This window comes from Rhodococcus sp. 27YEA15 (genome assembly GCF_049739425.1).
Classification (GTDB): Bacteria; Actinomycetota; Actinomycetes; order Mycobacteriales; family Mycobacteriaceae; genus Rhodococcus_F.
The window spans coordinates 1913452-2028073 of sequence record NZ_JBMHHW010000001.1; the positions used below are offsets into that span (position 1 = coordinate 1913452).

At 63.3% G+C, this 114622-nt stretch carries 110 protein-coding genes, 6 tRNA genes and 4 pseudogenes (2 of these 120 running past the window's edge); 72 read left to right on the forward strand and 48 right to left on the reverse strand.

Annotated features, from left to right (window positions below):
- The 5 genes from hemE to ABH922_RS08800 all read left to right on the forward strand — a co-directional run.
- Positions 1-454, forward strand: partial view of a uroporphyrinogen decarboxylase gene (gene hemE / locus ABH922_RS08780; protein WP_424809614.1) — the 3' portion only. The gene continues 626 nt to the left of window position 1, outside the view; only the last 454 of its 1080 coding nucleotides appear in the window; its start codon lies beyond the left edge, outside the window; the stop codon is at positions 452-454.
- Positions 451-1806, forward strand: a complete 1356-nt coding sequence (locus tag ABH922_RS08785; RefSeq protein WP_424806547.1) for a protoporphyrinogen oxidase — start codon at positions 451-453, stop codon at positions 1804-1806. Before hemE ends, ABH922_RS08785 begins: the two co-directional genes overlap by 4 nt.
- Positions 1807-1811: 5 nt before the next feature.
- A complete protein-coding gene (gene hemQ, locus ABH922_RS08790) occupies positions 1812-2507 on the forward strand; it encodes a hydrogen peroxide-dependent heme synthase (RefSeq protein ID WP_424806548.1) in 696 nt (231 codons plus the stop codon).
- A gap of 68 nt (positions 2508-2575) precedes the next feature.
- Positions 2576-3034, forward strand: coding sequence for a hypothetical protein (locus ABH922_RS08795; protein ID WP_424806549.1), 459 nt, complete (start codon positions 2576-2578; stop codon positions 3032-3034).
- A complete protein-coding gene (locus ABH922_RS08800) occupies positions 3025-3270 on the forward strand; it encodes a molybdopterin dinucleotide binding domain-containing protein (protein WP_424806550.1) in 246 nt (81 codons plus the stop codon). Before ABH922_RS08795 ends, ABH922_RS08800 begins: the two co-directional genes overlap by 10 nt.
- A 62-nt stretch (positions 3271-3332) precedes the next feature.
- Here the strand turns inward: ABH922_RS08800 and ABH922_RS08805 are convergent, their stop codons facing one another.
- The 6 genes from ABH922_RS08805 to ABH922_RS08830 form a co-directional block, all read right to left on the reverse strand.
- Entirely contained in the window at positions 3333-3650 is a 318-nt protein-coding gene (locus tag ABH922_RS08805) for a pyrophosphatase (RefSeq protein ID WP_424806551.1), read from the reverse strand.
- Positions 3651-3782: 132 nt separating this feature from the next.
- Positions 3783-4715 (reverse strand): glycoside hydrolase family 16 protein, encoded by a 933-nt coding sequence (locus tag ABH922_RS08810; RefSeq protein ID WP_424806552.1) that lies wholly within the window; start codon positions 4713-4715, stop codon positions 3783-3785.
- Between the two features lie 278 nt (positions 4716-4993).
- Positions 4994-5425 carry a peptide-methionine (R)-S-oxide reductase MsrB gene (gene msrB, locus ABH922_RS08815; protein ID WP_424806553.1) on the reverse strand — a complete coding sequence of 144 codons (432 nt, stop codon included), beginning with the start codon at positions 5423-5425 and terminating at the stop codon, positions 4994-4996.
- 45 nt (positions 5426-5470) lie between these two features.
- Positions 5471-6718 carry a glycosyltransferase family 87 protein gene (locus ABH922_RS08820; RefSeq protein ID WP_424806554.1) on the reverse strand — a complete coding sequence of 416 codons (1248 nt, stop codon included), beginning with the start codon at positions 6716-6718 and terminating at the stop codon, positions 5471-5473.
- A gap of 60 nt (positions 6719-6778) precedes the next feature.
- Complete coding sequence (locus ABH922_RS08825; RefSeq protein WP_424806555.1) at positions 6779-8323, reverse strand: alpha/beta hydrolase; 1545 nt, start codon at positions 8321-8323, stop codon at positions 6779-6781.
- Between the two features lie 19 nt (positions 8324-8342).
- The gene (locus tag ABH922_RS08830) at positions 8343-9101 is read right to left on the reverse strand and encodes a pyrimidine reductase family protein (RefSeq protein ID WP_424806556.1); all 759 of its coding nucleotides are present in this window, start codon (positions 9099-9101) and stop codon (positions 8343-8345) included.
- Between the two features lie 34 nt (positions 9102-9135).
- Here ABH922_RS08830 and zapE point away from each other — a divergent pair, with 34 nt between their 5' ends.
- Positions 9136-10152, forward strand: coding sequence for a cell division protein ZapE (gene zapE, locus ABH922_RS08835; protein ID WP_424806557.1), 1017 nt, complete (start codon positions 9136-9138; stop codon positions 10150-10152).
- A gap of 1 nt (position 10153) precedes the next feature.
- Here the strand turns inward: zapE and ABH922_RS08840 are convergent, their stop codons facing one another.
- Both ABH922_RS08840 and ABH922_RS08845 read right to left on the reverse strand, forming a co-directional pair.
- The gene (locus ABH922_RS08840; protein WP_424806558.1) at positions 10154-10687 is read right to left on the reverse strand and encodes a GNAT family N-acetyltransferase; all 534 of its coding nucleotides are present in this window, start codon (positions 10685-10687) and stop codon (positions 10154-10156) included.
- Between the two features lie 67 nt (positions 10688-10754).
- A pseudogene (locus ABH922_RS08845) lies at positions 10755-11972 on the reverse strand (MFS transporter); the annotation flags it as partial.
- 94 nt (positions 11973-12066) lie between these two features.
- Here ABH922_RS08845 and ABH922_RS08850 point away from each other — a divergent pair.
- Positions 12067-13452 (forward strand): GH1 family beta-glucosidase, encoded by a 1386-nt coding sequence (locus ABH922_RS08850; protein ID WP_424806559.1) that lies wholly within the window; start codon positions 12067-12069, stop codon positions 13450-13452.
- Between the two features lie 178 nt (positions 13453-13630).
- A complete protein-coding gene (locus ABH922_RS08855) occupies positions 13631-14110 on the forward strand; it encodes an alpha-isopropylmalate synthase regulatory domain-containing protein (protein ID WP_424806560.1) in 480 nt (159 codons plus the stop codon).
- Between the two features lie 16 nt (positions 14111-14126).
- Here the strand turns inward: ABH922_RS08855 and ABH922_RS08860 are convergent, their stop codons facing one another.
- Complete coding sequence (locus ABH922_RS08860) at positions 14127-14618, reverse strand: hypothetical protein (RefSeq protein ID WP_424806561.1); 492 nt, start codon at positions 14616-14618, stop codon at positions 14127-14129.
- On the opposite strand from ABH922_RS08860, the gene ABH922_RS08865 reads away from it, so the two are divergent.
- From ABH922_RS08865 to ABH922_RS08885, 5 genes and pseudogenes are all read left to right on the forward strand, one after another.
- The gene (locus tag ABH922_RS08865; protein WP_424806562.1) at positions 14617-14763 is read left to right on the forward strand and encodes a hypothetical protein; all 147 of its coding nucleotides are present in this window, start codon (positions 14617-14619) and stop codon (positions 14761-14763) included. The genes ABH922_RS08860 and ABH922_RS08865 overlap by 2 nt on opposite strands.
- Before the next feature lie 114 nt (positions 14764-14877).
- Positions 14878-15129, forward strand: a complete 252-nt coding sequence (locus tag ABH922_RS08870) for a hypothetical protein (protein ID WP_424806563.1) — start codon at positions 14878-14880, stop codon at positions 15127-15129.
- A 45-nt stretch (positions 15130-15174) separates the two neighbouring features.
- Complete coding sequence (locus ABH922_RS08875) at positions 15175-15570, forward strand: hypothetical protein (protein ID WP_424806564.1); 396 nt, start codon at positions 15175-15177, stop codon at positions 15568-15570.
- 196 nt (positions 15571-15766) lie between these two features.
- Positions 15767-16405, forward strand: coding sequence for a TetR/AcrR family transcriptional regulator (locus tag ABH922_RS08880; protein ID WP_424806565.1), 639 nt, complete (start codon positions 15767-15769; stop codon positions 16403-16405).
- 17 nt (positions 16406-16422) lie between these two features.
- Positions 16423-19205 (forward strand): annotated as a pseudogene (locus ABH922_RS08885) ((Fe-S)-binding protein); the annotation flags it as partial.
- Positions 19206-19360: 155 nt separating this feature from the next.
- Here the strand turns inward: ABH922_RS08885 and ABH922_RS08890 are convergent.
- The 9 genes and pseudogenes from ABH922_RS08890 to ABH922_RS08930 all read right to left on the reverse strand — a co-directional run.
- Positions 19361-19697, reverse strand: a pseudogene (locus tag ABH922_RS08890) (transposase); the annotation flags it as partial.
- 21 nt (positions 19698-19718) lie between these two features.
- Positions 19719-20435 (reverse strand): MFS transporter, encoded by a 717-nt coding sequence (locus tag ABH922_RS08895; protein ID WP_424806566.1) that lies wholly within the window; start codon positions 20433-20435, stop codon positions 19719-19721.
- Positions 20432-22087: an ABC-F family ATP-binding cassette domain-containing protein gene (locus tag ABH922_RS08900; protein ID WP_424806567.1), complete on the reverse strand. Its 1656-nt coding sequence runs from the start codon at positions 22085-22087 to the stop codon at positions 20432-20434. Before ABH922_RS08900 ends, ABH922_RS08895 begins: the two co-directional genes overlap by 4 nt.
- A gap of 978 nt (positions 22088-23065) precedes the next feature.
- Positions 23066-23422 carry a phosphotransferase gene (locus tag ABH922_RS08905; RefSeq protein WP_424806568.1) on the reverse strand — a complete coding sequence of 119 codons (357 nt, stop codon included), beginning with the start codon at positions 23420-23422 and terminating at the stop codon, positions 23066-23068.
- A gap of 411 nt (positions 23423-23833) precedes the next feature.
- A tRNA-Val gene (locus ABH922_RS08910) sits at positions 23834-23908 on the reverse strand.
- A 14-nt stretch (positions 23909-23922) separates the two neighbouring features.
- A tRNA-Gly gene (locus tag ABH922_RS08915) sits at positions 23923-23998 on the reverse strand.
- Positions 23999-24090: 92 nt separating this feature from the next.
- Positions 24091-24165 (reverse strand) — tRNA-Val (locus ABH922_RS08920).
- Between the two features lies 1 nt (position 24166).
- Positions 24167-24237 (reverse strand) — tRNA-Cys (locus ABH922_RS08925).
- Positions 24238-24261: 24 nt separating this feature from the next.
- Positions 24262-24334: transfer RNA gene (locus ABH922_RS08930), tRNA-Gly, on the reverse strand.
- A 304-nt stretch (positions 24335-24638) separates the two neighbouring features.
- Between ABH922_RS08930 and ABH922_RS08935 the strand changes: the two genes are divergently transcribed.
- From ABH922_RS08935 to ABH922_RS08970, 8 genes are all read left to right on the forward strand, one after another.
- Positions 24639-24710 (forward strand) — tRNA-Val (locus tag ABH922_RS08935).
- Positions 24711-25060: 350 nt separating this feature from the next.
- Positions 25061-25276 carry a helix-turn-helix domain-containing protein gene (locus tag ABH922_RS08940; protein ID WP_424806569.1) on the forward strand — a complete coding sequence of 72 codons (216 nt, stop codon included), beginning with the start codon at positions 25061-25063 and terminating at the stop codon, positions 25274-25276.
- Between the two features lie 254 nt (positions 25277-25530).
- Positions 25531-25935 (forward strand): hypothetical protein, encoded by a 405-nt coding sequence (locus ABH922_RS08945; protein ID WP_424806570.1) that lies wholly within the window; start codon positions 25531-25533, stop codon positions 25933-25935.
- The gene (locus ABH922_RS08950) at positions 25932-27086 is read left to right on the forward strand and encodes a hypothetical protein (protein ID WP_424806571.1); all 1155 of its coding nucleotides are present in this window, start codon (positions 25932-25934) and stop codon (positions 27084-27086) included. The genes ABH922_RS08945 and ABH922_RS08950 overlap by 4 nt, the downstream gene beginning before the upstream one ends.
- Positions 27087-28675: 1589 nt before the next feature.
- Entirely contained in the window at positions 28676-30475 is a 1800-nt protein-coding gene (locus ABH922_RS08955; protein WP_424806572.1) for a phage/plasmid primase, P4 family, read from the forward strand.
- On the forward strand, positions 30472-30714 hold the full coding sequence (locus tag ABH922_RS08960) for a hypothetical protein (protein ID WP_424806573.1): 243 nt from the start codon (positions 30472-30474) through the stop codon (positions 30712-30714). The genes ABH922_RS08955 and ABH922_RS08960 overlap by 4 nt, the downstream gene beginning before the upstream one ends.
- A gap of 1564 nt (positions 30715-32278) precedes the next feature.
- Positions 32279-33538, forward strand: a complete 1260-nt coding sequence (locus ABH922_RS08965; protein WP_424806574.1) for a hypothetical protein — start codon at positions 32279-32281, stop codon at positions 33536-33538.
- Positions 33539-33594: 56 nt separating this feature from the next.
- A complete protein-coding gene (locus tag ABH922_RS08970; RefSeq protein WP_424806575.1) occupies positions 33595-34005 on the forward strand; it encodes a hypothetical protein in 411 nt (136 codons plus the stop codon).
- A gap of 55 nt (positions 34006-34060) precedes the next feature.
- Here ABH922_RS08970 and ABH922_RS08975 read toward each other — a convergent pair whose 3' ends face one another.
- Positions 34061-35518 (reverse strand): type IV secretory system conjugative DNA transfer family protein, encoded by a 1458-nt coding sequence (locus ABH922_RS08975; RefSeq protein WP_424806576.1) that lies wholly within the window; start codon positions 35516-35518, stop codon positions 34061-34063.
- Entirely contained in the window at positions 35515-35772 is a 258-nt protein-coding gene (locus ABH922_RS08980) for a hypothetical protein (RefSeq protein ID WP_424806577.1), read from the reverse strand. The genes ABH922_RS08975 and ABH922_RS08980 overlap by 4 nt, the downstream gene beginning before the upstream one ends.
- A 126-nt stretch (positions 35773-35898) precedes the next feature.
- Between ABH922_RS08980 and ABH922_RS08985 the strand changes: the two genes are divergently transcribed.
- Genes ABH922_RS08985 through ABH922_RS09005 form a run of 5 tightly spaced genes read left to right on the forward strand, consistent with a single transcriptional unit; the run spans position 35899 to position 38868 of the window.
- Complete coding sequence (locus ABH922_RS08985) at positions 35899-36066, forward strand: hypothetical protein (RefSeq protein WP_424806578.1); 168 nt, start codon at positions 35899-35901, stop codon at positions 36064-36066.
- Complete coding sequence (locus tag ABH922_RS08990; protein ID WP_424806579.1) at positions 36063-36800, forward strand: hypothetical protein; 738 nt, start codon at positions 36063-36065, stop codon at positions 36798-36800. Before ABH922_RS08985 ends, ABH922_RS08990 begins: the two co-directional genes overlap by 4 nt.
- Complete coding sequence (locus ABH922_RS08995; RefSeq protein ID WP_424806580.1) at positions 36797-37417, forward strand: hypothetical protein; 621 nt, start codon at positions 36797-36799, stop codon at positions 37415-37417. The genes ABH922_RS08990 and ABH922_RS08995 overlap by 4 nt, the downstream gene beginning before the upstream one ends.
- Complete coding sequence (locus tag ABH922_RS09000; protein ID WP_424806581.1) at positions 37410-38441, forward strand: hypothetical protein; 1032 nt, start codon at positions 37410-37412, stop codon at positions 38439-38441. The genes ABH922_RS08995 and ABH922_RS09000 overlap by 8 nt, the downstream gene beginning before the upstream one ends.
- The gene (locus ABH922_RS09005; RefSeq protein WP_424806582.1) at positions 38431-38868 is read left to right on the forward strand and encodes a hypothetical protein; all 438 of its coding nucleotides are present in this window, start codon (positions 38431-38433) and stop codon (positions 38866-38868) included. The genes ABH922_RS09000 and ABH922_RS09005 overlap by 11 nt, the downstream gene beginning before the upstream one ends.
- 198 nt (positions 38869-39066) lie before the next feature.
- On the opposite strand, the gene ABH922_RS09010 is transcribed toward ABH922_RS09005, so the two are convergent.
- The 4 genes from ABH922_RS09010 to ABH922_RS09025 form a co-directional block, all read right to left on the reverse strand.
- Complete coding sequence (locus ABH922_RS09010; RefSeq protein WP_424806583.1) at positions 39067-39705, reverse strand: hypothetical protein; 639 nt, start codon at positions 39703-39705, stop codon at positions 39067-39069.
- 193 nt (positions 39706-39898) lie between these two features.
- The gene (locus tag ABH922_RS09015; protein ID WP_424806584.1) at positions 39899-40399 is read right to left on the reverse strand and encodes a hypothetical protein; all 501 of its coding nucleotides are present in this window, start codon (positions 40397-40399) and stop codon (positions 39899-39901) included.
- Positions 40400-40570: 171 nt separating this feature from the next.
- The gene (locus ABH922_RS09020; protein WP_424806585.1) at positions 40571-41284 is read right to left on the reverse strand and encodes a thermonuclease family protein; all 714 of its coding nucleotides are present in this window, start codon (positions 41282-41284) and stop codon (positions 40571-40573) included.
- Positions 41285-41534: 250 nt separating this feature from the next.
- Positions 41535-42302 carry an antirestriction protein ArdA gene (locus ABH922_RS09025; RefSeq protein ID WP_424806586.1) on the reverse strand — a complete coding sequence of 256 codons (768 nt, stop codon included), beginning with the start codon at positions 42300-42302 and terminating at the stop codon, positions 41535-41537.
- Between the two features lie 58 nt (positions 42303-42360).
- Between ABH922_RS09025 and ABH922_RS09030 the strand changes: the two genes are divergently transcribed.
- The 4 genes from ABH922_RS09030 to ABH922_RS09045 all read left to right on the forward strand — a co-directional run bounded on the left by ABH922_RS09030 (position 42361) and on the right by ABH922_RS09045 (position 44836).
- Positions 42361-42702, forward strand: a complete 342-nt coding sequence (locus ABH922_RS09030) for a hypothetical protein (RefSeq protein ID WP_424806587.1) — start codon at positions 42361-42363, stop codon at positions 42700-42702.
- A gap of 25 nt (positions 42703-42727) precedes the next feature.
- The gene (locus ABH922_RS09035; protein ID WP_424806588.1) at positions 42728-43414 is read left to right on the forward strand and encodes a hypothetical protein; all 687 of its coding nucleotides are present in this window, start codon (positions 42728-42730) and stop codon (positions 43412-43414) included.
- 64 nt (positions 43415-43478) lie between these two features.
- The gene (locus tag ABH922_RS09040) at positions 43479-43991 is read left to right on the forward strand and encodes an SLATT domain-containing protein (protein WP_424806589.1); all 513 of its coding nucleotides are present in this window, start codon (positions 43479-43481) and stop codon (positions 43989-43991) included.
- A complete protein-coding gene (locus ABH922_RS09045) occupies positions 43988-44836 on the forward strand; it encodes an SMODS domain-containing nucleotidyltransferase (protein WP_424806590.1) in 849 nt (282 codons plus the stop codon). Before ABH922_RS09040 ends, ABH922_RS09045 begins: the two co-directional genes overlap by 4 nt.
- A gap of 231 nt (positions 44837-45067) precedes the next feature.
- On the opposite strand, the gene ABH922_RS09050 is transcribed toward ABH922_RS09045, so the two are convergent.
- Both ABH922_RS09050 and ABH922_RS09055 read right to left on the reverse strand, forming a co-directional pair.
- Positions 45068-45301: a hypothetical protein gene (locus tag ABH922_RS09050; RefSeq protein WP_424806591.1), complete on the reverse strand. Its 234-nt coding sequence runs from the start codon at positions 45299-45301 to the stop codon at positions 45068-45070.
- A gap of 293 nt (positions 45302-45594) precedes the next feature.
- On the reverse strand, positions 45595-46323 hold the full coding sequence (locus tag ABH922_RS09055; RefSeq protein WP_424806592.1) for a hypothetical protein: 729 nt from the start codon (positions 46321-46323) through the stop codon (positions 45595-45597).
- A 189-nt stretch (positions 46324-46512) separates the two neighbouring features.
- Here ABH922_RS09055 and ABH922_RS09060 point away from each other — a divergent pair, with 189 nt between their 5' ends.
- Positions 46513-47427 carry an Eco29kI family restriction endonuclease gene (locus ABH922_RS09060; protein ID WP_424806593.1) on the forward strand — a complete coding sequence of 305 codons (915 nt, stop codon included), beginning with the start codon at positions 46513-46515 and terminating at the stop codon, positions 47425-47427.
- A 3-nt stretch (positions 47428-47430) separates the two neighbouring features.
- Here the strand turns inward: ABH922_RS09060 and ABH922_RS09065 are convergent, their stop codons facing one another.
- The 4 genes from ABH922_RS09065 to ABH922_RS09080 form a co-directional block, all read right to left on the reverse strand.
- Entirely contained in the window at positions 47431-48009 is a 579-nt protein-coding gene (locus tag ABH922_RS09065; protein WP_424806594.1) for an Eco29kI family restriction endonuclease, read from the reverse strand.
- A gap of 23 nt (positions 48010-48032) precedes the next feature.
- A complete protein-coding gene (locus tag ABH922_RS09070) occupies positions 48033-49232 on the reverse strand; it encodes a DNA cytosine methyltransferase (RefSeq protein WP_424806595.1) in 1200 nt (399 codons plus the stop codon).
- A 135-nt stretch (positions 49233-49367) separates the two neighbouring features.
- Entirely contained in the window at positions 49368-50192 is an 825-nt protein-coding gene (locus tag ABH922_RS09075) for a tyrosine-type recombinase/integrase (protein WP_424806596.1), read from the reverse strand.
- Positions 50193-50744: 552 nt separating this feature from the next.
- Positions 50745-51893, reverse strand: a complete 1149-nt coding sequence (locus ABH922_RS09080) for an FAD-dependent oxidoreductase (protein WP_424806597.1) — start codon at positions 51891-51893, stop codon at positions 50745-50747.
- A gap of 126 nt (positions 51894-52019) precedes the next feature.
- On the opposite strand from ABH922_RS09080, the gene ABH922_RS09085 reads away from it, so the two are divergent.
- The 3 genes from ABH922_RS09085 (at position 52020) to ABH922_RS09095 (ending at position 54816) form a co-directional block, all read left to right on the forward strand.
- On the forward strand, positions 52020-52595 hold the full coding sequence (locus ABH922_RS09085; protein WP_424806598.1) for a TetR/AcrR family transcriptional regulator: 576 nt from the start codon (positions 52020-52022) through the stop codon (positions 52593-52595).
- A 25-nt stretch (positions 52596-52620) separates the two neighbouring features.
- The gene (locus tag ABH922_RS09090) at positions 52621-53445 is read left to right on the forward strand and encodes a transglutaminase domain-containing protein (protein ID WP_424806599.1); all 825 of its coding nucleotides are present in this window, start codon (positions 52621-52623) and stop codon (positions 53443-53445) included.
- Between the two features lie 168 nt (positions 53446-53613).
- Entirely contained in the window at positions 53614-54816 is a 1203-nt protein-coding gene (locus ABH922_RS09095; RefSeq protein ID WP_424806600.1) for an RtcB family protein, read from the forward strand.
- A 251-nt stretch (positions 54817-55067) separates the two neighbouring features.
- Here ABH922_RS09095 and ABH922_RS09100 read toward each other — a convergent pair whose 3' ends face one another.
- Positions 55068-56162 carry a hypothetical protein gene (locus tag ABH922_RS09100; RefSeq protein ID WP_424806601.1) on the reverse strand — a complete coding sequence of 365 codons (1095 nt, stop codon included), beginning with the start codon at positions 56160-56162 and terminating at the stop codon, positions 55068-55070.
- A gap of 90 nt (positions 56163-56252) precedes the next feature.
- Between ABH922_RS09100 and ABH922_RS09105 the strand changes: the two genes are divergently transcribed.
- The 8 genes from ABH922_RS09105 (at position 56253) to pdxS (ending at position 64543) form a co-directional block, all read left to right on the forward strand.
- A complete protein-coding gene (locus tag ABH922_RS09105) occupies positions 56253-56768 on the forward strand; it encodes a hypothetical protein (protein ID WP_424806602.1) in 516 nt (171 codons plus the stop codon).
- Positions 56769-57039: 271 nt separating this feature from the next.
- Positions 57040-59097 carry a threonine--tRNA ligase gene (gene thrS, locus ABH922_RS09110; protein WP_424806603.1) on the forward strand — a complete coding sequence of 686 codons (2058 nt, stop codon included), beginning with the start codon at positions 57040-57042 and terminating at the stop codon, positions 59095-59097.
- Positions 59094-59648, forward strand: a complete 555-nt coding sequence (locus ABH922_RS09115) for an HIT family protein (RefSeq protein WP_424806604.1) — start codon at positions 59094-59096, stop codon at positions 59646-59648. Before thrS ends, ABH922_RS09115 begins: the two co-directional genes overlap by 4 nt.
- Before the next feature lie 129 nt (positions 59649-59777).
- Complete coding sequence (gene pgsA, locus ABH922_RS09120) at positions 59778-60437, forward strand: phosphatidylinositol phosphate synthase (protein WP_424806605.1); 660 nt, start codon at positions 59778-59780, stop codon at positions 60435-60437.
- Positions 60434-61336, forward strand: a complete 903-nt coding sequence (locus tag ABH922_RS09125) for a phosphatidylinositol mannoside acyltransferase (RefSeq protein ID WP_424806606.1) — start codon at positions 60434-60436, stop codon at positions 61334-61336. The genes pgsA and ABH922_RS09125 overlap by 4 nt, the downstream gene beginning before the upstream one ends.
- Positions 61333-62460: a glycosyltransferase family 4 protein gene (locus ABH922_RS09130; RefSeq protein ID WP_424806607.1), complete on the forward strand. Its 1128-nt coding sequence runs from the start codon at positions 61333-61335 to the stop codon at positions 62458-62460. The genes ABH922_RS09125 and ABH922_RS09130 overlap by 4 nt, the downstream gene beginning before the upstream one ends.
- The gene (locus ABH922_RS09135; protein WP_424806608.1) at positions 62457-63479 is read left to right on the forward strand and encodes an NUDIX hydrolase; all 1023 of its coding nucleotides are present in this window, start codon (positions 62457-62459) and stop codon (positions 63477-63479) included. The genes ABH922_RS09130 and ABH922_RS09135 overlap by 4 nt, the downstream gene beginning before the upstream one ends.
- 155 nt (positions 63480-63634) lie before the next feature.
- A complete protein-coding gene (gene pdxS, locus ABH922_RS09140) occupies positions 63635-64543 on the forward strand; it encodes a pyridoxal 5'-phosphate synthase lyase subunit PdxS (RefSeq protein WP_424806609.1) in 909 nt (302 codons plus the stop codon).
- 89 nt (positions 64544-64632) lie between these two features.
- Here the strand turns inward: pdxS and ABH922_RS09145 are convergent, their stop codons facing one another.
- The 9 genes from ABH922_RS09145 to ABH922_RS09185 form a co-directional block, all read right to left on the reverse strand.
- Positions 64633-64920, reverse strand: a complete 288-nt coding sequence (locus ABH922_RS09145; RefSeq protein ID WP_424806610.1) for a muconolactone Delta-isomerase family protein — start codon at positions 64918-64920, stop codon at positions 64633-64635.
- A 157-nt stretch (positions 64921-65077) separates the two neighbouring features.
- A complete protein-coding gene (locus ABH922_RS09150; RefSeq protein WP_424806611.1) occupies positions 65078-65941 on the reverse strand; it encodes a sulfurtransferase in 864 nt (287 codons plus the stop codon).
- The gene (locus ABH922_RS09155) at positions 65938-66660 is read right to left on the reverse strand and encodes an alpha/beta hydrolase (RefSeq protein ID WP_424806612.1); all 723 of its coding nucleotides are present in this window, start codon (positions 66658-66660) and stop codon (positions 65938-65940) included. Before ABH922_RS09155 ends, ABH922_RS09150 begins: the two co-directional genes overlap by 4 nt.
- A 37-nt stretch (positions 66661-66697) precedes the next feature.
- The gene (locus ABH922_RS09160) at positions 66698-67474 is read right to left on the reverse strand and encodes an amino acid ABC transporter ATP-binding protein (protein WP_424806613.1); all 777 of its coding nucleotides are present in this window, start codon (positions 67472-67474) and stop codon (positions 66698-66700) included.
- Positions 67471-68457 carry an amino acid ABC transporter permease gene (locus ABH922_RS09165; RefSeq protein ID WP_424806614.1) on the reverse strand — a complete coding sequence of 329 codons (987 nt, stop codon included), beginning with the start codon at positions 68455-68457 and terminating at the stop codon, positions 67471-67473. Before ABH922_RS09165 ends, ABH922_RS09160 begins: the two co-directional genes overlap by 4 nt.
- Complete coding sequence (locus ABH922_RS09170) at positions 68454-69386, reverse strand: transporter substrate-binding domain-containing protein (RefSeq protein WP_424806615.1); 933 nt, start codon at positions 69384-69386, stop codon at positions 68454-68456. The genes ABH922_RS09165 and ABH922_RS09170 overlap by 4 nt, the downstream gene beginning before the upstream one ends.
- Positions 69387-69463: 77 nt before the next feature.
- Positions 69464-69961 (reverse strand): RrF2 family transcriptional regulator, encoded by a 498-nt coding sequence (locus tag ABH922_RS09175; RefSeq protein ID WP_424806616.1) that lies wholly within the window; start codon positions 69959-69961, stop codon positions 69464-69466.
- Between the two features lie 66 nt (positions 69962-70027).
- Complete coding sequence (locus ABH922_RS09180; protein WP_424806617.1) at positions 70028-71377, reverse strand: NtaA/DmoA family FMN-dependent monooxygenase; 1350 nt, start codon at positions 71375-71377, stop codon at positions 70028-70030.
- A complete protein-coding gene (locus ABH922_RS09185) occupies positions 71374-72618 on the reverse strand; it encodes an acyl-CoA dehydrogenase family protein (RefSeq protein ID WP_424806618.1) in 1245 nt (414 codons plus the stop codon). Before ABH922_RS09185 ends, ABH922_RS09180 begins: the two co-directional genes overlap by 4 nt.
- Positions 72619-72965: 347 nt before the next feature.
- Between ABH922_RS09185 and ABH922_RS09190 the strand changes: the two genes are divergently transcribed.
- The 16 genes from ABH922_RS09190 to ABH922_RS09265 all read left to right on the forward strand — a co-directional run bounded on the left by ABH922_RS09190 (position 72966) and on the right by ABH922_RS09265 (position 94292).
- Positions 72966-73925 carry an NAD(P)H-dependent oxidoreductase gene (locus tag ABH922_RS09190; protein WP_424806619.1) on the forward strand — a complete coding sequence of 320 codons (960 nt, stop codon included), beginning with the start codon at positions 72966-72968 and terminating at the stop codon, positions 73923-73925.
- 257 nt (positions 73926-74182) lie between these two features.
- Complete coding sequence (locus ABH922_RS09195; protein WP_424806620.1) at positions 74183-74920, forward strand: winged helix-turn-helix domain-containing protein; 738 nt, start codon at positions 74183-74185, stop codon at positions 74918-74920.
- Positions 74921-75085: 165 nt separating this feature from the next.
- Positions 75086-76150, forward strand: coding sequence for an LLM class flavin-dependent oxidoreductase (locus ABH922_RS09200; protein WP_424806621.1), 1065 nt, complete (start codon positions 75086-75088; stop codon positions 76148-76150).
- Between the two features lie 257 nt (positions 76151-76407).
- Positions 76408-78666 carry an acyl-CoA dehydrogenase family protein gene (locus ABH922_RS09205; protein ID WP_424806622.1) on the forward strand — a complete coding sequence of 753 codons (2259 nt, stop codon included), beginning with the start codon at positions 76408-76410 and terminating at the stop codon, positions 78664-78666.
- A 117-nt stretch (positions 78667-78783) separates the two neighbouring features.
- On the forward strand, positions 78784-80355 hold the full coding sequence (locus tag ABH922_RS09210; RefSeq protein ID WP_424806623.1) for an ABC transporter substrate-binding protein: 1572 nt from the start codon (positions 78784-78786) through the stop codon (positions 80353-80355).
- Positions 80356-80413: 58 nt separating this feature from the next.
- Entirely contained in the window at positions 80414-81646 is a 1233-nt protein-coding gene (locus tag ABH922_RS09215; protein WP_424806624.1) for a rhodanese-like domain-containing protein, read from the forward strand.
- Positions 81643-82650: an ABC transporter permease gene (locus ABH922_RS09220; protein WP_424806625.1), complete on the forward strand. Its 1008-nt coding sequence runs from the start codon at positions 81643-81645 to the stop codon at positions 82648-82650. Before ABH922_RS09215 ends, ABH922_RS09220 begins: the two co-directional genes overlap by 4 nt.
- Positions 82647-83510 (forward strand): ABC transporter permease, encoded by an 864-nt coding sequence (locus ABH922_RS09225; protein WP_424806626.1) that lies wholly within the window; start codon positions 82647-82649, stop codon positions 83508-83510. The genes ABH922_RS09220 and ABH922_RS09225 overlap by 4 nt, the downstream gene beginning before the upstream one ends.
- On the forward strand, positions 83507-85099 hold the full coding sequence (locus tag ABH922_RS09230) for an ATP-binding cassette domain-containing protein (RefSeq protein WP_424806627.1): 1593 nt from the start codon (positions 83507-83509) through the stop codon (positions 85097-85099). The genes ABH922_RS09225 and ABH922_RS09230 overlap by 4 nt, the downstream gene beginning before the upstream one ends.
- Positions 85084-86220, forward strand: a complete 1137-nt coding sequence (locus ABH922_RS09235) for an LLM class flavin-dependent oxidoreductase (protein WP_424806628.1) — start codon at positions 85084-85086, stop codon at positions 86218-86220. The genes ABH922_RS09230 and ABH922_RS09235 overlap by 16 nt, the downstream gene beginning before the upstream one ends.
- Positions 86217-87551 carry an NtaA/DmoA family FMN-dependent monooxygenase gene (locus ABH922_RS09240; protein WP_424806629.1) on the forward strand — a complete coding sequence of 445 codons (1335 nt, stop codon included), beginning with the start codon at positions 86217-86219 and terminating at the stop codon, positions 87549-87551. Before ABH922_RS09235 ends, ABH922_RS09240 begins: the two co-directional genes overlap by 4 nt.
- A gap of 10 nt (positions 87552-87561) precedes the next feature.
- Positions 87562-88902: an NtaA/DmoA family FMN-dependent monooxygenase gene (locus ABH922_RS09245; RefSeq protein WP_424806630.1), complete on the forward strand. Its 1341-nt coding sequence runs from the start codon at positions 87562-87564 to the stop codon at positions 88900-88902.
- Between the two features lie 105 nt (positions 88903-89007).
- Positions 89008-90624, forward strand: coding sequence for an ABC transporter ATP-binding protein (locus ABH922_RS09250; protein ID WP_424806631.1), 1617 nt, complete (start codon positions 89008-89010; stop codon positions 90622-90624).
- Positions 90621-92486 (forward strand): ABC transporter ATP-binding protein, encoded by a 1866-nt coding sequence (locus ABH922_RS09255; RefSeq protein ID WP_424806632.1) that lies wholly within the window; start codon positions 90621-90623, stop codon positions 92484-92486. The genes ABH922_RS09250 and ABH922_RS09255 overlap by 4 nt, the downstream gene beginning before the upstream one ends.
- 34 nt (positions 92487-92520) lie before the next feature.
- Positions 92521-93348 carry a DUF427 domain-containing protein gene (locus tag ABH922_RS09260; RefSeq protein ID WP_424806633.1) on the forward strand — a complete coding sequence of 276 codons (828 nt, stop codon included), beginning with the start codon at positions 92521-92523 and terminating at the stop codon, positions 93346-93348.
- A gap of 116 nt (positions 93349-93464) precedes the next feature.
- A complete protein-coding gene (locus ABH922_RS09265) occupies positions 93465-94292 on the forward strand; it encodes an acyl-CoA thioesterase (RefSeq protein WP_424806634.1) in 828 nt (275 codons plus the stop codon).
- Here ABH922_RS09265 and ABH922_RS09270 read toward each other — a convergent pair.
- Positions 94271-94891, reverse strand: a complete 621-nt coding sequence (locus ABH922_RS09270) for a hypothetical protein (protein WP_424806635.1) — start codon at positions 94889-94891, stop codon at positions 94271-94273. The two genes, ABH922_RS09265 and ABH922_RS09270, sit on opposite strands and share 22 nt — an antisense overlap.
- An 86-nt stretch (positions 94892-94977) precedes the next feature.
- On the opposite strand from ABH922_RS09270, the gene ABH922_RS09275 reads away from it, so the two are divergent.
- From ABH922_RS09275 to ABH922_RS09295, 5 genes and pseudogenes are all read left to right on the forward strand, one after another.
- Positions 94978-95826: an acyl-CoA thioesterase gene (locus ABH922_RS09275; protein WP_424806636.1), complete on the forward strand. Its 849-nt coding sequence runs from the start codon at positions 94978-94980 to the stop codon at positions 95824-95826.
- Positions 95823-96434 carry a pyridoxal 5'-phosphate synthase glutaminase subunit PdxT gene (pdxT, locus tag ABH922_RS09280; RefSeq protein ID WP_424806637.1) on the forward strand — a complete coding sequence of 204 codons (612 nt, stop codon included), beginning with the start codon at positions 95823-95825 and terminating at the stop codon, positions 96432-96434. The genes ABH922_RS09275 and pdxT overlap by 4 nt, the downstream gene beginning before the upstream one ends.
- A gap of 656 nt (positions 96435-97090) precedes the next feature.
- Positions 97091-98053: pseudogene (locus tag ABH922_RS09285) on the forward strand (serine hydrolase domain-containing protein).
- A gap of 174 nt (positions 98054-98227) precedes the next feature.
- The gene (locus ABH922_RS09290) at positions 98228-98548 is read left to right on the forward strand and encodes a hypothetical protein (RefSeq protein ID WP_424806638.1); all 321 of its coding nucleotides are present in this window, start codon (positions 98228-98230) and stop codon (positions 98546-98548) included.
- A gap of 100 nt (positions 98549-98648) precedes the next feature.
- Positions 98649-99608 (forward strand): phosphotransferase, encoded by a 960-nt coding sequence (locus ABH922_RS09295; protein ID WP_424806639.1) that lies wholly within the window; start codon positions 98649-98651, stop codon positions 99606-99608.
- Positions 99609-99680: 72 nt separating this feature from the next.
- On the opposite strand, the gene ABH922_RS09300 is transcribed toward ABH922_RS09295, so the two are convergent.
- Positions 99681-99827 (reverse strand): DUF1059 domain-containing protein, encoded by a 147-nt coding sequence (locus ABH922_RS09300; RefSeq protein WP_424806640.1) that lies wholly within the window; start codon positions 99825-99827, stop codon positions 99681-99683.
- 690 nt (positions 99828-100517) lie between these two features.
- Between ABH922_RS09300 and ABH922_RS09305 the strand changes: the two genes are divergently transcribed.
- The 3 genes from ABH922_RS09305 to ABH922_RS09315 all read left to right on the forward strand — a co-directional run bounded on the left by ABH922_RS09305 (position 100518) and on the right by ABH922_RS09315 (position 103902).
- Positions 100518-101555, forward strand: a complete 1038-nt coding sequence (locus tag ABH922_RS09305; RefSeq protein ID WP_424806641.1) for an alpha/beta fold hydrolase — start codon at positions 100518-100520, stop codon at positions 101553-101555.
- A 297-nt stretch (positions 101556-101852) separates the two neighbouring features.
- Positions 101853-103358: a protein adenylyltransferase SelO gene (locus tag ABH922_RS09310; RefSeq protein ID WP_424806642.1), complete on the forward strand. Its 1506-nt coding sequence runs from the start codon at positions 101853-101855 to the stop codon at positions 103356-103358.
- A 178-nt stretch (positions 103359-103536) separates the two neighbouring features.
- Positions 103537-103902, forward strand: coding sequence for a hypothetical protein (locus ABH922_RS09315; RefSeq protein WP_424806643.1), 366 nt, complete (start codon positions 103537-103539; stop codon positions 103900-103902).
- Positions 103903-104049: 147 nt separating this feature from the next.
- On the opposite strand, the gene ABH922_RS09320 is transcribed toward ABH922_RS09315, so the two are convergent.
- Positions 104050-104301 (reverse strand): hypothetical protein, encoded by a 252-nt coding sequence (locus tag ABH922_RS09320; RefSeq protein ID WP_424806644.1) that lies wholly within the window; start codon positions 104299-104301, stop codon positions 104050-104052.
- A gap of 131 nt (positions 104302-104432) precedes the next feature.
- The gene (locus ABH922_RS09325; protein ID WP_424806645.1) at positions 104433-104900 is read right to left on the reverse strand and encodes a MarR family winged helix-turn-helix transcriptional regulator; all 468 of its coding nucleotides are present in this window, start codon (positions 104898-104900) and stop codon (positions 104433-104435) included.
- Positions 104901-105020: 120 nt separating this feature from the next.
- Between ABH922_RS09325 and ABH922_RS09330 the strand changes: the two genes are divergently transcribed.
- Positions 105021-105761, forward strand: a complete 741-nt coding sequence (locus tag ABH922_RS09330) for an SDR family NAD(P)-dependent oxidoreductase (RefSeq protein WP_424806646.1) — start codon at positions 105021-105023, stop codon at positions 105759-105761.
- 81 nt (positions 105762-105842) lie between these two features.
- Complete coding sequence (locus tag ABH922_RS09335) at positions 105843-106568, forward strand: LiaF domain-containing protein (RefSeq protein ID WP_424806647.1); 726 nt, start codon at positions 105843-105845, stop codon at positions 106566-106568.
- Positions 106569-106781: 213 nt separating this feature from the next.
- Here ABH922_RS09335 and ABH922_RS09340 read toward each other — a convergent pair whose 3' ends face one another.
- Complete coding sequence (locus ABH922_RS09340) at positions 106782-107879, reverse strand: alpha/beta hydrolase (protein ID WP_424806648.1); 1098 nt, start codon at positions 107877-107879, stop codon at positions 106782-106784.
- Positions 107880-107988: 109 nt separating this feature from the next.
- Between ABH922_RS09340 and ABH922_RS09345 the strand changes: the two genes are divergently transcribed.
- From ABH922_RS09345 to ABH922_RS09355, 3 genes are read left to right on the forward strand one after another with little or no spacing between them, the layout of a single operon-like run.
- A complete protein-coding gene (locus ABH922_RS09345; protein WP_424806649.1) occupies positions 107989-108843 on the forward strand; it encodes a tryptophan 2,3-dioxygenase in 855 nt (284 codons plus the stop codon).
- Between the two features lie 38 nt (positions 108844-108881).
- A complete protein-coding gene (locus tag ABH922_RS09350) occupies positions 108882-110117 on the forward strand; it encodes a kynureninase (protein WP_424806650.1) in 1236 nt (411 codons plus the stop codon).
- A gap of 51 nt (positions 110118-110168) precedes the next feature.
- Entirely contained in the window at positions 110169-111047 is an 879-nt protein-coding gene (locus ABH922_RS09355; RefSeq protein ID WP_424806651.1) for a PaaX family transcriptional regulator C-terminal domain-containing protein, read from the forward strand.
- Here ABH922_RS09355 and ABH922_RS09360 read toward each other — a convergent pair.
- Positions 111013-112212, reverse strand: coding sequence for a GDSL-type esterase/lipase family protein (locus tag ABH922_RS09360; protein WP_424806652.1), 1200 nt, complete (start codon positions 112210-112212; stop codon positions 111013-111015). The genes ABH922_RS09355 and ABH922_RS09360 overlap by 35 nt on opposite strands.
- A gap of 143 nt (positions 112213-112355) precedes the next feature.
- On the opposite strand from ABH922_RS09360, the gene ABH922_RS09365 reads away from it, so the two are divergent.
- Entirely contained in the window at positions 112356-113051 is a 696-nt protein-coding gene (locus ABH922_RS09365; protein ID WP_424806653.1) for an alpha/beta fold hydrolase, read from the forward strand.
- A 13-nt stretch (positions 113052-113064) separates the two neighbouring features.
- Here ABH922_RS09365 and ABH922_RS09370 read toward each other — a convergent pair whose 3' ends face one another.
- Positions 113065-114435, reverse strand: coding sequence for a cytochrome P450 (locus tag ABH922_RS09370; protein ID WP_424806654.1), 1371 nt, complete (start codon positions 114433-114435; stop codon positions 113065-113067).
- 110 nt (positions 114436-114545) lie between these two features.
- Positions 114546-114622, reverse strand: the 3' end of a protein-coding gene (locus tag ABH922_RS09375) for an AMIN-like domain-containing (lipo)protein (RefSeq protein WP_424806655.1). Its footprint extends 529 nt past the window's final position; the window shows 77 of its 606 coding nt (coding positions 530-606); the start codon falls outside the window, past its right edge; its stop codon occupies positions 114546-114548.

Here is a 114622-nt window from a genome sequence, read left to right on the forward strand (position 1 = left end):
CGGCGTCGACGCCGTGCAACTCTTCGACTCGTGGGCCGGGGCACTCTCGCTCGCCGACTACCGGGAGTACGTCCTCCCGCATTCGGAACGCGTCCTTGCCGAGGTCGCCGCCGCCGGTGTGCCGCGCATCCACTTCGGGGTGGGCACGGGCGAACTCCTCGGTGCGATGGGTGAGGCCGGTGCCGATGTGGTCGGCGTCGACTGGCGTATCCCGCTCGATGTGGCCGCCACTCGGGTCGGACCGGGCAAGGCACTACAGGGCAACCTCGATCCGGCGATCCTGTTCTCCGGTCCGGACGTTCTCGACCGGGAGATCCGGCGCATCGCCGCCGAAGGCGACCGAGCGATCCAAGCCGGCATCGTCGGACACATCTTCAATCTCGGGCACGGAGTCCTCCCCGATACCGATCCTTCGGTGATCACTGCGGCGGTGGAGCTGGTGCACTCTCTGTGAGTGGGCCTCGGGTAGCGGTCGTCGGCGCGGGAATCTCCGGCCTGGTGGCCGCGTACCGTCTGCGCCAGGGCCTGGGCCCCGACGCCGTGATCACGATCGTCGACGACGGTCCGCACGTGGGCGGGAAGCTGCGCACCGTCGATCTGGGCGGCGGCCCGATCGACGTCGGGGCCGAAGCGTTCATCGCGCGTCGACCGGAAGTGCCGGCGCTGCTTGCGGAGTTGGGCCTGACCGATCAGATCGTGTATCCGGCCGGGTTACGTCCGCTGATCTGGTCAGCAGGTGCGGCGCACCCGCTGCCGACCGGAACACTCATGGGGATCCCGGCAACGGCCGAGTCCGTGAACGGCCTGGTGGACGGCGCCGCTCTGGCCCGAATCGCGGCCGAACGCAGCGTCCCGTTCCGCTGGACGCCCGGTTCCGATTGTTCTGTTGCAGAGCTGGTTTCGGAACGGTTCGGCGAACAGGTGGTCGCTCGCTCGGTCGACCCACTACTCGGTGGGGTGTACTCGGGTCTCGCCGAAACCATCGGTGTACGGGCCGCGTTGCCGACGCTCGCCGCTGCACTCGACGCCGGCGCTGCGAGCCTGTCCGCCGCCGTCGGTGCCGCCATGCCGACTCCTGCTCCCGGCCCCGTGTTCGGGGCGCTACGGGACGGCTACGGGGTACTGCTCGACGCCCTGTGGCGGGCCTCGGCAGCGACCCTCGTTCGCGCGACGGCATCCGGTCTGCGCGCCGAGGGCAGCCGGTGGTATCTCGACCCGGTCGGGGCCGTCGACGCCGTGGTCCTCGCGGTACCCGCACCGTATGTGGGGCAGATCCTCGCCGACGTCGCACCTCGCGCGGCGCAGGTGGTGTCCCGGATCGATCTGGCGTCGTCGGCGGTCGTGGCGTTGCGTCTGCCCGTTGACGTCGAGCTGCCGCCGAACTCCGGAATCCTGGTCGCCACCGACGCGGATCTCACGGCGAAGGCGTTCACCCTGTCGAGTCGCAAGTGGACGCACCTCGCCGAGCGGGGCGAGCACCTCGTGCGCGTGTCGTTCGGTCGGTTCGGAGCCGCCGAGGTAGTGGACCTGTCGGACGAGGCCCTGATCGATCTCGCCCGCCGCGATCTCGCGACGGTCACCGGCGTCGGTCGGGAACCTACGGCGACCTTCGTGCAGCGCTGGCACGGCGGACTTCCGCAGTACGGGCCCGGACACGGCGAAAGAGTCGCCGCAGTCCAGGCTGAGACGGCAAAGCTCGACGGCATCGAAGTGGCGGGATCGTGGCTGCGCGGCGTCGGTGTTCCGGCTTGCGTCGCCGTTGCGGGTACGGCGGCGACACGGATTCTCGGGCGAATGGCACGATAGAGCACATGGCACGCCTTGATTTCGACAAATTGAACTCTGAAATCCGCTACCTCATGTTCTCCGTGTTCCAGGTGGAACCCGGTGTCCTGGGCGATGATCGGGAAGCTGCGGTCGCCGAGGCCCGCGCATTCTTCGACGCACTCGAGGACAAGGGCGTCGCGGTACGCGGCCTCTACGACGTCGCCGGCCTGCGTGCCGACGCCGACTTCATGATCTGGACCCATGCGGCCACCATCGAGGAGTTGCAATCCGCGTACGCGGACTTCCGCCGCACCACAGCGCTCGGCCGCGCCAGCGCGCCGGTGTGGAGCAATTCCGCCGTTCACCGGCCGGCCGAGTTCAACAAGAGCCACGTACCCTCGTTCATCGCGGGTGAGGAGCCGGGCGACTACATCTGTGTCTACCCGTTCGTCCGGTCGTACGAGTGGTACCTGCTTCCCGACGAGGAGCGTCGCAAGATGCTCGCCGATCACGGTATGGCAGCACGGTCCTACAAGGACGTCCGAGCCAACACGGTGCCGGCATTCGCGCTCGGTGACTACGAGTGGATTCTCGCGTTCGAGGCACCGGAACTCATCCGCATCGTCGATCTGATGCGTGACCTGCGGGCCACCGAGGCCCGTCTGCATGTGCGCGAAGAGGTGCCGTTCTTCACCGGGCCGCGCGTCGACGTCGAGAAGCTGGTTCTTTCTCTGCCCTGATCGATTCCGAAAGTAGTTGTTGGGCCGGAACTCCGAATCGGTCCCGTCGGCACATGTCGCACTGCGGCATGTTCAGGGCCGATTCGGAGTACGGCGAGGTCGCTGCCGTCTCCGACCTCCTGCCGGCGCCGAGGGACGACTACGGCACCTTCGCCGCACTGTCCGTGGCCTCGGCGGCTTCGGGGAGAAGTTCACCGGGGGGTCGCAGCGCACGACAGTGGACCGAGCACCTTGACGAGCAGTGGCGTCCCGTCGTAGTGGCGGACGGAGATACGACGCCGTCGTTCGATCAGTTCTGGCCCGGCGGACATGTTCGTATGCGTATCGAGGGCGATCCGTTCTCGTTCGGCGACGTCCGCGACGCTCCCGCGAGGTTTCCTTCTCGGCACGCCGAGTGGCGGGATCGAAATCTTCTCCGAGACGATCGAATCCTTCGGCTACGACGACCACGCTGGGTTTCCGCGTCGGTACGAGCCCGGGGAATGGTTGGGCGGACCGCGTGCCCGGCCATGTGCCTGTGCACCTGATCGCGAACCGACCCAGAACTCGGTTGCATGGGCAACTCGATCACGGCGCAGCCGGTCTCGCGTCGAAAAATCAAGGGCGGGAACGAGTTCGGATGCATCCGGATGCTGCTGCCGCTCGCGACCTGGGCGCCGGGGACGTGGTGAGTGTGTTCGACGATCGCGGCGCTTGTCCGGTCGGCGTCGTCGTCGAGCCCGCTCGGTCGAGCGGAACCGGATTCGATGTGTGCGCCCGGTGATCCCAACGTCCCACCCTTGGATCCGCCGGTGCCACGGCCGCGCCGGCGGCCGGATCCGAGTGTTACGCCGATGGGGGTTCTGCCCATATCAGCCATTTCTCGTCCACCGCACGTGCGAGGTCGATGCCGTGATGGCGGGCGAGCAGCAACGTCTGGCAGAACACGTCGGCAACTTCGCGCCGGAACGACTCGGCCGCCTCGGCCGGTGTCTGTCCTTTGATCCGAGCTTGACCGGTCATCATCAGGAAGGCTTGCGTGAGCTCGCCGACTTCTTCCTGCAACTTCAGCAGAAACCACGTCGTATCGCGTTCGATGCCGAACTTCGTGGCATAGATTTCCGATACATGTTCGACATCGTCGGACAACTGTTCCAGATCCATGACGTGCATTGGATCATGTGTTCGAAGGTGAGTCGAGGTTTCCGATGGTGGCGAGGGAAAGGCTCCGAGGCGGTTCACCTGCTGTGGCGTGATCGATGCTCGATCACGCCACAGCAGGGTTCGATTCGGTGGTTACGCACCATCCCAGGCGTGGACGGTCACCCAGTCGACGAGGAAGTTTCCGCCGCCGAGTGCGGGGTAGAGGCTGGATTCGAGCTGGAGCTGCCACCGCATGGGGGTGGTCGGAATTCCGTAGTCGGATTCGAGCAGAATCTTGTCGTCGAGCAGGAAGCGGACAACGGTCGGGGTCCATTCGACCGTCACGACTCGCCAGTCGTTGTAGTTCGACTGGTCGATGTCGGACCGCTTCTGCGAGTTGGGGGTCGCGCCGGGCTCGGCGAAGTGGTGGAAGCCGTAGATGGGACCGACCAGCGGGCCTTCGGGGAAGTTGATCTCGCCGTCTTCGGGCCAGTTCTCGGATTCGGGCCACAGCAGCATCGCGAGTCGGTAGCCGGTGATCGCCGGTTGGCTGACCTTCACCCGTGCCGAGTACCGCCCGTATACCTGACCCTGGTTCTCGCCGTCGATCACCGGAGACATGTTGGCGCCGGCGCGCCTTCCGTCAACCGAGTGCAGGTAGTAGTCGAGTACGCCGTCGTGGGCGCTCACCACTTTGTCGGCGCGATAAGGGTTCTTGTTGAACGTGTCGAGGTAGCACTGGGGGTACGTCTGCCACTTGGTTCCCTCGGTGCCGGTGTAGACGACCTTGTTCGGGTTGTTGCATTCGGCATTCGCGAAGCTGCCACGTGGGGCGTCGGTGGTGAAGTCGTCGACGAAGATCTCTCGCCAACCGGGCAGCGGCGCACGGGGTGCGGGCTGTGTGCCGGTGACGACCACGTTTCCGCCCGGCCCGGCCGAACCGAGTGCGTCCGAGGAGCCGAAGGGATCAGCGGAGCCGAGGGACTGGGCTTGAGCGGACGGCGCTGTGAGAATCCCGAGTAGTGCGATGGCAGCGACGGCCAGGGCGCTGCGACGACGGCGGCTCGATCGAGCGGACGAGAGCAAAGTGGGTCTCCATTGGGTCTAGGGCGGGCATGACAACATGGCGCCGGATCATGTTCAGCCGACCGACACTCGTGCACACTTTACGCGCTCTTGACCCTCTGATGGGGTGCTACGTTTTTCCGATTTGTCCGCTAGGTTCGCGTGGTGCTGTGGCGATCATCGGGGTAGTGGAACGCTGCGATGATCGACAGGGCTACCGCGAGCGTCGGAGGTGACGCTCGCGGTAGTTCGACCGCCCGAATTCGGCTTTCGCGTACACAGGGACTGTGCAGGCGGAACTACTTCGCCGGTTCGAGGACCAGGGAAATAGAGTTGATGCAGTAACGCTGATCGGTCGGGGTGGGGTAACCCTCACCCTCGAAGACGTGACCGAGGTGACTGTGGCACTTCTTGCAGACCACCTCCACCCGCCGCATTCCGAGGCTGACGTCTTCCTTCAGGATCACGGCATCGGAATTGGCGGGATCGAAGAAGGACGGCCATCCGCAGTGTGATTCGAATTTCTCGGTGCTGCGGAACAATTCGGCGCCACAAGCACGGCAGTTGTAGATGCCCTCGGTGGTGGTGTCGGTGTATTCGCCGACGCCGGGACGTTCGGTACCGGCCTGGCGCAGGACCGCGTACTCCTGCGGGGTCAGCTTCTCGCGCCACTCGCTGTCGGTGAGGTTGACCTCTGGGGTGCTGTCGGTGGTTTCGTGTGCAGAACTCATGCGTCCACGCTAATACTTTGTCCGTTCCAATTCTCGGTTCGCAGTTCAGGGCTTTGCCGGGGACGAATCCAGCAGGTAAGCCGGATCGATACCTGTATCCAGCCTGCCCTCTCGCCGTGCGAGAAGGTACCGGTACCCGAGCACGCAGAAGACCACGATCAGCAGCAGACTCCAGCCCAGAGTGCTCTTCATGTACTCGGCGGCGCGGCCGAACGTGGGCCATCGGTGTGACCACCAGTCGTCGTACGTCATGCAGCCGTAGACGGCGAGCCAGGCCGGCCAGTTCCTCATCACGGAGTTCTTGAGCACTACCGACATCAGCAGCGGGAACAGCATCATCGAGTAGTACATCTGGCCCAGGGACGGCAGCAGGAACGAGGCGGTCATGATGACGCCGGTCGCGGTGCTCAGGAAGAACAGGTCGTCGTGACGGTAGTACCGGTAGAGCAGCCACAGGGACACGAGAACCATGGCAGCGAACACCACCCGAAGTCCGAGGACCATCCACTGCGGGAGCCCGAAGTACGCGCCGTTTCCGACTATCGAACTGTTGAAGTAGTCACGCGACTCCAGCAGATACGGGACGGTGTGATGGATGAATTCCATCGGGTCGGCAGCCAGCGGCCAGGCCACGACGGTGAGGACGAACGGGATTCCCAACGCGGTGACGAAAACCTTCCACTGGCCTCGCACCAGAGGGAGGATCAGGAGCGGCGCCAAGGTCGGTTTGATCGCGATGGTGATGCCGATCGCGGCTCCGGCCCAGAGATCCTTGCGCCGCATCAGCAGTATCAGGAACGCCATTTCGCTCAGAAGTACGATGCCGTTGATGTTGGTGAATACCAGCGTATTGACGACGGTTTCCGAGACGAACGTGGCCAGGACGAGAATCGGTGCGGCGATCGAGCCGATCTTCAGGTCGAACATCCGCAAGAGCAGGTAGAGGGCCACGAGAATCGCCACGGCATTGACGCCGATGAAGAGCCAGCGCGACCGCTCGGGGTCGAGGACGGCCAGTGGAGCCAGGATCAGAGATCCGGACGGCGGGTACAGGTAATGCGGGTCCACCGAGTTGAAATCGGCGGTGTACACGGCGCGACCGTTCCAGAACGCCAGTGCAGCGTTGTAGACCGGCCGGAAGTCGTCGGTGATCGAGCCGTTGACGGCCTTGACCACCACGCGATTGATCACCGTCATCACGGCGATCGGCCACAGAACGTAATTGACTACTTGTTCGGTTGTCCGCCCCGTGCGCGGTTCGAGCTGTCTAAGGAACACTTCGGCACGGTACACCGGAGTGCTTCCGGATCGGGGGACGCCGGGGTTTTCCGCCGTGGTGCCAATACGGACAACTCAGGCGGGGCATACGGTGCCGTCGCTCGGTAGGGTCAGGTCCTCCAGGTACTTCACCGCCACGCTCTGAGCGCAATTCGACTGCATGGCCGGGTGCCCGGCTCCCTGCCAACCGACAGTGGCGACGCTGACACCCGAGTTCGCGACGACGCCGGTGACCGTCGGCAACCCGGACATACCGACGGCCGGGTCGCCCTGACCGCTCAACACCAGAACGGCAGATCGGAGACTGCTCGGCAAGGACGCGGTTACCGTAGACGGCCAACCGGCGCATGCCGACAGGCCGAGTGCGGCCTCGCGGCCGAAGATCGGATACGTGGAACTCCAGGTGTCCACGAGCTCTCCGATGCGGCCGAGTCCCGGCCACTGGGTGCCGTCGGTGCATCGACCGATGAACTGCCCGTCACCGTCTACGTCTTGTTCCGCGAGGTCGGCGCGTGCCCGCATCGGCCCGATGTTTCCCGATTGCAGGGCGGCGAGGTCGTCGGCGAGCGAGCGAGTGTCCTGTTCGCGGTTGCCGGTGGGCGCCCACAGGCTTGCCGATATCGCAGTGGTGAGTGCGGCCGCGGAGAACGGTCGAAACTCGCCGTTCCGGGCGCGGGTGACGAGAGCGGCGACGGCGGTGTCCGGATCAGGTCCCAGTGAACACGCCAGGGCAGCGCAGCGCTGGGTGAAAGCCTTGACCGCGGCCTCCTCGCCTTGCACACGACTTTCCGCTTCGGTGGCGGCATCGGTGGCGATCGGGGCAGGTGAGTCGAGGATCAACCGCGCCACAGCTTCCGGACGCACGGCGGCGTAGCTCAGAGCAATGTCCGAACCGGATCCCGAGGACCACAGTGCGATCGTGTCGACTCCCCAGCGGGTGCGCAACGCGTCGACGTCCTGGGCCGCCGAGTCCGCACCGAACTGGAGCTGTTGCGGATCCAGGTAGTCGGTACACGCGATGGTTGCCTGGAGCCCGAACGCCGAGACGGCTTCGGCTTCACTTCCGGCGGCGAATTGACCGGCGTCGTCGATTCCGCGCCGAACATCTGCTGGGATGCAGTCGATGGCGGTCGAGCGGTCGACGCCGCGTCGATCCAGTGCGACAACCGGGTGCGCGGCCAGCATCGTCGACAGTCCGGATGCGGCGAGCATGGTCAGAGCGTTACCCGACGAACGATCCGTGCCGGAGGTGAAGACGACCGGATAGGCGTTCGCCGGAGTCGAGGCCAGCCGGGCACGGGTGGCTCCCACTGTGAACGTCCCGTCGACCGCCCCGGACGTGTCGACGGGTGCGGTGAACTCGGCGCACTCGACGACGACGCCGTTGGCGGCAGCTGCCGTCGCCCGGTCTGCCAGTGACGTCCCGCTGCAATCGCGCCACCCCAACTCGTTACCGGGGACACCGGGAGCGACGGGCGCGTCCCCTGTGGGGCTGCTCTGGACTCGACCGGGCACACCGTCGGTGTGGCCCTGCACCGCGACCGCCGGCCGGAGGGACGGGCCGGCGCCGCACGCACAACACGTCGCCAGGACGGCGGCCATCAAAGCAACTCTGCGCATGTCGACCAGAGTGCCAGGTTCACCGGCGTGGTCGCCGCCGAACCCAACGCACCACGACGGTCCCGTCGGAATCGGTGAGGACGTGTGCCGGATACATCGGAGTCGGAGCTGCGGTCGGGGAGTGCGCTATCCGGCCGCTGCTGCCGCCGACGAGTAGTGGCGAAGTGGTCAGGCAGAGCTCGTCCACGACGTCGTCGGAGATCAGTTGCCCGAACAGTGACGGCCCACCTTCGCACAGCACCCGGCGGAGTCCACGGGCGGCGAGGGCGCGTTCGATGTCGGCGCTGGTGACGTTCGTCGTCTCGGTGCTCGTGATGTCGGCACCGGCGGACCGAAGCCGATCGAGAGCCCCTGGGTCGGCGTCGGAACCGACCAGAAGTATCGGTGCCACAACGGTTTCCGTGAATAGTCGACTGCTCGGGTCGACGTGCCCGCCTGCGGACACCACCATGATCGGCGGGGTCGGTGACAGCCCTGCGCTCACCCGTCGGACGCGGGCCGTTTCGTCGAGTGACACCCCGCCGTAGTTCTCGGATCTGGCGGTGCCTGCCCCGACGACGACGACGTCGCAGAGCTCTCGTAGCAATGTGTACACCGCGCGGTCGGCGCCGGTGCCCAATCCGCCGCTGACTCCGTCGATCGTGACGGCGCCGTCGATGCCCGATACGAAATTCACGCGGATCCACGGTTTGTCGAGGTCCGCCGGGTAGTCGTACAACGCTCGTAGGTCGTCGCGTCGGTCGGGTGTGAAGTAGGTCGCATTATCGGTACGCTGCACGTAAGAGATCACACCACGTAGATACCCTGGGTCAATGCCTGAACGTCTTGTCGATCGAAGCCCGGTGGTACCCGCAGACCAATTGGTAGCGCAGATGGTGCCGCCCGCGATGTTCGACGAGGTGAGCTTCGCTTCGTACATTCCCGATCCCAACGAGCCCAGCCAGGCTGCTGCCGTCGCCAAGGCCGAGGAATTCTCCAAGCGGGTGACCAAGATCCGCAGTGGTGGACGTCGTGGGCTGTTCGGGAAGAAGACTCAGGCCAGCGGCGCGGGTCTGTACCTCGACGGCGGCTTCGGTGTCGGTAAGACTCACCTGTTGGCATCCATCTTCCACAGCGTGCCGTCGCCCAAGGCGTTCGGAACGTTCGTGGAACTGACGCACGTCGTCGGCGCTCTCGGCTTCAACCAGGCCGTCGAGGCGCTGTCCGAGCACAGCGTCCTGTGCATCGACGAATTCGAACTCGACGACCCGGGCGACACGATGCTGGTCTCACGTCTGCTCTCGGAGCTGTCGGCGCGCGGCGTGTCCATCGTCGCGACGTCGAACACGCTGCCTGGTCAGCTCGGAGAGGGACGTTTCGCCGCGCAGGACTTCCTGCGTGAGATCAAGAAGCTCGGATCCATCTTCGAGACGATTCGTGTCGACGGACCCGACTACCGTCACCGCGATCTGCCGCCCGCACCGGAGCCCGTCACGTCGGAAGAGTTGCTCGTGCGGGCGGAGGCCGTCAAGGGTGCGACTCTCGACAACTTCGACGAGCTGTGCAAGCACCTCAGCACGCTCCACCCGTCGCGCTACAACAAGCTGGTCGAGGGTGTGCGAGCGGTGTTCATCGACGGTGTTCATCCCGCAACGGACCAGTCGGTCGCGCTGCGCATCGTGGTTCTCGCGGACCGCCTGTACGACGCCAGCATTCCGGTGACCGTTTCCGGCGCGCGTCTCGACGAGATCTTCACGCCGGAGATGCTGTCCGGCGGTTACAAGAAGAAGTACCTGCGCGCTACCTCGCGCCTGCTCGCTCTGTCGCGTTTCGAGGTAGCGGCACGCTAGATCAACGGACGGGCCGCTCCATCACGAAATCGTGGTGGAGCTCGGTTCCCACCGTGAAGGTTTTGGTTCCGACGCGGGTGAAGCCGCTCTTGCCGTAGAACTTCTGGGCGCGCAGGTTCTCCTGGTTGACCCCGAGCCAGATTCCGGCACTACCGGCGTGGCGGGCGTGCTCGACGACGGCGTCCATCAACGATGCGGCGGCACCGGTTCCGTGGCCTTCGGGCAGAACGTACAGCTTGCTCAGTTCCGTGGCGGGATGCAGCGTCAGTGCTGCTCGAACGTCCGGATCGGCGGGTTCACCGTCGACGAGCATCGAGTATCCGAGAATCGACCCGTCTCGCACGACCTTGAGTACCGTGCGGGTGGGATCGGCGAGGTATTCGGCGAACTTGTCCACGGACAGCACGTTCTCGATGAAAGCGCTGATGTCTTCCGGCGACGAGCCGGGCGGGCATGCCAGCGGGAACGTGGCCGCGGCAACGTCGGCAAGTGCCTCCGAGTCCCATAGTCCGGCTCGGTCAACGGTGATGGTCACGGTGTGGTGTTCCCTTCGAGTGAGTGCGTCGAGAAAATCAGTACACCACTGACCGTGATCGATGTTGTCATGAGGCGCTGTCGGAGGTGGCGGTGTTCACTCGGCGCGGCGCGAATACCGGCGCCAACGCCACGAGGACCACACAGAAGGCGAGAGGAACGAGGAAGCCGATTCTGAGGTTCGTGAATGTCGCCAACAATCCTACAAATCCGGCGCCCATGACGGTGCCGACGTAGTTGAACAGATTGGTACGCGCGATAACGGCGTCGACCTGCCCGGTAGGCGCCATGCGCCCGGCTGCACTGAAGCAGATGGGCGCGATCACCGGCAACCCGAGTCCGACGATCAGGAACCCGAGCAGCGCCGTGATCGGGGATTGGGCGGCCACGACGACGACCATGCCGGTGACCCCGATCAGTGCACCGACCCGGACGACCATGGTTTCACCGAATTTACCCACCCAGAAGTCGCCGGTCAGACGTGCTGTCAGGGCAGCCGCCTGATACAGGACCACCGACAATGCGGCAGTTCCGGCATCGGAGAGCAGAACGTTCTCGACGTACAGAGTGGACCAGGTACCGAGGCTGAAGTCGACGGCGTAGAACAGTGCCATTGCCAGCCCGAGCAACATGAATGCCCGGATCGGAACGGTGAGCATCGGTGCGCCGGCGACGGTGGTGCCGGAGGCGGGTGCTGCGGCGCGGTCGAGTAGCTTCGGTCCGACGATCGCCAGTGCCACGGCGGCGATGAGCCCTGCGCACACTTGAGGTGCTCGCTCCCAGATGTCGAGTCCGGAAGTGGCCGTGACGAATCCGGCGCCGACGATCGCGCCGACACTCCAGGATGCGTGGAACGAGGACAGGATGAATGTGCCCTTGGCGTGCTGGATCGACACCGCCTGCATGTTGGCGGCGGCGTCGACGATTCCCACCCCGATGCCGTAGACGGCGAGAAGGATCAGGAACAGCGCCGCGTTGGGCGCCAGCCCGAGACAAGCGCCCAGAACGGCGATGAGGGTCAATCCGGTGCGGAGGGTGAACTTGCTCGATGTTCGGACTGCGAGCTTCTCCGCGAGAATGCTGCCGAGTCCGGCGATCACGGACACCGCGACGACGGCCACCGTCAGCAAGCCGTCATCGAGGTCGAACAGATCTCTGAACATGGGCAACTGCGTCAAGATCGTCGCGAGAAGGAAGCCCTGGAGACCGAAAGCCACCGAGGTGGCCATTCGCGCCCGGGACAGGGTGCGGGGGAGATCCGTCATCAAGCTGGGCCTTTGTCTTGTGGGGCGAGTCCGCCGATCGGGTCGGAATCACGTTATTGGTCGAGTGTCCAACAAATGCGACTATTTCGCATCGTTCTTTGATGTACTGGCCGTCATGAGTAGGCAGCCAACACCGTTGTTCCCACCTTCGTTCGTCTGGGGTACGGCAACCTCGGCTTATCAGATCGAGGGCGCCGTGGCCGAAGGCGGTCGTGGACCGTCGATCTGGGACGAGTTCTGTGATCGCCCGGCGATGATTGCCGGTGGTGAGACCGGCCGGGTCGCCGCCGATCACTATCACCGATGGCCCGCCGACGTCGACCTCATGGCCCGCCTCGGTCTCGATTCGTATCGTCTTTCGCTGTCGTGGTCTCGAATTCTGCCCACCGGATCGGGCCCGGTGAATCCCGAAGGCGTGGATTTCTACGAGCGGCTTCTCGATCGCCTCTGCGCCGTCGGAATTTCCCCCGCCGTGACGCTCTTTCACTGGGATCTGCCGTCGGCACTGCAGGACCAGGGCGGCTGGATGAACCGCGATACCGCGTACCGACTCGGGGAGTATGCCCAGGTAGTGGGTGAGCGGCTGGGCGACCGCGTCGGAATGTGGATGCCGATCAACGAACCGGTGGTGCACACCCTCTACGGGTATGCGCTGGGGGTCCATGCCCCAGGTCTCGCACTCGGATTCGAGGCCTTCCAGGCCGCGCATCATCAACTGCTCGGGCACGGTCTCGCAGTTCAGGCACTGCGGTCGGCCGGCTGCGACAACATCGGTATCGCGTCGAATCACGCTCCGGTCCATGCCGCTTCGGATTCACCGGCGGACGTCCTGGCCGCGGATGTCTACGATCACGTGGTCAACTGGATGTTCGCCGACCCGATTCTACTCGGCAAGTATCCGGCCGAGGAGCTCGCCCAACTCGTGAGCGGACCGCTCGACGCCGACCTGAAGATCATCAGCACGCCGCTCGACTGGTACGGCATCAACTACTACGAGCCCACCGTCATTGCCGCACCGGTCGAGGGTCAGGGCACGGCGGGTGTGCTCGAGGTGGATCTTCCGCCGGGGCTTCCGTTCGCTCCGGTTCCGATGACCGGTTATCCCACAACGGATTTCGGATGGCCCGTGGTTCCGGAAGCGTTAGGGGAGATTCTGCGAACGTTCAAGACGCGATTCGGTGCGGCACTGCCGCCGATCTACATCACCGAGAGTGGAAGTTCCTGGCACGACCTTCCCGACGAGTTCGGGGAGTTCGTCGACAGGGCCAGGATCGACTACCACGACGCTCATCTGCGAGCCGTGAGATCGGCGATGGACGACGGCGTCGACGTCCGTGGATACTTCGTCTGGTCACTGCTGGACAACTTCGAGTGGGCGGCCGGATACAAGGAACGCTTCGGTCTTGTTCATGTCGACTTCCAGACGCAGGAGCGAACCCCGAAGGCGTCGTTCGAATGGTATCGCGCACTGATCGCGAAGCATCGGGCCGCGCGAGTCTGACCGGCACATACGTTCCATCTCGGGTTGCGTTATCGATCCGAGGCGTTTAGCCTCGTTCTTCATGAAGCGAATTCTCGTAGTAAGCCGCCGTAGCGGGGTCTGATTCGGACCGACCCCTCGCTGCGGGTCGTCTTGCTACGTGTTGGTCCCCCATTCTCATCTCGGGAAGACCACAATCATGACGTACAACTTCGCCTTCGCCTCTTCTTCTGCATCCACGGCTTCGGACCCGTTCAGTGCTCGTCACGGGCAGTCCCTGCCGGCCGCACTGCGCGCCGAATGTGCCGCGATGTCCTGGAACCAGTTCGAATCCACTTATTCGGCGATGAGCGGACCGATCCGCCTGGGGGCCTGGTCGATCGAGAAAACAGCGCCTGGTCGGTGGACCTTCGAGGCGACACTCGGCCTGGGGGAGCGCATTCAGAAGATGTCGGCCACTACTACCGGCCCGATCGCTGCCATGACGTCGATGCTGTACGAGGCGGGAATCTCCTTGGAGATCCTGTCTTTTCACCAGCAGCAGATCGGTCGTCGCACGGCGACGTTCATCCTCGCCGAAAGCGACGGCCGGCGGCTGTGGGCAATGGGAATCGCGGGGTCGCCCACGGAGTCGTCGCTGCGCGCCATGACGTCGGCTGCCAACCGTTTCGAGAACTAGCACGGGCGTAACCGCATCACCCCACCCGTCCGCGCACCGGACGCCGGCCGCAGCATCCGGTGCGCGGACCCGGGTACGCGGAATCGACAACGTGAAAGCGCAACTGGCTACGAGGAGGGCTGCGCCGACGTAGGTCGCGGCTCGCGCCGTCGACGAATGCGGCGAACGAGGTCATCGATCCAGCCGAGGAGAACACCGCGCTCAGGACTGCGATCCCGAGGACAGTTCCCGATTGCCGCATCGAACTGGCCACTCCGGACACTATTCCCGAGTAACGCTCGGCCGCCGTTGTCAGTGCGGTTCGTGTGATCGGGGCGAAGAACAGGCCCATTCCGACTCCGGCGAACACCAGTCCGGGTACCACTTCGGAGTAGGTAACCTGCTCGGACAGGGCGAGGGCGAGCAGGACGATCCCGATGGCCTGCAGGGCAAGGGCGGTCGAGAGTATCGCGCGTGCACCGAAGTGATTGACGAGAGTTCCGGTGAACGGTGAGATCAGGACCGGCATGGCGGTCCAGGGGGAGGGTCCGGACTCCGGCCTCGAGAGCGGAGTAGTGAAGAACCGTCTGCAGGAACTGGGTGAGCAGGAACTTGCTGCCGAACATTCCCGCCGCCATCGGCGCGACGTTCTCCGCGGACGCCTTTCGCCGTGATCCGAACGTCGTCGTCGATCAACTGTCGCGGACCGCCGGATTGGTATTGACGGCGGCACTGGCGGATGTGTCGAAGCAACTTGCGCTGCCCGCAACTCGGTCGAGCGTCTCGATATGGACATTGCCGCCGCAAACGTCGTCATCGGCGAGGTGTCCACGCGCCAGGGAGCGATCTGCTTGCCTATGGTCGCCGACGATCAACGGTGCGAGTTGTGGCACACCGACGGGCTGAAGTCGAACTCGGCCGGGCATCGGATGATTGCGGAACGGTTTGCCGCCTTGATCAATTCTCGAGTCGACCGGTTTCGAGTTCCACCTGCCTCGACGATTGATCGACGGGACATCTCCCGTCGCTTCGCCGGGTAGCGGCACGGACGAAGCGCCAGGACATCGCTGCGATGCTTGCGCCGAATGTCGAACTTCGGACACCGGCATCGCCGCATCCGTTTCGCGGCCCGAAAGACGTATCGGCGGTGTTGGAAGGCATTCTTCACCGATGTGATCTCGGGTATCGAGTACAGCCGGCATTTCGAGACGACCGACGCGTTGCCGCCGGAACGATTGTCGGAGTTCCGTGTGAGGGGTCGATCTCCTCAAGACCGGGCGGTCGGTGTTGATCGAACGGTTCACCGTCTGTATCCGCCGGATGCCGGCGGTGGTTGCAATGTCCAAGAAGATGATGACTGTCATTCGGGACATGCAGATCGCACCGGTCGGTCGGTGAGGCTGTTTCAGAAGGAGGCTGCATTTTTCAGAGGCGAGTGCCCGCTCGGCGAAAGTATTATTGCTGAATCGTTCCCTGGCTGATTAAGTAATGTCAAGTTCGGGAATTGATTGGGTTCTCCTATCAAAATTACTCTGTCTATCAATCAGTGGTTGCCGATGCAGTAAATGGTTTGGACAAGGCTTTCGCTTTTTCAGCTCTACGTCAAAGCACACGAACATCACCGTCTGAGGATAAACCAATTTGACTACAAATGTAGTTATTCACTACATTTGTAGTATGAGTGAGCGGATGCAAGTGCTTGCGGACGCGGCGATCCGCGTCATCGCTGTAGCAGGGTTGCGGGGCTTGACGTTTCGTGCGGTCGACAAAGAGGCGGGCCTGCCACCAGGTTCGACGTCGAACTGTTTTCGTACGCGGGCGGAGTTGATTGCAGGGGTGGTGCAACGAATGGCGGACCTCGAGTTAGGCGATCTGGCAGCGACGGCGGGAGACCATGCGGCAGCGCCAAGTGTTTTCAGGCAATGGTCGGGCGACGGGCTCGCTCAGACGTTGGTTCGCTTCGAGTTGATGATCGAGGCGGTGCGGTCACCTCAGGTGGCCGAAGTTTTGGACGAGAATCGGTCACGGTTTGCGGCTTTGGCCGAATCGGCAGGATTTGTGGCTCTGACCGAATCGGCTGGACCTGGATCAGGAATCGGGTTCACGGCGCGCGAGTTCGTCGCCATGCTCGCTGGCCTGCAATTCGCCGAAATCACCACCGGAGAAAAGGTTTTGGACAAGACGATGGCATGGCTGTTGTCCCAGCCGGGCGCCGTTGACACGGTTTCACACGACGACGGACGTGCAGCCGACACTCCGCCATCGCAATCACACGGCACTGGAGACGGCGCCCGACACCACGGGGGAATTGCGTGAGCACACAAGCCGTGTCGATGACATTGGGCATCGTATCCGTCTCGGTCGGCCTCTTCGCCTGGACCGGATTCGTACTGGCAGTGCGCTCTATCGTGCGCACGATCCGGTTGGGGCAACCGGCACCGGACCGGTTCTGGCCATTCCTACCGCGTCTGGCCACTATGGTCAAAGAATTCGCCGCCCACACCCGCATGGTGAAGTTCCGAACTGTCGGCTGGGCTCACTGGTTGATCATGATTGGGTTCATGATCGGCTTCGTCACCGTCTTCCAAGCCCAGGGGCAGATCTTCAGCCCCACCTTCACCTGGCCGTGGGTCGGAAACACACTCGTCTATCACCTCTTTGACGAGCTTTTGGCCTTAGGCACGATCATTGGTGCTCTGACGTTGATCACAATCCGTCAGCTCAATCACCCGCGTCTGCCTGCACGGCTGTCGCGTTTCGGCGGCTCCAACTTCACCGCTGCCTACTTCGTCGAAACCATCGTTCTTGTCGAGGGCATCAGCATGCTGGGTGCGAAAGCACTGGTACTGGCATACACCGGTGAACACCATGCAACCAGCGACTTCGTCAGCATGCACCTCGCAAATCTCTTGCCCGCCAGTGCAACACTGGTGTCGGTCTTCGCCTTCTTCAAACTCATGGCGGCACTGGTGTGGGTGGTGGTGGTGGGTCGCAACATCACGTGGGGTGTGGCGTGGCACCGGTTCTCGGCGTTCTTCAACATCTACTTCAAACGTGAAGACGACGGCGGTGTCGCGTTGGGCGCCGCCAAGCCCATGATGAGCAAGGGCAAGCCCATCGTGATGGAAGAAGCCGACCCCGACACCGACACGTTCGGTGCCGGAAACATCGAGGACTTCTCCTGGAAGGGTTGGCTCGACTTCACCACCTGCACCGAGTGCGGACGCTGCCAGTCCCAGTGCCCGGCCTGGAACACCGGCAAGCCGCTCTCGCCGAAACTGCTGATCATGTCGCTGCGTGATCACGGCTACGCCAAAGCCCCGTATCTGCTCGCCGGTGGGCGCAAGGACATGGGCGGTGACGAGATCGGTCTCGTCGACGCCGACGGCAATGTCAAGGAAGCCGCCCTCGCAGCCATTCCCGAGGCGGCACGGCTGGAAGCCGATCGTAAGCTGGTCGGGGAGACCGCCGAACTGGTCGCCGCCGGAGAGCAGGCACCGGTCATCGACGCCGAAACCCTGTGGAGTTGCACCAACTGCGGTGCCTGCGTCGAGCAGTGCCCCGTCGACATCGAGCATGTCGATCACATCATCGACATGCGCCGCTATCAGGTGTTGATCGAATCCGACTTCCCGTCCGAGCTGGCCGGGTTGTTCAAGAACCTCGAGAACAAGGGCAACCCCTGGGGTCAGAACTCCAAGGACCGCCTCAACTGGATCAACGAAATGGACTTCGAGATCCCGGTCTTCGGGCAGGACGCCGATACCTTCGAGGACTACGAGTACTTGTTCTGGGTCGGCTGCGCCGGCGCCTACGAAGACCGCGCGAAGAAGACCACCAAGGCCGTCGCCGAACTCCTCGCCACCGCCGGGGTCAAGTTCATGGTGCTCGGTGCCGACGAAACCTGCACCGGCGATTCCGCTCGCCGCGCGGGCAACGAGTTCTTGTTCCAGCAGTTGGCGATGCAGAACATCGAGATGCTCAACTCCGTGTTCGAGGGCATCGAGCAGCGCAAGCGCAAGATCGTCGTCACGTGTGCGCACTGCTTCAACGCCCTCGGTAACGAATACCCGGAAGTGGGCGGCGACTACGAGGTCGTGCACCACACCCAGCTGCTCAACCGTCTGGTCCGGCAGAAGAAACTGATCCCGGTCGCGTCGGTCTCCGAAGACGTCACGTACCACGATCCGTGCTTCCTGGGCCGGCACAACAAGGTGTACGACGCGCCACGTGAGCTGATGGAGGCCTCGGGCGCCACGCTCAAGGAAATGCCGCGTCACGGTGAACGCTCCATGTGCTGTGGTGCCGGTGGCGCCCGGATGTGGATGGAAGAGAACATCGGCAAGCGCATCAACGTCGATCGTGTCGACGAAGCGCTCTCGACCAATCCGAAGAAGATCGCCACCGGTTGCCCGTTCTGCCGGGTCATGCTCACCGACGGTGTCACTGCACGTCAGGAATCGGGCCAGGGTGAAGGCGTCGAGGTCGTGGACGTCGCGCAGATGATGCTCGAGTCCGTCACCCGCCTCGATCCCGCCCAGCTCACCGAGAACATCAAGGTGATCCCGCGGGAAAAGGCACCCGTCGCGGCGGAGGTCGCGCAGATCGTCGAGGAAGTAGTCGACGAGGCTCCGGCCACTCCTGCCCCGGCAGCAGAGGCCCCGGCAGGTAAGGGCCTGGCCATGAAGGGACTCGCCAAAGCCCCCGGCGCGAAAGCACCGGGCGGCAAGGGCCTCGGCATGGCAGGCGGCGCCAAAGCACCGGGCACGAAAGCACCGGCAGCGGCTCCCGCTCCTGAAACTGCTGCACGCGAAGCCGCTGCCCAGGCCGCACCCGCCAAGCCCAAGGGACTCGGCCTGGCGTCTGGCGCCAAGGCTCCCGGCAAGGGTTTGCAGGTGAAGAGTGGGAAAAAGACTCGGGGTGCAAAGGCTGCTGAAGCTGCATGTGCAGCACCGGTCCCTGCTGCTGAGGCTCCCGCCGCCCCTGCTGCCGAGGCACTCGAGGCTGCGCCAGTTGCCAAGGCCAGCGGGCTCGGATTCAAGTCGGGCGCAAAAGCTCCCGGCGGCAGGTCCGCCAGATGAAGGGTGGGGTGAAGGCGCCGGCAGTAGAGGCTGCCTGGAGGTGTCGCAACGCTACAACTTGCGGAAGTAGAGGTCGAGGGAGACGAGGCGCGATAACTGAGGTGGTTCATGCGGCCACTATGCCCAGTGAGGTCGAGTAAACATACCCTCCGACACGTCAATTGGATGATGTTCATGCTTGCTGACGGTTTCAGAATGATTTCCGCAGTCGTCTCAAACAGATGATGCTGTGCGCGAGTACGAGCAGACCCCGCTCAGGTCCGCTCGTACCGGAACGTGTTCGTAGGCGCTTGAATTGATGCAACCTAGCGAAGGTCCGCTCGACGATCCGCCGTACCTTGCCGAGCCCGGAGCCATGCACGGCACCCCGGCGGGCGATCATCGGTGTGATCCCTTTTCACGCAACAGGTTCCTGTACTCGTCGTAATCGTACTTCGGTCGGCGAACAACCGGCGGGGCCGATTCCGTGGCCGGCCTCGAATCCGTGGCATCTTCTCCACGAGCGGAATCAGTTGAGTGACGTCGTGGAGTTCCGCCAATGCGAGTAATTACCCGAAAAGCAATGTCCACAATAGCCATCGTGTGTGCACCACGTAGCGGACGCCTGCTGTGAGGTCACCCCACACGTTGGTTCGTTCTTCCGTCGACATCTGCCCGGTTTCCTCTCTTCGACTGAGGAAAAGGGTGATGACGAACGCGATTGCGTACGACGCCGCGACTATGACCGCGCCGATTGCAGGAAAGAACGCACCGACAACAATTCCGCCTAGCGCGGGTCCGAGACCCTGTCCCAACGATGGGCGCAGGGCCCCTTCGAGGCCGTTCGCTGCGAGGAGCTGTTCGGGCGGGAGCACCTGTGGCAAGTAGGCGCTGTATGCGGGGTAGAAGAAAGCGCTGCCGGCACCCATCGCGAACGATGCGACGGCGACGTGCCACAGCTCGATGGCCCCGCTGAGCGACAGCACCGCGACTACCGCCATCACGGCCGCCGTGCATCCCTGGACGGTGATGATGAGGCGTTTGGAGAATCGGTCAGCGACTACGCCGCCGAATATCGAGAACGCGAACAGTCCCAGGCTGAGCCCCGTCGCCACAGCAGAGAGTGCTAGAGGGCTGTCGTCGAGTGCGAGGACCTGGAACACCATGACGATCGTCCACATGCCGGTCCCGAAGACTTCGATTCCGACGGCAGCGAAGAGGAGTCGATAGTCGCGCGTACGCAGCGGAGCTAGTGCTCGCAGTGCATCGGCGTTGTTGCTGCTCATACCGATGCCTCTCTCACCGTTGTTGCGGTCAGTTGCATTGGCGGCCAGCTGCTTACGTCGCGGAGAAGTTGGCGGTCGTGGGTGGAGAGAATGACCGCGGCGCGGGTTGCGGCCAGAGCGTCTGTGAGTTCGTCTACGAGGGCGACCGAAAGGTGGTTGGTCGGCTCGTCGAGGAGCAGTACGTGCGGTTTGGTCGCAAGTACCATCGCCAGGTCGAGACGGCGTTGCTGTCCCATCGACAGTTCACCGATCTGCTTGCTCGATTCACGCGCACGAAGAAGGCCGAGCTGCGAGAGCCCGATTGCATCGGACGGCTCGAGCGTCCCAGCCGTGATGAGTGCGTCGAGGTGCGCGGAGTAAGCCTCACTAGCCCGCCGGTGCAACGGCAGATCGGTCTCTTGGCGCAGGAATCCGAGACGGATGCCCGGCGGCCTCCGCACGAAGCCCGTACTGGGGTGCAGTTCGCCGGCGAGCACGCGCAGTAGCGTCGATTTCCCCGCCCCGTTGGGACCGGTCACCACGAGCCGGTCGCCGCGAGAGAGGGCAAAGGACACTTCGCGGATCATGCGTTCGGCAACGGTGATCTGATCCGCACTCAACAACACGGAACCGGTATTCGGTAGGAGTTCAGGAAATCTGAAATGTTGCGGGGGTTCCGGCACCGTCACCGCGTGCGCTTCGAGCTGCTCCTGTCGGCGATGAACGCTCTGCACGAGCCCGCCTGCGCGGGTCGCGCGTCCGTGCTTGTTCGTTCCCTTCTCCGGTCGCCACCCGGACTGCAGGCGATTCTGGGCCGTGCTGAGACTGTCCTTCAGTCGGGCATGCTCGGCTTGTTGACGGTCGTACTCCTGCTCCCAGAGCGCACGCTCAGCGATGCGACCCTCGCGATATCCGGTGTAACCGTTGCCGTACAGTCGGATTCGACCATCCGGCGAGGGGTCGAGGTCCACGATGGTCTCCGCAATATCGGAGAGCAGTGTGCGGTCGTGGGTGACCACGACCACGCCTCCGCTGCGCGCTCGGAGCTGCGCACTCAGAAAGTCGAGACCGCTGCGGTCGAGGTGGTTCGTGGGCTCGTCGAGAAGCAGGAAGTCCTCGTGTGACCCCAGAAGGCATGCCAGTCGTACGCGGTACCGCTGTCCGACCGAGAGGCTGCGGAGCAACCGCTCCGGGTCGGTTTCCGCGTCGAGTGCTGCCAGGGCGATCTTCACTCGCCGCTCGGCATCCCACGCACCCAGCGCTTCAGCGGATTCCAACGCGGCTGCGTATCGCTGAGCATCGTCAAAGTTCCCGTCGGACAAAGCAAGCATGGCCGCATCGAGTGCCGCAAGCGCCTTGAGTGGTTCGGCGATCGCCTCCGCGACGGCTTGGCCGACTGTTCGATCGTCGTGTGCAGGCATCTCCTGCTCCGCGACGCCGAGTGTGCCGATGCGCTGCACCGTGCCGGAGTCCGGGGTGAGGGTTTCGTCGAGCACGTGTAGGAGGGTGGATTTCCCGCGTCCATTCTCTCCCACGATGGCAATACGCGAGGTGGGAGTGACGACGAGGTCGACGTGGTTCAGGACGGGGTTCGCCCCGCGCATCACAGATACGTCTGAGGCAATGAGCTGGGCGCGTTGATGCGTTGGCTGAGCGTTCGTTGGGGTGAGCATTCGAATCCTTCGAGAGGACGCACCACACCGGAAGCCGGCAAACCGGTACGCCGAAGACGGCGACCCACGCTGGGTCGAGAACGAGCGGCCGCCGCTGGCTCGAATAGCTCAACGAGCGCGGAAGGCCTTACTCAGCCGTCTCAGAGAAAGTACAAATGCACGCCGCAAGAGTAAGGGCTTCGTGATTGACTCGCAAACAGATAGTGAATCTAGTCCTAGACCGACTGTGCACCTGCTACCACTGATGTCCGCGGACAGAATTAAAATACGCATAAAACCGGCACAACGCGCGAGGAGATCGTCGAATCTCGATCATTGGACAGGTTAGTTTGCATGTCGGAACCACATTTCACGCTCAGTGCGGCGAACAGCTGCCTGTCGTATTGGACAAGTTCGGAGTCACGTCACACCGATCTCGGTTGTCGAGGTCGATGGCGATGCCCAGCTCGTTCAACGTGTCGTTGATCTTGCGAATTTACTGGTCGGTGCAGACGCCGAGCAGCATGAACGGATACCAGGATCGGGCGGTTCGGCGTTCTCACGGGCTGCGGTAGTCACGGCGTCGATAATCGCGGGCAACCATTCCCACGCACTAGACGCGGTATCGGCCTACGTCGTCGCCGCTGCCCGGGTCGGGAAGGGGGTTTCGGCGAAGACCGGATCAGCCGGGTAGGGGCTGAGCAGAGCGCAGTGTGTTCCGAACGCGGATCTCAATGCGGGAAGCAAGTAGTAGTCACCTCCGAATTGCAGTGTGCGGTGAACTCGTTCGATCCGAAGCGTATCTACATTGATTGCTGAGCTGGCGTGATCAGCTGTGGCTAGGATGAGCGTCGAGAATGTCACGTCGGTGCCGCTCGATGAAGGTCTGGTCGCCGCTGCAAATGTCGAGGTGTCTCGCCAGCTCAACCGAGAATGCCGCGCTTCCGTCCTGTTGGCGCACGACGATTGCGCGTTTCATCGCGTCGAGACGTTTGGTCGTCAGATCCGGCAACTATGCTGCCCCTGAGTCGGAGTACGTCGTGAAAATGTGCTTAGGCGTATATATCGATCGATGTCGTCTGGCCAGCCGCCGTCGTTGGATAGTGGGGCGTAGCGGTACGCAAAGCAGGCGAGATCGTCGATTCGACGTCCAGGCTCTGCTTCGTCGAAATCGATGAATCCGACAGCTCGAGTTCCGTCGAAAACGAAATTGTACGGTGTGGCATCCCAGTGGCAGACCACGTCGGTGTGTGTACCTGCAATCTGGTGGTTGGCATGGCCGGGCGGCATGACGAAGTCGGTCGGGTGATCATGCAGCGACTTCAGATTGCTGAGTGCGGAATCGAGTGCTTCCATGCGTTGCACAGCGCCAAGGCCGCGAACCGCGACCGAGCCAGCACCATTGCTAATCCACCGCCGTCAGTACGCCGCTCTCGACTGTGCTGATTCTCTCCGCATCCACCACACGACTCCGCAGCATGGTCTCGAGCGCAGCCGCCGAGTGCACTGCATTTCTGAACACAGAATGTCAGAAGACAACTCCACGCAAGACCGAAATCGCAGGACAGCGTGCAGGCGTCCTCTAAAAGTGACAGAGGATTATCGCAAGCATTTCAGGACTTGTTCCGAAATATCCCGGCTCGGATCGAGGGCGTACGCAGCACTGAATACGCACTGGCGCTCGGCGAGCCGCCGGGCGCGCAATGACAGTCGGTTCACGAAAAAAAGTCAGGCCCGGTGAGTACCGGGCCTGACTTGGTCCATCTGTGGTGCGCGATACTGGGATTGAACCAGTGACCTCTTCCGTGTCAGGGAAGCGCTCTCCCGCTGAGCTAATCGCGCAGGATAGGAAAAAATGGAGCGGACGACGGGATTCGAACCCGCGACCCCAACCTTGGCAAGGTTGTGCGCTACCAGCTGCGCCACGTCCGCATCAGTATTGATCCTCGTTTCCGGGGTCAATACTTTTTCTAACTTATCAGACCTACAAGCAGGCCCTGATCATCAGGCCCGAAGGCCTGACGTGGTGCGCGATACTGGGATTGAACCAGTGACCTCTTCCGTGTCAGGGAAGCGCTCTCCCGCTGAGCTAATCGCGCGAGGTGGAGACGGGAATCGAACCCGTGTGCACGGCTTTGCAGGCCGTTGCCTCACCACTCGGCCACTCCACCGCGAAGGTTGAGTTACACCTCTCGAGCGGACGACGGGATTCGAACCCGCGACCCCAACCTTGGCAAGGTTGTGCGCTACCAGCTGCGCCACGTCCGCATCGCACCGTGTTGCTTGGGGAGTTGGTTGCTCTCCGTGGTGCGTTGAAAACATTAGCCGACTGTGTCGGATACTTACAAATCACCAGTTCAGGGGGTTGATCGGCAACCAATCGCGGGTCGGGTGAACCCTGAACGGCGGTATGGGCCGCCTGAGTACGGCTGCATGTATGGGGGGAGTGCGGTGTCGACGACGATCTCCCGGCGGACGTGAAGCGGACAACCCCGACCTGGCGATTCGTGTTCAGTCCGTGCTCATGTTAATGTTCCATCTCGTTCGAGCGCATGCGTTCGAACCGATGTACGGTCCCGTGGCTCAGTGGGAGAGCGTCCGCTTCACACGCGGAAGGTCGCTGGTTCGATCCCAGCCGGGACCACAAGAAGAACCCCCTGGTAACAGGGGGTTTTCTTCGTTTCTAGGAGTCGAATGCGACGCTCCGTGGGACCCCCGTGGGATTTCGGATCCGAACTGGCAAATGTGCGCCCATATTGGTTGCGCCTTGTTGCGGCACTCGAGTACCGTCAGTGATGCCCGGTGACGTGCCGGGTCGCGTAGCCCGCCTCGGGGTAAAGATTCGAGGCCGTGGCCCCGGCGGTACAGCGGGGCTGGCGGAGAACCCCGGCCGGCATTGGCCGTAGGTCGCCTAACAGGTTCTCCGGGATTGACGATGGCACCTCTCCAGCATTCGCACAGCACGCGCTTCTTTCAGACGAAAGGAGCGGGCTGGTGCCTGCCTCTACGACCACCCGATTCGACCCGTCCGACGATTTGCGTGTTTTCCTCATGGATGAGGTGGCCGAACGACTCGGCGTCTCCGTCGACAGTGTTCAACGGCTTCTCGCGACCGGTGCCCTTCGCACGGTCCGCCCACGCAAGCGCGGCGTGATCGTTCAGATTCCTGCTGCGTCGCTGCGCGACTACATCTACGGTGGTGCTCGATGACCGCGTTGCCGTAGTTGCAGCTAGAAACAGAACCTCGGCGCAGCTTGGCGCCGGGGGTCGTATGTATCTGACATGTGTTGTCAGGCCTGCGGGTACTCGGTCTCGGCCAATTTTGTGCCCGCGCGGCTCTCAGGCGAGAGCCGGGGTCGAAGGTTGCCACGCGGGCCGCACTCCAGCTGGACGTGGGGTATGTGACTTGTCGGGAATGTCTGACCATCCAGTTGCGGTGACGGTACCGAACAGATGGGGGTCTGATGTACAAGGAGCGCGACTGCCCGGTGGCTGTCGTCCGACGCGGTCCGAGTGCGCCTGTCGTGGCTGGCGCGTGGTGCCGCGAGCACCTGGGTCCAGGTCAGGAGGTAACGGTTTGGGTCCCGACGAAAAGGAACCTGCGGGAGAACAAGGAGCTGGCTGCGTTCATCGAGCGATACCGGCTGGAGGTCATCACGGGCCGAGGGTTCTCGACACCTTCGACGCCTGGGCCGCTGATCATGGCGTGGGCGAATCCCAACGAGGTGGAGAAGGCTCTGGAGTATGCGTCGGGCGTCACCGCTTTGTGTGTGATCGTCGGCAATCCTGATCTCGCTCGTCCGTGGGCGGAGTCGGTCGGGGCCGAGGTGGTCGGCACCTCGCCGTGGATCGACGGTGGGGGAGCGTGAGCACCCCTGACTATTTGTGGCTCCCTGACCACCAACTCCCGGTCGCGGCGACGCTGTCGCACGCCGACGAGCTGATTGATCAGGTCGGTGAGCTGCTGTTCACTTATCAGGCGGCGGCCGGCGACGTCGTGCGGCTCCGCGAGGAAGCCGACGGCCAGGTCAATCGCTTGGTCGTTGACGGCTTCGATCCGTTGCCGCGCAAGCTGCCATTGCTGGTCGCGGACGCGCTGGTCGCTCTGCGTGCTGCGCTTGAGCACGCCCTGTTCGCTGAGGTCGAGCGCCGGGATGGACAGCTCGCGGAGAAGGCGGCCAAGACTGTCGAGATCCCGGCTAAAGAGGACCAGGCTGGTTTCAACGAGTGGGTGAAGGGCAAGCGTAAGAATGGTCCGTCTTCGTTGCAGGCGGGGAGCGAGCTGGTGCAACGCATCGAGCGGTTGCAGCCGCTCCATCGTTGCCAGGCACCGTCTGAGCATCCGCTCGCCCGTCTGGTACTGCATACCAACCACGCGAAGCACCGGATGCCTGCCGTCGCTGCGGTGATGCTGCCGGTGATGTACCGGCGGGACCAGCGGCCTGAGTCGATCGACGGCCTAGAGAAGCGCCTGCTGAGGCCACTAGTGGTTGGCGAAGTTCTCGCGGAGGCACCGGTCGGTGAGATCGTCGAGTGGTCCCTGTTTCCGAACATCGGCGTGAATCGGCCAGGTACCGATGACTGGCCGACTTTGATGATCGAATTGCGCGAGATTGCCGACTGGGTGCGCGAGCAAGCCGTGCCGATCCTCGTCGCGGGCGATCGGCAGGGTCCGGTCCTGCCGGCTCGGTACGACATCTCGGTCGGCCACGAGGACGAGCGCGAGGCAATCGCGGCCGGGACGTTCGTCTCGGCGACCGAGAGGCACTCAGAAAGGCTCCGAGCAGGGCCTGTCCGAGATGATTTGACAGAGATGATCGGGACGTTGCCTGGTGCACCGAGCAGGACGCAGCTCGCCGAGTGGCTTGACAGCCTGTCCGACAAGGAGGTGCTCACACGGGTCGACAGGCTCGGGGCGTTCCGCGAAGGAGCGATGGCTGGTGGCCTTCGTGTGATTGAAATACTCATGTCACATCGAGACGAGGCGCTGGAGTACATCGCTAGCAGGTGTTCAGGCTGATCGGACTGGGCACACTGTCGAGCAAGTCGAGGGTGTCCGAGACGTACCGCAGTTCTATCGGTTTGGCGATGCTGCGGGTCGCGGGTGTGGGCAGCCCCTCAGTGTCGTCGACTACTAAGTAGTTCGACCCAGTTTTGCTCTTCGTGTTCAGGTGTCTCAGCGGGTGAACGGATTGCAGAGCCGGAGTCGGTGTCCGTGCGGGTCCGGCTCTCACCGAGACTGCGACGCATAACTGCGGAACGGACTCTATTGGTACACCGTGATCGACGTCGCTCACTTGGCGGTGCGGGTGTACCCCAACACGTCAGCTGTGCTCCTCAACGGCATCGGCAATAGGTGCGACTGCGCGGCGGCCACCGAGGGTGCCGCCGTCGATCCGTTCGATGCCACCGGTCGCACCGGCGTTCACCGAAACGCAGAACAACGAAGTCGCCGAAATTCGTGTTACGGGTCTGGGTACGAAGGCACAGTGAAGTGAAACCGCTGCGCCGTTCGGTAGAAGCAGAAAGCAGAACCCCGGTGCCATCGGCATCGGGGTTCTTTCACGTCTTGCAGCTTTCGACAGGCGGCTGCAAGCGGCCACTCCATCACACCCTGTCGTAATCCGCTGACTGGTCCAGTGGTCCAATGCAACTTTCTCATTGGACCACCGTTGGACCACCCGTTACTGCAGGTAGAAGCCCTCTTTTACCATTTTGGTCCAATGGTCCAATGAGAAATAAGAAACTTCGCACGCACACACGCACCCGCACACACAGGGAAAGTTTTCCGGCTACGACTGGACCACTGGACCAGCTACCCCAGAAACGCACCCTGAGCTGCACCTATACCTGGTCCAGCAGGTGGTCCACCGAATCCTACGGCTGGACCACTGGACCACCACCGCGCCATGCCACGTCAAATCCCGACATTTCGCGTCACCTGATGTAAGCTAGACCGCACGGTACGCTTCCGGCCTCGGGAAACGTACTGGTTCGACCGGCAGGCCACTGCCCGGAGGCTTCCGCCCGCGTAATGGTGGGGATAACGGCGTTAAGAGATGCGACAGCCTTAGCCCAGGCAGGGATGGCACCCCTAAGAGCGAGTTGACCCCCGTGGCCGGTGGAGAACCCCCTGAGGGGGCAGTCAGCAGGCGGGGCCCCGGTATTTTCCACGAATGAGCGATGACGCTCCCGGGGTGGATCTCGAAAAAAACGAGGTCTCCGCATGACCGTTGCCATAAGCATTCCCAGCTCTCCTGATCCGGGTGCGGCTCCACCGCAAGTTACGGACCCCCAGCACCTTCTTCTGCCCGACGAAGTTGCTGCGCTTCTGCGCACAACGACCGAGGCGCTGACCGCCCGCCGCTACCGGGGTACCGGCCCCGATTTCATTAAGGTTGGCCGCAGCGTTCGGTATTCACGCGCGGCCGTGACTTCGTATTTGGCTGCTGGCGGTGCGTAAGTATGAGCGCAAAAGAAAACGCCGGCCTGGCAGCCGGCGCTTCGGTAGATCCTGGTAACGATCTCGATACCGACAGTAACACCGTCGCTGTGAGCACCCTAGGTGCCGAAACCTACGACCAGGTACTTCGCCGTGCCACTGGCGAAGTGCTCAAGCAGATTCGGCAGAGCCGCCCCGAACCGCAGGCCGCAGCCGCTTTACTCACCTCCTCCGTCAACCGCGCACTTGCTGCCTGGGCACAGGCGATCTACGACCGAACGAAGACCAAGATCCCTGCCCCACGTCTGAAGAGCCTCACTCCTCGGCAAGCCGCCGAGTTGCTGCTGGTGTACCGCGTGGCAGTGCTGATACCAGCGGGTGGGGCCGAAGCTGCACGCGACGACGCTTTACTGGCCGTATATGACGAGGCCGAAGGCATCTACGTCGAGTGCAGCGGCAAGTCAAACGCGATCACCCTGTGGCTGCGTGGCGTCGTGTACGACATCGATGGTCGCTGGGTTGACGAGGCCTTGAGGGCACTACGTGACCTGGCACCTCTCCGTCGCCAGACGGAGGATGCGGATCTGGTTGCTCTCGACGACTGTGTCTACAACATGGCGACGAGCGAACGCCTGCCGTATTCATCCGACTTTGTGTTCATGGCGAAGGCACGCACCCGGCTGCCCGTAGCGGAACCTCCGCTACCCCGGATCCAGAATCCGGACGGCTCCTGGTGGGATCCACAGAGTTGGTTGCTGGAAGTGATGGGGTCGGAGACCCTCGCCCGATCCATCCACGAGGTGAATAACCGTCTTCTGCGCCCCCGCGCCTTCGGTGACGACAAGAGTGTCTTTTACTACGCCGAGTCCGGGTCCAACGGCAAGGGCACGCTACTGGAATTGCACCGCTGCATCCTCGGCGGACCCGCCGGGTTGCGTTGCGCGAGCTTGGGTTTGGAGGCTTTCAGCGGGGAGAAAGATTTCGTCTTGACCCGGCTGCTGGGCGCGGTGGCGAACTTAAGTGATGAGAGCGACCCGGACGGCTTCATGAAGTCGTCGGCCATGCTGAAAACGATCTCTTCGCACGATCCGATTCAGATCAATCGGAAATATCGAGATCCGATCGAGGTGAAACTTTTCGTCCCGATGATCTTTTCGATCAATCGGCTGCCGAAGATCCGTGACAAAAGCGGAGCGATGGATCGCCGTCTTCATATCGTCCCCTTCGGTGCGCGGTTCATGGCGGCTGGGACCGAAGTCCGCAAAATCCCCGAGATCAAGGCCGACTACGTTCGCCGCGCCGAGGTTCGCGAATGGTTTGTCTGGCAGGCACTGGTCGGAGTCGGCGGCATCACCGCGCTGAGCGAGCCGCAGGAAGTGGCTGCGGCGCTTGAGGGGTACCGAGGCAGCAACGATCCCGTCATCGCCTTCTGGCGGGAGTGGGAACCTGCCATCGCCGACAGCACGCTGGCCGTTCTCCCTTACGCGATGTTGTTCGACGCCTTCAAAGCGTGGATGCGCGAGGCGCACCCCGGCTCGCATCCAGGGACCATCGAGAACTTCGTCGACCGCCTGGTCGACGAGGCCGTGCGCGGCGGTGTCTGGCGCGACGAGCGCGACAGCAGCGGCAATCGCAAGAAACCAAGGTTCACGGGTTGGGGGATGACCAACGCTTCCTCCTGCGGCAGCGTGTTCGGCGCCCTCGGGCGGTCGGTGCTGCGGACACGGACATACGGCCAATCTCAAGCGGTTGAGGAGATGGTCACGGGCGATCCAGGAATCGCCCGTTGGAGCCGACAGGCGTTTGCCGGTGACTTGCGACAAGTGACTGCGGACCTGCCGCCGCGGGGTCCGGCGCTGACTCGTGACGCACCTGCGCCAGCACCAGCACCAGCACCTGCACCTGCACCTGCTCCGTTTCCCTCTCTCACACCCTGGGTCTGGGATGGAATCGAGGTGCCGCTATGACCGGAGATGGAATGACGCACCCGGATGACAACGACACAGCCGCGACCGCCTTCTTGCTCGGAGTCCGTGCCGGTTTCGAGGCTGCGACGGTCGGCCAGCTTCGTGACGCGGCCCTCACCGCCGCGTTGCTCGAAGTCCAGATCAATGCCGTCGCCGCCTGGCGACGGACCGACGGCGGGAGAACTCCGCCGCCGCTGCCACCAGGTGCACCGGCAGTCGGTGGCACCGACAACGACTGACGCCGCCACACCGCAGCGAGACAACCCCGTCACCGACCAGTGATGGGGTTGTCTCGTTGTTTGGTCGCGGCTAGCACCGATTCAACAGCGCATTTGGTCGTTGTTACGTCGGTGCTAGCTCGATGCAAACCTGTTGCAACCTCGTTGTACCGGGTTTGATCGGTGGAAGTGTTGCGTTAGAGGCATTTTCAATCGTTGCAAACAGCGACCTAACAACGACATAGGTGCGCGCAAGCCCGATGTTATGTCGGTGCACGTTGGTAGCTCGTTGCAAACAGCGACCAGACAACGACTTTGCTGCGTGGTCACACCGTGTTATCTGCCGGATATGAGCGAGTGTTGTCGCTGCTATCACCGAGCTAAGGCGGTGCACGTTGGTAGCTCGTTGCAAACAGCGACTGATGAGCGAGCAACCCTCGATGTGTCACCGTATTGACGCGTGCACATCATCTACCTGACAACGACTTTGAGTCGTTTTTGCGCGGCGCATCCACGTTGTTAGGTCGTTGTTTTTATCACCGTCGATTATTGGTCGGGCGCTGCTCTGCGGTGCGCGTTATTGCGCTGCGTTATTCGCCCTCGCTCTCTGCGCTCGTTGCGGGTGCCTGCCACTGGCCGGCACCCGGAGTTCTGATCCCGCGCCTGGCTCCTCTCTTCCCTGTCGTGTTCCACAGGCTCGTATCCACCCCGGACGCCGGCAGGGATCACGGTACTGATGCTGGGTTTTCGTCGGTCGGTTGAGGCCGCAGGTGGACTTGCTTCCGCATCCAGACCGCCTTCGCTTCTACTTCCGCGTCTCAACTGCGTATCGGACGGCGTCGTGTCCGTTGCGCCGTATTCACTTTCGTAGGTGCACTCCGTCGCGGCGCTCGACAGTGGTGCTCGGACAGGTCACCCCGGCGCCCTGCCGGGTGGTTCTCAATCTCTTGTGGGGTGACAGGACCCGGCTGCGAGCGAGCGAGCAGTCGGGTCCTGTCACTCTCTCCGGCGCGCAGCGGCGGGCCTTGCCCGGCAAGGTATTCCGGCCCGAAGGGCCCGCCCCGCAGGGCGCCGGGGAATGGCGAGCGAAGCGAGAGCACGGTCGAACGGAGTTCGAACGTGCGTTCCATTCCTACAGCGCCTAGGAACGACGCCGTTTCAAGGTTGATACGGGTACGGGGTGGGGGTATGTTGAGGTGGGCGGCGCAGCAGGGCCCCGCCACATCAGACCCCCACCCCGCCGCTCACCGGGCACGACCGAAGGGAGGGCCAGATGTCGTCTCAGGCGAGCCGCGCGAGCATGAACCATCAAGAGCAACGGTCGACCGGCGGCGCCGGTGATCGGCGGTCGCGCGGTCTCATCACGACCGAGGCGCAGCGATCGACAGCCGGCCCGGCGGCCGTGGCTTTTTACGCGGCGCAGAACCCGGCGATCAATGTCACGATGACGCCCTTCAATGTCGACATGACGAACGACGGCCGAGGCGGATTCCGAGCGTCGACAAGCATCGAAGACGTCGTCGCGTACGGCGATGCCAGAGTCTCACGACTGAGTCGAGGACTAAACACAGGTGAGCGTTTCGCGGTGACGACGGTGGGGCAACTCCCCTGGGCTTACGTCGAACCGGACGGCACAACGTATCAGGCGGTGGGTAAAGACGGAACGCCGAAAGTTTATGAATCGGGCCCGCGAACCGGCGATCCGATTATGCTGCCGCGTTATCGGATTCGGCCCGACCGGCACGACGAGGCGATGCGCTACTTTGACGATTGGTTGGCATTCCAGGCCAAGATTCTGCCCGGCGGGCAGGCGTCGATGCACGGCTACAGCATCAATCTTGACGAAAGCAGGCCGCACATCCAGCTCCTCTCCGATCCTTTCGGTTCCAATGTTTACGGGAAGAATCCGGACGCGCTCAAAAATGGTTTCAGCCGGGCTTTCGGTCGGCATCCCCGCGACCGGAAAGTCCAAGCCCGATCAGAGACGGGCGCGGACCTTTTCAATCGCGACGGCTCGCCGAAAATGGTTGGTGAGGGCGCAAGCCGGAAGATGGAGCGATACCACGCCGAGCTGAGAGAATTTATGACTTCACTCGGCTACGAAGTCGAGAGTGAGCGAGACGAGTTGCGCCACAGTCGTCATTTGAGCCTGGCTGACTTCAAGGAGGTGGAGCACGCTCGCATCGAGGTCGCGGATCAGGTGGTGCAGATCGCGGATCAGGCGGCGCTCGTAGGCGAGAAGTTCGCTGAGGTTGAGGTACTTGCCGATCAGAACACTGTCGCCTACTCGGCGATCACGGCAGACGCGTACGGGGAGGTTGCGGCGAACACTCAAGAAATGCGTCAGCGGCTCGCAGCGGGGGTGGCCGAGCTGCCGGCTCTGCGCACCCAGGCGCGCGAAGCCGGCCGCGCCGAGGGTGCGGCTCAAGCGCAACCCGATCGGGACGAAGCTGCGGAAGAGCGGCGGCGGGCGGCCGAGGAACTGGCGCAGGCTGCTACTGCCCGCCGGGCAGCCGAGAAGGCCCAGGAAGAGGTTCAGACGCGCCTGGCCTCGATCCCGGAGTATGACCCCAAGCTCGCCCAGCGCGAGATGAACGCGGCTCTCGCCTCGGCATTGAGCGGAGCCAAACGCTCCGACGGGACATCGCTACTCGAACTGGGGCACGCGCTGGCCGCGAAGACGTACGCGGCGCGGGGGAAGACGGTCCCGACCGAGACCGTGGGTGAACGCAGCGACCGTCTCAAGACTGCTTTGGGCGCAGGCCAGCGCGACGTGAAGGCTACAAACGAGCAGATCGTCGCGCAGGGTCGCACCCAGAGCAAGACACAGGAGCTAGGTGAATGAGCCGCAGGACCAGGGCCCGGAACACCGGACCCTGAGGATGATGAGAGGACGTTGTCATGGCAAACGACGAGGAGAAGCGTGCGTGGGCGCCGCGATCCGGGCAGGCACGACCGCGCCAAGAGAATATCGAGGCCGATGCGCAAAAGGTCGCGGCCATGCGGGAGATGTTGGCGAAACCCGGCGGTGAGGACGCTGTACGCAAGCGGTTCGGTGAGGCGGCTGTGGGCGGCACCGAGCACCGCGCTGCTCAGCGGCAAGCCCAGGCCAACCGGCAGCGAGTTCGGAGGACCGCCGAACGGGCTGCGAATGCGGCCCCGAAGCGCCAACCGGGGAGCGTCAACCAGGTCGGGCGCGACCAGGCACAGGCGAGACTCAAGGACGGGCAGAAGCAGCTACGCCAGGCCCAGCAGCAGCCGGCCGATGGCAAGACCAAGACCAAGGCCCAGGTACACGCTGCGGGCATGTGACGCAGCAAGCACAAGAAAACCCCTCTACCAGCGGTAGAGGGGTTTTCTGCTTGCGTCAGTCGAGCAGGTCCGTGGCCGCGATGTCGGGTAGCCGCACTCGGACTCCTGGCCTGCCACCGAGCAGCAGTCGGCCCTCCCCGGCTCGGGGCAACAACTCGTTTGCCGACAATGATTCGATCTTGTCTCTTGCCAGGCTGGTTCGGCCCTGTGCATCGAGCGAGCTGGTCACACGCTCCTCTGTGCCCGCCGACCACGCGGCGGCGTCGAGCAACTCTTTCTCGGGGGCACCAGGCAAGATGAGCACTGAGGGGAAGATGTCTCTGAGAACTTTCACTCCGGCTGGGCCCCAAAGAATCTCGAATTGGGAGCTGCTCTGTACTGCCGCGACGACGCGGATGCCGAGACCACGGCCCTCGCCGATCCAGCCCAGAAAGCGTTTGACCGGCAGCGGCGCGCCGTTGGGCACCTCGTCTAGGACGAAAAGTATGTCGCTGAGTTCTCCGACACGTTTGCGCCAGTGGTTCACGATCTGCACCAGGACGACCGACGCCGCCGGTGCCGCACCGCCCGCCATCGGTGAGACGAGGTAGAGGGTTGCACCGGGCTGCGCCAGCATCGAAGGATGGAATGCCGTGGTGCCCGGCTCACCCACGACGGCCTCGACTGCCCACGCGGACAACGCGACTCGCGCATTGATACCGATGCTGTCTCTCTGCTTCGGGTCGAGTTTCTTTGCCGAAAGCAAGCTCGCGGCGTGCCGTGAACCTTGCAGCATGGCGCGCAGATATGCCACGTCCCAGGTGGGCGTAGCCAAGTCCAGCGGAGGCTCTTCGGCCTCCTCGTCGTCACTATAGTCGCTGGTCGTGGCCCCGCCGTCTCCGTCGTCGCCGGGGTTCTCACAGGCAGCGGTCACCCATTCGATCCCGCCGCCCCACACCGGCTCGCCGGTCTCGGGGTCGGGGTACCAGCCGCCGGCTCGCAGCAGCGCAGCCAAGGGTCGCATGGCAAGGGTGGACCAGAACGAATCCCCGCCGCCGTCACCACCGCCGAGACTGCCGGTCTCGATGAGCAGGGCAGCGGCCTCCAACGAGGAGTCGTCGGAGTCGATGCCTGCGCAAGGATCTGAGGCAACTCGGGTGACCGGGACACCTTTCAGTTCCGATTCGCGGACTTCACCCGACAGATCGAGCAGATACACCGGGCCACGTGTGGACCTCTTGCGGATCGTCATTTCCGCGAGGTCGCCCTTACTGCTCATCGCAACGACGGGTCGCGCACCCCACATCACGATGTTCGGACCCAGCACCGACCTGGATTTGCCTTCACCCGTTCGACCGGAAACGAGCAGGTGAGGTGCTGTTTTCGCGATGCTGCCGTCTCGGCCTCCGGTGTTCGTGCGGTCGGTGATGATCGCGCCCTGCTCCACGACGAGAACCCCGCCGTAGGGCTGGTCCGACGGCGGCGGCGCCTGCCGCGTGCGGCCGGCGGCGGCGGACTTCGCGCGGCCGATCATGACTGCGCCCAGCGTGCTGCAGCTGCCGTCTTTGCACCTTGTCTGACACGTTGCTGTGCTGCTGAGCTTTCGGCGGTGATGGCTTGCTCGATGCCGGGACTGCCGAGGTACTCGAGTTCCCCGAAGGCGTGCAGCAGCAGAGCCCTCGCATATAAACCCGTCGACATTCCGCGCTGCCGTGCGCAGGCCCGCATATCGGCCAGTTCGGTGCTGGTCAGCGGTACAACCTGTCGTGCGGTGAGTTTCTCGGACATAAACACACTCCCTATCGTTCCTGTTCAGATGCGCTTTTGCGCTAGCCATACGGTACCCCACCGGGGTACCGTATCGGAAGGATCACAACGACAACGGGAGCGGATATGGGAAGAATCGGATTCAAAATGATCGGCGTCGTCATCGTTGTCGGCACCATTTTTCTGACGGGGTGGCTGGCGGGCGGCAGCTTCGGCACCGGTCAATCGGCCAAGCAACAGCGGGTGCAGATCGAGGCTTGCCTACCAATAGCTGACGCCGCTGATCTGAGTGCCTGCCTGACGAGTGCACCGTGACCACCGCCTACCGGTGGGAGCGCGAGCGGGCTGCGGGCCTGCTCGCGCGCAGCAGAGCCGGCACCAGCTCCCGGCGCCGCAGCGAGCAGCTGAGTCGCCGGGCTCGACGCGGTGGCCGCGCCGGTACCGGAGTCGAAGGGAGTGCGCTGCACGACGACTTGACGCCTCCGCTGTGGAGGCGTCTGAACAGCACCGATGAGGGCGGGGAGAGCATGGCGAGGGCGATCCTGCTTGCCGTCGTGGCCGTCGACGCGGCGCTGGTCATCGGACCGGCTGTGTTGGCTGCGGTCGGCCTCTACCGCGTGATGTGGTGGATTTCTCCGCGCATCGGCCGGCTCTGGGTGTCGCCGTGGGCCGCTCTCGGTGCGGCACTGATCGTGGTGGGTCTGCTGCTCGGCTGGCTACCGGCCCCGAGTGAGGTCGCCGTGGGCTTGAGCCCCTATTGGCCGGTCGTCCGCGTTCAGGTCGCTAGCGGCGATTGGCTGCTGTGGCAGGCGGTGCTCGCACCGCTGGGCGTGGCCTTCCTGATCTGGGCGTGGGGTTGGGCTGCGGTGCCCAAGAACGCGGTCGCGAAGGCCGTGAAGAACAAGGACGGCACGTTCCGAGTGACACCCGACAAGGAGAAGGTGCGACTCGATCCGCTTGCAGGGGAAGAGATTTCAGAATCAAAGGTGCTGCTGGCAGACGCCGGTAGCGACGACGACTGGGTAGAACACGAAGGAGATCTGAGATGAGCGTGCAACCCGTTACCGTAAATGTCCAGACCGGCGCTGGCGAGATCATCCGCATCGTGGGCACCGTACTTCTGTGCGGCTCGGTCGGTCTCGTCGGCTTCGCCTTGGCAGAGGCTGGCTGGCTCGAAATCGCATCCTCTGGCATCACCATGTTTCTGTCGATGCTGGTCAGGCTCATGTTTAGTCAGGGCCTCCTAGCTGTACCCAAGGGCAGCGGCGACGGTTTCGCAGGGTCCAAGGGGGTCATCCAGACCGTTTCGGCCGACTACACGGCGTGGCTCGCCCGCTCCACCACGTTCAAGTTGTCCCTGGTGGCGCTCGGCTACGCAATCGCGTTTCTCGTTGCCCGCCAGGGCGTTTCCGTGATGCTCACGGTTTTCAGCAACATGTGGATTGCCGCAGCCGCCACTGCTGCGGTGGCGGGTCTGATCGTGGCCCCGAAGCTGATTCCGAATGTCGTCGCTGGTCTGCGCGCCAAAGGCGTGGTGACCACCACACCTGCACCGTCGGCACCTGCACCGTCGGCACCTGCACCTGCACCTGCCGCGCAGGCAGCGCCCCGCCCGGTCAAGCGCGTCTACCGTCAGCCCAACATCGAAGGTGGAAACAATGCCTGACTACGACGACGACGGTTACGAGATCGTGTATGTCGACAGTGAAGAAGAAGCCGACGAGATCGAATATCCCGACGAGCCGGTCGTGCCCGCAGCAAAATCCAACAAGCGGGGCATCCGGCCCTGGCAGGCCGTCGCGGCACTTGTTGCCGTGACAGCCATCGGTGGGACGGCATTCAGCATGATGCGGATGGGCGCCCCCGACGACAAGCCGAGCATCAGCGAGCGTGTCGGGGCGAAGGTCGATGAGACGAAACAGCAGGCGAAGGAGAAGAAAGAGGACTTGACCGAACGCGTCGACGCGAAGGTGGGCGCACTTCGGGCAGATCCTGACGCCTGCAAGGACGGCGGCAAGATGGCGCAAAAGGCGTACTGGGCACCGGACGGTAAGCGACCGACGATGCAACTCCGATTGACCGGGGACAGCGTTGAGTTACCGCCCGCAATCGGGGATCGCATCATCGCTGAGCCGAGCCGCAAAGTCATTTCAGACAGCGTCTGGGTCTATCAACAAGACGACAGGCAGATAGATGTTTTCTGGGTGCAAAGTTTGAACGCGGCCGGTACCGATAGCTCGCGCCAGTCTCGCGAACAGAAAAGCAAACGTCGCATCCCCGGTGCTCCTACGACGACGACGGAACCAACCGCACCCCTTGAAGATTCGTGGTGGAAGGCATCGGTCGCCACCGCCGGGGAACTGCGGCTCACGGGTGAGACCAGCGGCCCCGATGCGAAGGCGTACATGCCGACGGTGACATACAGCGGCGCAAGCTGCGCCACCATCGGAGGCGGTTCGTACAGGGTCGTCGGTGACGGACTCCCGGCTACAGCGGAAGGCGCCGGCGCGGAGCAGGTGAAGGTGGCCGCTCTCAAGGCCGATGCAGCCGACCCGGCGATGGTGTGGCTCGTCATCGAGGGTGAGCTGGTCAAGAGCATTTTCGAGTACGCAGAAGATGAAGGCAAGAACACCGACGGTGGCAACACGGCCACCGTGGACGCGAACAAGGAGCAGACCGATGGCGAATGACGAGAGAGATCGCCTGCGCGCAGAGCGGCAGGCTGAGCAGGCTGAGCAGCGAAACGCCGAGCGTGATCTGGCCGAGTTCACCCAGCAGAAGTCGGCTGAGCAGCAGCAGGCAGACCAGCAGAGACAGCAGCTCGCGCACGCGGTCGGCGGCCTCGTCACTGACACACCGCTGGTGGGTGTGCCCATGATGCTGGCGGTGTGGATGAGGATGCGCCGGACAGAGAGCGGCGGCACCCTCGCGGAGGAGTTCGCGACGTTCCGAGCGAAGCAGGCGCGTCTGACCGGACTCACCGCGACCACGGTCTCCGTCACCACTGGCGCGCTGGCGGGGGTGCCTGACGACCTGCACGTCTGGCTCGGTGAGGCAGTCATGCCCACCGGGGAGAGCGCACATAATGCCTGGGGGGAGCACTACGAGGGCGGATAGCGACCGGGTCGCGGCATGGTCGCGAAGAAGCAAACCTCACCCGGCTCCGGGCCTGCTGTGACCACGGTCGACGCTGACTACGGCCGTGAGCGTGGCTAAGCACAGCGAAAAAACAGAGCCCCGCACCGAATTTCGGTGCGGGGCTCTGTTGGTTCCGACATTCAGGGTCGGCGGTGGTTTCAGTGGTTGATCATGCCGTCAGATGCCGACTCCAAGGTCCTCCTCGTCCAGGTCGCCGCGTTCTACGAAGTCGTCGAGAGCAGTCTTCACCGAATCCTCGACGTGCCTCATGTTGATGTGGACGATGAGGGCGCAAGCGCCCTCGATTTCGCTCTTTGCGGCCATTTCGCACAAGGCATCGAAGTCGATCTTGCCGTCGTCGCCTCTGGGGAAGACTGCGGGTACAAGATCATTCGCATCGAGGATGTTCATTCCGTACCAGGCCCACGCATCTAGATCGACCTTGCCATCGTTGAAGTCGGTCTCGGCGACGATCACGCCGAGTGCTTCGACGGCTGCCTCGGCGTCCTCGGTAAGCACGCCGTGCTCGGTGGCAGTGCGCATGTCGAAGTCCAACTTGTACCCGGCGAGAATCCGCTGGATGAGCGCGTCGTGTTCGTCCAGGAACGTCGCCTCTTCTGCATCTGTGGGCGGCAAGGCTCCTGCGAATGGCAACTCGATCCGCCGCTCCATTGCTGTTTCGGCGTTGCCCGGCTGACCGGCGTGGCTCACGGACGCGCCGAACGTGGGGTGAATGTTAAGAACGAGGCCATCTCGGGGGCTGTCCTGATAGTTGGAATCGTAGTATTTGTGCACTGTGATCAGCGATTCGGTCATGGTGATTTCTCCTGTCGGATTGGCGTTGTTTTGGGAGAGCGGCCAACGCCTGTCCGCCCTCCCAACCCCCACCCGGGGGCGGCTCTGCCGACCCCATTCGTGGGAGATACCCCGCAGGGGGATGGGCTGGCTGACGATGCAGAGCCCAGAATCCCGTAACCATTGGCCGCAGGATTTACGATCCGTGGCGGCGTTACCGCCACATGTCGTAGAAAATTGCTCGATTCGCCAGTTGGCGGCGCTGTGCGAGGTTCTGCCGGTGCCGCCGATTCGCTGCAGCCTGGGCTGCCACACGCTGTTTCTGGTCCTGGGCCTCTTGCCTAAGAGTGTTGAGGCTCTGGCCTACCGAGTCCGCACGGTGCTGCCGGATCAACGCCGCTATCTGCGAGATCGTGTTGCGCTCCAGGTATTCCTGCGGGTAGAAATCGTTTCCGCCGCAACTTTCGTAGTACAACCGGAGCGCTCTCACGGCCAGTGCGAGCTGCGAATCAATGTGAGCGGTGGTTCTGTTGAGCTTGGCTAGACGCCGGTTGGCCTGTACTTTGGCGCCCGGAATGAGTCGGTTGTAAGTGCGCGCAGGCACCCGCTGGGACTGCAGCTGCGCGATCCGGCTCTGGTAGTAGCTCACGACATGGACACACTCAGCGAGTTGTTCCAGGCGTGCTACGAATTCTGTGCGTTCCGATGTGCTCATTTCAACTGCCCCTGTCATCTATTGCTTGCCTACTCACCCCTGCACCCCGGTACGGCAAACTTGCCCGTACCCGGTGACTCTCAGCCGTGTGGGCCGCGTCAGCGCCCAACACGGAGCGCCCCGCGAGGGTCGCTGCGTCAAAGACGATGGCGCGCTCGATCGGCTGACCGATCAGCCGTGCTGCCAGATGCACTGGTTGTTCTCCAGAGCCGAGGTTTGGGCCTGATCGAGAATGTCGGTGTAACGATGAGTCCTGCCGGCATAGAGGTAGGTCTTACCCAGGCCGGCCGAGATCAGCTCGTAGGAGACGAGCTTGTCGGGCTGACCGGTGACCGGATGTGCGGTCCGCACGTGTGCGACATTGCGACCGTAGCGATCGGTCCTGTCCTGTGTGTGGTCGTATTCGGTCCAGACCTTGCCGGAGGCGAGCATGTCCGTCAGGGCCGCACTGGCCTCGGGGCCGCACGGCTCGGCCTTCTTCGTCTTCGGATCCATGATCGCGGCGGCGTCCGCGCCGATGACGCGGACGGTGACGCCCATTCCGATTTTGATGGTGTCGCCGTCGAGGACGCGGTCGAGCACGTACGGACCCTTGAGCTGAGCCTGGTCCGGCACAGGACCGCCGGAGCCGTAGCGATTGGTCGGGCTGGAGTCGACAGCCTTGGTAGTCGGTGTGACCGGCGCGGTTGTCTTCGGGTACGGAGCAGAGGTATCTCTCACGGTGGAGGTCGTCGGAGCGCTCTGGGCGGAGTTGCTCTCGGGGGTCTGAGCCGTGCAGCCGGTCAATATGGCCACGGTCATCGCCCCGGCGGCCACGACGAGCGCCGTGCGGCGACCGCGATGAGCGGCGACAGACAGATGTGGCGACTGCGGCAGGTGGGTCACTGTTCCCCCTAGGGTCGGAAAGAGAAAAGGTGCGTTGCCCTATGTGGGCAACGCACCTAGTTCTAGCAGCGATTATCCGCATCGCAAACACCCAAATTGGGACACAGCGGTCCCCAGGGTGTTCATCTATACGTATTAGAAGTGTATCATGTTCCTCCAAATTTGGTGACCTAAATCACATTAGTATTGGTGGATGCACCACGCACGCGGGGTTGCCTGAGGGTGCAGGCGGCCTCGCGCGGGCCGTTGCTCAGAGCGATCGGAATACGAAAACGGCACCGGACGGGCACTGTGCGACGCTGTAATCCATTTCGAGATCCTGTGTCCAGGCCGACCAATCGAAGTAGCGCACCGCAACATGATCCTCGGCGAGGCCGTCGAACATACAGGTCTCCTCGGCCAGCTGCTGCGCGAACTCGGCGAAATCGCCCCACTCGCCTGCGTACGCCTCGTCGAAGTCGGCTACGACGGGGATGTCGCTGTCACCCTCGGCGGTGTAGGAGCCGCTGCGCACCCAGGCGCACAACGCAGGCCACAGCTCGGTGCCCACCTCCTCGTAGATCTCGCCCCACCTAGCAGCCTCGCGCGTGCTCGGCTCGCCGTCGATCGGCAGATTGTCGGTGTCCAAGCACACAAGTTCCTCGTGGGACGTCGGATAACCGTGCACCTGCTCGGGCGTGATCGCGTCGGCACCCATGGCGGGATACCAGTTCCCGACCAATTGCGATGCTGCATAACATGCTTCGCACCCAACCCATACGCGGGGTTCATTGGCTGTGGGTCGTCGTTCCGCCGTCTGATGAGCAGGCGGAACAAGGAAGCCGGCGTCGTCAGGCCACAGCGCGTTGGCCTGGTTGTGTTGGTCGGCGGCTGCCTGAGCACCCATGCCGCGAGCACCGGGGCTGAGCACCCCGGCGGCGATCAGATTCTCAATCCAAGCATTGGTGTCGGTCATGATGGCTCCCTCGTCGGTGTGGCTGTCGAGTTTGCTGTCGTCACCGGCTTTGCCGGTGTTCATCCCTACGCTCTGTTGCGATCTGACCCAGTGGTAGGCGGGGCTCTGCGATAATTTGTCGATGACCGAACAAGTAGCAGTATTCGATCCGCAGAAGCAATGGGTGTTTGGGTATAAAAGGTTTGGCAACGACGCCCTACCCGATCACTTACTATTGATTTCAACACACCACGCCCATTCTGCTATAAAGAAGGCCGGTTCGACAGAGCCGACCATTTGGCTTGAAGCGGCAATCCATGCGGGCGCTGCGGTAGAGCTCCTCGCCAAAACATTACTTGTCGTCGGTCAACCCGGTTCTCATCGTGGATATGAAGAGTACTCAGAATCCCGGCTTGCTTCATGTGATAGGGGAACGGATCGGTTCGCCAGAGGAAACACAGAGGGCTCATGGGCTGAAAACTAGAGGCCCAGAAAATTGCTTTATCTTGGTGAAGCTAATTTCTGGGGTTAACCTTCCTGTCGGTGATCTGAATAAGGTCCTTGAGGTTAGGAACGCAGCTATACATATGGGCCTGGTCGATGGTCCGGAACTACAAGCATCCGCCGCATCGATGGTTCAAGTCGTAGACAAACTACTCGAAATTGCTAACATTTCGCGTCGCGACTATTGGGGGGATCAACCCCCTCAGAATGAAAAAATAGCAGGTCGAGAGGCGCTGCAGAAGGCCCTGAAAGCAGAAATTGATAAAGCCAAAGCGGTTGCCGATTCATTCGAGCCGCTAGATCGCAATCAAATTGTTGAAGATCTACTTAGAAATAGTGACGATGAGTTTGGTTTCGACCTAGAAGAGTATCCAGAAGGAGCCTCTTATTGGTATGCGCAGAAGTGCCCTGTATGCGAGCGAGCAGGTACCGTGTTCTGCTCTCGATCGGTAACGGCACCTCAGGAGAACTTGCAGGGTGAGTCTGTCGTGGAAGAGCATGCGAAGAGTATTTCGTACCGGTGCAACTCATGTCACTTAGAGCTTGATGAGAGAGGGATGGTAGAGCTCCGACTCGGTGGCGATCGGTCGATAGGCTACCGGTCTGCAACCGAAGACGAGGTGTTGGCTTACCAGGAATATCTTGCTGAGAGGCATTACGAGTACCAACACGATCTCAAGCGGGGCAAGTAGCGGTAGTAGGCCAAGAAGGTCAGCCCTGCGCGGGCAACCACCATTGAACAGGAGAAGCTGAATCTTGGCGGAGAACTCAGACTCGTCACGGCGAGCAGCAACACGCGGCGAGGCCAGTCGTATTCACGAGAGCGCGAAGTACTGCGCGCAAGGGCAGTACGAGGCTGCTAAGCGCTGGAGATTGCAACATTGGACGTTGGGTGTTGCCTGTGCGGGCCTGGGCACGGTGGGGGCCATCCTCACATTTGCAGATTGCTCCCAGATTCTCGCCGGCACATTGACCTTCCTTGCAGCGATCGTCGCTGCGGTGCTGACAGGGGTACGCCCCGACAAGCTGGCTGAACGCGCTCAAACCACTGGAAACGAATATATGACCTTGAGAAACGATACACGCCGATTCATGAACATATACCTCGCGAACTGCTCTGACGACGAAGCAAGTGCAAGGTTGGAGGTCCTGGCCGACCGCGCCTCAGAACTCGATCATTCGTCTGACCCGATCCCGCAGTGGGCTTACGAGCGCGCAAAGACGAATATCAGCCAGGGGGGCCAGGACTTCGAGGCTGATGAATCATGAGTGACGTCACCGCCCGATTGGCGCTGGAATCAATTATCAGGAACGTGACCCCCAATGCCGATGCTAGGGCAGCGGCTGCTCGGCATCGAGCATCCATCGAGGAGTGGCTTAAGGCGGATGTCGGCATCATTCGGATGCGCGAGACTGGGTCATGGCATCACGGTACGGCCACGAACATCAGCAGCGATGTGGACTACTTCGTGACCATGCCCGGGCTGAAGCCCACATTTTCGTCGAACGCATTGGAGACACTGCGTTCCTCCCTGTCGCGAGGGATTTCTGGGTGTGCGGTCACAGTGGACCGCCCAGCTGTTCGGCTGTCCTACTTCGACGGAGGCCCTGCGGTTGAGATCACACCTGCGTTCTACCAGGATGCCGACGACTACGACATCCCGGACCCGGACGGGATCGGCTGGATTCGCAGCAACCCCGCGATCCACCTCGAATACGTCAACGAAGCACAACGAGCTACCGATGGGCGCGCCAAGGGGCTGATTCGCCTTCTCAAGACATGGAAAGCCGCCAACAACGTCCCGTTGTCATCGTTCTACCTGGAGATGAGAACTGCCCAGTATGCCGCCGGGAACGCGCCTATCATCTATGACTGGGATTTGAGGGATCTTTTCAAATCGCTGAATAACAACGGACTTCGCGAAATGAACGATCCGACCGACTACGGACGGCGGATCACGACGGGAGCAGGTAGCGCAGCGGAGTCCGCCGTAGCTGCAATGGCAGTTGATAAAGCTGCCAGGTTAGCGACACTCGCGCGGGCTGCCACTGAGGCCGAAGACCACTCTGTTGCGGTCGCTCATGTGCTCTCGCTGTTTAATGTTGCGAGATAGTCGCTTGCAGTCCATCGGCCGCACGATTTCCGATTTCGCGGGCACGTTGGGATATATGACTCGTGCATCACATCGTTCATCGGGATCGCGACAAGGCGAGATCCGAGGAGCGAGGAACCCGGCTGAGATCGGATACTCGCCCCAAATTTCGGCGGCGCTGGGCGTGGTCATGGTGGCTTACTCATCGTTGTTGCCGTCGAGTCGGAATTCGTCACCGGCTACGCCGGTGTTTCACGCCCAGGGCAAGGCGTCCATCAGCGCGTCCACGTCAACGGTTTCGCCCGTGACCTGCTGGAACTGTTCGACTGCAGTCACAATCTGGCCGAGATTGACTCGGTGCGTGCCGCCGTCGGCGGCACCGACCTCGTCGCAGTCGCTGAGCACGACGGCGACGTCGTCGGCAATGTCGATGCCGACTAACTCCAAGATTTCACGGGCGGTGGTTTGTATGGTGGTTGTGGGCATGACTTCTCCTCGATGTTTCGGTATCAAGGTCCCTGCCGGCACCGGCTGTGCCGGTGGGCACCCAGAATCCGTCGTTACCCCGCTCGCTTCTGGTCACTGAGGCGATCTCGCGGGGGCTCTGCGTAGGGCCTCGGGCGCAGTGAAGGGCCAAGTCCCGGACCAACGATCGTGCGGTGCGCTCGCCTGCGGCGATACCTCCGAGAGCCTTCTCCGCAGCCATGACTTCGAGGATTTGAGGGTGCGACCCGTCTGCGCAGGATCTGGATGGGGCTAGCGGTTGAGGATCCGAGCGTTCAGTCAGTAGACCAAATGACCTCGGTGGCTAGGTATTCGCGAATCACTGTACGAACCACGGTTGCAGAATCGAAATGGCTGACCATGCACCGGTAGATGCCGTGCTGTACTTCCACCCATCCATCTACGAGATCAACAGATGCTGCGGCGCGGACGACTCCTCGACTACCCACTTCGGGTAGCAATCGAGCGTCAGTAGGGTCACTCGGGTCACCGTTCTCGAAGCGTTGCCGCTCAGTGTCACTCATGGTGGGAAGAGCGTCGAACCACACCGAATCGGGGGTGTGAAAAAGGGGTAGGCCACTCTCGAACAAGGCGTGCCCCCTGGCGTTTTTGAGAATGACTCTCTCGACCCTGTCGCTCTCCGGATTCCACCACACCGTCTGCCGGCCCCCCTCAAACTTCAGAATCCGCTGATCGGCAATACGACCTGCGAGTTTCGGACTTTTGCTGAGCAGTTTTGCGATGCGGGGATCAGACTGTTCGGATGGACTCGCGCTGCCGCTGAGCACACACCCGAGCAGGGCAGTTACGTACCGTTCGTCCATGCTGAAGCCTTCGTTGCATTTGGCGCAGATCGGCACCGTCGGCAAGTGAGTCGGATACGGGGGAGTGAGAAGTCCACGGGTTGGCACATGGTCGCGGGTACGAGAGTGAATCAAGGGTTTGGAGCAGTGCACGCACAGGGTCTTCTGCCGGGAATCGGAGTAGTCGACAATGTCATCCATACGTCTAGACATTATGGTGTGGTTCCTAGACCGTTCCGCGATATCGACCTATCCCTCGTGGCAGAAGCGACGAGGTCGCCGTGTGAACCTTGCAGCGTCTCGCCCGTACGCTTGGGATAGTCAAGGACGGGGGATGTCTGACGGTATCGCGTGCCGCAGGGTTAAGTCACCCCAGGTTACGCTCAGCGCATGGCACAGAAGAAGGTTACAAAGACGTCTGCTATCGATGATCTGATTGCCCATCTGAACGCCGCCAAGGACGCGAGCGAGACTCTCGCCAGAGGGAAGGCAGACGGTCATTGGAAGGGCGGACCCAATGCGAAAGAGCGAGACGCTATTGTCGCTGCTAGACAGTCTCTCGTTGCTGCAGTGAACGAGCAGATTTACCAGCATCAGATGCCACGGGGTGTCTTCGATCCCGCAGATCCTGACTTGTTCGGAATCGTCGCGGCGATAGGGCTGGTTCACCAGGACCGCGAACCCCTGAACAACATCATCCCAACCTACGGTTCGGGGGTCTACGCGATCTATTACCGGGGCAGCCACCCGCAGTATCGTTCACTCGCCGGTAAAGAGACGCCGATCTATGTCGGCAAGACGAATACTCCTAACAGCGAGATCATCGTGGAGCAGGGTACAGCGCTCACCACGAGGTTGGGAGAACACGCAAAATCGATCAGCGCCGGGGGTCTAGGGGTCGACAACTTCGAGTTCCGGCGGCTCGTGATCGCCCCTGGATGGGAGCCTGTCACCGAGAGTGCGTTGATCGACCTCTTTCGGCCGATCTGGAACAAGCGCTCTGCAGAGACAGACCCGACCACAGGGCAGGTTGTCAAGTACATCCATGGATTCGGCAAGCACGGCGACAGCTCGGAGACGCGGGGCAACAAGCGATCCCCCTGGGACACCCTGCATCCCGGTCGCAAGTGGGCGACGGACTTGCCCGGTGCAGTAGCTCCTGTGGAAAACCAGATGGAACGTCGAGAGATTGAGGTTCTGATAGACAAGCACTTCGCCGACCACCCGCCGATCACGACCAAGGACGAGGTCGTGAAGCAACTCATCGAGCGGATGCAGAAGGCCCCACGGGGTGGGACGGACTAACGATCATCCGAGGCGGTCGGAGATGTACTGGGTAACATCCTGGACGATCTGGGCGGCAGTGTCGTCGCGCTCGGGGTATTTCCCGGCCCACGTCCGGCCGGGGTGCAAGGTGTCCCACATCGAACGCTTGCCGTTGATCCGACCGCTACCGGGGTCGTGGTTGCCGAACCCGTCGAGGACGGCGTTCCATACGGGTCGGTATCGGCGGATCATGGCGGATTCGCCGAGGGCGATCCAGATGTCCTCGACGACGAGCCAGCGGACGCGGAAGTCGGCGATGTCAAGGTTCTCCACGGTGCGAACGCTGTTGGCATGCTGACGAATTCGTGACGACAGTGCTTTGGTCGTGGTATGTGACACAGCTTCCAAGCCGCGTCGCCCGCCCTTGGGTACCGCTTTACCGACGTAGATCGGCTGGGTGAGAGTCTCGGCGTTGACCATCGACAGATCGGCGTAAGCCGGGAAGTCGCCCAGGTAGTAGAGCGCGTAGACACCCGCACCAGAGAAGCCTGTTACATCGTCGAGCGGGACTGGTTCCATACTCTCGATTTGGGTGACCATGGACAGTGCCAAGTTTTCCATGTCGAGAGGGTTGAACGGCGCGCTCACGCGATGACCGATTCGCGAGCTGCATGGGCACGACGGCTCACGGCTGTCCGTGCCGCGTGAAAAGTTGCAAGGTCGAGGTGTTCACGCACCGACAGCGCCACAGTCTCCGCGAGCATCACGGGCACCGCGTTACCAAGCTGTCGCATTGCCTCTGTCCAAGGTCCGTGCAACCTGTACCGATCGGGGAACGTCTGTAATCGCGCTGCCTCGCGAACCGTGAAATAGCGCACCGAACCATCGACGTCGCGGAGCATGTTCTCACCGCCGGGCACACCGTGGACGCCGGCCTTGAGTGCCTTGGCCGGCGCATCGATGTAGGACCCAGTATGGCCAGGGTATGACCGTGCTCCAGGCTGGAGCACATGGTTGAGATACTTGGCGCTTCCGTTGATCGTCGGGGAGGGGAGCCCTTGTAAAGCATCGCGGACGGTGCGCCAGGGCTTGCGAGGATCGTCTACCAACGCGGCAGTGCGTACCGATGTCGTTCGGTACTTCTTCGGCACCTTGTGCCGATCCCAATACGAGTCATCATCCTGCGAAGCGCGAAGCGCGCTCGCAGAGTGAGTTGCCTTGGGAAAGCTCCATTCCGCGTCGACGTCGGAGCGGAAGCCGACGAAGAACACGCGCCAGCGCTGCTGGGGCACCCCGTAGTCTGCCGCGTTCACAAGTGTTGGAAGCACCTTGTACTGGAGGTCGGAGCGCACCGAAGTGTGCTCGGCCTGTAACCGGGCGAAATGGTCCCCCCACGACTCTCCCTCGTTAGCGACGAGTTCAGGGTGAGCGAGGCGCAACTGGATGTAGTTGTAGTAGTCGGAGAAGGCTGATCGGGTCAGCCCGCGTACGTTCTCGACGATGAACGCCCGTGGTCGCAGCTGCCGGATGACTTCGGCGGTGGCCGGGAACATATCGCGCTTGTCCTCGGCAGCGGCGCCCTTGCCGCCACCCGAGAAGGGCTGGCATGGAGGACCTCCACTGACCAGGTCGACGCCGTCGCTCACTGTCGACCAGTCGACATCGCGGACGTCGCCTTCCTGGACGTCGATGCCGCGCACGAGCGGGTACCCGCCGTCGCGATTCTCTCGAAGGGTGTCGCAGGACCACCGATCCCATTCCGCCACAACCTCTGTGGAGAATCCCGCCAGGTGCGTCCCCAACGTCAGACCGCCACCACCCGCGAACAACTCGATACTGCGCATGGATAGAGACTAGCGACTCAGAGGCGGGGCCTTACGCCACAGGTGCGGTATGTCGCCCGATCGTCACTCACACTGGGCGTCGGCGAACACCCGGCGACAACCTTGCACCGATGTGGCGCGGCGTGCTGACCGGCGTCATCGACGTGAAGCGCGCCTGGCCAGTTCGTCGTCACGGGTACCGGCATGCTGGTAGCGCATGGCGGCTTTGACACTGCTGTGCCCTAGTCGGGCCATCGTTTCGGCCACGGTCGCGCCCGTTTGTGCGTAACGGGTGCCTTGGTAGTGCCGCAAGCTGTGAAACTTCAAGTCCGGCCTACCAGCGCTGCCCTTGGCTTTCCGCCAGTGGTAGTTCACCGTTGACTGCGAGATGTAGTTGCCGTTGCGGTCGGCCCACAGCAAGGCGCCCGGCTTTGTTGCCCCGACATGCTCGGCAACGATTCGTGCGTCGTGGCCAAAGATTGCGATGACACGTTTTCCTGCAGCACTTTTCGGCGCTTTCGCAACTTTGACGAGGCCGCTTCCCTCGACGATGCTGCGCGTGACCGCGATCCTCACCGCATCGACCTCGCCGCTTTCGTCGCGCTCGACGGTCACATTGTCGGTAGTCAGTCCGATGACCTCGCCGAACCTCAAGCCCCCGGCGGCCGCGATGATGACGAACGGACGATACCGACTATCGATATTCTCGATGATGATGTCGAGTTCAACCTCGGTCGGCGGCGTCGTGGACTTTCCCGTCACACTCACACTGCCGCCCTTGACCTTGCACGGGTTGTCGCTGATCAGATCATCTTCGACAGCTGTTTTGAGAATCGATTTGAATAGGTCGTAGGCTCTCGCGGTGGCCGTGGCTTTGCCAGTTGCCATCCACGTCGAGCGCCATTCCCGCACGGCATTCGGCTTGATCTCATTGAGAGGTGTAGCCGACCAGTGGAACAGCAACCCGGTGGGGCCGAGCATCCGCTTGTACTCGGCCGAAGTTCTCAAGGCCAGCAGCTCACCCCTCGAGTTCGTCCTGGTAGCGACCCACTGCGAGGCATACTCGCCGAACGGAACCGCCTTACGTGCGTGTTCGGACGCCTCAGCGGCCTTCCGTGCCGCCTCCGCGTCAGGGTGCTCCCATGTGCCTGCCGCGATAGCGGCCGCTGGTGCTTTCAGCCACTCGCGCGCCTCGGTCTTCGACACGAACGTGCCGGGCGCTTTGTGTCTTGTGCCGTCAGGACCGGTATACCGGGCGCGCCAGCGCTTGCTCGGAAGCTGGTCTATCTGGCCAAAAGTTTCGCGTGCCATGGGGCCTCCTGAGGCTATCGTGGGACCTACGTGGGACTTAGCATGCCAAATCTTGCGGTTTCTTGCCCAGTGCGTGCGGCTAGTTTGGGTGATCTACCTGCTATTTCTTACTCTAATCAGGTATATCACGTCTGGTTCGATCCCAGCCGGGACCACAGTGGAAGACAGCGAACTAAGTAGAAACACCCCTCGGTTACGAGGGGTGTTTTTGCGTTCTAGGATTCACCGTTGCATCTCGGGTGGTCCGGCAAGGGCGTCCGGTCCACCCATGTCGAGGAGGAAGTCGGCGTGGCCGTCGAGTTCGACGGCCCGTTCGCTCGATCGAGGAAACATCGTCGACTCGTAGTTCCGTAGTGCTTGATCGACGGTGTCCGCTTCTGCAAGTGCGAGGGCGAGTTCGCAGGCGTCGAGCATGGCGAGATTCACGCCGATTCCGGCCGGTGGCATCAGGTGGGCGGCGTCACCGAGCAGTGTGACTGTCGGCGAGGGTGCCCAGACGTGGGGTGCGGGCAGTGCGAAGAGTGGACGGTCGACGTAGGCACCGTCATTGTCGGTGATCATCCGGAGAGTCTCGGGGCTCCAGTCGGAGAATTCCTGCAGCAGGTGCGCGCGGATTGCGGAGGTGTCGTCGGGCCGAAGGTCGTGTTCGGCCATCCAATTCAGAGCTTCTCGCCGCGCGATGTACACCCGCATGTGGTCGCCGCTGTTTCTCTGCGCAAAGAGTGCTCGGTCGCCGTCGGATGCCAAGGCGCTGCCGGCGCCGATCATCGCGGCGAGCTCTGGGTGCGAGGTATCCAGGTCGTCGAACCAGGCTTCGAGAAAGCTGACCCCGGTATAGGACGGTGTCGCGTCGGAAACAGCCGGGCGAACTCGCGACGACGCGCCGTCGGCACCGATCACCAGATCTGTCTCGACGATGGACCCGTCGGCGAAGACGAGGCTGCGAGGGCCGCTGTCGGGTCCGGTCACGGATTCGAGGGCGCGATTCCAGCGCACCGTGCCGGGCTCGAGCGAGCGCAGCAGCAGCTCGCGGAGGTGGCCCCGGTCGATTTCCGGCGCAAATGTGTCATCGTCGTCGGGCATGCGGCTGACGAGGACTTCTCCGGTGGTGTCGAGCATCCGCATTTCCTGGCCCTCCATCCGTGCGAGGGCGAAGAACTCGTCGAGGAGGCCGGCTTCGCGCAGTGCTAGCTGGCCGTCCTCCTCGTGGAGATCGAGCGAGCCGCCCTGGTTGCGGGTGCTGCTGTCGGTGTCCCGGTCGTAGACGGTGACGGGGATTCCACGCTGTTGCAGAATTCGGGCGCAGGTGAGTCCGCCGGGGCCGGCGCCGATGATGCTGATGCGCTCGGCGGCAAGTGTGGGTGTGTTCATGACGTCGTTCCTTCCGAACTGATCTCTCGGCCTTGTCGAGGCCGTCGACATCAGAAAAGCACATTCAGTTTAAAAGTGCAATGAGTTAACTTGTGCAATTGAACAACTGTACGTTAGGGTCGTCTCGTGACAATCGAGGAGCCGTTGGGGCGTCGTGAACGAAAGAAAGCCGCTACCCGCCAAGCCATTGCGGACGCAGCGTTGGAGCTGTTCCTGGCGCGGGGATTCGACGCCGTGAGTATCAAGGACATCGCCGACGAGGCCGACGTGTCGACGACGACGATTTTCAAGCACTTTCCGAGCAAGGAGGCCCTGCTGTTCGATCGGGAAGACGATTTCGCGAGACAGCTTGCGGCGGCAGTGCGCGAGCGTCCGGAGGGTGTCGGGCTTCTCGACGCGATTCGTCGACACGCACTTGCGGCGTGGGTACCTGTCGCCCTCGACCCGCAACTCGACGAGTTGACCGCACTTGTCGATCAGACACCCGCGCTCCGGAACTATTGGGAGGGCCTGTGGTCGCGGCATGCGAGAGCTCTTACAGCCGTTGTCGCCGAGGATCTCGGACGGCCGGCTGATGACCTGGCGTCGGCAACGCTTTCCCGGTTCGTCGTGCAGATACCTATCCTCGTCAAGGGTCGAGAGGACGCCCGACAGGCGGTCAGTGAGGTATTCGAGATCCTTGCTCGCGGCTGGGATGTGTGAGAACTCCGGGGCTGAGCTTCCCGGCATGGAGACCGCTCTCGATTACACATCGCCTGGACCTTTGACCGGCGTCGACGAGGGGGATGTACTCGCTCTCGAATCTCTTGCCGACAACCCGGTGGACATATGCCGGGTTGTCGGCAGTCTGGTTGTCGAACCTGACGACGTGCAGTCCTTGAACTTGCCTGCCGATCGCTTCGACGACAACCAGATCCGTTCGGCAAGCATTCTCCTGCAACGGTTACTCGCACTGAATCCGGCACGGGTGACCGTCGCCCGGGAGCCGTCCGAGCGCGTCGTCGGAACATGTCGACACTTCGCAGTGATGAGTTGTGCGCTTCTGCGGCATAGAGGAATCGCCGCTCGGGTCCGCTGCGGATTCGCGACTTACTTCCAGCCGGGGCAGAGCGTCGACCACTGGATCACCGAATACCGCGGTGGTGACGCGTCGCGATGGATTCGTATCGATTCCGAAATCCTGGGACAGACGGTGCTGCCCCACGCAGATGATCTACGGCCGGGGGATTTCCTCAGCGGCGGTGAGGCGTGGCAGGCATTTCGGCGCGGAGAGGTCGATGCGGCGACGTTCGGGGTGTACGGAACCGAGAACTGGGGTGCCGCCGAGATTCGCGGAAATGCGGTGAAAGATCTTGCTGCTCTGAATAAAGTCGAGATGCTGCCGTGGGACGAATGGGGCCGGATGACTGAAGCGTACGACGGTCAGACGGGTCCGGGCTACGATCTGTTGCTCGATCGTCTTGCCGAGGTGTGTGCGAGCGACGATCCTGCCGCGGTGCGCGCACTGTACGACCACGAGGATCTACGAGTGCCGAACCATCTGATTCGTTGACCGGACGCCTGCTCTGCGATGTCTACGTCAACTCGAGGCGGCCCACGTACGAGTCGGTGTAGGTCGGGACTCGCCTCGGGAAAACCGCTTGCACGTGAACGGGAAACCGTGGATCTTGTGTTGCGGAGTGCCGCTCGGGTGCGCCGTGGAGCTGAAGGATCGAAGCACGTGTATCCGGTGCGACTGGAAGGGACGAGGGCGCCCACTTTGATGTGGGCAGAAGAAGTGGGGGTGGAACAGCAAGCGCTGCAACAGATACGGAACGTCGCGTCGTTGCCGTGGGTGCACGGCGTTCGCGTGATGCCCGACGTGCACGTGGGCAGCGGTGCAACGGTGGGGTCCGTCATAGCCATGCGGGACGCGGTGGCACCGGCAGCGGTCGGAGTCGACATCGGATGTGGAATGACCGCGGTTCGCACCGATGTGCGGGCCAAGGACCTACCGGACAGCCTGCGCGGCATCAGGTCCCGCATCGAACGGGCTGTACCGGTCGGATTCTCGATGCACGATCGGTCGGTGAACATCGGTTCGCTCGGGCCGAACGTACTCGGGCTCGAGACGGGCCTGCGCAAGTTCTGGAAGCAGTTCGCAGACCTGCATCCGGGAGTTCAAAGCCGGGAGTCGCGGGCACTGAAGCAGTTGGGCACGCTTGGCGGCGGAAATCACTTCATCGAGGTGTGCCTTTCGGACGAGGGCGAGGTGTGGCTCATGCTGCACTCCGGGTCCCGGAACATCGGCAAGGAACTGGCCGAGCGGCATATCTCGGTTGCACGCACGCTGACGCATAATCAGGGTCTTGTCGATCGTGATCTCGCGGTATTCCTCGCCGGCACGCCGGAGATGGAGGCGTATCGCCACGATCTGAATTGGGCGCAGGAATACGCGTCGCGGAACCGGACGTTGATGATGGCGTTGGTGATGCGGGCGTTCGCGGAGTCGATGCCGAACCGGAAGGTCGGGTTCGACGATCTGATCTCCTGTCACCACAACTACGTCGCCGAGGAAACGATCGACGGACTCGACCTACTGGTGACGAGGAAGGGAGCGATCCGAGCAGGTGCTGGTGAACTCGGCCTGATTCCCGGCTCGATGGGGACGGGCTCGTATGTGGTCCGGGGTCTCGGTTCGGCGCAGTCGTTCCACTCAGCCTCTCACGGTGCCGGACGCAAGATGAGCCGGAGCAAGGCGAAGCGGACATTCACCGTCGACGATCTGATCGAACAGACCGCGGGCGTCGAATCCCGCAAGGACGCGGGCGTGGTCGACGAGATTCCGGGCGCGTACAAGAACATCGACGACGTGATCGCCGCGCAGAGTGATCTGGTCGAAGTGGTGGCACACCTACGACAAGTGGTGTGTGTCAAGGGTTGAGGAAAGGAACAACGATGAAGAAGGAGTCAGTAGGAGCCGCACAGAAAGATGTCCCCGCAGCAGTTGGCGGCGCATCTGGGCCGGCGAGCGTCCGGCGCGGCCGGTCTGCACGAGGACCGGAGAAGCAGACGAGTCAGAACCCGGGCAGCGGTCAGATGCGCAGCAGTGTCGGAGTCGAGGAGCGGGTCCTACCGCAGCAGCGGTGGGGCCCGTTCCCGTCTGCACCCGGCGTGGCGTGCACAGGGTCGCCCTCAGGGTTCGATTTCTCGGGTCCAGACGGTCTCGTCCCGACTGTTGTCGGGCCGCCAGGTGACGGGATCGCCGGCCGAGCCGACTGCGTCGGTGAACCAGTAGGTTTCGCCGGGCGCCCACCCGGCAATCACGCTTGCCGTCTCGTCGTCGACGTCGATCGCCGTGCCCGCCGCCGCCAGGTACCCGGCGACAGTGAGATGCACACCGTCGTAGTGTTCGGCGGTCTGTGACCAGTCGGGTAGTACCCATCGCCCCGCCCGTCCGGTGGTCCGGTACCAGTCGTGCCGCTTCTGCGCGGTCACTTCCAGTGGGAACCGGCGGCACAATTCGGCCCAGGCGTGCGCGCTGTCGATCTCGTACACGTGGGCGGACCCGGGGACGCTCGTCTTCGTCGTGACGACCGACTCGGGGTCCATTCCGTCTTCGACGAACCACAATCCGGCCGGGGTCCCGTCGAACAACGTCCGCGTCGACGAACGGGTGGGCGGAATCGACCACCAATACCCGGAAAAGTTCGCTGCGGGATCGGTCGGTCGCTCACGCGCAGCTCGCACCTCCTCGGTGAGTGTCTCGGTGCGCCAGAGTTGAAGCTGTTGCACGGCAGTCGGTTCGGTGACTTCCGGCTGTGTGTGGCCAACCGTCCACTGATCGGCCGACTCCAGCGGCTCTGTCCACCACCGGGTGTGCGGTGATCCGGCGACGTGCTCGGCGATCCGCCGAAGTGCGGCGCGCACCGGGTCGACGGCGATCAGTACGTCGTCGCCGTCGGGTTCCTGCCAGTAATACGCGGTGCCGGCTGCCTTCGCGAGTACGGAGCGCAACGCCGCCGCAGTGACGTCGGGTAGCGCCACCGCCGACACACGGGCTGCCACCTGCGCCGGGGTGACTACCGGTTGCGTCGCTTCCTCGGCGCCGGGGCCGTACAGCACCCCGGCAGTTCCTCGTTCGACGTCGAGCTGACGACTCGCCCAGAACACCGCGGAATGCAGGGAGTTTTCGTGGGATTCGGCGGTCTGTTCCTCGGCGGCCAGAGCGTAGGCGAGTAGGAGGCGACGCCCACGTGGGCCGGCGAGCAAGGACTGAACCACGGTCATCTGTTCGTCGACTCCGGTCTGCCGCGTTGGCTTTGGCGGGCACAGCCTATGGGAGGCTTTGGCGGGCACAGCCTATGGGAGGCTATGGTCATGTCTGCCATCATCGACTACTTCACTGCGACCTCGGATCAGCACGCCGCCGCCGCACTCGCCGGACTCCTCGACCTGGCTCCCGAACTGATCGAGGAGAACGAGGCGTTGTACCGTACCTCGCCGGCCATGGCCACTCGCCCACGAGTTCAGTCGGCCGCCACGGGGACGCCGGTTCTGCAGTCGAGGGGCATCGATCCGAGTGTCGCTCTCGGTCGACTCGAAGCCGCGCTTACTTCACGCGAGTACGACGAAGTGGCGGCGGGCACGAGGTGTGGTGCGCTCGTGGCGATGAGCGAGGACGGTGACAGTCTTGTCGTGACCGTCACCGACGAGTTACGTGATGCGCTGGCAGCGCTCACAGCGGACGGCGTCGCAGCCGTTGCGGCGCTTTGGGCGATGGACGAGACGAGCGAACCGTCGGAGGAGTCGGTGCCGTGGCTGACCGCCTTCGCGGAACTGGCTGCGGGCGGCGTGTCCCGAGGCGAGCGTGTGTACGCGTACGTCGTCATCTGACAGCCAGCTCGACATCGGGTAGGTGTGTGTCGACAAAACCGCAGGTACGTCTGTCGTGATCGCACAATGATCAATTCCGACCTGACTGCCGGGCCGGCCCGGGTGCGTGGGGCGTCACACCTGCGGTCCGGGGCCGCGTAGGTGTCCGGACTGCTGCGGGTCGGCGATTTCGGCGGGGCCGATACGATGTCTGCGGTGCGCCTCTTCGACGCACCGCAGATCTGAACGTGACAGCAATGCCACGTCACTATCGAACCAGGAGCACATCGTCGTGACCAGCCCCGTGCCAGAGCGCTCAGCCGACCTACTTCGAGTGCCCGCAGGGACGACGGCCGGGACGGCTGTTCGGGAGGCCGGCTACCCCACCAAGGGGCCGGACGTCGTCGTGGTCGTTCGCGACGGCGAGGGCGCACTCAAGGATCTGTCCTGGACCCCTGATGTCGACGTCGAGGTCGAACCTGTCGCTGCTTCCACCGAGGACGGCCGTAGTGTGATTCGGCACTCTGCGGCGCACGTCCTCGCGCAGGCCGTGCAGAAGGAGTTCCCCGACGCCAAGCTGGGCATCGGCCCGCCGATCACCGACGGGTTTTACTACGACTTCCAGGTCGAGCGGCCGTTCACACCTGAGGATCTGACGAAGCTCGAAAAGCGCATGAAGCAGATCATCAAGGGGTCGCAACGCTTTTCACGTCGAGTCGTCGACTCGATCGAGGATGCGCGGGTCGAGCTCGCGAACGAGCCGTTCAAGCTCGAGCTGATCGACGACAAGTCCGGCATCGACGATCCCGAGATCATGGAGGTGGGCGGCAACGAGCTGACCATCTACGACAATCTTGATCCCCGTAGTGGCGATACCATCTGGTCCGACCTGTGCCGCGGCCCGCACTTGCCCACCACCAAGCACATCCCGGCGTTCAAGCTCACCCGCAGCTCGGCCGCCTACTGGCGCGGAAATCAGGACAACGCCGATCTGCAGCGCGTGTACGGCACCGCATGGGAGTCCACCGAAGCGCAGGACGAGTACTTGGAGTTGCTGGCCGAGGCAGAGCGCCGCGACCATCGCAAGCTCGGCACTGAGCTGGATCTGTTCAGTTTCCCGGACGAACTCGGTTCCGGTCTGCCGGTCTTCCATCCCAAGGGCGGCATCATCCGCACCGAGATGGAGAACTACTCCCGCAGCCGCCACATCGAGGCAGGCTACGAGTTCGTCAATACCCCGCACATCACCAAGGGACACTTGTACGAGGTGTCGGGTCACCTGGATTGGTATCGCGACGGCATGTTCCCGGCGATGCATGTCGACGAGGAACTCAACGAGGACGGCACCGTGCGCAAGCCGGGCCAGGACTACTACCTCAAGCCGATGAACTGCCCGATGCACAACCTGATCTTCCGGGCGCGTGGACGTTCCTACCGCGAATTGCCGCTGCGCCTGTTCGAATTCGGTTCCGTGTACCGCTACGAGAAGTCGGGCGTCATTCACGGACTCACCCGCGTGCGCGGTATGACGCAGGACGACGCGCACATCTACTGCACTCGCGATCAGATGCGTGACGAGCTGACCACGACGCTGCAGTTCGTGCTCAACCTGCTCAAGGACTACGGGCTCGACGATTTCTACCTCGAACTGTCCACCCGTAACCCGGAGAAGTCGGTCGGCAGTGACGAAATCTGGGAAGAGGCCACTGCCACGTTGGCCGAGGTCGGTGCTGCCTCCGGGCTGACACTGGTGCCGGACCCGGGTGGAGCCGCGTTCTACGGCCCCAAGATTTCCGTCCAGGTCAAGGACGCGCTCGGCCGTACCTGGCAGATGTCCACCATTCAGCTGGACTTCAACCTGCCGGAGCGCTTCGATCTCGAGTACACCGGCAACGACGGCGTCAAGACCCGCCCGGTGATGATTCACCGCGCCCTGTTCGGCTCGATCGAGCGCTTCTTCGGTGTCCTGACCGAGCATTACGCCGGTGCTTTCCCGGCGTGGCTGGCTCCGGTGCAGGTGGTCGGGATTCCGGTGGCCGAGGCGTTCGCCGACCACCTCTTCGACGTCACCACCAAGCTCAAATCGGCGGGTGTGCGGGCCGAGGTCGACTTCAGTGACGACCGGATGCAGAAGAAGATCCGCAACCACACCACCCAGAAGGTGCCGTTCATGCTGCTCGCGGGTGAGCGGGATGTCGAGGCGGGCGCGGTCAGCTTCCGTTTCCGCGACGGAACCCAGATCAACGGTGTTCCTGTCGACGAGGCGGTGCGGATCGTCACCGAGTGGATCGCTCGGCGCGAGAATGTGTCGCCGACAGCCGAGTTGGTGCAGTCGAGCGTGCCGTCATGACCACTTCGGCAGGAGACGGCCCCGGCTCGATCGTCGATCGTGGTGCAGGCGACGCGGATCATTTGCAGCGCATCTGGTCTCCGCACCGCATGTCGTACATTGCGGAATCGCCGAAGACGCCGGGCGCGACCAACGAACCGTTCCTCGACATCCCGAAGATGTCCGACGAGGACGGTTTGATCGTCGCTCGAGGTGAGTCGGTGTACGCGGTGTTGAATTTGTACCCGTACAACCCGGGGCATCTGATGGTGGTCCCGTATCGCAAGGTCGCAGCACTCGAAGATCTGACCCCGGCCGAGAGCGCCGAGTTGATGGCGTTCACCCAGCAGGCTCTCCGGGTGATCAAGCGGGTATCCAACCCACACGGTTTCAACGTCGGGCTCAATCTGGGTGCGGCTGCCGGGGGCTCCTTGTCGGAGCATCTACATCAGCACGTCGTTCCGCGCTGGGGTGGCGACGCCAACTTCATCACGGTTCTCGGTGGAGCGAAGGTGATGCCGCAGTTGTTGCGTGATACGCGGGATTTGTTGGCGCGGGCGTGGAACGACTGAGCGGGTCACTCGTATCGAAGCTGAGCGGGTCGGTTACGTGATCGACGAGGTGAGGCGGCTGCCGACATGGCAGGATGCAATGCTGCAACGAGTTCCAGTTCGGGACTCACGACGGGGAGGGTTCGTGCGGTGTTGAGCTTCTTCGGACGCGCATCGGTGTCCAAGGTGACGGCACCGATGGGTCAGGCGCTGGTCAAGACAGGTTTGACGCCCGATGCGGTCACGATTATCGGCACGGTTGCGAGCGTTGTCGGTGCCGTGACGTTGTTTCCGTCCGGGCATCTGTTCTGGGGAACCATGTTCATCTGGTTCTTCGTCATGTTCGACATGTTGGACGGTGCGATGGCTCGCGCCCGTGGCGGTGGTACCCGCTACGGGGCTGTGCTGGACGCGACGTGCGACCGGGTGGCGGACGGCGCGATCTTTGCCGGTCTGGCCTGGTGGGCCGTTTATCACGAGAACAGCAAGTGGCTGCTGGTTGCCACGCTGATCTGCCTGGTGACGTCACAGGTGATCTCGTATGCGAAGGCGCGTGCGGAGGCGAGTGGGCTGACTGCCGACGGTGGCCTGATCGAGCGACCGGACCGGCTGATCATCGTTCTGGTGGGTGCAGGGCTGACCGGGATGGGTCTGCCGTGGGCGATCCACATCGCGATGTGGCTGTTGGCGGCAGGCAGTGTGGTGACGGTGTTCCAACGTGTGTTGGCGGTACGGAACTCGCCGGGTGCGCGAGAACTTCTCCCGATCACGTCGACGGCGACTGAGTCCGAGAGCGGGGCGGACACGTGAGCTTCGCCGAACGTGCGACGGATCTGGGCTACGCCGCCGGGTGGCGTCTGGTGCGGAGTTTGCCGGAGCAGGTGGCCGTGAAGTTGTTCGACGTCGGCGCGGATTTTTCGGTTCGCAAGGGCGGGCCACAGCAACTTCGTCGCAATCTGGCGCGGGTACTCGGTACGTCACCGGAGGATGTACCGGACCAGTTGGTCAAGGATTCGATGCGCTCGTATGCCAGGTATTGGCGTGAGGCATTCCGGTTGCCGTCGATGGATCTGGTAGCGACGGGCAATGCCTTGGCGGCGGACGTCGAGGGGCAGGAGCATCTCGAGCAGGCGAAGGCGGCCGGGCGGGGCGCCGTGCTGGCGTTGCCGCACAGCGGCAACTGGGACATGGCCGGTGTGTGGTGCGTGCAGCAGTGGGGCGGTCTGACATCGGTGGCCGAGCGGCTCAAGCCCGAATCGCTCTACGAGCGGTTCGTCGAATACCGCGAGAGCCTGGGCTTCGAGATCTTCCCGCTCAGTGGCGGGGAGCATCCGCCCTTCGTCGAACTGACGAAGCATCTGCATCAGAACAAGATCGTGTGTTTGTTGGGGGAGCGAGATCTGGCGAAGAAGGGTGTTCCGGTCACGTTCTTCGGTGAGCCGACGCGGATGCCCGCCGGGCCCGCGAAGCTCGCCATCGACACCGGTGCACCGCTGCTGCCCGTGCATTGTTGGTTCACTCCCGGTGGGTGGGGTTTCAAGATCGATCCCGCGATCGACGTCTCGGGTGGAGTCGAGTCCGCGACGCAGGCGTTGGCGGATCGATTCGCGGTCAACATCGCCGCCCATCCGGCGGATTGGCACATGTTGCAGCCGCTGTGGCGTTCGGATCTCTCACAGTCGCGGCTTGCCCGCATGGAGGGTGAATGAAGATCGGCATGATCTGCCCGTACTCGTTCGACGTACCCGGTGGGGTGCAGGCGCACGTGGTGGATCTGGCCGAGGTGTTGCTCGAGCGTGGGCACAAGGTGAGTGTGTTGGCGCCGTCGTCGGACGACGACGCGCTGCCGGAATTCGTGGTGTCCGCCGGGAAAGCGGTAGCCATCCCGTACAACGGTTCGGTCGCTCGGCTCTCGTTCGGTCCGACCGCGAATTCACGGCTTCGCAAGTTCATCGCGGACGGCGGCTTCGACGTTCTGCACATCCACGAACCCAACGCCCCGAGCCTGTCGATGTTGGCACTGCGCATCGCCGAAGGCCCGATCGTTGCGACCTTTCACACCTCCACCACGAAGTCGTTGGTGCTCAGTACCTTTCAGGGAGTTCTCGCCCCGTACCTCGAGAAGATCAGTGGCCGGATCGCCGTCTCCGAGTTGGCTCGACGCTGGCAGGTCGAGTCGTTGGGCAGTGACGCGGTGGAGATCCCGAACGGGGTGGACGTCGCCGCCTTCGCCGAGGCCGATCTGTTACCAGGCTATCCCCGGGACGGCGGGACGATTCTGTTTCTCGGACGATACGACGAACCACGCAAGGGCATGGCTGTCTTACTGGGGGCGTTGCCGGAGTTGGTATCGAAGCATCCTCATCTCGAGGTGATTGTGGTCGGGCGCGGCGACGAGGACAAACTTCGCAAGGATGCCGGCAAGTACTTCGGGCATCTGCGGCTTCTCGGTCAGGTGACCGACGAGGAGAAGGCGTCGGCTCTGCGCAGCGCCGATGTGTACTGTGCCCCGAACCTCGGCGGAGAGAGTTTCGGCATCGTGCTCGTCGAGGCGATGGCGGCCGGGACGGCAGTGGTAGCCAGCGAGCTCGACGCGTTCCGGCGGGTGTTGCGTGACGGTCAGGCGGGTCTGCTGGTTCCGATCGGGAACTCGCAAGCTCTGGCGGAGGCAGTGGATTCGGTGTTGAGTGATCCGGACCGGCGCCGAGCTCTGGTCGATACCGCGACGAGTGTGGTCTCCGAGTACGACTGGCCGGTGGTCGCGGAGCAGATTTTGCGCGTCTACGAGACCGTCACCGTCGGTGGTACCGGTGTTCGGGTGGTGGGGTCGTGACTTTTTCCGCACTGACGATCTTCGTTCTCGGTCTCGTTGCCGCGGTTGTCCTCGTCGTCGGACTGTGGGCGTACGCGACAGCGAACCGCTTGGACCGGTTGCACGTCAGATCGGATCAGTCGTGGTTGGCCCTCGACGCGGCACTCTCCCGCCGAGCGGCTGTGGTGCGCGCCGCTGCGGTGGACATGAGCGAGGACGACGCTCGTCGGTTCGCGTCGTTGGCCGACACGGCTGAGCGAGCCGATCGGGTGGACCGTGAGTTGGCGGAAAACCGGTTGTCGAATGCGCTGGCTGCGTACGGAACCAGATCGCTGCGTCCGCAGTTGGTGGCCGAACTGGCCGATTCGGAGGCGCGGGTGTTGATCGCACGGCGTTTCCACAACGACGTCGTACGCGACACGCTTGCTCTTCGCACTCGCCGCATGGTGCGGCTCCTCCATCTCGGTGGCACGGCACAGTTGCCGCAGTACTTCGAGATCTCGGAGCGGACTACCGCTGCGGCGGTTCCGGAGGGCATCACCGTGGATACGTCGCGGACGTCGGCGCGAGTGTTGCTCATCGACGACCAGGATCGTGTGCTGCTCCTTCGTGGGCACGATCCGAAGATCCCGGGCAAGTATTTCTGGTTCACCGTCGGTGGTGGTCTCGAACGCGGTGAGCATCTACGCGGCGCCGCGGTGCGGGAAGTCGCGGAAGAAACCGGACTGGTGGTGACGCCGAGTGATCTGCGCGGGCCGCTGTGGCGCCGGGTGGCGATCTTCCCGTTCGACGGCGAACTGATCCGCTCGGAGGAGTTGTTCTTCGCTACTCGGACCAGGGGATTCGAACCGGTGTTCAAGGGACACACGGAACTGGAAAAGCGTGCCATCACCGGGCATCGTTGGTGCGATGCGGCCACGATCGTCGAGCTGTCGACATCCGGTGAACCGGTGTATCCGATCGATCTGGCGCAGCTGCTCCCGGAGGCAGTGACGGTAGCCGACGGCGCCGAGGATCCAGAAGTCCGCGCGATCACCTGAGTTCGGCGCGGGTTCAAGGCCAGCAATGGTGAATTGGCTACGGAATCGAAGGCCGGTTGGTTCTACTGTCTTCCACAGAGGCACCTCGCAACCTGTGTTGTGGAATCACCGTGCCTCGCTTCCGTTCGTCACCTCACTATTGCAGGAGTTTTGCCGTGAGCACCCCCGAGTCTGATTCCACCACCACCGTCGGCACCGCGCGGGTCAAGCGCGGCATGGCCGAGATGCTCAAGGGCGGTGTGATCATGGACGTCGTCACTGCGGAGCAGGCCAAGATCGCCGAGGACGCCGGGGCTGTGGCCGTCATGGCACTCGAGCGGGTCCCGGCGGACATCCGCGCGCAGGGCGGCGTCTCTCGCATGAGTGATCCGGACATGATCGACAGCATCATCGCCACCGTCAGTATCCCGGTGATGGCGAAGGCTCGCATCGGTCACTTCGTGGAGGCGCAGATTCTGCAGAGTCTGGGCGTGGACTACATCGACGAGTCCGAGGTACTCACTCCCGCCGACTACGCCAACCACATCGACAAGTGGAAGTTCACTGCTCCGTTCGTCTGTGGGGCGACCAACCTCGGTGAGGCGCTGCGTCGTATCAACGAGGGTGCGGCCATGATCCGTTCCAAGGGTGAGGCCGGCACCGGAGACGTCTCCAACGCCACTACCCACATGCGCACCATCCGTGCCGAAATTCGTCGTCTCACCTCACTCAGTGAGGACGAGCTCTATGTGGCCGCGAAGGATTTGCAGGCGCCTTACGAACTTGTCGTCGAGGTCGCGAAGGCAGGTAAACTCCCCGTCACCATGTTCACTGCCGGTGGTATCGCCACCCCTGCCGATGCCGCGATGATGATGCAGCTCGGCGCCGAAGGTGTCTTCGTCGGATCGGGAATCTTCAAGTCGGGCAACCCGGCACAGCGCGCCGAGGCCATCGTCAAGGCCACGACCTTCTACGACGACCCGGATGTGCTCGCCAAGGTTTCCCGCGGATTGGGTGAGGCGATGGTGGGCATCAACGTCGACGATCTTCCGGTCGGACATCGCCTCGCCGAGCGCGGTTGGTGATCTTCGGTCGCTGACCGCACTCCGAAGGTGGGTGTGGCAGTCGGGTGCCGTGACCTCACCGATCGCCACACTCGTCCGTCGCGCACGGGCTACCGGCCCGGATCGTTCGGATGCGGTTCGAGCGCCGTGACGGCGATGCTCATCCACGGTCGCAGCGGGAGCGAGCCGAGAACGTGGGTGTGGAGATCATCCTCGTTCTCGGCTCGCCACACCCCGATGCTGCGTACCTCGCCGGCCGGACGCCACAGCCGCGCGAGCTGCCCGGTGGCCGCGAGTTCCTTGGCGCGTACGGCTTCCGCGCTGCGTCGTCGATCCACTTCGGACTGATCCGTGTCGTCCGGGACAGTGGTGGTGATGTAGACCAGGAATTCCTGCATGATGGTGTCTCCGTCTCGAGTTGCAGCCGTAGCCACCATCATCTGCCTCGGTCCGGCCTGTCCGCCACGACCTGTCCGCTCCCACAGGGTAGGCGCGGCCTTTCACCGCCGGTCCGGTGAGGAATCCGGTGCCGACGGCTGCGTTCGATGCCGGCGATCAGATCGGACGCTCGCCCCGTTCTGTCGGGCGATCGGATTCCGACGCCCATTGGGACCACGATCCCGGAAACAACGCACCGCGCTGGTAGCCGGCAATTTCCAGCGCAGTGAGCACCACGGTCGCCGTGACGCCGGAGCCGCAGTAGACACCCACTCGCGTGTCCCGGTCGAAGCCGTAGGCCTCGAACACCGAACGTAGCTCGGCGGGCGAGCGGAACGCGCCGTTGTCGTCGAGGAGGGTGACGAACGGACGGTTGTGGGCACCGGGAATGTGTCCGGCAACGGGATCGAGTGGTTCCACCTCGCCCCGGAATCGTTCTGCGGCTCGGGCATCGAGGAGATTACCGGTGGCGGCGAGGGCGCCTGCCTCGTCAGCGGTGATCGTCGTCTGCGCGCCGTGTTCGAGATCGAGATGGGCGACCGTGATACGACTGGGGGTGATCACCGGAGGATCGGTCTCGGTGGGAAGTGCGGCGTCGTTCCACGATGTCCACCCGCCGTCGAGTACCGAGACGTCGGCGAGGCCTGCAGCCCGCAGGACCCATCGAGCGCGGGTGGAACCGGCTCGGTTCCAGTCGTCGTACACGACGACGGATGTGTCGTCCTCGATTCCCCAGCGTCGCAATGCCGACTGCACTGCCGAAGCGCTCGGCAGTGGGTGCCGGCCGCGTCCGGTGACCGAGTGGTCGGAGAGATCTTCGTCGAGGTCGACGAACACCGCGCCGGGAACGTGCCCCGCTGCGTACGCGTCCGACCCGTCCGGCCGATCGACCCGCCAGCGCACGTCGAGGACGCGAATCTTTCGCTCGGGGTCGTCGAGTGCTTCTGCCAGTTCATGTGCGGATATCAAGGTGGTCGTCATTTTTCGCCTGTCGTGTCGATTGCCGACGATGTCGATTGGCGCCTGTCCAGCACGGCGGTGCGCCCCGTACGGTCGATGCGAACTTCTTCGAGGAACGTCACCACTGCTGCCGCGACGGTTCGATGGTGGATGCTGTTGAGGACGTCGTGCCGCCCGTCGGCGACAGTGTGTAGTCGGATATCGCCGAGCGCTCGGTAGCGCGGTTCGGCGAGGTCGAACGGACTGATCACGTCGTCGATGCCGTGCAGAGCGAGGACGGGCACGTCGACCGTCAGGCGTTCGAAAGCTGGAATACTTTCCCGGACAAGGCTGTCGGGAGTGACGATGGCGTCCTCGCGTAGTCGTCTCTGCTGTGTCGGGCAGCCGGCTCTCGCGACAATTTCCTCGGACCAGTCGCCGACCGCGGGATCGTTCGATCCGGGTAGTCCGACCAGGATCAGGGCGTCGGCGGTGTCGGGATCGGAGTTGAGCAGGTGGACAGCGTCCAGCGCTCCGGAGTCGATTCCGACAAGCGTTGCCGGGCTTATGTTTTCGATCTGCGAGAGTACCGTTTCCGTGGAATCCGCGATGACGACCAGGTAGCCGTCGGAGGCGAGACGGCGTGCGAATCTGTCGTACACCGCTGCGGTCTCGCCGCGGCCGAGGAGAATTCGGACGGCTCCGCGCGTCGAAGCCGGTGGGGGTGGGGAGAACACCGTGGGAGGGGTGATGTCTGGCATGGTGAAATGTCTTTCTATGTCTCGCGTGGCGAGGAGATCAGGGATGGTGCGCTGTCTGCTGGGCGTCGAGGAATCCACGTAACCGGGGGTTGGTACTCGCCAGCACCTCGTCGGGGGCGCCCTGTTCGACGACGCTTCCGTTGTCCATGAACACGATTCGTGATGCGATCTTGCGGGCGAACGCCATCTCGTGAGTGACGACGATCATCGTCTGGCCGTTCTCGGCGAGATCTCGGATCACGTGAAGTACTTCTTCCACGAGTTCGGGGTCGAGGGCAGAAGTCGGCTCGTCGAACAGTAGGAGATCCGGTTCCATCGCGAGTGCGCGGGCAATGGCGACGCGCTGTTGTTGGCCACCGGAGAGTTCGGACGGGTAGTGCTCGGCGCGGTCTTCGAGATCGACGCGGGCGAGTAGACCCAGCCCGAGCTCGCGAGCTGCGGCAGGTGCGAGCTTCCGTACCTTGACCGGGGCGTGGATGATGTTCTCGAGCGCATTCATGTGTGGAAACAGATTGAACTGCTGAAACACCATGCCGGTACGACGTCGTTGACGGGTGACGTCTTTCGGCCTCATCCGAACCAGACGATCCCCCTTCCACTGGACTCCGAGTGGTTCGTCGGCGAACCAGATGGCTCCGCTGTCGATGGCCTCGAGTTGACTGATTGCCCGCAGCAACGTCGACTTCCCGGAGCCGGAGGGGCCGATGACGACCACGATCTCCCCTCGTTGGACGTCGATGTCGACGTGCCGGAGAACCTCGAGCGAGCCGAAGCTCTTGCTGACATTCGCAACTCGAACCAGTGGTGCGCTCATCGGGTGACTCCTGACTGTCGCGACGAGGTACGCCCGAAGAGTCGGCTGGTACCGGTACCGGTACCGGTATCGGTACGGCGCCGGGTGACTCCGCGTCCGTAGCGGATCTCGATCCGCGATTGGACGACGTACAGGACACTCGTCAGCGCCAGGTACCAGAGGGCGGCCACGACGAGTAGCGGAATGATCTTTCCGTTGTTGGTGTAGAGCGTCTGCGCCGAGTAGAACAGGTCGAAGACCGACATGACCGAGACCAGCGACGTCGCCTTCAACATCGAGATCGCCTGATTGCCTGCAGGCGGGATGATCACCCGCATCGCCTGCGGCAGGACGATCTGTCCGGCGATCTGACTCGACGTGAGTCCAAGGGTGGAGGCGGCTTCGGTTTGGCCGTGCGGGACGCTCAGGATGCCGGCCCGAACGATCTCGCACATGTAGGCGGCCTCGTGCAAAGCCAGTCCGAGCAAAGCGGCGACGAGAGGTTTGATCAGGTCATTCGTCGACTCGGAGACGATGTAGTGGTTGGTGAACGGTATCGCGATCTCGACCCGGGGCAGGAAGATCGCGAAGTTGAACCAGAAGATCAACTGGATGAGGAGCGGTGTGCCCCGGAAGAACCACACGTACACATCTGCCGGTAGCCGCACGAGGGGATTGGAGGAGTTCCGGCACAGCGCGAGGATCGTTCCGCCGACAGTGCCCAGCACCATCGACGACACCGTCAACCACACGGTGGTCCAGACACCTTCGAGGATCGACGGATACGTCAGGTAACGGAAGACCACGGACCACTCGACGCTCGGGTTTCGGGCAATCGCGACGGCAAGCGCCGCCGAAATCGCCACCACCGCGGTGCCGAGTAGCAGCCGTCCCGGTCGGCGCCGCGCAGCAGCGGCGGCGACGTCGACGTTTCGCGACGGCGTGTCACGGGTCGAGTTCGGTCCGGCGGAATCGACCCCGTTGTCGGAGATACGTACGGTCATCGACTCTGGGTGGCGAGGTTGATGCCGAAATCGTCGAGGTTGTTGGACTCGATGCCGTACTTCGTCAGCCACGCGTCGTAGAGGCCGTCGGTGCGTAGGGATTCGAAGGCGCCGAGCAGGACATCGACGATCGGCCGATCCTTGAGGGCGTACGCACCGAAATACAGATTGGGGAATCCGTTTGCCTGGTTGACGCCGGCGAGTTCGAAGTTGGAGTCCTGCGAGACGTAGTACGTCAACGGAATCTGCTGGGAGAAAGCGGCATCTGCGCGACCGGAGCGGACTGCGAGTACAGCGGTGTTCTGGTCGGCGAAGGTCAGGATGTTGATGGGTTCTTTTCCATCCTTGGTGCATTCTTCGGTCTTGGTCTGAAGGACCTTCTCCGACGGTCCGCCCTGCAGGGTCGCGATACTCGTGCCGCAGGTGGAATCGATGTCGGTGATGTTCTTCGGGTTGCCCTTCTTCACCATGAAGATCACGTATTCGCGGATCCAGTCCGCGAAGTCGAAGGTTTCCTCGGTGGTCGGGAGATCGGCCAGGGAGGACAGGCTGGCGTCGGCGCGTCCACTCTTGAGGGCGGTCGTGACGTCACCGATCGACGGTTCGACGTTGAAGTCGATCTTGACGCCGAGGACCTTTTCCAACGACTGTGCCACCTCGACGTACATGCCCTGCAAGGTCTTTCCGTCTTCGCTGTAGTAGGCGTACGGCGGGAACTGGAACCCGGCCAGGCGAAGGGTGCCGGAATCCTTGATCTCGGACGGAAGGGAATCGTGCAGTGCCTGGTTGAACGATGCCTCGGGGAGTTCGACGGCGGACGTCACCGCGGTGGTGGTGTCGGGCGTGTCGGAAGAGCTGCATGCGACGAGGGATACGGCCAGACCGACGGCCACGGCGCTCGATGTCAATGCTGCACGAAAAGACTTCACTACTGCTCCTGTACGAATGAAAGGGATCGAAAGGTGATGTTCTTCCGGACGAGTCGTCCGAAAGCACCGGGCGGAAGTCACCGCCCCGGTGTGATGTCTGTTGGTTGCTTCGGATCGAAGACATGACTGACCCACGCATCGGGGGCCTTGATCAAGTCCTGCATGTACTCGGGGAAGTTTCCGTCGAGAATGTCCTGCAAGGTGACGGTTTCCAGAATCGAACGCAGCGCAGCACGCATCGCCACCCACACGAACTGCAGATTTTCGGCGCTGCCGTTGTATCCGAGATCCTGAGGACACTCGCCGCGGATCGCGACCAACGGCCCGTTGAGCGCGCGCAACACATCGGCGACCAGAACCTCGCGGGCGGGACGTTTGAGTCGATGGCCGCCGCCGGTGCCCCGTTGGCTGGACACGAACGAGGTCTGCCGTAGTTCCGACATGATCGCTTCGAGGTACTTGTGTGGAATCTGCTGGCTGGTTGCCAGATGTTCCGAGCTGACCAGACCGTCAGGATGTGCCGCGAGTTCGATCAGGGCGCGCAGAGCATAGTCGGATTTTGCTGATATACGCATGTGGCGCACCACTTTCCGTCGTCGTGTGAAATGCCCGTCAGTGTTCGTCGATGGTGCGGCGCACCGTTATCGGACAGAATCGGCAGTTGCCGGGGCGTCCGATTCGATTCCCAGATTCGATCGAAGTGTGGTACCCGTGTAGTCGTTCCGGACAAGGCCGCGGTCCTGAAGAATCGGAACCACCTCGTCCACGAAAGATTCGATTCCACCCGGCGCGATTGGCATCATCAGATTGAATCCGTCCGCAGCTCCGCTCCGGAACCAGTGTTCGAGTGTGTCCGCGACCTCGACCCCGCTTCCGACGAGGGCCGTCATACCCAACGGTGCTCGCCCACTGATCCGGCGCGCCAATTGCCCGACGGTACGGGCCTCCCCGGATGCCAGTTCCCGCAGGTTCAGCAAGCCGGTGACCGATCCGTTGAATTCTTCGGGGTTCGGCAGCAGGTCGAGCGGAACCTCGTCGTCGAGTCCGTAGCCGGTCAGGTCGATTCCCAGCATCCCCTGCAGTTGAGCGATGATTCCCGGACCGGTGAGGGTGAGCGCTTCGATCTCCCGGGCGAGTGCTCGGGCCTTGGCGCCCGTCTTACCCACGTAGGGAACGATTCCCGGCAGCACCTTCACCGACGACGCGGCCCGTCCGTGTGCAACGGCACTGGCCTTCACCTTGCGGCGGGTGTCGGCGGTTTCCTCGATCGACATCGACCGGGCGTAGATCGCGTCGGCGTGTGCGCCGGCGAAGTCGATCCCGTCGGTGGACGCCCCGGCCTGGACGATCACCGGTCGACCTTGTGGTGACGGCGGAACGGTCAAGGGTCCGGCGACGTCGAAGAACCGACCGGAGTACGCGGCCGGGGTAATCGCACCGTCGGCGATCATCGTTCCACTCGACCGGTCCATGACCAGCGCGTCCGGGCTCCAACTCGACCACAGGGCGCGCAGCACCTCGGCGAATTCGTGGGCGCGGTCATAGCGTTCGGCATGATCGATATGGCTGGTGCGAGAGTGATTTCGGGCTACCGCGTCGCCTGCCGACGTCACCAGGTTGACGCCGGCGCGGCCACCGCTGATCAGATCGAGCGACGCGATCTGCCGCGCCACAGTGTACGGATCGCAATAGCTGGTCGACACGGTCGGTACGAGACCGACATTCCGGGTGGCACCGGCGATCGCCGACAGCAGCGTGATCGGTTCGAAGGGGGTGTTGGCGAGGGCGTCGTTGAGGTCGGGTCTGAGCGCCGGGGTGTCGGCGATGAAGATCGAATCGAACTTGCCGCGCTCGGCTACCCGGCACATCTCGATGTAGTAGTCGAGATCGAGAGCGCGGGAGGTGGAGCTCTCCGGGTGCCGCCAGGCGTAGTTCGCATGACCGACGCCACTGATGTTGAAGTGCAACGACATCTGAGCCGACTCGGTCATCGGGACGCCTCTCGGTTGGGGCCGACGAGCAGAGTCCCGGCGGCGGGGGAGAAGATCACTTCGGCGATGCGATCGGTCACCACATCGTCGTTCGGCGGATTGAACATGGCCACTCGTAGATCGCGGAAGTATCGAGAGAGCGGTGAGTCGTTCCAGACTGATGCTCCGCCGACGAGGCGGGCCGCATGGTCGACGGCCTCGGTGGCGTGCCGATGTACCAGCAATTTCACTGCCGGACCCAGCCCGGGCCGGGTCGTGCCTTCCGCCGACGACCGGCGCAGCGCCGAGTCCAGCAGGGTTTCCGCTTGTAGTAGTGCGAGTTCTACCGCGGCTGCGTGCTCACGAGTGCGTGGTTGTTCGCTGCGTAAGCCGGATTTTCCGTCGTCGCGAGCGCCGGCTGCGAACCCGAGGGCGTAGGACCGGGCCGCGGTACCGATACCGAGGTGAATGGAGGCCAGTAGCAAGGACCACCAGTTGTAGAAAGTATCGGCAGTCTCCGCATTGGTGTTCGGGTCGTAGGCCGTGACGGCGGCCTCTGCCCCGACTCGGACGTTGTCGAGCACCACGTCGTTGGAGGCGGAGCCCCGCAGTCCGATGGTGTCCCAGGTGTGTTCGATGCGCACTCCGGGGTCGGCGGTGTCCACGACGAAGGTGTGGGTGGTCGACTCCGCCGTTTCGGAATCGACGGAAGTCGCGGTGACGAGAATTACGTCGAGTCCGATCGAACCGGTGACATACCGTTTGCGTCCGTCGAGAATCCATCCACCGGCGTCGTCGCGGCGAGCAGTGGTCGTCGCAGCGCCCCCTCGACTGGGTGCGCCGCTGCGTCCTTCGCTGGCTGCGAAGTTCAGCAGCTGATTGTCCGCCGCGAGCCGGCGACCGAGGCGCACGAGGGGTTCCGGTGGGTCGGTGGGGGAGAGCAGGCGGGTGCTGTGGATGTAGTGCATGGTCAGGACAAGAGCCGCCGAGGCGTCGACAGCCGCCAAAGCGCGGATGACGGCCGACGCCTCGGTCAGTGTGGCGCCGCCACCGCCGTACACGGTGGGCACTACGAAGCCAGGGAGTCCGACGCGCTTGAGGTCGGCGAAGGTCTCCGGGTGCGGGCCGTCGGAATCGACGACACGGGCGGTGACTGCGGCGCTGATGCTCGCCACCGCGTGTAGGGCGTCGCCGAGATCTCGGGGGGTGCCCTGATGGATCGGTAGTGGAATATCCACGTGCAAAACACTTTCCGTGGTCATCGATTTCTTTCCTGTCGCGAATCGGACGGGCGTCCGGTCCGGTCAGATCATTACCTACCGTGGCGGTAGGGATCAACGGGCGACGAGGGTGGTGGCTCCGTCGTCCGCAGGGTCAACGGGCCGATCGGCCGGCTGTTCGGCCCGTCCGGCTGCCGAAGATTCCAGCCCGGTCGGAATCCGAATCAGTGCAGTTCATCGCCGCAGACGGTCGATCCGGTCCGCATGGAAATCGAGTGCGCTCGGTTCGATTCCGAGAGCCCGATCGACCGCGGACGGCATCGATAGAATCACCGTGATCGAATCTCTACTGCCCTACCAGGGTGATAGGGAATGGTGATCATGGCAGCGTGTTGGATCACGTTCCACGCGCACCCGTCATGCTCACTTCGGAGGTTCTCGTGTCCCTGATCGCACTGTTGGTCGGCTCTCGTTCTGCGGATTCCCCGGCGCGCGCGCTCGCCGAATTCGTCGCCGAGAGTCTCGAAACCAGCGGGCACACGACCTTCCTCGTCGATGCCGCAGCTGTGTCGGCCACCGCACTGCTGGACGGCGACACCACCGATCGGACTGTGGACGACCTGGTTACCGTCGCCGACGCTGCCGATGCGGTGGTCGTTCTGTCGCCGGTGGTCAAAGCCGGTTACAGCGGCACGACGCGTTCGCTCCTGGAGTTACTGCCGGAGAACGCGTTCGCGGGTAAGTCCGTTCTGGCGCTGTCCGCAGGTACCGCGCCGACGGGGATCGACGACAATCGGCGCGCCATCGAGCCGATCATCCGCTCACTGTCCGGTGACATCGTCGGGCCAGGCGTTCACGTCTGCGTCTACGACATCACTCGCAACGCGTGCTCCGTCGCGCTCGACGGTGCCGCGCATCAGATGGTCGAGGATGCCCTCGGGCACCTGCAGAGCGGGCTCGTCGTCGACGGCGCGAATGGTGCGGCCGATTCGGCCGCGCAGCTGCTCGATGCAGGCGACGCGCTGGAGTCGGTGCGTGCTGGTGCGCTCCTGGTGGACGTCCGATCCAACCCGACTCTGGGTGTCGGATTGATCGCCGGTGCCGTGCACGTACAGAAGTCCGACGTCGAGGCGGTATTCGGAAACCACGGAAGTGAATCGCGCCCACTGGTGGGGATCGATCGCGCCGTTGTCGTCGTCTGCAATTCGGAGCGGGGCTCGAGTGAGTTCGCCCGCACGTTGGTGCGGTTGGGTTATCGCCAGGTGTCCCACATTCGCGGGGGCGCAGCGGCGTTGGCGTCCGAGCTTCGGATGGGCCCGGTGTCCGAGGGCGCCGGCGCATTGGGTTGAGGACCAACGGATTCTGTTCATCAAGATTTCAATCACCGGTCACCCGTGGACCTGTGGCGACGTCGCGGACGGCCGCCGACGCGGCAGTGACGGCGATCGGGCGTGGATACGATCACACCATGACAGAGGTGTCCTTGTGCGCAGTCGAACGAAGTGCTGCGTCGACGATGCATGAGGTTTCGCGGCGATGTTCGCACGAGATACCTGATCACATCTATATCTATCTACTGCTCCGATAACCGCCCAGGACGCTACCGATGGTCGCTCGACCCCTTCACGAGCATTCGCAGATACCCACTATCGAGGACATCGCCGCGAGGTCCCGAGCTCAGCTCGACCGACTCACCGCGCATCAGGCGCTCGCGGAGTTGCGCGGCGGTGCACTGCTCGTCGACATCAGACAAGAACACTTCCGACGTTCGGACGGACACATTCCGGGTTCGTTGGTGCTCGAACGCAACGTGCTCGAATGGCGACTCGATCCTCGCAGTGATTTCCGGATACCACTGGCCACCGATCATGATCTTCGGGTTGTGCTCATCTGCCCCCACGGCTCGGTGTCGTCCATTGCGGCGGTGAGTCTTCAGGCGATCGGCCTGCACCGGGCCACCGATGTCGTCGGCGGATTCGTGGGATGGCGAGCCGCAGGCTTGCCCGTGGTCCCCCAATTCACCCCGACCGGGCTGTTCGTCGAGCCGGGAGCGCCTCGCTTCGTCGTCGACCAGGTCCGGCAGCAGGTGGCGATCGGCGATCGCGTCGTGGCGCTGACTCGTCTCGAGTACATAGTTCTCAGCGAGCTGATCGGTGCCAGTGGGCGGGTGGCCACCAAGGACGAACTGAAAGTGGCGGTAGGTGATTGGGAAGGGAGCCGGAGTCGGTCGATCGATTCCCTGATTCATCGCCTGCGGCACAAGCTGGGCGATTCCGCAGGTTCGATGATAGTCACCGAACGTGGTGTGGGATTTCGACTGCGGGCAGAACCCGGGCGGGTCTGACATCGGCGGCAGTGCACGGTGGCGGGCGACGCGATGTCGTTCTTGTGTTTCAACTCTGTCACGTATCAACGGTTGACATTTCTGTATTGTGAAAACTGTTGCTCAAGTTGACATTTAAACTTGTCGTGCGCTTTGGTGTAACTCTCGAAACGAGAGGAAAACCATATGAACACCCGATCGCCGATACGTCTGGCATTACATTCGGACCTGCGGGAACGCGGCGACCAAGCACTCGTCTACCGCGATATGGTCGACTTGTTCGCGCATGCGGATCGGCTCGGCTTCGATTCCGCCTGGGTTCGTCAGTATCACTTCCGAGGCCGGCGTCAGGGCTCGAGCTTCGACGGCGGGTTACCGTCACCGTTCGTGTTCTTGTCCGCTGTCGCCCAGCGAACCGAGAACATTCGCCTCGGAACCGGTGTCGTGACGTTGCCACTCGAGAATCCGGTGCGTGTCGCCGAGAACGCCGCGGTACTGGACGTACTCTCGAACGGGCGCGTGGAACTCGGTGTGGCCAACGGCGGTCATCCGGCGGTGGCCCGGTCTCTGGGGATGCTGCGACAAGGCGACACCGATCAGCGCAAAGCCGACTATCTTCGGTCTCTCGACATCTTGACCGGTGCGCTCGCCGGAGAACCACTCGATCCCACCGATCCCGAGTTCAGGCTCAATCCGTCGGCCCCCACTCTGGTCGATCGGATGTGGGAAGCCGCGCTGACGGAACAGAGTGGTCACGACATCGCCGCCCGCGGAAACGGTGTGTTGATCGGATCCACCCAGACCGTCCCCGCGGAGGTGACGGCTCGGGCGTATCACTCGTCGGCAGCGCCAGGGGGCACCGCACGAGTCGGATTGGTCGTCCATGTTCATCCGGCAGCTACCCGTGAGCTGGCGCTCGCCGAGATCGCCGAGGAGGTGGAGGCAACCTACGCGTGGGGTAGGGATTGGCTTCCGCACGCGAACACCTTGCAGGAGAAGGCCGCGGGCGCCAATGTCCACTACGGAAGTGCTGCGGACATCGTCGAATCCATTCGTTCGTTCCCGGCATTCGCCTACGTCACGGATCTGCAGGTGGCAGTGCATTTCGGTACCGCATCGCACGCCCATCGAGTCGATGTGATCGACGAGATCGTCGAGAGCATCGCGCCGCATTTGGGGTGGGCACCTGCGTTGTCCGGCGGCGAGGACCAGGCGCAACCCCGCTCGACGTACGGTGTGTTCCAAGACTGAAACATCCGAGCACCGGTGGTTGCGCATCACTGATGATCTCGTGAAAGTGCAGGTCCAGCAGTTGAATACGCGGCCGGTACGGAGGAACGTGATTGGTCGGCATTCGCTCAGCCTGACAAAAACTATGGGGAGCAGGAGATCTCGCTTCTTATCCTGATTCCAGTCACCCGAGCGGTGACCAAACATCGACTGTCGCAAAGATTTCACCGGACCTGCCGCGGGTCTTCGCATCAGAGTCCACATTCGAGGAGAGAATCGTGACCACTATCGACGCAACGCCCACAGTGGTGGACGGCATACCCGACGCCGAGCCTGGCGGCGACAACTCCACACTCGAATCGATACTCGATCGGTGGGCCGCCGAGTTCTCCGGGTGGCGACTCACACCGGCGCAGGAGTCGACGTTCACCCGGGAATTGCGCGGCGCGGGCCTCATTTCCACGCTCGGATTTCTCGCCCCGCTCGATTTCGCGGCCGCTGTGGAATTCGTGCGTCGGATCGCGACGATCTCACTGATCGCGGCAAGCGATGCGGCCGACCTGGTGGAAGCGGTCGTACACGTCGACAGGTTCGGAACCGCGGATCAGGCGTCTTTGGTCGAACAGGCAACTGCCGCAGGCCTGGCGGTGGGTGTTGCCGTGCGCGCCGCAGACCCTTCCGGGTTGGGTGAGGGTGATCGAGTGGCGGTCTCCGACGTCCGCAGTTCGTGGAAGCCGCGCCTGGTCGTCGTCCCGGTCGACACCGCCGCCGGGTCCAGAGGCACGGCACTGGTGACGTCCGACGACGGATCGGCACCTGCCTCCGGCGCTGCCGTCGCGAAGGCCGAACTGTTGCGCGGTTCGGGTGTCGGCGGGGGCATTTCCTCGATCTTGTGGTCGGCAGCGCTGCTCGGCGCTGCCGAGCGTGTGCTCGCTGCTGCTGCGGCGGCGGCCACGAACGAGGGAAAGCCGTGGTCCGGCCGTACGTACGAGCGGCTGATCGACGACCCCTACGTCATTGTCAGATTCGGTCGGCTTCGTGCGGAACTGCATGCCGCCGGGCGATTGTTGAGCGATACGGCCTCCGCTGCGACGCCGGATCGGTCGGCGGATGCGTCGCTGCTGTACTCCGCCGCGTCGCATGTCGTGACCACCGTCTACACCGAACTACCGGAATTGGTAGGTGCCGGGGCAGCGCAGGTCGAGGACCTGTGGGCGGCGGCATCGGACTTGCGCCGTGCGACGTTGCGCCACTCGGTGGCGTGGGTCGAGGCGATTGCGGGGCAGGGATTGCTGACCGATGATTCCGCCGCCGATGAAGGTTACGCATCGACAACGCCGGCCGAGGCACCGGTGCCGGTACTGCGTGATCGGGGTGAGGCCGTCGCTGCCGCCGAACGTCTTGCCGAACGGTTGACGATCGACGCCGTGGAGCGAGATCGAGATCGCCGACATCCGGGCAGCGAACTGAGCGATCTTGCCCGAACCGGTTTGCTGGGGCTGACGGTGCCGGAAGAGTTCGGCGGACCGGACGCACCGACGGCCACGATCGCCGAAGTGGTGCGCACCATCGCCACCGCAGACGGTTCGGTAGCTCAGATCCTTCAACCGCACTTCGGCGCGTTGGAAATGATCACGCTCTCCGGCACGCCGGAACAGAAGCGTTACTTCTTCGCAGAAGCGTTGAGCGGAGCCAGATTCGGCAACGCCAATGCGGAACTCGGCACCAGAGCGGCCGGTGACATTCGAACTCGGCTCATCCACTCGCCGGACGGTGGCTTCACTGTCGACGGCCACAAGGCCTACACCACCGGGTCCTACAGCGCGGACTGGATCCCGGTCAGTGTGCGGGATCCATCCGGCAATCGGGCGTCGGCGTTGGTCAACCGGACGGCCGAGGGAGTCGAGATCGCAGACGACTGGTCCGGTATCGGCCAGCGCACCACGGCAAGTGGATCGGCGACCTTTACCGGTGTACGCGTCTTCGAACACCACGTCATTGCGCAGTGGCGTGCCGGTGAGGGCTCGCAACTGACCGGGGCCAAGGGAAACATCGTTCACGGCGCTGTGAACATCGGTTTGGCGGCCGGAGCTCTGGCAGCGACCAAAGACTACGTACTGACCAAGGCTCGACCGTCCAAGGACTTGGCTATCGAATCGGTGGTGGAGGACCCGCACGTGGTCCGCCGCTACGGACGGCTCGCAGCCCGCCTCGCGATCGCGGAGAGCGCGTTGGCGCGCGCTGCTGATCTGGTGGATATCGCTCGCGTCGAGCAGAGCGCGGCATCGGTGTCCGCGGCCACCGTTGCGGCCGCGGAGACCGAGGCACTCGGTAGCGAGATCGGACTGGAGATCGCGTCGGAACTGTTCGCTCTGGCCGGGGCGTCGTCCAGTCGGGCCGAATTGGGCCTGGATCGATTCTGGCGCGATATTCGTACACACAGTCTGCACGACACGATGATCTGGAAGTACCACCAGTCCGGTGACGCCTTACTCAGCGGGGCCTACTACTTCGGAAACCGGCGAACACTGCACTGACCCGGTGACGAAGTGCAGATCTCTTGTCCTTCAGTCGTTCACATCTGGGAATTTCCTTTCTCGGGTTTCATTCCTCAGGGTTCACACCTCACGATTCACCTCACTAGGAGAACTTTCATGCGCCGACACGATGCGGAACGCTCGCGCGTATCCGCCTTGCGCCGCACCCTCGTCCCGGCAGTACTGGTCGCGGCACTGGCGCTCAGCGCCTGCACCAGCACGGTCGAGCAAAGTTCGTCTGCACCGGCAGGCGACGGTACCCCACAGGCCGGCGGCACACTACGCACCAGCGTCGTCGATCCGGGGGGTGACCTCGACCCGGTGCTCACCGCAAGCCCCGGTGGTACCGGTGTGGTCGACTCGGTCACCGAGAAGCTGGCGATCATCAACGACAAATTCGAGGCCTCGCCGGTTCTCGCAACCGAGTGGAGCGCTACGCCGGACAACTTGAACTGGACCTTCAAGATTCGTGAGGGCGTCAAATTCAACGACGGTTCCACCTTGGTGCCTGCCGATGTGGTTGCCACGTACAACCGGATAATCGGCCCTGGCAGTACCTCCCCGGCGAAGGGCTCGTTCGCGGGCCTGTTGGACACAGTGCAGGCGCAGGGCGAAAGCGTCGTGTTCTCCCTCAAGAAGCCGTTCGCCGACTTCCCGGTACTGGTTGCGGGAAACAACACCCAGATCCTCCCGGCAAGTTACGAGGTGGGGTCGTGGAAGAACAGCTACATCGGGACGGGACCGTTTACCGTCAAGGCCTTCAAGCCGGGTCAGGGTGTCACACTCGAGAAGAATCCTTCGTACTGGAATTCGGACAAGATCTATCTGCAGACCGTCGAGTACAAGTTCTTCAAGGACCAGCAGGCGCGAGTGCTCGCTCTCCAGAGCGGTGAGGTGGACGGTTTGTACGGCGAGCCGATCTCGTCGAATCTCACCTCTGCACTGGACGAGTCGAAGCTGAATGTGACCAGCGATCCCACGACGGGATTCTCGGCGTTCGCCTTCAGGGTCGACACCGCTCCGTTCGACGACGTGAAAGTTCGTCAGGCCGTGGCGTGGGCTCTCGATCGCGACGCCATCTCGGAAAAACTCTACGACGGGCAGTCCATCGAGGGCAACGACACCGTGTACAGCTCGATCTACCCGGTGACGCCGACAGGTCTCGAGCAGCGAAATGCCAACGCCGACAAAGTGAAGGAACTGCTCGCTGATCGTAAGATCAAGTTCACGATCACCACCAGTTCCACCGAAGAAGGTCACGCGCTGCTGATCCAGCAGCAGTTGCGCAAGTTCGACAATTTCGACGTCGATGTTCAAATCCTTTCGAGCGCAGAGTACTTCGCCGACGGCGACAATGCTCCCTGGCTTTCGGCTCCGGCGACGATTTCGTACTGGGGCTCACGGCCTGTCCCGTCGCAGTTCAACGACAACCTGTACCGCACCGGGGCGTTGTGGAATGCATCGCACTACAGCAATCCGACACTCGACGCACTTTTCGATCAGTACGACGCAACGAGTGGCAAGGACGAGCGGGCCAAGATCGTCGACCAGATCGCCGAGATTCAGTGGACCGACGTACCGGTCGTCATCTCCGCCTTTCCGAACACACGTCGGTATCTGAGCAAGAAGCTCCACATGCCGTACACGCCGGGAAACATCGACTACACCAACGTGTGGATCGAGCACTAGAACTCCCACCGAACACCGTCAACTACTGAAGTACCGGCAACTATCGGGAATCGAACTCATGAATCATCGATCCATCGGTGCAGATCAGCTGCACACTCTTCTCGGCGGCACCGGCGAGCTCGCACTGATCGACATCCGCGAGGTCGAAGATTTCCGGCCGTCGCACATCTACCATGCGGCGTACCTTCCGGCGTCCTGGCGAACCGATCGCCGCGCCCGCGTAGCGGCGCTGATTCCCCGGAAGGACACCCTGGTGGTGCTCGTCGCAGATCCGAGGATTTCCGCCGGCGAGCCCGGATCGGCATCAGCGGAAGCCGCCGAGTGGGGCGAGTGGGGTTACACGGATGTACGAGTGCTCGACGGTGGCACCGATGCCTGGCTGGCCACCGGTCGCCGCGGTTTCCGCAATCTCTGTGTACCGAGCAAGGCCCTGGCCGAGTCGGCGCGCGATGTGTATCTCACGCCCGGTGTGACTGCGGTCGAACTCGCCGTTCGGTTGGCGGGAGCGCGCGCACCGGTGGTGGTGGACGTGCGGTCCGTGCCCGAGTACGAGGAAGCGAGCATTCCCGGGGCGGTGGGTCTTCCCGGGGGAGAACTCGTCGCGCACGTCAGCCGGGTGGTGGGTGATACCGAGCGCGAGGTGGTGGTGACCTGCGCGGGACGAACGCGAGCGATATTCGCGGCCCAGTCTCTGCGTGACGCCGGACTGGTCAACCCCGTCGTCTTCTTGGACGGGGGGACCACCGCGTGGCGAAACGCGGGATATTCCCTTGCACCCGGCGTCCGTACGGTCGGGGACACGCACAGTCAGTCGCCTGTGCTACCGGCGGCGAGCGGATACGACGCGGGTATCGCACGAATCGGTGTGGCTGGTGTCGACGACTTGCTCGCAGACACACGACGGACCACCTACCTGATCGATCCGCGTCTGGTACCGGCCGACGTGCCGGACGGGATCGAGGGTGTCCGGCACGTCCCCGGCGGGCAGCTGGTGGAGGCGATCGACGAGTACGTGCCGGTCCTGCGGGCTCGGGTCGTGCTGGTCGACGACGCTCCGTACGTCCGAGCGCTGGCATTGGCCCGCTGGTTGCGGGCTTCTCGTCTGGTCTCGGTGTACGTCCTCGACGAGTCGGTGGTGGGACCACCGCCGCACTCGGACATACCGGTTTCGACCGGGCCGGTTCGGGACGTCGAGAACGTGGACGGCGGTCTCGAGCCGGACGTTCGACAGTGGAGCTTGAACTTGCCGAGCCTGGTCGGGTCCGAACCGGGCGGAGGGTTCGCGTTGTGACCCGGATCGAGATCGACGAGGCCGCGGTGACCGGTCGGCGTCCGGTCGGTCGAATCGTCGTGCGTCGACTGGTCCAGGCACCGATCGTGTTGCTGATCGTGTCGGCCGCCGTGTTCTGGCTCGTGCAGGTGGTCCCGGGAGATCCCGGGCGGGTGGCGTTGGGTCAATTCGCCACTGCCGAGCAAGTCGCGCAATGGAAAACCGACAACGGGCTCGACGGATCGGTGCTCGAGCGGTACCTGGGGTGGCTCGGCGGATTCGTGACCGGTCACTGGGGTACGAGCCTGACCTACGGCGAGCCGGTTGCCGGCCTGGTGATCGAGCGTCTGCTCAATTCGATTTTCCTGGGTCTGTACGCCTTCGTGCTGGTGCTCGTGGTCGGAGTCGGAGTGGGATTGGTGCAGGCATTTCGTGCAGGGAGCCGCAGTGATCGAGCCCTCACCATGTCGTTCGTGTCATTGTCCTCGACGCCGGAGTTCGCGGTGGGAACCCTGCTGCTCGTGGTGTTCGCCGTGTTCTTTCGGTGGTTTCCGGTACAGTCGGCAGTTCCCGACGGCGCTTCTCTCGCCGCACGATTGACCGTCACGACACTTCCGGCGTTGACATTGGCCGCGGCAACAGTCGGCTACGTCGCTCGGATGGTTCGCGCGGGCACGATCGAAACATTGCGCTCGCCCTTCTATCGGACAGCCGTTCTCAAGGGGCTGCCCCGTCGACGGGTCGTGTCTGCGCACGTGGCGCGCAACTCGCTGGTTCCCGCGGTGGCCGTCCTCGGCGGCCAACTCGCCTATCTGATCGGCGGCAGCGCCGTGGTGGAAACACTGTTCAGCTACCCCGGCATCGGGCTGACCATCGTCGAAGCCGTCCAGAAGAAGGACTTGATGCTGCTCGAAGGCGCAATCATGGTCACCGCTCTGGCTTCGCTCCTGGTGCTGCTGATCACCGACCTCGTCTACATGGCCCTCGATCCTCGTATCGATCTCAGTCAGGAGCAGCGCGCATGACAGTGCTGGAACCACATCGCGCCGGTGCCACACCGGTCTCGACGCGGCGGGTGCGAGTCCGGCGACTGCTGCGCCGACCCACATTCACCATCAGCGTCGCGGTGTTGATCTTCTGGATACTCGCGCCGATCGTGGTGCGGGCGGTAGGGCTCGACCCGTACGGTGAGGCCGGTGCCGCCAACCAACCGCCGGGCGGCGGTCACCTGCTCGGTACCGACGATCTCGGTAGATCGGTGGCAGTGCGGGTACTGGCCGGAGCAGGCCCCGTCCTGCAAGTGGCACCTGCCGCAACCCTGCTCGCGGCGCTGGTGGGAACCGTCCTCGGGCTGATCGCCGGCTATCACCGTGGCGGAATCGTCGACGATCTGCTCATGCGGTCGTTCGACATCTTCAACGCACTACCCGGCATCGTCGCGGTGCTGCTGGTCGCGTCGGCGTTCGGGCGGTCGCCGAGTACCTTGATCATATCCATCGCGATCTTCTTCGCCCCGATCATCGCTCGAACCGTTCGGTCGGCGGTGCTGGTCGAGATGGGTAAGCAGTACGTCGAAGCGGCACGCACCCAGGGCGAGTCGACCACTCGTATCTTGTTCGGTGAGCTACTTCCCAACGTGACTCCGGCGCTCGTGGTCGAGGGAACCATTCGGCTGGGTTACGCGATTTTCGTCTCGGCCGGGTTGTCGTTCCTCAACCTGGGCGCGCAACCACCGTCGCCGGACTGGGGGCTGGTGGTCTCGCAGAACCGCATTTACATCCAGAACGCCTGGTGGAGTGTTGCGTTCCCGGCCCTCGCCATCATCTCGCTGGCAGTGGCCGTCAATCTGATCGCCGACAACCTCAAGGAGGTCCTGGACCGATGACACTGTCAGTTCGATCCCTGACTGTCGAATACACCACCACTCGCGGAACTCGCACCGCCGTCGACGATCTGAGTTTCACGATCGCCAGGGGCGAAGCCTACGGGCTGGTCGGGGAATCCGGATCAGGAAAGTCCACAGCTGCAGCAGCTTTGGTCCGTCATCTCGCCGACAGTGCGGTGGTGCGTTCTGGCGAGATCGACCTCTCCGGAACAGATGTCCTCGCCCTCGAGCCGGAGCCGTTGCGGCAGTATCGATCACAACGGGTCTCGACGGTGTACCAAGAGCCCGGGCGCGCTCTCAACCCGACGATGCGAGTGGGGGTGCAGATAGCCGAGGCGCTCGCGGTCGGTGCGCGAGGACGCATTCCGGCAACCGGCTCACCCGAAGTTCTCGACCTGCTGGATCGTGTGGGGTTGCCGTCCCCGGACCTGTTGGGGCAGCGGTACCCGCATCAGCTGTCCGGGGGTCAGGCACAACGAGTGGTGATCGCGATGGCGCTGGCGGTGCAACCCGAGTTGTTGATCCTCGACGAGCCCACCACCGGGCTCGACGTTCAGGTCGAGGCGTCGATTCTCGGATTGGTCAACGAATTACGCAGCGAGTTGGATGCTGCGGTGCTGTTGATCAGCCACAATCTGCCGCTCGTCGGGGCGCACTGTGATCGGGTGGGTGTCCTCCGGAACGGCGTGCTGGTGGAGGAAGGCGTCGCGGGGGAAGTCTTGACCCGACCGCGACACGAGTACACCCGGACACTGGTCGAGGCATTGCCCGACATCGATGCGCCGAAGCCACAGTGGCTTGTTCGCGAGGATTCGCCGGTGGTGGTGTCGGTGAGGGGTCTGCGTAAGACTTACGGCAACGCGGTGGCGGTCGCTGGAGTGGACCTCGACATCCGGCAGGGCGAAGTAGTGGCCGTCGTCGGTGAATCCGGCAGTGGCAAGACCACGCTCGGACGAGCGATTGCCGGCCTCACCGATCACCACGGCGTCGTCGACGTGTTCGCACCGAGTTCGCACCGCCACCCCGTGCAAGTGGTGTTCCAGAGCCCCGATGCGACACTCAACCCACGCCGCTCGGCCCGGCGGATACTGGCGCGGGCCATCCGACTGCTCGGGGGCGAGAGCACCGTAGAGGAACTCGCCGACCGGGTTGGTCTGGAGCCCGAACTGTTGGACCGGTTGCCCGGCGAGTTGTCCGGCGGCCAGAAACAGCGGGTCGCCATCGCCCGAGCGTTCGCCGGGCCGTCGTCACTGGTGGTGTGCGACGAGCCGGTCTCGGCGCTCGATGTGTCGGTCCAGGCCCGCATCTTGGCCTTGCTGCGAGAACTGCAAGTCACCAGCGGTGTGTCGTATCTGTTCATTTCCCACGATCTGGCAGTTGTGCGCGCCCTCGCTGATCGTGTGGTCGTGATGCGCAGCGGTGTGGTACTCGAATCCGGGCCGGCCGACCAGATCTACGCCAATCCGCAACACCCGTACACCCGCACGTTGATCGAGGCCGCCCGGTACGGATCCCTCGGGAACCCCGTCGCCGCCGCGGCTCGGCCGGTACCCGACAACTCCGAAAGAATGGCATGGCACTCGAACTGAGATCCTGGATCAACCCACAGCCCTACACCACCGGCTACTCGACGTCACCGATCGCCCGCGAGGCCGCGTACTTCACCACGGCGCCCGAACCGGTCACCGTCGACCCCGATCATGTCAGCCGCGAGGCGCGCGAATACGAGGATGCCGGATACGACTCGAGCATCATTCCGCAGAGTGCAACCTGGCCCGACGTCGCGGCCACCGCTGCCTGGGCTCTGGCTCACACGGACCGTCTGCGGGTGGTTCTCGCTCATCGACCTGGAGTTCAGGCGCCCACCGCAGCGGCACGCTCGCTAGCCACCCTCGACCGACTGTCCGGCGGACGGGCCGCGATTCACCTGATTCTCGGACACGCAGATCTGCACCGGGACGGAGATTTCGTCGACCACGACGACCGTTACGCCCGAGGCGCCGAGTACCTCGACATCTACACCCGCACCCTCACCTACACCGAACCGTTCGACTACGACGGTCAGTACTACCGGGTGCGCGGCGCATTCTCCGGGGTGCGGCCCAGTACTGCTCCACGTCCGCCGATTTCGTTGCCCGGCGGCTCCGAGCGTGGCATCGACCTGGCGGCGCGGTACGGCGATGTCATCGCGTTTCACGGGCGGTCCCTCGCCGAGACGTCCGAGAGCATCCGCGTTGCTCGTCAACGCGCGGATCACTACCAACGGAGCGTGGGTTTCTGGGTGAATCTCAACTTCCAGGCAGGTGAGACCGACGGTGCGGCCTGGGATCACGTGCACGAGCTCGAGCAGGCGATCGAACATCTCAAGACGTATCGTGCCGAGGGTGGATCGAGCGTCATCCCGTCGATCCGAGAGGAGCGGGCGCGTCAACACGCCGAGGCCGACAACACCGTCGTCGACAGCGCTCTCTACCTGGGGCTTTCGCGGGTCGGCGGCGCGACCCCCACGCTTGTCGGTTCGCCGTCGACGATTGCCGACGCCGTCCTGGCCTACCACGACCTCGGTGTCGGCATCGTCACACTCGGTGGATACGCGGCCACACCTGCGGCCGCCGAATTGCGGAGCGAGACGTTGCGTCTGATCCGGCAGGCCGCTGCGGCCCGAGAGGCCTCGGACCTGGCCGGTGTCACTTCGGCGGCGGCGGTATGAGCGCACCGGCGAACTCTCCGTTGCGCCTGACGGCATTTCTGGCTGCACAGGGTTATCACGAGTCGGCGTGGAAAGTCGGTCCGCCGCCGGCAACCGCGGATGCACACGAGTCGTTGTTCGAGGCGACTCGTACAGCGGAACGCGGCTTGCTCGATGCGGTCTTCATCGCGGATTCGCCGATGCTCGAACCCTTTCGCGCCCGGTATTTCCCTCAGGTTCGCCACGATCCGATCGCGCTGGTCTCGGCACTGTCGGTGATCACCGAGCGTATCGGTCTGGTTGCCACGGCGTCGACGACGTACAACGCTCCGTACGATCTGGCGCGTCGGCTGGCCACCGTCGATCACCTTTCCGGTGGACGAGCAGGCTGGAACGTCGTGACCACCAGACTGGCGGGGGTGGCTCGCAATTTCGGTACGGCTGCTCATCCCGAGCATGGTGATCGGTACGCGCGAGCCGGCGAATTCGTGGACCTGCTCCGGACGCTGTGGGACGGTTGGGACGACGACGCCGTGGTCGCCGATGTCGACAACGGGGTCTGGGCGGACATATCCCGGATACGTGAGGCGAATTTTCACGGCGAGTACTTCGACGTAGCGGGGGCGCTGCCGCTGCCGCGATCGCCTCAGGGCCATCCGGTACTCGCCCAGGCCGGATCGTCGGGACCTGGCATCGATCTGGCCGGGCGGATCGCCGATCTGGTTTTCACCGCTCAGCCGGACATCGCGTCCGCTCGCGCATTTCGTGATTCGGTTCGCAGCGCGGCACTGTCCCACGGACGCGCCGCCGAGAGTGTGGCGGTTCTTCCGGGCATTTCGTTCGTACTCGGAAGCACGAATGCCGAGGCGCAGGCCAGACGTGCGGAACTCGAGAATTCGGTGGATCCCGAATTCAGGTGGCGCAATCTTGCGTTCAACGCGGGCATCGATCCGGAGTCGCTCGATCCGAACGTCCCTCTCGACGAACGTGATCCAGCTATCATCGCTCGTACCAGCCGCACGGACGACCTCCTGCGCCGCACTCGTGATACCGGACGGACTTTCCGTCAGTTGTCCACCGAGTTGATCGGCCTGCCCGGTGGTCTCGACGTGACGACGACACCGGAACACTTGGCTGATCTGATCGAATCATGGTTCGTGCAAGGTGCGAGCGACGGTTTCACCCTGCAGCCGAGCACGTTGCCGGACTCACTCGAACTGTTCGTCGAGCACGTCGTGCCGATTCTGCAAGCACGAGGCCTTCACCGAACCGAATACAGCGGAACGACTCTGCGTGATCATCTGGGAATCGCACGTACCGAGTCGATTTCGTCCACCAACTCAATAGTCTGATAGAGGTATCGTGACTCGCACTGCTCATCTGAACGCTTTTCTCTCCACTGGCGGATATCATGAATCCGGCTGGCTGGTACAGGATTACGATGCTTCCGTCGACGGAGACATCTCACATTACCGGCAGGCCGCCCGAACCGCCGAGCGTGGACTGTTCGATTCGGTATTCCTGGCGGACGTTCCGAGCCTGACCAAGTTCCGGGCCAAGTTCTTTCCGCAGATTCGGTGGGATCCGGTGACGCTCCTGGCTGTTCTGGGTGCCGACACCTCCACGATCGGCCTGTTCGGCACCGGTTCGACAACATACAGCGAGCCGTACGAGCTGGCCAGGCGTTTTTCCACTCTCGACCACGCGACAGGGGGTCGGGCCGGCTGGAACGTGGTGACCACCGCTCACGCGGCAGCAGCGGAGAACTTCGGCCGCGCCGGACATCCCGAGCACGACGACCGCTACGCGCGAGCTGTGGAGTTCGTCGAGGTGGCACGAGCACTCTGGGACGGTTGGGAGGAGGACGCCATTGTCGCCGACCGGTCTCGCGGCATCTGGGCCGAGCCGGATCGGATTCACCCGGCGGAGTTTCACGGCGAGTACTACGACGTTGCCGGAGCGCTACCCGTCCCACGCTCGCCGCAAGGACATCCGGTACTGGCACAGGCCGGGTCGTCGCCGGCCGGAGTGGATCTGGCTGGACGGATTGCCGACGTGGTGTTCACCCCACAGCCGACCATCGCTGCAGGCAAGGAGTTCAGGGCGAAGATCGATGCCGCGTCGATACGGCACGGCCGCGCCGCCGGAAGCGTGCGGATTCTGCCCGGTCTGGCGTTCGTTCTCGGCAGCACCGAGGACGAAGCTCGGCGTCGTCGACGTGAACTCGAAGATCGCGCCGATCCCGAACTGCGTTGGCGAAATCTCGCCTATCACGCGGGCCTGGATCAGAAGCAGATCGACCCGTTGTCACCGCTGAGCCCGGAGCTCGCCGCCACGGCGGAAGGCTCGACGTTCGCCCAGTTCATCGTCACCGAGGCGCTGGCGTCGGGACGACCCTTCGGGGAGCTCGGCGCGGTCATCACCGGACTGCCCGGTGGACTCGAATTCACCGGCACACCGGAGCAATTGGCGAACCTGATCGAGGAATGGGTGGCCGAGGGTGGCAGTGACGGTTTCACCCTGCAGCCGACCACGGTCCCGGAATCACTCGAACTGTTCGTCGACCACGTGGTGCCGATTCTGCAGAAGCGGGGAGTGCACCGCACCGAGTACCAGGGTTCCACGTTGCGCGAGCACCTGGGGTTGGCAGAAGTTCCGTCGCCGCATCGTCAGTCGGTGGCGCTCGACTCGGACCGGCGATAACTCGTGGTTCGATCCAAACCTGCCCGATCCAAACCTGCCCGATCCGAACCGCCCGGGCCGTGGGTCCAACTCCGGGCCCGGATACCGCGGCGTGAACGACGTGGGATGGCCTGGGCCTTCGTCACCGGAATCGTGTGGTCCGCTGCTGCGGTCGGTGTTCCGTTGGTGGCCGGCGCCGCCGTCGACTACCTCGTCTCCGACGGCCACGACGCGGCGCATCTGGGCGTGCTGGTCGGCGTGATCGTCGCACTCGCATTCGCCAAGGCGTTCGCCCTACGTATCCGGCGCTACCTCACGTTCACGACCTCGGCGCGCCTGGGGGGGAGCTTGCGACGCAGGCTCTTCGCCGCACTTCATGCCCGTGATGCGCGGTTCTTCGACGAGACACCGCCGGGGGAGGTGCTTGCCTCGGTGGGGGACGACACCGAGTACATCGAGCAGTTCGGTGTGATCGCGCAGGTGTTGTTCAACAACCTGGTGTGGACCACGTTGATCGTAGCGGCGCTGCTCTGGATCGACGTCCCCTTGACCGTTGTCACCGTCGTTCCGTTGACACTGGTGTTGGTGTTGTCGTTGCGATTCCTCCGTGCGCTCGACACGGCAAACGTCACTATGCGCGGGGACAGCGTGGGCGTCGTGAGCGCCGCTGCCGACGCAGTGAGCGGTGCGCCCACGGTCAAAGGTCTCGGACTCGAGGACAGGTTCTTCGCGGCACTGATCGAACTTTTCGGCAAGTCGCGCGCCAGCGCGCACGCTGTGGGAAACATTCGCGCCAGGTACACCGCCCTCATCGAATTCGTGCCGACGATGAGTATCGTGCTGGTCCTGATCTTCGGGACGGCGCGAATACGATCGGGCGATATGTCGGTCGGTGACTTCACGGCGTTCAATGCCTATGTCGTCATGGCGGTCTGGCCGTTGCGCTCGACCGCGAGCGCCGTCGCCGGCGCGTCCAGGGCAGCTCTGGCCGTGACCAGAATCGCCGCGCTGGAAGGGCCTTCGTCGGGTCCGGTATCCGCACAGCCGCCAACCGTGACCGGACCGGCTCGAGTTGTGCTGCAGGGCTTGAGTTTCAGCTACCGCGACCCAATCATCTCGAATGTCGATCTCGAAGTGGAACCGGGCGAAATCGTCGCGATCACCGGGGCGACCGGAGCAGGCAAGTCGACATTGCTGCGATTGATCGCCGGTGAAGTGGCTCCGGATCAGGGGTCGGTGCACGTGCATGGGATCGATCTGAGCACCGTGGCACAACATCACCGACATCATGTGGTCGCGGCCGTGACCGACGAGGAGTTCTTGTTTTCGAGGACCCTGCGGGCCAATGTGACGATGCCCGATCCCGGTGCCTCCGACGCTGTGATCCGTCGAGCGGGAGAGCGGGCCGCATTGACCGAGGTGATCGAAGGCCTACCCGAAAAATGGGACACCGAAGTGGGGGAGCGTGCGGTACGGCTCTCGGGTGGACAACGACAGCGAGCCGCACTGGCCCGCGGGTACGCGTCACCGGCCGGATTGTTGCTACTCGACGACGTGACGTCGGCGCTCGACACGGAGACGACCACACGCATCGCGGATTCGCTGCGAGAGTTGAAAGGAACCACGACGGTGATACTGGTGAGTTCGCAACCGGCGATCGTGGCAGCCGCTGATCGGGTGTTGGTTCTCAGTGGTCGTGAAGTTGCCGAGCTCGACGAATGCTCGGCCGGGGCCGGCCTGTGAAGCGCCAGGTCGGGCTCGGCAGCGATGCTCGGGCACTACTGGCCGAAATATCGGAGGGAAATCGGGGCAGGATCGTTTTTCTCGTGTCGCTCGGCGTGGTTACCACCGCCTGCGTGCAATCGGGCCCGATGCTCATCGCCTGGGCGGTCGACCATGCGCTGGGCGAGAGTGGGTCGTGGATTGCGCTGATTGCCGCCGCACTCTATCTGGTGCTCAACACCGCGGGTTCCACGCTCAGCGCAGTTCAACTGCGACTGGGTTCGCGGATCACCGAAGAGTTGCTCTACCGCTTGAGGATTCGACTATTTCGTCGGGTGCTCGATCTCGATGCCACGTACTTCGAGCGGACCTCGGACGGATCGATTCTGAGTCGGGTCACCGCTGACGTCGAAGTGATCGCGATCTTCTTGCGCACCAATCTCGTGATAGCGATGACGAATGTCACGGTGCTGATCGTCACCACCGTGTTCTTGTTCGTTCTCTCGCCCCAGCTCGCACTGATCGTCCTGGTCTCGGTAGTGCCGGTGGCATTGATTCGAACCCGCCGATTCGTGCGTCAGGCGCGATCGAGCAACGACGAACTCCGTGAGGCGGCGGCGGCCTCGACGGGGGAACTGAACGAAGGAGTGCGGGGCATCGCCGTCGTACGCCGCTTCGGACGCGATGCCGAGCAGATCTCCCGGTACGAGGACATCGACGATCGCCGACTCGCGGCGGCGGCGACAAGTAACGCGCTTGCCGCCCGGTACTCGGCGGAGATCGACGCCCTCGGAGTGCTCGCGTATCTGCCGGTGGTGCTCGGTGGTGCGTTTCTCCTCGATCGCGGAGTGGTGACGGCCGGAGCGGTAGTGGGATTTGTCGTTTATGTAGGAAGCTTCTTCGACCCGGTGCAGACGCTCACGCACGTGCTGGGGCAGGCGCAGGCCGCGCGCAGTGCGTTCGTCCGAGTGAGCGACCTGGCGTCCGAACCGGTGGTGCCCGCGCCGCCGCAACATCCGGTTCGGTTACCGCGCAGTGGGGAGTTGGCCCTGAACGGGGTGCGGTTCGCTTACGCGAGAGCGTCGCGGCCGGTGTTGCGGGACTTCACGTTGCACCTCCCGGCGGGTTCGAGAGTAGCTTTGGTAGGTGCCAGCGGTGCTGGTAAAACCACGGTCGCTCGCCTGCTTTCGCGAACCCTCGTTCCCGATCGAGGTACGGCGAGTTACGGGGGCGTCGACCTGCTGTCGGTCACTCGACGTGAACTGCGATCGCGAATCGTCTCCGTGGCACAAGAGGGGCACGTCTTCGCGGGTTCGACGATCGACAACTTGAGGGTCACCGGCGCGTCCGAGACGGAGGTTGCGGACATGCTCGAACGACTACAGGCCCTGGGCCTGGGTAGCCACGGCGACCGACGCCAATCGTCCGGTCAGCGTCAGCTGATCGCGCTGGGGCGGGCGCTGTTATTGGACCCGTCCGTGCTGATCCTCGACGAAGCCACCGCGGACGTCGACGAGGACGTGGCACTGGCCGTCGACGAACTCCTTGCCGATCTCAGACCGGACTGCACCGTGGTGGTGGTCGTGCACCGCATGGAAACCGCGATGCGTATGGACCGTGCATTGGTCATCGAAGGAGGTTCGATCGCGCAGGACGGTAATCCCGCCGATTTGGCGGCTGTGGCGGGTCCGTTCCGAAACCTGATCGAACGAGAAAGAGCGCACTTCGCCGATACCCCGTCCACCGATACCTCATCCACCGACACCTCCTCCACCGACACCTCCTCCACCGACACCTCCTCCACCGACACCTCCTCCACCGACACCTCCTCCACCGATACCCCCTCCGCCGATCCGGCCGAGCTCGTTCGGTCCGACCGGTAGACCCACCGCATTCAGACGAGAGAAGGAACCAGCCATGAGTCAGATCCTTACTCCCACAGCGCTTACCCGCCGCCATCCCGTTCCGCCGGGCGAGTTCACCTACGAACCGAGCGAGCGGCGCGTCCGCGGCACGATCGGTGAGCACACCGTGGTCGAGAGCGCGTCCCCCGTGCTCGTGTGGGAACCCGATCAGGCCGTTCCGGGATATGTCTATCCCCGAGCGGACGTGCACACGGAACTGCTGACACCGACCGAGGCTCCTGCTCACGGCCGGCACGCCGGTGTCCGAGCGTGGTACGACCTCGAACTCGACGGCGTCACCTACCCGGCCCTGGCCTTCGAATACGGTGTCGCCGGGCTCGAGGACTACGTCGGGATCGACTGGTTCCGGCGTACCGAGCCGGGTGTGGAGCATTGGTACGAGGAAGCCGAAGAAGTTTTCCGGCATCCACGCGATCCGTACAAGCGCATCGATTCTCTGCAGAGCAACCGGCACGTCGAGGTCTTCATCGGTGGCGTGAAGGTCGCGGACACCCGGGTGCCGGTCCTGTTGTTCGAAACTCGCCTGCCGGCGCGTTACTACATTCGTCAGGCGGACGTGGACTTCACCCACCTGCGGGAGACGACACTGTCGACGACGTGCCCCTACAAGGGTGATGCCCGGTACTGGACGTACGAGAACGGTGACTTGGTCGAGGAGAATGTCGTCTGGTCGTACCCGACCCCGTTGGCGTCGGTCGCGAACATCACCGACTACGTCTCGTTCTACAACGAGATCGTCGACATCGTCGTCGACGGTGAGCCGGTGAACCGGCCCGAGTCGGAGTTCTCGGCGGCGTTGGCCGCCGCACGTGAGCGGTGACGCCGCGAGTCCGGATGGAGGTCACTTCGACGCATCGGGCATTGTGAGTAGGCGACTCACGTCAGGCCGGTGAGTCGGCAACACTCATCAGGGCCGGTGCGAGAGGTGGAGGACACGTGGCGAAGATCCAAGAAATCCTGGAGCTGGAACGGCTCGAGCGTGACATCTTCCGAGGCATCATCGCGGAAACTACACTGACCCGAACATTCGGTGGTCAGGTGGCCGGGCAGGCGTTGGTATCCGCGGTACGCACAGTTGACCCGGGATTCTCGGTGCACTCGTTGCACGGATACTTCCTCCGAGCCGGAAACCCCAAGGAGCCGACGGTCTTCCTGGTCGATCGCATCCGCGACGGACGTTCGTTCGTGACACGCCGAGTGACCGGAATCCAGAACGGCGAGGCGATCTTCACGATGTCGGCCTCGTTCCACGTTCAGGACGAGGGCATCGAACATCAAGACGAAATGCCTTCCGTTCCGGATCCGGAATCCCTGGCCAACGCCCGGGATTCGGACGACGAACAGACCGCATGGCTGGCACAGGAATGGTCGGAGTGGGATCTGCGGATGGTGCCCGCGGCCGACCTGCACAAACGTCCGGGCGCCGCAGCCCAGCAGCAGGTCTGGTTCCGATCCCGTGAGGCACTTCCCGACGACCCGGTATTCCACGTCTGCACGCTCGCGTACATGAGCGACATGACGTTGCTCGGATCTGCGCACGGTCCGCACCCGGACGTCGAGATACAGAGCGCCTCCCTGGACCACGCGTTGTGGTTCCTGCGCCCGTTCCGCGCCGACGAATGGCTCCTCTACGACCAGACGTCGCCGTCGGCCGGCTTCGGCCGCGCCCTGACCCAGGGGCGGATCTTCGATCGTCGTGGAAACATGGTGGCTGCTGTGGTCCAGGAAGGACTGACCCGGATCTACCGGCCGAAGGCAGACTGAACCGCAGGCCGATCGGGGTGATCGTATTTCACTTCGACGTCCACCTGCTCGGACACCGACCTCCGGTGTTCGAGCAGGGCGTCGACGGTCCACTGGTCGGAACCAGCGGTTCGACGCCGCAGCGCGGCTTCGCTCATGTCCAGTCGTACGGTGACATCGAAGTCGAGCCCACGACCGAGCAGCATCGGACCCGCCACCACGATGACCTGGCGTTCGTGAACGGTGCGACGCTCCGCTCGTGCGGAACGATCGGTGCGTTCGTCCCACAGGCGGGGCAACCATGTTCCCCGGCTCCGGGCGGCGGTGATCACCTCGCGATCCAACGCCGAGTAGTCGAACCACAGCGTGCGGTAACTGAGCGCGTCGTCGTGCCCGAACTCCAAACGCAGTGACGCCGGTCGGATGTAGTCGTGCACGGACACCACCGCGCTCGGGCGTTGTCGATCGAGTGCTGCGGTGGCGACGACGGCAGCGAGGGTGTGCGGCTGGGCGCAGTCGGCTCCGTCGACGGCCACCAGCGCGACGGACGGCGTGCACTCGCACAACTCGACGATCTGCTCGGCCAGTGCCCGCGGAGTGCTGGGAATGAAGTTGGTCACCCGACCATGGTGCCGTGTTCGCAGCGTCGGACGATATTGTTAGCCGTCATGTCACCGGCCGCGCCGGTCTACGTACCGGAGGCTTCATGGTTGGCATCGAGGAAATCCTCGCGCTCGAGTCGTTGGAGAAGGACATCTTCCGAGGTGCCGTCCATCCGACTGCATTGCAACGGACCTTCGGCGGCCAGGTTGCGGGTCAGTCCCTGGTATCGGCGGTGAGCACTGTCGACGAGCACTATCTGGTGCATTCCCTGCACGGTTACTTCCTCCGAGCCGGTAACCCGAAGATTCCGACGGTCTATCTGGTGGATCGGATCCGGGACGGACGTTCGTTCTGCACCCGGCGGGTGAACGCGATTCAGGACGGGAAGACGATCTTCACGATGTCGGCGTCGTTCCAGACGCAGGACGTCGGGGTCGAACATCAGGATCGAATGCCGAAGGTGCCTTCGCCGGAGGATCTGCCCGATCCCCGGGACGTTCCGGCGTTGGCCCGATCTCCGTTCTACGAGGAATGGAAAACGTGGGACATCAGGATCGTGCCGGCCGAAGAGAGCAGGTCGGCGCCGGATCTGGCTGCCCAACAACAGGTGTGGATACGGTATCGAGAGAAGCTCGCCGACCGGCCACTGCTGCACATCTGCGCGCTGGCCTACCTCAGTGACATGACGCTGCTCGGCGCGTCGAAGGTGCCACATCAGCGGGTGCGAACCCAGTCGGCTTCTCTCGATCACGCCATGTGGTTCCTGCGTCCGTTCCGTGCGGACGAATGGTTACTGTACGACCAGACCTCGCCCTCGGCCGGATTCGGCCGCGCCCTGACACAGGGACGAATTTACGACCGAAGCGGAAACATGGTGGCCGCCGTCGTCCAGGAAGGTCTGGCGCGGTTGGATCACGACGCCGTCGAGAAGAAAGCCGGCCCGCACGCATGACACGACCATTGATCGGCGTCCTTGCCCTCCAAGGTGATGTCCGTGAACATATTGCCGCACTGAATGATTCGGGCGCCGAGGCGGTGGGGGTGCGTCGTGTGACGGAGCTCGACCGCATTGACGGGTTGGTGATCCCGGGTGGTGAATCCACCACGATGAGCAGGCTGCTACAGGTATTCGAACTCCTCGAACCACTCCGGGAGCGGTTGCGCGGCGGTCTGCCTGCCTACGGATCGTGTGCCGGCATGATCCTGCTGGCACAGGAAGTTCTCGACACCCGTCCCGATGCGCAGCATCTGAACGCGATAGACATGACGGTGCGCCGCAATGCTTTCGGTCGTCAGGTTGATTCCTTCGAGTCCGATCTCGAGTTCTCCGGCATCGAGGGCGAGCCGGTTCGGGCAGTCTTCATCCGGGCCCCGTGGGTGGAGCGGGTCGGACCGAACGTCGAGATACTCGCGCAGGTTCCGTCATCGGCGGGGGAAGCGGCTGGTCGCATCGTTGCCGTGCGGCAGGGATCGGTGATCGCGACCTCTTTCCATCCCGAGGTGACCGGGGATCGTCGCGTGCACGAGCTCTTCGTGGATCTGGTCCGGACTCGGCCGTAGCCGATGTAGTCCTGATACGAGGTGCTGTCGTCATCCCGCCTGAACCGGCACCGATGATGACAACAGTGATGGCAAGGGTGGTGGCAAGGGGTGGCGATGACGGTTGACAGGTCACGGCGATCAATCCGGTTGACGCCGGCGATCATCGTCGACACCGCAGTACGAATCGCGGCGCGGGGAGGTGCCGTCGGCCTGACCGGTCGAGCGCTCGGGCTCAGCGACGCAGACACTGTTCGGTATCGCTCTCGCCGACCCGGATCACTGCCCGGCGATCGCAGCTCTGGCAGGCAAACTCGCCGACGTCAGTCGAGAGGCGGTACCCGACACCATGATCGAGTCGTTCCGGGTTGCGGTGGACGTCCGGATCACCGCCAACGACGCGGGAGCCGGCAATGACTGATCCCGTGTCGGAACGCGCAGTCGGACCGTCAGATGACCACGCCCCGAAGAGGTCGCGAACTCGCAGAATCCTCACACGGACGGCGATCACGCTGCCGATCGTCACCGTCGTGCTGGTTGCGGGCGCGTATGTCGCGACGGCAGTGCTCGATATTCCGGCCCCGCCGACGGTGATCAAACTTCTGACGGACGCTCCGTCGACGCAAGGTCAGCTGTACCCGAGCCGCACTGCGGCGGCTTCGGCTACGCCTCGTCCGATGCGGGTAGTCGCCGCGCCGCTGCCCGATACCGTTGCGTGGAAGGGGGCGCAGGTTCCGGTCGGCGAATTTCTGTCCACCACGCAGACCAATGCGTTCCTGATCGTCCGCGACGGTGTGATGACGCACGAGTGGTACCGCGACGGCGTGGAGCCGACGACGGCAATGGCATCGTGGTCGATGGCGAAATCGGTGGTGTCGTTGATGATCGGACGGGCGATCGACGCGGGAAAGATCTCCGAGGACGACACACTCGTGGATATCCTCCCCGACTTGGCGACCGGCGGCGACTACGACGCCGTCACCGTGCGAAATCTACTGGACATGACCTCGGGCATCGATGTTTCCGAGAACTACAATCCGTACTTCCCATTGACCGGCACCGCCCGGATGTATCTGACGAAGGATCTCGGCGGATTCGTCCGCGATCACCGAGATCTACAGTTCGAGCCGGGCAGCAGAGGTGACTATCGCAGCGTCGACACCTAGTTGCTCGGCGAGATTCTCGCGAAAGTAGAAGGAGTTCCGCTCACCGAACTGCTCGAACGAGACATCTGGGGGCCGATAGGTGCACAGGACCCCGCGACGTGGAATCTCGACGACGACGGCGGCCGGGAGAAAGCTTTCTGCTGCATCAATGCCACTGCCCGCGACTTCGCGAAGATCGGACAACTCGTTCTCGACGGTGGGAGTGTCGGCGGAACCCAGGTCGTTCCTCCCGCGTGGATCACCCGCATCAGCACACCGGCACCCGACGAGGTGTCCGCCTGGGGTTACTCGGCACAATGGTGGCATCCGACCGGCGCGAACAGGCCGGATCTCTTTGCTGTCGGCATCTACGGCCAGTACATCTACCTCGACCCCGCCACTCGTACCGTGATGGTCAAACTCAGTGACTACGGATCCGAACAAGACGAACAGGAGACCATCGACGCGATGCGTGCGATCACAGCTGCCGGCTGATCATTGGCGGTACACCACGCCGATATTCGGCGATCGACATCCAACTCGTCCGGCTGACACTGCTCGCCCGTCGATGTCATGCGATCAAAGGATATCGGCGATCACCGGACCCTCGATAGCGTGCAGTCGTGCCGATCGGCACGAGATGTTCGTCATGTCGAGTAGGGGAGCAGAATGAAACGCAATGTGACCACAGTTCTGGCTGGTGCCGCTTTGAGTGTTGCCGCAGTCTTCTCCATCGGTACGGGACCGGCATCTGCAGCACCTACCGGATGCTCCCCGGGGGGTGGGGGCGTGTACGCGACCGCGAAATGTTCCGGCGGCAATGGTTGGTACCAGGCGTACGCCGTGTGCATGAACCCTGCGATACCCGGTGCGACGTTCTACAAGTTCGTCGAAGGACCGTGGAAGAAGGCGAAGAGCGGAGAGACGTCGACTGTGTGGTGTCCTTTGCTCTATGTCGTGTCGTCGCGAGGCGTCGGTGTGAAGAACTGAGTATCGATCCGACGACGCAGCGCACTCGCCGCGGTCGGTAGGGGCCGCACCTACCTTCGTGATCACACCACTACGGCCGGATTGGGTAGCATCGCCCGACATGGGCAGTGGGGAGGTGTTCGTGCGGCCGCGACTGCTCGCCTTGCCTGCCGCGATCGTGAACACCGTCGAGGATGTCCTCGACATGCGCATCGTCCGCGAGGAGCCGGCCGCGACCGGATTCACTCCGGCGGTGGCATCGCGCGTCGACGGGATCTGCGGCGGTTCGGCTTTCGTGAAGGCCGCGCCTCGGGGAACGCCAGGCGGTGACGGTGTTCGGACGGGTGCCGAGCTTGCCGCCGTCATCGGTGATCTCGGCCCGCCGTTGATCGAGTACTGCACGGTCGAGGGGTGGGCCGTCGCGATCTACGAGGTGATCGAGGGATATGCCTTGGCGGACTGGGACACCTCGTCGGTCGCAGCGATGACGAAGCTGTCATTCACACTGCGCGAGCGTCTCGATCCGAGTCCGCTGAGCGATATGGAATCCTACGCCGAAGTCTTCTCGCCCCAGTTGGGTACCTGGTCAGCTCTGGCCGCAGCCGATCACCCGTCGGCCGATTCGGTCGCACACATAGTCGATCGCCCGCTGCCGTACGGTCTCGACGTCGTCGAGCTGGCCGCACTCGAGCGCAGTTGGCCCGAAGTTCTGGAATCAGGTGCAACGGCGTTGCAGCATGGAGACATTCGCCGGGACAACGTGATGCGTGAACCGTCGGGACGTCTGCGACTTGTGGACTGGACCCACCGGTGGCTGTCACCGGGGTGGGTGGATCTGGTCCGGGTCGGACCGGACATCGCTGCCTGCGGGCACGATCCCGAAACATTTCTTCTGAGCTCGGCGTGGAGCGAGGCTCCGCGCCACAATGTGAACGTGGTCTTGGCCGGGCTTGCCGGAAGGGCCTGGCGGGACGGCTCGCTGCCGCCGTTGATCGGTGCTCCCCACCTGCGGTCCATGCAACGTGAACAGGGTGAGGCGTCGTTGCACTGGCTCGCCGCTCGATTGGGGCGAGTCCGGTGAGGCTCTGCGGGGCCGACGACGCGTCGAGGATCGAGCGTCGACGGCGCCGTCGACATCCGGTACCGGGGCGCGTCAGTAGGCCATGAACAGAATCGATTCTCGGTCGTACTCGAGTCCGGGATGCTTGTCGGCCAGGTGGCGCTGTACGGCCTCCACCAACAGGTCCTCGTCGGTTTCCTGCATGGTCTCGCCGCAGGGGCAGGTGAGTGTTGTCTTCATGTCGATCCCATCCTGTGTTGTTCGGTACTGCTGTTGTTCGGTACTGCTGTGTTGTTCGGTACTGCTGTGTTGTTCGGTACTGCTGTGTTCTTCGGTACTGACAGGCGCGCGTTCCGGCGTTCACATCCAACGTGGTCCTGACCAGCCGTTGGGTGTAAGCAAGCGAAATTGCACGTTCGTCCCGTTCGAGTCGAACACGGCAGACTGGCGTCCGCCACTTTCGAGCATGGCAAAATGGTATACGGTATCCTTATTTGTGGCAATGGTGGAGGCGGGCGAAGCCGCGCCGCAGTGCGACGATGGTGCGCCTTCGGTCGAATGTCGGTTATCGGTCATCGTGCCCGGTGATCGCCGGAGGAACGAAAGTACTTCGCGCCCTTGGTGGTCCAATCCGAGACAATATGAGCTGTACGCGAATTCTGCCTGTTCCGGATGCGGGAGTTGTGCATGAACGGCTGTTGAGTGCGGCCCCGTGGTACTTCTGACGGTTTCACTTACCCGGCCCGCGGTGGTGCGACTGCCGCCGACAGGCGGAATTGCATCCGATTCGTTCAGGCACATCAAGCGTGGACGGTGCTGAGACGGCAGTGGTGATCGAGGATTCGGCGCGTCACGGTGCTCGGCCGGATAGATTGAGCACATGGGTAATTCAGGGGGCCTTGTGCTGGTACGTTCGGACGGGAATCAGGGATGGTAGCCGAAGTCGACCACACGCCGACGTGGCGGCGGCGGGTACTCCACGCCGTGACGTGGCTGGTCGTCGGCCTGGTTGTGCTGATCGTGACCGGTATCGCGATCTCTGCCGGGTTTCACTGGTGGCAGACCCCGCGCGACAAACGCGCCGTCGAGCAGGCCATCGGCTCCGATCATCGGTACGTCGACGTCGCCGGGCATCGATTGAGTGTGGCGGTCCAAGGTTCAGGTCCTCGAACCGTCGTGCTTTTGCCTGGTTTCGGGACGACCGAGCCGATACTTGACTTTGCGCCGCTGGCGGATCGTCTGGCAGAGCAGAACACCGTGGTCACGGTCGAGTATTTCGGATTGGGGCTCAGTGACGAGACCGATACTCCACGTACCAGCGAGGCTGTCGTCGGCGAAGTCCGTTCTGCGCTTGGCTCTCTGGGTCTCGATGGGCCGTACGTGTTGATGCCCCACTCCATTTCGGGGTTGTACACGATGTGGTGGGTGCAGCATCGTCCGGACGAGATCGCCGCGGTGGTCGGGCTGGACGACGAGCGGTACGCAGGCAGCCAAGTCGAAGACTCTCCTTCCTGGCCGAGTTGGATGTCAGTGGTCACCGCTGTGGGTGGAGTGCGAGATCTGATCAATCTGGACATTCGTACCGACTATCTGGGTCTGGTTGCCGACTACCGGGAGAGCCTCGGCGACGCTGACGAATACACCGCCGAGCAGCAGGATCTGTACATACGCGCGAACTCGTGGGTGCTGAACTCCACGGTGTTACGTGAGGCGGCCGAGGAGTCGAACAACATGCGGGCCGTCGAGCATGCCACGTTCCCGCCGACGATGCCGGCGTTGTCGATCCTGGCATCGACTTCACTGGAGGTGGAACCGGAATGGAAAGAGGTGCACGATGCCGCTGTCACCAATCCGGCTATCCAACAGGTGACGGTGATCGAGGGCCACCACTATCTCTTCCGCGCGCACGCTTCGTCGATGGCCGAGTCGATACAGGGTTTTCTCGACGAGCACGTACCGAGTGGTTGATCCTGACTCGTGATCGTCGTTTTCCAGGTCGGCTCTCTGATCGAAGACCAGACGCGTTCGTCGAGCCCGTGAAGTCGCCCGCATGCTGTGTTGCGCCGCCGCCCGCTCTACGACATGGCCTGGTCTCGGGGACCGGTGACCGGTGACCGGTGACCGGTGACCGCGAGCGGACCCGTGCCGCAGCGATTATTTCGATTCTCGGGTGCAGTTCGGCATAGAACGGAGCGGTCGCACAGCCATCGAACATAATTCGATCGGGCGCGACGAGTGATGTTGCGCGGCCGCTACTCTTGTCTGATGGCTGCACACCACGATTTCACCGCAGGGACGGGTGCCGCATTGGCAGGCCTCGAGAGCACCTTCGCCGACGAGCTGGGCCCGTTGACCGTGCCGTGGCAAGGTGCCGACGCGCCCGACTCTCGATTGCTCGTGGTGAACGAGCAACTCGCAGCGTCGTTGCAGTTGGATGTCGCGGAGTTGCGGGGCGCGGACGGAATAGGTGTCTTGTCTGGATCGACGGCGCCGATCGGTGCCAATCCGGTGGCGATGGCGTACGCGGGCCATCAGTTCGGTTCGTACGCACCGATCCTCGGGGACGGTCGGGCGTTACTGCTCGGTGAACGTGTGAACACCGCCGGCCGACGGGTGGACGTGCATCTCAAAGGCTCTGGGCGCACGCCATTCTCTCGAGGTGGTGACGGCTATGCGGTTGTCGGCCCGATGCTGCGCGAGTATCTGGTCAGTGAAGCGATGCATGCCCTCGGTAACCCGACTACCCGCGCGCTGTCGGTCGTCGCGACGGGCAGGCAGGTTCGCCGCAACGGCGCCGAACCAGGTGCCGTTCTTGCGCGGGTTGCGTCCAGCCACCTACGAGTGGGCACCTTCGAATACGCGGCCAGGCAGGGCGAAATCGTGCAATCGCTCGCCGACTACGCGATCGTCCGTCACTACCCCGAACTTGCCGAACTACCCCGAACGGGGGCGCACAATCGATACCTGGGACTCTTCGAAGCGGTGGTCGAAGTGCAAGCCTCGCTGGTAGCGAGGTGGATGCTCACCGGTTTCGTACACGGGGTGATGAACACCGACAACACGACCATTTCAGGCGAGACCATCGACTACGGCCCGTGTGCTTTCCTCGATGCGTTCGACCCGGCGGCAGTGTTCAGTTCGATCGACCACGGTGGCCGCTACGCGTTCGGAAATCAGCCTGCCGTCATGAAGTGGAATATGGCGCGTTTCGCGGAAACATTGTTGAGGCTGATCGATTCCACACCCGATACTGCGATCACTGCGGTGACAGCAGTTCTCGACACCTTCGACGAGCGATACGCTGGGCACTACGCGGCCGGGATGGGGGCAAAGCTCGGTGTGACAGGCTCAACCGATCGAGCGTTGATCGACGATCTGTTGACGGTATTGGTGGAGCGCCGTGTCGACTGGACGGGCACTTTCCGTGCTCTCGCAGACGAGCTGCGCGGAAATTCGGCACCGCTCGACGCGCTGGTACCTCGGGAGCACATCGGAGCTTGGTTGGAGCGATGGCGTCGTATCTTGGCCGAACAGGGGCGCGGCGAGGTAGTGACCGCAAACGCGATGGACCGCGTCAATCCGCTGTACATTCCGCGCAACCATCAGCTCGATGCTGCGCTGCGGGCCGCGGCCAACCTCGATCTCGCGCCCTTCGAGAAGCTTCTGGAGGTGGTTACGCATCCGTTCGAGCGACGCGACGAATGGATCGACTACACAGTCGCCGCCCCGCAGTCCTTCAGCGAAGAATTTCAAACTTTCTGTGGCACTTGACCTATCGCACAGTTCGGGCCGGTAGTGGAGTCGGTGGCGGATGGAAGATCAGCGGCCACTGCTATCTTTTCGCGCTCGGGCCTCGTCGATGGCGTTCGGTAGCGACGGCGGGTCGGTCATGATGGCCGAATTCCGGGAGGGCGGCGGTCGGGGAGACGACGAACGATAGATTCGGACGATGACGCGAGCGAAACTGCGCAGTTGGGGCCCGGGGCTTGCCGTGGTTCTTGTGCTTCTGATATTGCTCTCCGGCGTGTACATGCGGGCTCGTTATCACTCGTTCAATTGGTTCGAACCGCCACCACGTATCGACGTTGCCGGCCGAACGTACGAACAGCCGCGGCCGTTCACCCGCACTCAGATCCTCGAGGATTCGGTACTCCCGGATGGTCGCGAACGAGTAGGAGTCGCGTTCACCCGGATCGGATGGCTACCGCCCGGGTATTCGATCTATGCGTTCGGCGACAAGGGCGATACCGCTACCCGGGTGTATCTCGGGTGGTGGGGTGGATTCTACGAATACGGGATGCTCGGCGGGCCGTAGTCCGAGTGGGTCCATCGCGGGATTCGGCACCGAGGTCCTCGTACCGGCGGTGCAGAATCGTCGTTCGGCATCGTGAGGTGGCCGAACGCAGTGGTAACCGACAGCATCCGGCCCCGGAATGCGTTGTTGTCGAGGAAGTTCGATACCTCACCTTTCGACGTTCCCTGGGGTCTGTTCACGCTGACCTGCCGGTCGGTACAACTCGGTATCGAACACAGGCTCGCTCGGCGGGTCGGACGTCACGGCCTCGCCGACTCGTGTGACGACTTTGACCGCGTGGGGGTATGGCACGTCGAGTTGCGGGGCAGTGTCTCGGGTGCCGGGTGAGAAGTCGGCGCCGACCACTATCGGTCGCATGACCTCGTGCAATCCCAGATCGGTGTACTGCGTCAGGTGCATGACGGGAATCCGCGTAGTCGGTATTCCCGATGACAATTCGCCTGTGGTGGACCTCGCGGAGCGAAGGATCTTCGTTGAAACGTTTGCCGTGCAAGGGATTCGACGGTGGAGTTGCGAAGTCGATTCCGGTGTCAGCGGTGTTCGACGATCTTGGTCAACAGGCGGCCGAGTTCGACGTTTTCCTCGTCGGTGAGTGGTGCATAGACCTCACGTAACGTGTGTTGGACCGCGCCGTCTGCTTCGCGCAGCCGTTCGGCGCCGGCGGTGGTGATATGCACGGCGTGTGCGCGTCGATCGCCAGGGGTTGCGCGCCGCTCGACGAGCCCGCGCTGTTCGAGGTCGTCGATCTGTCTGCCGACGCCCGAGCGGTCGACGCCGACGCGTTCGACAAGTTCGCGTTGACTCAGTGGTGCGTCCGCGGCGAGATTCAAGAGCAAACTGTACTGCCGTGGTGTGAGGTCGAAAGCAACGAGAGCATCGGCGAAGGATCTATCCGAAATCCGCCAGGCGAGGAACAGGGACATCCCGGTGTGAACGCTGTGTGCCGCCGCGAGGGCTCGCCGGCTGCTTGCGCGTAGTTCGTCGAATTCGGTCGCCACAGGCGAAACTATACGCTCACAATCAATAGTCGCAGTTGGGAGTATCGTATTTGCGATAGTCCTATCTGGGACTAATTTTAGGGCTGCGGAAGTAACCCGACATCGACGAAAGAGGACGACATGGGCAGGCTCGACACCAAGATCGCCGTGGTCACCGGTGGTGCGCTGGGAATGGGGGCGGCACACGTGCGCGCCATGGTGGACGAAGGGGCCCGCGTCGTGGTCGCGGACATTCTCGAAACCGAGGGTCAGGCGCTGGCGTCCGAACTCGGAGACGCTGCTCGCTTCTTCCCCCTCGACGTGACCGATCCCGAGGCGTGGGCGGCCCTGGTATCCGAAACCGAGGCGGCGTGGGGTCCGATCACGGTGCTGGTGAACAATGCCGGTATTGCCGGCCCGTTCCTGCCTGCCGCTGAGCTGTCCATCGCCGACTATCGCCGCACCATCGAAGTCGATCTGAACGGTACCTTCTACGGGATGCATGCGGTGATCCCCGGCATGGTCGCGGCAGGCGGCGGTTCCATCGTCAATATCTCGTCGACGGCGGGATTTCACGGCAAGACGCCGAACGTCGCGTACTCCGCGGCGAAGTTCGGCGTGCGTGGCCTCGCGCATGCGGCGGCCAAGGACTACGCCACCTCGGGTGTTCGGGTCAACAGCGTGGCCCCCGGTATCGTGAGCACCCCGCTGATGGAGGCGACGTGGGACGCGGACGCGCAAGCGCAGGAGCGGTTGCGGGTGCCGATGGACAGGTTCGCCAAGCCGAGCGAGCTCGCTGCAGCAATCGTGTTCCTCGCCTCGGACGAGGCGTCGTACATCACCGGCACGGAACTACTCGTCGACGGCGGCCTGACGGCCTGACGGCCTGACGGCTCGAATGCAAGAACCTCGAGAGTCGGAGGCGCGCTCACCGTCACGGGTGAATCACGCTACGGTGCGTACATGACCGCTGCCGACGACGGTAATGACATCGATGGTCTCCGCGCCGCCGCACAAGCCGGTCTCGAAGCGGCAGTGGGGGAGGGGCGCCTGACTCTCGAGGAGTATTCGGACAAGGTGGCCGAGGTCTGGTCGCCATCTGTGGATGCGGTGCAACTTGCGCAGATCGTGCCGTTCGGCGCAGGTTCACCGGCCACGGTGCCGCCTCCACAATCGACGATCGTCGGCGTTTTCGGCGACGTCAAGCGGTCCGGTCGCTGGTCGTTGGCAGTGAAGACACGCGCCTGGCTGTTGTTCGGAGATTTCACCGTGGACCTGCGCTCGGCGACAGTCGACGCGACCACCTCGACGATCACCGTCGTGTCGATCTTCGGAGACACCAGTCTGGTGGTTCCCGAGGGTGTGTGCGTGGAGCTCGATGGTTTCGATCTTTTCGGGGACCGTGAATTCGACGGCGGTAGAACCGATCCCGGTCCAGGTGCGCCGGTGATCCGCATCGCATCGTACTCGTTGTTCGGGGATGTGAGAGTGCGTACCCGCTGGTCCGGAGCGTCGACACCGAGCCTGGACATGTGTCGTCGACACCGGGCCTGGACATGTGTCGTCGACACCGGGCCTGGACATGTGTCGTCGACGAGGTGCCGCTACCGGTGTCGGCATCGCCGAGTGATCGAGGAACCGACGATCGATACCTGGCGGTCATCGTCGCCACCGTGGAGGCGCTGGTAGGCAAACATATCGACGACGACGGCGGCGGCGCCGTCCCAATTGCTCGGCTGACGCCCGATTCCGTTGCGATGCGGCCCGATCCGACGGGCAACCGCTCGGAAGCGCAACGGGGATCTTCTGCTACCTGTCCCAAGCTGACGGGGCGCCGTCGAATACGAGCGCTGGGCGCCGGAGATCGTGGAAAAGGTCCCGTGGTCGATGTCGCGGAGATTCCTACGTCAAGGCGTCAGTCATCCGATCGATCGTGCGACGCCACAATTCACTGCCGGGGTCTATCACCGCGAAGTGATCGCCGGGGCCCTCGACGATGTCCACGAGATCTGTTGTCGTGGAGGCTGTCTTCGTGTATCGACGGGCGATGTCGCGCAGATCGGACGAGTCGGCAGCTCCGCACACTGTCAACTGCGGGATACCGATCGGCAGTCGCTCGATCGGGGACGAGAGCCGGTACGTCGCCGATTCCGGGCTGTACCGATGGCCGAGCGCCATCGACACCGCACCGTCGCCGAGATGGCGCTCGTCGGCGGTGCGAAGGTCCAGTACACCGGCGAGGCTCACCAGAAGGGACGGTTGGACCACAGCTCCGGACGAGACGGCATCGGCTCCTGCCCGAAACGCAAGTTGCCCGCCTGCTGAATGCCCGAGAACCGCGATGCGGCGAAGGTCGAGCGAGTCCGCCATCGATTCGAGCGCGGCCAGTGACGCTGCCACGTCGTCGGTGGTGGCGTCCCAACCGTACTCGCCGGGACGGCGGTACTCGACGTTCCAGGTGGCGAATCCGCGGGCGGTCAGGTCAACGGCCGCAGCGTCCATCAGATCACGATCCCACCACGGCTTCCAGTAACCGCCGTGGATCAGTACGGCCACCGGGTGCGGTCCCGGCCCGTCGGGAATCCGTAGGTCGATCTGCTGGTCGGAGTGTTCGCCGTACGACCTGACCGTTGCCGGTTTCCGCTGGTTGAAATACCAACTGTCGACGGCGTAGCGCAGGCCGTCGAGGCCTCGTCCACGGATCTGCACACGGACTCCGGCAGTCACGACGCGACGGCGTGCGTCGAGATCGACGCGAACGAATGCGGCATCGACAACGTCCGGAAGTAACGCAGATCCCGGAACCACGATGGTGTCCGGCCGAGCGGAGCGGACTGCAGCCTCGAACTCCCGCGCCGACGCAGTGGAATGTATCTCGACGGCGATGCCGCGGGCGCCGGCCGCTCGCTCGACAGTTTCCGCGGCGGTCTGCAGATCGATGACCGCGTCGGGACCGAGGATCACCGTCGACTGGGTGGAGCCATCTGGCAAGGCATGCATGTGACAATATTCTAGCGTTCGGCACGATTATGCAATACCGTGACGGGGAGGCGACACGACATTCGTTGCTCCGCCTCTCACCTGCCCGCGAAGACGACGAGGACCCGCCATGACGGTCGAAGGTAATACCCGCGCGATCGAGAAACAGATCGTCACTGATTTCAGCGCGAAGATGAGTTACGCGGCGTATCTCGATCTCGATACGCTGCTCAGTGCACAGCATCCGGTCAGCCGGCCGGAGCATCACGACGAGATGTTGTTCATCGTTCAGCATCAGACCACGGAGTTGTGGCTCAAGCTGGTTCTGCACGAGACCCGGGCCGCTCGGGATGCATTCGATCGAGACGAGACCGGTGTGGCGCTCAAATGTATTGCGCGGGTGAAGCATATTCAGAAGACACTCACCGAGCAGTGGTCGGTTCTGGCCACTTTGACACCTACCGAATACTCGCAGTTCCGTGATTCTCTGGGGAATTCGTCGGGTTTCCAGTCGTACCAGTACCGGGCGGTGGAATTTCTGCTCGGGAACAAGAACGCCGGAATGCTGTCGGTGTTCGAGTCGGATCCGGTCGCTCATCGGGAACTCGAGACGTTGTTGCGCGAACCGAGCCTCTACGACGCGTTCTGGCGTCATCTGGCCCGCACAGGGCTCGATGTTCCTGCCTCGACGCTCGATCGTGACGTCAGCGCGGCATACGTGCTCGATCCGAATCTGATCCCGCTGGTGAAGTCGGTGTACGAGCGCGCCGACGAGCACTGGGCGGTGTACGAGGCGTTCGAAGAATTCGTCGACCTGGAGGAGAACTTTCAGTTGTGGCGGTTCCGGCACATGCGCACGGTGCTGCGGACTATCGGGATGAAGACCGGCACCGGTGGTTCGAGTGGTGTCGGGTTCTTGCAACGCGCACTGGATCTGACGTTCTTTCCGGAACTCTTTGCCGTTCGGACCGAGATCGGCCGCTGACGAAAACTGTTTCACACATCTGAACGGGAGAGATGCACATGACCACCACCCCATTGGATTTTGCCGTGCGCGCGGACGAGCTGGATACCGCCGACGTGCTGCGTGAGTATCCGGCCCGTTTTCTGCGTAGCGAAGACCCGAGCATCGTCGCCTATCTCGACGGTAATTCTTTGGGCCGGCCCACTCGTGCCACGGCGGATCGTCTCGCCGCATTCGTCTCCGACGCCTGGGCGGGTCGGCTCATTCGGGGGTGGGACGAACAGTGGTTCGATCTGCCTTTGACTCTCGGTGACCGGCTCGGGGAGTCCGTGCTCGGTGCCGGTCCGGGCCAGTGCACGATCGGCGACTCCACCACTGTGCTGTTGTACAAGCTCGCCACGGGTGCGTTGGCGCTGCGGCCAGGACGAACCGAGATCGTCCTCGACCGCGACAATTTCCCGACCGACCGCTATCTTCTCGAATCCATTGCCGCAGATCGGGGATTGACGCTGCGGTGGATAGATGCGGATTTCCGGGGCGGGGTCACAGCCGAGGACGTGTCGGCGGTGCTGTCCGAACAGACCGCGCTGGTGGTACTCAGTCACGTCGCCTACCGGTCCGGTTACCTGCTCGACATCCCTGAACTGACCGAGATCACACACGACGCCGGGGCATTGCTGCTTCTGGACCTGTGCCACTCGGTCGGTTCGGTGGAGATCGAACTCGACAGGTGGGACGTGGATTTCGCAGTGGGCTGTACGTACAAGTACCTCAACGGCGGGCCGGGTTCACCTGCGTTCGCGTATGTCGCCGCGACTCATCTGGATGATTTCGTTCAGCCCATCTGGGGGTGGATGGGACGCGATGCGCCTTTCGAGATGGCTCAGGGATATGTTCCCGCGCCCGGAATTCGGCGGGTGCTCAGCGGTACACCGGCGATCATCGGAATGATTCCGATCCAGGACACCCTCGATCTGATCGACGAGGTGGGAATGGCGGCGTTGCGGACGAAGTCGTTGGCGCTCACGGAATTTACGCTCGAGTTGGTGCAGGCCTGGCTGGTTCCACTCGGGGTCGAGATTTCTTCACCGCTGGACGCACGTCGTCGTGGTGGGCACGTGACGATCGATCACCCGCAGTTCCGGGAGATCACCGCCCGGTTGTGGGATCGGGGCATCATTCCCGATTTCCGTCGGCCAGACGGCATCCGGCTGGGTTTGAGTCCGCTGAGCACCACCTTTCGCGAGGTGTATGCCGGGGTGTCGGCGATCCGGGCCGAACTTCTCGGTGACTGAGTCGGGTATCGGTTGTTCGGTACGTCGGTGTAGCAGGGAAGGATTGCCGGCATGGACAATGACACGTTCTCCTGCGCGATTGCCGGAGCGGTACTCGACGATCTGGAATCGCGCCCGGGGAGTGTGACCTCGCTCGCGCGCACGGTGCTCGGTGCCTATGTCCGTGACCTCGGCGGGTGGTGTGCGATCGCCGAGTTCGCCGAACTACTGTCGGTTCTCGGAGTCTCGCCGCAGAGCACCCGCACGGCCGTCGCGCGGCTCAAGAGCAAAGGTGTCCTCGACGCCGAGAGTCGTGACGGTCGAAGCGGATACGTGATCACCGATGCAGCAGAAGCGATGTTCTCGCGAGGTGATCCGCGTATCTTCGGATTCCGCCGGATGGAACGAGGGGACTCGTGGCGGTTGATTTCATTCGGCATCCCGGAATCCGAACGGGCAGCGCGCCATCAACTTCGGCGGCGGCTCTCCTCGATCGGAGTGGGGACCGTGTCGGCCGGGCTGTGGATCTGCCCCGACTACTTGTCCGGCGAGGTCAGGGCGATCGTCGCCGCGCTCGATCTCACCGACTACGTGACCTCGTTCCGAGTCGAGGATCTCGACGTCCCCACCACGGTGCGGGACGCGGCCGCACAGTGGTGGGACCTCGACGAGCTTGCGCGGCGGCACCGGGAGTTCCTCGATCACACGAATGAGATTGCGGCTAGGGAGGACACCGTCGGTCGGGATGCGTTCGAGCGTTTCGTCCCGGTGCTGGACGAATGGCGGATCATCCCCTACCTCGATCCGGGTTTGCCCGACGACATGCTGCCGCCGGACTGGCCCGGTGTGGCGAGTGTGGAGTTGTTCGCAGAGATGCGTCGGCGCTGCCTCGAGCCCAGCAAGCTCTGGGCGGCGTCTATCTGCGCGAGTTCGGTAACGGCTCAGCGGTGAATACGCCCGCTGCGTCGAATACTCGTTCGATGAAACGATCGCCGATGAGGCGATGCGTTGCAGCATCCGGGTGGAGCTGATCAGTGAGTGGATGCTCCTCGACATCGGCCTCGCCGTACAGCTCGAGTCCGTCGAGGTAGTGCAGGTTCGGATCGTTCGTCGCTCGCTGCGCAACGATACGAGCCAACTCGTCTCGAATGGTCCGCAGTGTCAGTTTCCCGGCGGCGATCTCGGTGGGATCGCCGGTGGCGACGAACCGCACCTCCCCACGGGCGAGTGCGTCCGTGTCGAAGGCTACCGGTCCGGGAGAGTCCTCGTGAATGGGGCAGTGAACAGGCGAGACTACCAGCAAGGGAACTGTGGGATGGCCGTCACGGACGGTGTCGAGGAACCCGTGAACTGCCGGACCGAACGCGCGCATCCGCATCACATCGGTATTGACCAGATTGATCCCGATCTTGATGCTGATCAGATCCGCCGGCGTGTCACGCAGCGTGCGAGCGGTGAACGGATCGAGTAGTGCGCTCCCGCTGAAACCGAGATTGACCAGTTCCAGGTCTGCGGCCGTGGCCGCGAGCGCCGGCCACGTCGTCGACGGACCGGCGGCATTGGAGCCCTGGCTGATCGAGCTGCCGTGGTGCAGCCACACCCGGCGGCTGTCGCCCGCCGTCGGCTCGACAGCAGCGTCCGAACGCAATTCGACCAGTTCGGTGGTTTCGTTGTGCGGCAACCAGATTTCGACGTGTTTGACCCGGTCGGGTAGGCCGGTGAACCGGACGGTGCTGACAGGTCCGGTTTCCCGGTGTGCCGTACCCGTCGCCATGTCGACGGTCACGACATTGCCGCCCGACGAGGTTGCCTGAGCTGTCAAGGTGTTGTCGACCAGTAGGTCGTACACGCCCTGCGGACGTGGCGGTGCGCCCGTGTAGACGAGTTTGGTGGGTAGCGTGTCGAGTTCGAGGGCTGTGGCACGGGTCCGGAACGACAGTCGCACACCGGACGGTTGCGCTTCCGCTGTCGCGATCTGGCCGTCGACGAATTGCGCGCGAGCGCGGGCGGGGAGTCGGTGCGGCAGGAGGCCGCGATCGGTGCGCTCGAGGTCGAGGGCGCCACGCAGAAGATCCTCGGTGATGGCTGTCGTAATCCAGTTGTCTTGGAAATTCATGGGTTTCGCCTGTACGTAGTTGGTGGATCGAGCCGACGCTTCGGCCGACAGTGCTTTGCTATCACTTATTGTATATTGCCTATACAGCTTAGGTAAGTGGGCATTCTCGGCGCCCTCGACTCGACGTGGTTAGGGTTGGCCCCATGGAGCAGCGGTCCGTGAACGCCTCCGGCGACGTTCGGCTTCACGTCGGCGTGAGTGGCTCGGGTCCCGACGTTCTGGTTCTGTCCGGCGTTCCGGGATGCGTCCACTACCTCGCGCAGGACGGATTGGTTCCAGACGACATGCGGGCGTGGTGCCCGGAACCACGAGGCGTCGGCCGGTCGGACGGCGGGGCCCACACGATGGCGCAGGCAGTGGAGGATCTCGAACGTATCCGATGCTCGGCGTCGATCGACTGCTGGACGGTACTCGGTCATTCGTGGGGATCCGACCTCGCGGTGCGTTACGCACTCGACCACCCGGAAGCGGTTACCAGTGTTGTCGGTGTGGCGGGGCACGGTCTGCACAAGGACCGATCGTGGTCGCAGCGGTACACATCGAGGACCGAACCTGATCCCGAGATTCCACGGGAACCCGTTGTGTGGCAATCTCTTCAAGAGTCTATTCTCGAATGGATTCACGAACCGCGACTTTTCCGGCAACTGGCAGACTCTCCGGTGCCGATGAAATTCCTCGCGGCGGGAGACGACATTCGCCCCGCGTGGCCGCTGCGGCAACTCGCGGAACTTGTGCCCCGCGGCAGCTTCGAAGTCGTCGAACACGTTCCACACAACTTCTGGCACTCGCATCCGGACACGTGGAAGCGGGTGGTCACCGCGGCATGTCTGCCCGAGTGAGAGTCGCCCCCGGCTATCTTCGCCGGACTGTCACTGCGAATCCCTGTGGCCGCATGGTGAGTTGTTCGCGAACGTCGAGTCGGTACGACGGATCCGCGTCGAACTCGTACCGGTGGAGAACGACGGCAAGAGCCATGAGCATCTCGTGGTAGGCGAACTGCCGTCCGATGCAGGCCCTCGGACCGGTGCCGAACGGCTTGTACGCGGAACCGGGCCGTTCCTTGACGTGCCGGGGTAGGAAGCGGTCGGGGCGGAACAGGTCTGCGTCCTCACCCCACACACTTGTGTCGCGGTGAACCTGCTGTAGCACGACCATTGCCCAATCGCCCTTCTTGAAGGCGTACTTTCCGGCCAACAACGTGTCCTGTTTCGCTTCACGGAAGTATCCGGGTGCTGTCGGCCACAGGCGCAGCGTCTCGTCGAGAACTCGGCGGACGGCGCGAAGCTTCGCGACCTGTTCGAATTCGACGGCTGGAACCTCGCGGCCCGGCCACATGGCATCGACCTCGGACCGCGCCTTCGCCGCTTCTTCCGGGTTCTGGGACAGCAGCCACAGCGCGAAGGAAAGTGCACCTGCCGATGTTTCATGACCGGCCACGAGAAAGGTCAGGATCTGGCGGCGAATGTTCACCGGGTCCAGCGACGTACCGGTCTCCGGGTCCACGCCGTCGAGCATGAGGGCCAGCAGATCGCCGCGCTCCGGAGCCTGGACGCGTCGATCCGCGATGACTCGATCCACCACCGAATTCAGGTATTCGACGTCAGCGGCCTGCCTGCGCCGTCGACTGCGGTTGAACTGCGGCCTACCGGGTATCGGAAGTCCGGTCCGCTGAATGTAATCGAGCGCTCCGAGCATTGCAGTGACGAAAGGATCTTCCTCGTCACGATCGTAGGAGCCGAAGCGATAACCGAAGCCGGCCCGTCCGATCGTCTCGAGTGTCAGTTTGCTCATTTCGCCGGACACGTCCAGGGGTGCGTCGGCGTCGTCCCAGGACGAGACCATCTCGTTCAGTACCTCGACCATCGTGTCGTGATAGCTGCGCATCGCCTTCTGAGTGAAGCCGGGCATGAGGATCGCGTGAGCTTTCGCCCAGTTCGGCTCGTCGTTCTCGGCCGTGAAAAGTCCGTCGCCCGACACCGGCCGGAGACGTCGGAGCGGCCGCGCAAGATGTTTCTGCCAACGAGTCTCGTCGTTGAGTTCCTCGGCCAGGTCCACGCCGCCGACGAATGTCAACCGCATTGCCAGAATACGACGCTGGTAGATCGGGCCGAGCGAATCGAGAATCCGAGCCGTGTTCTGCATCGGCCTGACGGGATCGAGCCCGATGACGTCACCGAGAATCGGAACCCGGCGTGGGGGATGAGGTGGAACAACGGTACTCACGGTATGCGTCTCCTCCTGGCCTGCACGTCGTCCGGCGAACGGGGAAAGCCTACTGATCGAGTCGCGCCTGCGCTCGGTGAGTCAGGTGCCGGGATACCGGCAGGGGACGGTCAGGACGCAACGGTCACCGTGATCGTCGGGCGCTCGGACGACGACTCGACAGTGACCGTGGGACTGCCGCTTCGGG

Bases quoted from the DNA above. Each gene is read 5' to 3' on its own strand.
- ABH922_RS09105 (WP_424806602.1), top strand. From the start codon at position 56,253: ATGTCTGCCATCATCGACTACTTCACTGCGACCTCGGATCAGCACGCC.
- ABH922_RS09015 (WP_424806584.1), bottom strand. From the start codon at position 40,399: ATGAGCACATCGGAACGCACAGAATTCGTAGCACGCCTGGAACAACTC.
- ABH922_RS08795 (WP_424806549.1), top strand. From the start codon at position 2,576: ATGTTCAGGGCCGATTCGGAGTACGGCGAGGTCGCTGCCGTCTCCGAC.
- ABH922_RS09295 (WP_424806639.1), top strand. From the start codon at position 98,649: ATGGGCAGTGGGGAGGTGTTCGTGCGGCCGCGACTGCTCGCCTTGCCT.
- ABH922_RS09175 (WP_424806616.1), bottom strand. From the start codon at position 69,961: ATGCGTATATCAGCAAAATCCGACTATGCTCTGCGCGCCCTGATCGAA.
- ABH922_RS09070 (WP_424806595.1), bottom strand. From the start codon at position 49,232: ATGCGCAGTATCGAGTTGTTCGCGGGTGGTGGCGGTCTGACGTTGGGG.
- msrB (WP_424806553.1), bottom strand. From the start codon at position 5,425: ATGAGTTCTGCACACGAAACCACCGACAGCACCCCAGAGGTCAACCTC.
- ABH922_RS09115 (WP_424806604.1), top strand. From the start codon at position 59,094: ATGACCACTTCGGCAGGAGACGGCCCCGGCTCGATCGTCGATCGTGGT.
- ABH922_RS09180 (WP_424806617.1), bottom strand. From the start codon at position 71,377: ATGACCGAGTCGGCTCAGATGTCGTTGCACTTCAACATCAGTGGCGTC.
- ABH922_RS09200 (WP_424806621.1), top strand. From the start codon at position 75,086: ATGAACACCCGATCGCCGATACGTCTGGCATTACATTCGGACCTGCGG.
- ABH922_RS09090 (WP_424806599.1), top strand. From the start codon at position 52,621: ATGGAGACCGCTCTCGATTACACATCGCCTGGACCTTTGACCGGCGTC.
- ABH922_RS09160 (WP_424806613.1), bottom strand. From the start codon at position 67,474: ATGAGCGCACCACTGGTTCGAGTTGCGAATGTCAGCAAGAGCTTCGGC.
- ABH922_RS09330 (WP_424806646.1), top strand. From the start codon at position 105,021: ATGGGCAGGCTCGACACCAAGATCGCCGTGGTCACCGGTGGTGCGCTG.
- ABH922_RS08850 (WP_424806559.1), top strand. From the start codon at position 12,067: ATGAGTAGGCAGCCAACACCGTTGTTCCCACCTTCGTTCGTCTGGGGT.
- ABH922_RS09005 (WP_424806582.1), top strand. From the start codon at position 38,431: ATGGCGAATGACGAGAGAGATCGCCTGCGCGCAGAGCGGCAGGCTGAG.
- ABH922_RS09260 (WP_424806633.1), top strand. From the start codon at position 92,521: ATGAGTCAGATCCTTACTCCCACAGCGCTTACCCGCCGCCATCCCGTT.
- ABH922_RS09080 (WP_424806597.1), bottom strand. From the start codon at position 51,893: ATGAACACACCCACACTTGCCGCCGAGCGCATCAGCATCATCGGCGCC.
- ABH922_RS09025 (WP_424806586.1), bottom strand. From the start codon at position 42,302: ATGAACACCGGCAAAGCCGGTGACGACAGCAAACTCGACAGCCACACC.
- ABH922_RS09030 (WP_424806587.1), top strand. From the start codon at position 42,361: ATGACCGAACAAGTAGCAGTATTCGATCCGCAGAAGCAATGGGTGTTT.
- ABH922_RS09075 (WP_424806596.1), bottom strand. From the start codon at position 50,192: ATGCTCGGCCCCACCGGGTTGCTGTTCCACTGGTCGGCTACACCTCTC.
- ABH922_RS09335 (WP_424806647.1), top strand. From the start codon at position 105,843: ATGACCGCTGCCGACGACGGTAATGACATCGATGGTCTCCGCGCCGCC.
- ABH922_RS08975 (WP_424806576.1), bottom strand. From the start codon at position 35,518: ATGATCGGCCGCGCGAAGTCCGCCGCCGCCGGCCGCACGCGGCAGGCG.
- ABH922_RS09210 (WP_424806623.1), top strand. From the start codon at position 78,784: ATGCGCCGACACGATGCGGAACGCTCGCGCGTATCCGCCTTGCGCCGC.
- ABH922_RS09300 (WP_424806640.1), bottom strand. From the start codon at position 99,827: ATGAAGACAACACTCACCTGCCCCTGCGGCGAGACCATGCAGGAAACC.
- ABH922_RS09060 (WP_424806593.1), top strand. From the start codon at position 46,513: ATGGCACAGAAGAAGGTTACAAAGACGTCTGCTATCGATGATCTGATT.
- ABH922_RS09320 (WP_424806644.1), bottom strand. From the start codon at position 104,301: ATGCACCTGACGCAGTACACCGATCTGGGATTGCACGAGGTCATGCGA.
- ABH922_RS08945 (WP_424806570.1), top strand. From the start codon at position 25,531: ATGTACAAGGAGCGCGACTGCCCGGTGGCTGTCGTCCGACGCGGTCCG.
- pdxT (WP_424806637.1), top strand. From the start codon at position 95,823: ATGACACGACCATTGATCGGCGTCCTTGCCCTCCAAGGTGATGTCCGT.
- ABH922_RS09045 (WP_424806590.1), top strand. From the start codon at position 43,988: ATGAGTGACGTCACCGCCCGATTGGCGCTGGAATCAATTATCAGGAAC.
- ABH922_RS09215 (WP_424806624.1), top strand. From the start codon at position 80,414: ATGAATCATCGATCCATCGGTGCAGATCAGCTGCACACTCTTCTCGGC.
- zapE (WP_424806557.1), top strand. From the start codon at position 9,136: ATGCCTGAACGTCTTGTCGATCGAAGCCCGGTGGTACCCGCAGACCAA.
- ABH922_RS09230 (WP_424806627.1), top strand. From the start codon at position 83,507: ATGACACTGTCAGTTCGATCCCTGACTGTCGAATACACCACCACTCGC.
- ABH922_RS09350 (WP_424806650.1), top strand. From the start codon at position 108,882: ATGACCACCACCCCATTGGATTTTGCCGTGCGCGCGGACGAGCTGGAT.
- ABH922_RS09100 (WP_424806601.1), bottom strand. From the start codon at position 56,162: ATGACCGTGGTTCAGTCCTTGCTCGCCGGCCCACGTGGGCGTCGCCTC.
- ABH922_RS08895 (WP_424806566.1), bottom strand. From the start codon at position 20,435: ATGAGCAGCAACAACGCCGATGCACTGCGAGCACTAGCTCCGCTGCGT.
- ABH922_RS09195 (WP_424806620.1), top strand. From the start codon at position 74,183: ATGGTCGCTCGACCCCTTCACGAGCATTCGCAGATACCCACTATCGAG.
- ABH922_RS09010 (WP_424806583.1), bottom strand. From the start codon at position 39,705: ATGACCGAATCGCTGATCACAGTGCACAAATACTACGATTCCAACTAT.
- ABH922_RS08905 (WP_424806568.1), bottom strand. From the start codon at position 23,422: ATGGAAGCACTCGATTCCGCACTCAGCAATCTGAAGTCGCTGCATGAT.
- ABH922_RS09305 (WP_424806641.1), top strand. From the start codon at position 100,518: ATGGTAGCCGAAGTCGACCACACGCCGACGTGGCGGCGGCGGGTACTC.
- ABH922_RS09340 (WP_424806648.1), bottom strand. From the start codon at position 107,879: ATGCATGCCTTGCCAGATGGCTCCACCCAGTCGACGGTGATCCTCGGT.
- ABH922_RS08860 (WP_424806561.1), bottom strand. From the start codon at position 14,618: ATGCCGGTCCTGATCTCACCGTTCACCGGAACTCTCGTCAATCACTTC.
- ABH922_RS09240 (WP_424806629.1), top strand. From the start codon at position 86,217: ATGAGCGCACCGGCGAACTCTCCGTTGCGCCTGACGGCATTTCTGGCT.
- ABH922_RS09065 (WP_424806594.1), bottom strand. From the start codon at position 48,009: ATGGAAAACTTGGCACTGTCCATGGTCACCCAAATCGAGAGTATGGAA.
- ABH922_RS09250 (WP_424806631.1), top strand. From the start codon at position 89,008: ATGGCCTGGGCCTTCGTCACCGGAATCGTGTGGTCCGCTGCTGCGGTC.
- ABH922_RS08995 (WP_424806580.1), top strand. From the start codon at position 36,797: ATGAGCGTGCAACCCGTTACCGTAAATGTCCAGACCGGCGCTGGCGAG.
- ABH922_RS09290 (WP_424806638.1), top strand. From the start codon at position 98,228: ATGAAACGCAATGTGACCACAGTTCTGGCTGGTGCCGCTTTGAGTGTT.
- ABH922_RS08855 (WP_424806560.1), top strand. From the start codon at position 13,631: ATGACGTACAACTTCGCCTTCGCCTCTTCTTCTGCATCCACGGCTTCG.
- ABH922_RS09360 (WP_424806652.1), bottom strand. From the start codon at position 112,212: ATGAATTTCCAAGACAACTGGATTACGACAGCCATCACCGAGGATCTT.
- ABH922_RS09165 (WP_424806614.1), bottom strand. From the start codon at position 68,457: ATGACCGTACGTATCTCCGACAACGGGGTCGATTCCGCCGGACCGAAC.
- ABH922_RS08900 (WP_424806567.1), bottom strand. From the start codon at position 22,087: ATGCTCACCCCAACGAACGCTCAGCCAACGCATCAACGCGCCCAGCTC.
- ABH922_RS09050 (WP_424806591.1), bottom strand. From the start codon at position 45,301: ATGCCCACAACCACCATACAAACCACCGCCCGTGAAATCTTGGAGTTA.
- ABH922_RS08980 (WP_424806577.1), bottom strand. From the start codon at position 35,772: ATGTCCGAGAAACTCACCGCACGACAGGTTGTACCGCTGACCAGCACC.
- ABH922_RS08985 (WP_424806578.1), top strand. From the start codon at position 35,899: ATGATCGGCGTCGTCATCGTTGTCGGCACCATTTTTCTGACGGGGTGG.
- ABH922_RS08880 (WP_424806565.1), top strand. From the start codon at position 15,767: ATGAGTGAGCGGATGCAAGTGCTTGCGGACGCGGCGATCCGCGTCATC.
- ABH922_RS09145 (WP_424806610.1), bottom strand. From the start codon at position 64,920: ATGCAGGAATTCCTGGTCTACATCACCACCACTGTCCCGGACGACACG.
- ABH922_RS08805 (WP_424806551.1), bottom strand. From the start codon at position 3,650: ATGGATCTGGAACAGTTGTCCGACGATGTCGAACATGTATCGGAAATC.
- ABH922_RS09155 (WP_424806612.1), bottom strand. From the start codon at position 66,660: ATGCCAGACATCACCCCTCCCACGGTGTTCTCCCCACCCCCACCGGCT.
- ABH922_RS09310 (WP_424806642.1), top strand. From the start codon at position 101,853: ATGGCTGCACACCACGATTTCACCGCAGGGACGGGTGCCGCATTGGCA.
- ABH922_RS09225 (WP_424806626.1), top strand. From the start codon at position 82,647: ATGACAGTGCTGGAACCACATCGCGCCGGTGCCACACCGGTCTCGACG.
- ABH922_RS09130 (WP_424806607.1), top strand. From the start codon at position 61,333: ATGAAGATCGGCATGATCTGCCCGTACTCGTTCGACGTACCCGGTGGG.
- ABH922_RS09185 (WP_424806618.1), bottom strand. From the start codon at position 72,618: ATGACCACGGAAAGTGTTTTGCACGTGGATATTCCACTACCGATCCAT.
- hemQ (WP_424806548.1), top strand. From the start codon at position 1,812: ATGGCACGCCTTGATTTCGACAAATTGAACTCTGAAATCCGCTACCTC.
- ABH922_RS08970 (WP_424806575.1), top strand. From the start codon at position 33,595: ATGGCAAACGACGAGGAGAAGCGTGCGTGGGCGCCGCGATCCGGGCAG.
- ABH922_RS09275 (WP_424806636.1), top strand. From the start codon at position 94,978: ATGGTTGGCATCGAGGAAATCCTCGCGCTCGAGTCGTTGGAGAAGGAC.
- ABH922_RS09000 (WP_424806581.1), top strand. From the start codon at position 37,410: ATGCCTGACTACGACGACGACGGTTACGAGATCGTGTATGTCGACAGT.
- ABH922_RS08865 (WP_424806562.1), top strand. From the start codon at position 14,617: ATGGCGGTCCAGGGGGAGGGTCCGGACTCCGGCCTCGAGAGCGGAGTA.
- ABH922_RS09055 (WP_424806592.1), bottom strand. From the start codon at position 46,323: ATGGATGACATTGTCGACTACTCCGATTCCCGGCAGAAGACCCTGTGC.
- ABH922_RS09315 (WP_424806643.1), top strand. From the start codon at position 103,537: ATGACGCGAGCGAAACTGCGCAGTTGGGGCCCGGGGCTTGCCGTGGTT.
- ABH922_RS08875 (WP_424806564.1), top strand. From the start codon at position 15,175: ATGTCGAACTTCGGACACCGGCATCGCCGCATCCGTTTCGCGGCCCGA.
- ABH922_RS09345 (WP_424806649.1), top strand. From the start codon at position 107,989: ATGACGGTCGAAGGTAATACCCGCGCGATCGAGAAACAGATCGTCACT.
- ABH922_RS08960 (WP_424806573.1), top strand. From the start codon at position 30,472: ATGACCGGAGATGGAATGACGCACCCGGATGACAACGACACAGCCGCG.
- ABH922_RS08825 (WP_424806555.1), bottom strand. From the start codon at position 8,323: ATGCGCAGAGTTGCTTTGATGGCCGCCGTCCTGGCGACGTGTTGTGCG.
- ABH922_RS09355 (WP_424806651.1), top strand. From the start codon at position 110,169: ATGGACAATGACACGTTCTCCTGCGCGATTGCCGGAGCGGTACTCGAC.
- ABH922_RS09235 (WP_424806628.1), top strand. From the start codon at position 85,084: ATGGCACTCGAACTGAGATCCTGGATCAACCCACAGCCCTACACCACC.
- ABH922_RS08870 (WP_424806563.1), top strand. From the start codon at position 14,878: ATGGACATTGCCGCCGCAAACGTCGTCATCGGCGAGGTGTCCACGCGC.
- ABH922_RS09150 (WP_424806611.1), bottom strand. From the start codon at position 65,941: ATGACGACCACCTTGATATCCGCACATGAACTGGCAGAAGCACTCGAC.
- ABH922_RS09365 (WP_424806653.1), top strand. From the start codon at position 112,356: ATGGAGCAGCGGTCCGTGAACGCCTCCGGCGACGTTCGGCTTCACGTC.